Source organism: Streptomyces sp. ATCC 21386 (assembly GCF_018728545.1).
Lineage (GTDB): Bacteria > Actinomycetota > Actinomycetes > Streptomycetales > Streptomycetaceae > Streptomyces.
Genome location: NZ_JAAVVL010000001.1, coordinates 340714 through 455759 on the forward strand (window position 1 = coordinate 340714; position 115046 = coordinate 455759).

At 70.8% G+C, this 115046-nt stretch carries 102 protein-coding genes, 1 tRNA gene and 3 pseudogenes (1 of these 106 running past the window's edge); 61 read left to right on the forward strand and 45 right to left on the reverse strand.

Translation table 11 applies throughout. The annotated features are described in order from the left end of the window. Window positions 1-18: 18 nt before the first annotated feature. From GWK25_RS01590 to GWK25_RS01625, 8 genes are all read left to right on the forward strand, one after another. Window positions 19-1497: an MFS transporter gene (locus GWK25_RS01590; protein WP_215448134.1), complete on the forward strand. Its 1479-nt coding sequence runs from the start codon at window positions 19-21 to the stop codon at window positions 1495-1497. Beyond that, complete coding sequence (locus GWK25_RS01595) at window positions 1494-1907, forward strand: DUF3151 domain-containing protein (RefSeq protein WP_215448136.1); 414 nt, start codon at window positions 1494-1496, stop codon at window positions 1905-1907. Before GWK25_RS01590 ends, GWK25_RS01595 begins: the two co-directional genes overlap by 4 nt. Window positions 1908-2092: 185 nt before the next feature. Continuing rightward, window positions 2093-2938, forward strand: coding sequence for a tryptophan 2,3-dioxygenase family protein (locus GWK25_RS01600; protein WP_215448138.1), 846 nt, complete (start codon window positions 2093-2095; stop codon window positions 2936-2938). Beyond that, window positions 2931-4259 (forward strand): kynureninase, encoded by a 1329-nt coding sequence (locus GWK25_RS01605; RefSeq protein WP_215448139.1) that lies wholly within the window; start codon window positions 2931-2933, stop codon window positions 4257-4259. The genes GWK25_RS01600 and GWK25_RS01605 overlap by 8 nt, the downstream gene beginning before the upstream one ends. A 189-nt stretch (window positions 4260-4448) precedes the next feature. Further along, window positions 4449-5345 (forward strand): alpha/beta hydrolase, encoded by an 897-nt coding sequence (locus tag GWK25_RS01610; RefSeq protein WP_215448140.1) that lies wholly within the window; start codon window positions 4449-4451, stop codon window positions 5343-5345. A gap of 128 nt (window positions 5346-5473) precedes the next feature. Beyond that, entirely contained in the window at window positions 5474-6820 is a 1347-nt protein-coding gene (locus GWK25_RS01615; RefSeq protein ID WP_215448142.1) for a histidine kinase, read from the forward strand. Next, window positions 6817-7482, forward strand: coding sequence for a response regulator transcription factor (locus GWK25_RS01620; RefSeq protein WP_215448144.1), 666 nt, complete (start codon window positions 6817-6819; stop codon window positions 7480-7482). The genes GWK25_RS01615 and GWK25_RS01620 overlap by 4 nt, the downstream gene beginning before the upstream one ends. A gap of 127 nt (window positions 7483-7609) precedes the next feature. After that, entirely contained in the window at window positions 7610-8851 is a 1242-nt protein-coding gene (locus GWK25_RS01625) for a cytochrome P450 (RefSeq protein ID WP_215448147.1), read from the forward strand. A 47-nt stretch (window positions 8852-8898) separates the two neighbouring features. Here GWK25_RS01625 and GWK25_RS01630 read toward each other — a convergent pair whose 3' ends face one another. Continuing rightward, window positions 8899-10542 carry an ABC transporter permease gene (locus tag GWK25_RS01630; RefSeq protein WP_215448150.1) on the reverse strand — a complete coding sequence of 548 codons (1644 nt, stop codon included), beginning with the start codon at window positions 10540-10542 and terminating at the stop codon, window positions 8899-8901. Beyond that, window positions 10539-11465, reverse strand: a complete 927-nt coding sequence (locus GWK25_RS01635; protein WP_215448152.1) for an ABC transporter ATP-binding protein — start codon at window positions 11463-11465, stop codon at window positions 10539-10541. The genes GWK25_RS01630 and GWK25_RS01635 overlap by 4 nt, the downstream gene beginning before the upstream one ends. 135 nt (window positions 11466-11600) lie before the next feature. On the opposite strand from GWK25_RS01635, the gene GWK25_RS01640 reads away from it, so the two are divergent. After that, complete coding sequence (locus GWK25_RS01640) at window positions 11601-12110, forward strand: GbsR/MarR family transcriptional regulator (RefSeq protein ID WP_215448156.1); 510 nt, start codon at window positions 11601-11603, stop codon at window positions 12108-12110. A gap of 59 nt (window positions 12111-12169) precedes the next feature. Here GWK25_RS01640 and GWK25_RS01645 read toward each other — a convergent pair whose 3' ends face one another. Next, a complete protein-coding gene (locus GWK25_RS01645) occupies window positions 12170-12568 on the reverse strand; it encodes a helix-turn-helix domain-containing protein (RefSeq protein WP_215448159.1) in 399 nt (132 codons plus the stop codon). A 75-nt stretch (window positions 12569-12643) separates the two neighbouring features. On the opposite strand from GWK25_RS01645, the gene GWK25_RS01650 reads away from it, so the two are divergent. Next, a complete protein-coding gene (locus tag GWK25_RS01650; RefSeq protein ID WP_215448160.1) occupies window positions 12644-13579 on the forward strand; it encodes a zinc-binding dehydrogenase in 936 nt (311 codons plus the stop codon). Window positions 13580-13621: 42 nt separating this feature from the next. Here GWK25_RS01650 and GWK25_RS01655 read toward each other — a convergent pair whose 3' ends face one another. Beyond that, window positions 13622-14074: a DNA-binding protein gene (locus GWK25_RS01655; RefSeq protein ID WP_215448161.1), complete on the reverse strand. Its 453-nt coding sequence runs from the start codon at window positions 14072-14074 to the stop codon at window positions 13622-13624. Window positions 14075-14235: 161 nt separating this feature from the next. On the opposite strand from GWK25_RS01655, the gene GWK25_RS01660 reads away from it, so the two are divergent. From GWK25_RS01660 to GWK25_RS01670, 3 genes are all read left to right on the forward strand, one after another. Continuing rightward, the gene (locus tag GWK25_RS01660) at window positions 14236-14739 is read left to right on the forward strand and encodes a hypothetical protein (protein WP_215448162.1); all 504 of its coding nucleotides are present in this window, start codon (window positions 14236-14238) and stop codon (window positions 14737-14739) included. A gap of 67 nt (window positions 14740-14806) precedes the next feature. Beyond that, entirely contained in the window at window positions 14807-15682 is an 876-nt protein-coding gene (locus tag GWK25_RS01665) for a hypothetical protein (protein ID WP_215448163.1), read from the forward strand. A gap of 355 nt (window positions 15683-16037) precedes the next feature. Next, window positions 16038-16544, forward strand: a complete 507-nt coding sequence (locus GWK25_RS01670; RefSeq protein WP_215448164.1) for a GNAT family N-acetyltransferase — start codon at window positions 16038-16040, stop codon at window positions 16542-16544. An 11-nt stretch (window positions 16545-16555) separates the two neighbouring features. On the opposite strand, the gene GWK25_RS01675 is transcribed toward GWK25_RS01670, so the two are convergent. Continuing rightward, a complete protein-coding gene (locus GWK25_RS01675) occupies window positions 16556-16762 on the reverse strand; it encodes a hypothetical protein (RefSeq protein ID WP_215448165.1) in 207 nt (68 codons plus the stop codon). A gap of 244 nt (window positions 16763-17006) precedes the next feature. Beyond that, window positions 17007-17423, reverse strand: a complete 417-nt coding sequence (locus GWK25_RS01680; RefSeq protein WP_215448166.1) for an ATP-binding protein — start codon at window positions 17421-17423, stop codon at window positions 17007-17009. A gap of 182 nt (window positions 17424-17605) precedes the next feature. Here GWK25_RS01680 and GWK25_RS01685 point away from each other — a divergent pair, with 182 nt between their 5' ends. Continuing rightward, a complete protein-coding gene (locus GWK25_RS01685) occupies window positions 17606-18460 on the forward strand; it encodes a helix-turn-helix transcriptional regulator (RefSeq protein ID WP_215448167.1) in 855 nt (284 codons plus the stop codon). Next, window positions 18450-18650, forward strand: a complete 201-nt coding sequence (locus tag GWK25_RS01690; RefSeq protein WP_215448168.1) for a DUF397 domain-containing protein — start codon at window positions 18450-18452, stop codon at window positions 18648-18650. The genes GWK25_RS01685 and GWK25_RS01690 overlap by 11 nt, the downstream gene beginning before the upstream one ends. Window positions 18651-18765: 115 nt before the next feature. Here the strand turns inward: GWK25_RS01690 and GWK25_RS01695 are convergent, their stop codons facing one another. Beyond that, a complete protein-coding gene (locus tag GWK25_RS01695; RefSeq protein ID WP_251828654.1) occupies window positions 18766-19368 on the reverse strand; it encodes a hypothetical protein in 603 nt (200 codons plus the stop codon). Window positions 19369-19971: 603 nt separating this feature from the next. Here GWK25_RS01695 and GWK25_RS01700 point away from each other — a divergent pair. Both GWK25_RS01700 and GWK25_RS01705 read left to right on the forward strand, forming a co-directional pair. Then, entirely contained in the window at window positions 19972-20580 is a 609-nt protein-coding gene (locus tag GWK25_RS01700) for a hypothetical protein (RefSeq protein WP_215448170.1), read from the forward strand. After that, on the forward strand, window positions 20577-20948 hold the full coding sequence (locus GWK25_RS01705) for a peptidase inhibitor family I36 protein (protein ID WP_215448171.1): 372 nt from the start codon (window positions 20577-20579) through the stop codon (window positions 20946-20948). The genes GWK25_RS01700 and GWK25_RS01705 overlap by 4 nt, the downstream gene beginning before the upstream one ends. A gap of 63 nt (window positions 20949-21011) precedes the next feature. On the opposite strand, the gene GWK25_RS01710 is transcribed toward GWK25_RS01705, so the two are convergent. Then, a complete protein-coding gene (locus tag GWK25_RS01710) occupies window positions 21012-22154 on the reverse strand; it encodes a diacylglycerol kinase family protein (RefSeq protein ID WP_215448173.1) in 1143 nt (380 codons plus the stop codon). Window positions 22155-22351: 197 nt separating this feature from the next. Here GWK25_RS01710 and GWK25_RS01715 point away from each other — a divergent pair, with 197 nt between their 5' ends. The 4 genes from GWK25_RS01715 (at window position 22352) to GWK25_RS01730 (ending at window position 29160) form a co-directional block, all read left to right on the forward strand. Further along, the gene (locus tag GWK25_RS01715) at window positions 22352-23635 is read left to right on the forward strand and encodes an adenylosuccinate synthase (protein ID WP_215448175.1); all 1284 of its coding nucleotides are present in this window, start codon (window positions 22352-22354) and stop codon (window positions 23633-23635) included. Window positions 23636-23747: 112 nt separating this feature from the next. Then, window positions 23748-25025 (forward strand): ATP/GTP-binding protein, encoded by a 1278-nt coding sequence (locus GWK25_RS01720; RefSeq protein WP_215448176.1) that lies wholly within the window; start codon window positions 23748-23750, stop codon window positions 25023-25025. After that, window positions 25025-25789: an RloB family protein gene (locus tag GWK25_RS01725; RefSeq protein ID WP_215448179.1), complete on the forward strand. Its 765-nt coding sequence runs from the start codon at window positions 25025-25027 to the stop codon at window positions 25787-25789. The genes GWK25_RS01720 and GWK25_RS01725 overlap by 1 nt, the downstream gene beginning before the upstream one ends. A gap of 59 nt (window positions 25790-25848) precedes the next feature. After that, window positions 25849-29160: an N-6 DNA methylase gene (locus GWK25_RS01730; RefSeq protein ID WP_215448180.1), complete on the forward strand. Its 3312-nt coding sequence runs from the start codon at window positions 25849-25851 to the stop codon at window positions 29158-29160. A 31-nt stretch (window positions 29161-29191) separates the two neighbouring features. Here the strand turns inward: GWK25_RS01730 and GWK25_RS01735 are convergent, their stop codons facing one another. Beyond that, on the reverse strand, window positions 29192-31078 hold the full coding sequence (locus GWK25_RS01735) for a serine/threonine-protein kinase (protein WP_215448182.1): 1887 nt from the start codon (window positions 31076-31078) through the stop codon (window positions 29192-29194). Window positions 31079-31261: 183 nt separating this feature from the next. On the opposite strand from GWK25_RS01735, the gene GWK25_RS01740 reads away from it, so the two are divergent. Then, a complete protein-coding gene (locus GWK25_RS01740; RefSeq protein WP_215448185.1) occupies window positions 31262-31555 on the forward strand; it encodes a DUF3303 family protein in 294 nt (97 codons plus the stop codon). A 23-nt stretch (window positions 31556-31578) separates the two neighbouring features. Here GWK25_RS01740 and GWK25_RS01745 read toward each other — a convergent pair whose 3' ends face one another. The 4 genes from GWK25_RS01745 to GWK25_RS01760 form a co-directional block, all read right to left on the reverse strand. Continuing rightward, window positions 31579-32229 carry a hypothetical protein gene (locus tag GWK25_RS01745; protein ID WP_215448187.1) on the reverse strand — a complete coding sequence of 217 codons (651 nt, stop codon included), beginning with the start codon at window positions 32227-32229 and terminating at the stop codon, window positions 31579-31581. Between the two features lie 98 nt (window positions 32230-32327). Then, window positions 32328-34784 (reverse strand): dolichyl-phosphate beta-glucosyltransferase, encoded by a 2457-nt coding sequence (locus GWK25_RS01750; protein WP_215457135.1) that lies wholly within the window; start codon window positions 34782-34784, stop codon window positions 32328-32330. 62 nt (window positions 34785-34846) lie between these two features. Further along, window positions 34847-35545, reverse strand: a complete 699-nt coding sequence (locus GWK25_RS01755; RefSeq protein ID WP_215448188.1) for a GntR family transcriptional regulator — start codon at window positions 35543-35545, stop codon at window positions 34847-34849. Between the two features lie 165 nt (window positions 35546-35710). Then, window positions 35711-37066, reverse strand: a complete 1356-nt coding sequence (locus GWK25_RS01760; RefSeq protein ID WP_215448189.1) for an aspartate aminotransferase family protein — start codon at window positions 37064-37066, stop codon at window positions 35711-35713. 354 nt (window positions 37067-37420) lie between these two features. Here GWK25_RS01760 and GWK25_RS01765 point away from each other — a divergent pair, with 354 nt between their 5' ends. The 3 genes from GWK25_RS01765 (at window position 37421) to GWK25_RS01775 (ending at window position 41059) form a co-directional block, all read left to right on the forward strand. Beyond that, window positions 37421-38032 carry a DJ-1/PfpI family protein gene (locus GWK25_RS01765; protein ID WP_215448190.1) on the forward strand — a complete coding sequence of 204 codons (612 nt, stop codon included), beginning with the start codon at window positions 37421-37423 and terminating at the stop codon, window positions 38030-38032. Beyond that, on the forward strand, window positions 38029-38496 hold the full coding sequence (locus tag GWK25_RS01770) for a MarR family winged helix-turn-helix transcriptional regulator (protein WP_215448191.1): 468 nt from the start codon (window positions 38029-38031) through the stop codon (window positions 38494-38496). The genes GWK25_RS01765 and GWK25_RS01770 overlap by 4 nt, the downstream gene beginning before the upstream one ends. Before the next feature lie 193 nt (window positions 38497-38689). After that, on the forward strand, window positions 38690-41059 hold the full coding sequence (locus GWK25_RS01775) for a serine/threonine-protein kinase (protein WP_215448192.1): 2370 nt from the start codon (window positions 38690-38692) through the stop codon (window positions 41057-41059). Between the two features lie 189 nt (window positions 41060-41248). Here GWK25_RS01775 and GWK25_RS01780 read toward each other — a convergent pair whose 3' ends face one another. After that, a complete protein-coding gene (locus GWK25_RS01780; RefSeq protein ID WP_215448193.1) occupies window positions 41249-42016 on the reverse strand; it encodes an SLATT domain-containing protein in 768 nt (255 codons plus the stop codon). A gap of 279 nt (window positions 42017-42295) precedes the next feature. Between GWK25_RS01780 and GWK25_RS01785 the strand changes: the two genes are divergently transcribed. From GWK25_RS01785 to GWK25_RS01805, 5 genes are all read left to right on the forward strand, one after another. After that, complete coding sequence (locus tag GWK25_RS01785; RefSeq protein WP_215448194.1) at window positions 42296-42640, forward strand: YbaB/EbfC family nucleoid-associated protein; 345 nt, start codon at window positions 42296-42298, stop codon at window positions 42638-42640. Between the two features lie 205 nt (window positions 42641-42845). Further along, window positions 42846-43445 carry a recombination mediator RecR gene (gene recR, locus GWK25_RS01790; RefSeq protein WP_215448195.1) on the forward strand — a complete coding sequence of 200 codons (600 nt, stop codon included), beginning with the start codon at window positions 42846-42848 and terminating at the stop codon, window positions 43443-43445. Beyond that, window positions 43438-44103: a DUF5063 domain-containing protein gene (locus GWK25_RS01795; protein WP_184905494.1), complete on the forward strand. Its 666-nt coding sequence runs from the start codon at window positions 43438-43440 to the stop codon at window positions 44101-44103. The genes recR and GWK25_RS01795 overlap by 8 nt, the downstream gene beginning before the upstream one ends. A gap of 96 nt (window positions 44104-44199) precedes the next feature. After that, on the forward strand, window positions 44200-44628 hold the full coding sequence (locus GWK25_RS01800; protein ID WP_251828655.1) for a hypothetical protein: 429 nt from the start codon (window positions 44200-44202) through the stop codon (window positions 44626-44628). A 137-nt stretch (window positions 44629-44765) separates the two neighbouring features. After that, complete coding sequence (locus GWK25_RS01805) at window positions 44766-45701, forward strand: M56 family metallopeptidase (protein WP_215448196.1); 936 nt, start codon at window positions 44766-44768, stop codon at window positions 45699-45701. Here GWK25_RS01805 and GWK25_RS01810 read toward each other — a convergent pair. Next, entirely contained in the window at window positions 45698-46555 is an 858-nt protein-coding gene (locus GWK25_RS01810) for an alpha/beta fold hydrolase (protein WP_215448197.1), read from the reverse strand. The genes GWK25_RS01805 and GWK25_RS01810 overlap by 4 nt on opposite strands. A 225-nt stretch (window positions 46556-46780) precedes the next feature. On the opposite strand from GWK25_RS01810, the gene GWK25_RS01815 reads away from it, so the two are divergent. The 5 genes from GWK25_RS01815 (at window position 46781) to GWK25_RS01835 (ending at window position 51869) form a co-directional block, all read left to right on the forward strand. Continuing rightward, entirely contained in the window at window positions 46781-46972 is a 192-nt protein-coding gene (locus GWK25_RS01815; protein ID WP_192362527.1) for a DUF397 domain-containing protein, read from the forward strand. Between the two features lie 325 nt (window positions 46973-47297). Further along, window positions 47298-48287: a hypothetical protein gene (locus tag GWK25_RS01820; RefSeq protein ID WP_308404154.1), complete on the forward strand. Its 990-nt coding sequence runs from the start codon at window positions 47298-47300 to the stop codon at window positions 48285-48287. Between the two features lie 100 nt (window positions 48288-48387). Then, the gene (locus GWK25_RS01825; RefSeq protein ID WP_215448199.1) at window positions 48388-48966 is read left to right on the forward strand and encodes a Uma2 family endonuclease; all 579 of its coding nucleotides are present in this window, start codon (window positions 48388-48390) and stop codon (window positions 48964-48966) included. A gap of 52 nt (window positions 48967-49018) precedes the next feature. Then, a complete protein-coding gene (locus GWK25_RS44440; protein WP_215448200.1) occupies window positions 49019-51148 on the forward strand; it encodes a tetratricopeptide repeat protein in 2130 nt (709 codons plus the stop codon). Window positions 51149-51368: 220 nt separating this feature from the next. After that, complete coding sequence (locus tag GWK25_RS01835; RefSeq protein ID WP_215448201.1) at window positions 51369-51869, forward strand: SgcJ/EcaC family oxidoreductase; 501 nt, start codon at window positions 51369-51371, stop codon at window positions 51867-51869. Between the two features lie 79 nt (window positions 51870-51948). Here the strand turns inward: GWK25_RS01835 and GWK25_RS01840 are convergent, their stop codons facing one another. Continuing rightward, complete coding sequence (locus GWK25_RS01840) at window positions 51949-53337, reverse strand: HAMP domain-containing sensor histidine kinase (protein ID WP_215448202.1); 1389 nt, start codon at window positions 53335-53337, stop codon at window positions 51949-51951. After that, entirely contained in the window at window positions 53334-54101 is a 768-nt protein-coding gene (locus GWK25_RS01845) for a response regulator transcription factor (protein ID WP_308404155.1), read from the reverse strand. The genes GWK25_RS01840 and GWK25_RS01845 overlap by 4 nt, the downstream gene beginning before the upstream one ends. Before the next feature lie 340 nt (window positions 54102-54441). On the opposite strand from GWK25_RS01845, the gene GWK25_RS01850 reads away from it, so the two are divergent. From GWK25_RS01850 to GWK25_RS01865, 5 genes are all read left to right on the forward strand, one after another. Further along, window positions 54442-55722: an aspartate kinase gene (locus tag GWK25_RS01850; protein WP_215448203.1), complete on the forward strand. Its 1281-nt coding sequence runs from the start codon at window positions 54442-54444 to the stop codon at window positions 55720-55722. Then, window positions 55719-55850: a hypothetical protein gene (locus tag GWK25_RS44180; protein WP_286014509.1), complete on the forward strand. Its 132-nt coding sequence runs from the start codon at window positions 55719-55721 to the stop codon at window positions 55848-55850. The genes GWK25_RS01850 and GWK25_RS44180 overlap by 4 nt, the downstream gene beginning before the upstream one ends. Further along, window positions 55850-56917, forward strand: a complete 1068-nt coding sequence (locus GWK25_RS01855) for an aspartate-semialdehyde dehydrogenase (RefSeq protein ID WP_215448204.1) — start codon at window positions 55850-55852, stop codon at window positions 56915-56917. The genes GWK25_RS44180 and GWK25_RS01855 overlap by 1 nt, the downstream gene beginning before the upstream one ends. Before the next feature lie 768 nt (window positions 56918-57685). Beyond that, complete coding sequence (locus GWK25_RS01860) at window positions 57686-58363, forward strand: SigE family RNA polymerase sigma factor (RefSeq protein ID WP_215448205.1); 678 nt, start codon at window positions 57686-57688, stop codon at window positions 58361-58363. Next, the gene (locus GWK25_RS01865) at window positions 58360-59859 is read left to right on the forward strand and encodes a hypothetical protein (RefSeq protein WP_251828658.1); all 1500 of its coding nucleotides are present in this window, start codon (window positions 58360-58362) and stop codon (window positions 59857-59859) included. Before GWK25_RS01860 ends, GWK25_RS01865 begins: the two co-directional genes overlap by 4 nt. Window positions 59860-60080: 221 nt before the next feature. On the opposite strand, the gene GWK25_RS01870 is transcribed toward GWK25_RS01865, so the two are convergent. Together GWK25_RS01870 and GWK25_RS01875 are read right to left on the reverse strand one after the other, a co-directional pair. Continuing rightward, window positions 60081-60947: an SURF1 family protein gene (locus GWK25_RS01870; protein WP_215448206.1), complete on the reverse strand. Its 867-nt coding sequence runs from the start codon at window positions 60945-60947 to the stop codon at window positions 60081-60083. 74 nt (window positions 60948-61021) lie between these two features. After that, window positions 61022-61477, reverse strand: coding sequence for a nuclear transport factor 2 family protein (locus GWK25_RS01875; protein ID WP_215457138.1), 456 nt, complete (start codon window positions 61475-61477; stop codon window positions 61022-61024). A 186-nt stretch (window positions 61478-61663) separates the two neighbouring features. Here GWK25_RS01875 and GWK25_RS01880 point away from each other — a divergent pair, with 186 nt between their 5' ends. Next, window positions 61664-63493: a prolyl oligopeptidase family serine peptidase gene (locus GWK25_RS01880; protein ID WP_215448207.1), complete on the forward strand. Its 1830-nt coding sequence runs from the start codon at window positions 61664-61666 to the stop codon at window positions 63491-63493. Window positions 63494-63573: 80 nt separating this feature from the next. On the opposite strand, the gene GWK25_RS01885 is transcribed toward GWK25_RS01880, so the two are convergent. Next, complete coding sequence (locus tag GWK25_RS01885) at window positions 63574-64161, reverse strand: sigma-70 family RNA polymerase sigma factor (protein WP_215448208.1); 588 nt, start codon at window positions 64159-64161, stop codon at window positions 63574-63576. 272 nt (window positions 64162-64433) lie between these two features. Then, a complete protein-coding gene (locus tag GWK25_RS01890; RefSeq protein ID WP_215448209.1) occupies window positions 64434-65099 on the reverse strand; it encodes a hypothetical protein in 666 nt (221 codons plus the stop codon). A 217-nt stretch (window positions 65100-65316) separates the two neighbouring features. On the opposite strand from GWK25_RS01890, the gene GWK25_RS01895 reads away from it, so the two are divergent. Further along, on the forward strand, window positions 65317-67356 hold the full coding sequence (locus GWK25_RS01895; RefSeq protein WP_215457139.1) for an NAD(P)-binding protein: 2040 nt from the start codon (window positions 65317-65319) through the stop codon (window positions 67354-67356). Window positions 67357-67597: 241 nt separating this feature from the next. On the opposite strand, the gene GWK25_RS01900 is transcribed toward GWK25_RS01895, so the two are convergent. Then, window positions 67598-68749, reverse strand: a complete 1152-nt coding sequence (locus GWK25_RS01900; RefSeq protein WP_215448210.1) for a GTP-binding protein — start codon at window positions 68747-68749, stop codon at window positions 67598-67600. A gap of 4 nt (window positions 68750-68753) precedes the next feature. Continuing rightward, window positions 68754-68924: a 50S ribosomal protein L32 gene (rpmF, locus tag GWK25_RS01905; protein ID WP_215448211.1), complete on the reverse strand. Its 171-nt coding sequence runs from the start codon at window positions 68922-68924 to the stop codon at window positions 68754-68756. Between the two features lie 168 nt (window positions 68925-69092). Here rpmF and GWK25_RS01910 point away from each other — a divergent pair, with 168 nt between their 5' ends. Next, on the forward strand, window positions 69093-70076 hold the full coding sequence (locus GWK25_RS01910; protein WP_215448212.1) for a permease: 984 nt from the start codon (window positions 69093-69095) through the stop codon (window positions 70074-70076). Then, window positions 70073-70876, forward strand: coding sequence for a TIGR03943 family protein (locus GWK25_RS01915; protein ID WP_215448213.1), 804 nt, complete (start codon window positions 70073-70075; stop codon window positions 70874-70876). The genes GWK25_RS01910 and GWK25_RS01915 overlap by 4 nt, the downstream gene beginning before the upstream one ends. Before the next feature lie 284 nt (window positions 70877-71160). Here the strand turns inward: GWK25_RS01915 and GWK25_RS01920 are convergent, their stop codons facing one another. After that, on the reverse strand, window positions 71161-75543 hold the full coding sequence (locus GWK25_RS01920; RefSeq protein WP_251828659.1) for a WD40 repeat domain-containing protein: 4383 nt from the start codon (window positions 75541-75543) through the stop codon (window positions 71161-71163). 659 nt (window positions 75544-76202) lie between these two features. Between GWK25_RS01920 and GWK25_RS01925 the strand changes: the two genes are divergently transcribed. The 6 genes and pseudogenes from GWK25_RS01925 (at window position 76203) to GWK25_RS44450 (ending at window position 81891) form a co-directional block, all read left to right on the forward strand. Continuing rightward, window positions 76203-76658, forward strand: a complete 456-nt coding sequence (locus tag GWK25_RS01925) for a helix-turn-helix domain-containing protein (protein ID WP_215448214.1) — start codon at window positions 76203-76205, stop codon at window positions 76656-76658. A 636-nt stretch (window positions 76659-77294) separates the two neighbouring features. Next, entirely contained in the window at window positions 77295-77783 is a 489-nt protein-coding gene (locus GWK25_RS01930; RefSeq protein ID WP_308404156.1) for a regulator component, read from the forward strand. Further along, window positions 77780-79060, forward strand: coding sequence for an MAB_1171c family putative transporter (locus tag GWK25_RS01935; protein ID WP_215448216.1), 1281 nt, complete (start codon window positions 77780-77782; stop codon window positions 79058-79060). The genes GWK25_RS01930 and GWK25_RS01935 overlap by 4 nt, the downstream gene beginning before the upstream one ends. A gap of 101 nt (window positions 79061-79161) precedes the next feature. Further along, on the forward strand, window positions 79162-80358 hold the full coding sequence (locus GWK25_RS01940) for a cytochrome P450 (RefSeq protein WP_215457141.1): 1197 nt from the start codon (window positions 79162-79164) through the stop codon (window positions 80356-80358). Window positions 80359-80418: 60 nt separating this feature from the next. Further along, window positions 80419-80625 (forward strand): annotated as a pseudogene (locus GWK25_RS44445) (helix-turn-helix domain-containing protein); the annotation flags it as partial. 552 nt (window positions 80626-81177) lie between these two features. Continuing rightward, window positions 81178-81891, forward strand: a complete 714-nt coding sequence (locus GWK25_RS44450) for a hypothetical protein (RefSeq protein ID WP_308404508.1) — start codon at window positions 81178-81180, stop codon at window positions 81889-81891. Window positions 81892-81916: 25 nt separating this feature from the next. On the opposite strand, the gene GWK25_RS01950 is transcribed toward GWK25_RS44450, so the two are convergent. From GWK25_RS01950 to GWK25_RS01975, 6 genes and pseudogenes are all read right to left on the reverse strand, one after another. Then, window positions 81917-82294 (reverse strand): hypothetical protein, encoded by a 378-nt coding sequence (locus GWK25_RS01950; RefSeq protein ID WP_215448218.1) that lies wholly within the window; start codon window positions 82292-82294, stop codon window positions 81917-81919. Between the two features lie 54 nt (window positions 82295-82348). Further along, entirely contained in the window at window positions 82349-82915 is a 567-nt protein-coding gene (locus GWK25_RS01955) for a DUF4232 domain-containing protein (RefSeq protein WP_215448219.1), read from the reverse strand. A 503-nt stretch (window positions 82916-83418) separates the two neighbouring features. Beyond that, a complete protein-coding gene (locus tag GWK25_RS01960) occupies window positions 83419-84762 on the reverse strand; it encodes a glycoside hydrolase family 43 protein (protein WP_251828660.1) in 1344 nt (447 codons plus the stop codon). A gap of 53 nt (window positions 84763-84815) precedes the next feature. Beyond that, window positions 84816-85196, reverse strand: a pseudogene (locus tag GWK25_RS43155) (hypothetical protein); the annotation flags it as partial. A 71-nt stretch (window positions 85197-85267) separates the two neighbouring features. Beyond that, window positions 85268-86686 carry a non-reducing end alpha-L-arabinofuranosidase family hydrolase gene (locus GWK25_RS01965; RefSeq protein ID WP_215448220.1) on the reverse strand — a complete coding sequence of 473 codons (1419 nt, stop codon included), beginning with the start codon at window positions 86684-86686 and terminating at the stop codon, window positions 85268-85270. A gap of 590 nt (window positions 86687-87276) precedes the next feature. Then, window positions 87277-88044 (reverse strand): hypothetical protein, encoded by a 768-nt coding sequence (locus tag GWK25_RS01975; RefSeq protein ID WP_215448221.1) that lies wholly within the window; start codon window positions 88042-88044, stop codon window positions 87277-87279. A 577-nt stretch (window positions 88045-88621) separates the two neighbouring features. On the opposite strand from GWK25_RS01975, the gene GWK25_RS01980 reads away from it, so the two are divergent. Next, complete coding sequence (locus GWK25_RS01980; RefSeq protein ID WP_251828661.1) at window positions 88622-89338, forward strand: RICIN domain-containing protein; 717 nt, start codon at window positions 88622-88624, stop codon at window positions 89336-89338. A gap of 84 nt (window positions 89339-89422) precedes the next feature. Here GWK25_RS01980 and GWK25_RS01985 read toward each other — a convergent pair whose 3' ends face one another. Continuing rightward, window positions 89423-90964, reverse strand: coding sequence for an alpha-N-arabinofuranosidase (locus tag GWK25_RS01985; protein ID WP_215448222.1), 1542 nt, complete (start codon window positions 90962-90964; stop codon window positions 89423-89425). Window positions 90965-91467: 503 nt separating this feature from the next. After that, on the reverse strand, window positions 91468-91740 hold the full coding sequence (locus GWK25_RS43160) for a hypothetical protein (protein ID WP_251830808.1): 273 nt from the start codon (window positions 91738-91740) through the stop codon (window positions 91468-91470). Here GWK25_RS43160 and GWK25_RS43165 point away from each other — a divergent pair. Continuing rightward, window positions 91703-91855: pseudogene (locus tag GWK25_RS43165) on the forward strand (LacI family transcriptional regulator); the annotation flags it as partial. The gene GWK25_RS43160 and the pseudogene GWK25_RS43165 sit on opposite strands and share 38 nt — an antisense overlap. A gap of 140 nt (window positions 91856-91995) precedes the next feature. Here GWK25_RS43165 and GWK25_RS02000 read toward each other — a convergent pair. From GWK25_RS02000 to GWK25_RS02010, 3 genes are all read right to left on the reverse strand, one after another. After that, window positions 91996-92069 (reverse strand) — tRNA-Pro (locus tag GWK25_RS02000). 34 nt (window positions 92070-92103) lie between these two features. After that, window positions 92104-92931, reverse strand: coding sequence for a Pr6Pr family membrane protein (locus GWK25_RS02005; protein ID WP_215448223.1), 828 nt, complete (start codon window positions 92929-92931; stop codon window positions 92104-92106). Between the two features lie 276 nt (window positions 92932-93207). After that, window positions 93208-94140, reverse strand: coding sequence for a metallophosphoesterase (locus GWK25_RS02010; RefSeq protein ID WP_184905360.1), 933 nt, complete (start codon window positions 94138-94140; stop codon window positions 93208-93210). Between the two features lie 187 nt (window positions 94141-94327). Between GWK25_RS02010 and GWK25_RS02015 the strand changes: the two genes are divergently transcribed. Then, complete coding sequence (locus GWK25_RS02015) at window positions 94328-94795, forward strand: GatB/YqeY domain-containing protein (RefSeq protein WP_215448224.1); 468 nt, start codon at window positions 94328-94330, stop codon at window positions 94793-94795. 354 nt (window positions 94796-95149) lie between these two features. Here the strand turns inward: GWK25_RS02015 and GWK25_RS02020 are convergent, their stop codons facing one another. Then, a complete protein-coding gene (locus tag GWK25_RS02020; RefSeq protein ID WP_215448225.1) occupies window positions 95150-97462 on the reverse strand; it encodes a transglycosylase domain-containing protein in 2313 nt (770 codons plus the stop codon). 554 nt (window positions 97463-98016) lie between these two features. Here GWK25_RS02020 and wblA point away from each other — a divergent pair. Then, window positions 98017-98355 carry a transcriptional regulator WblA gene (gene wblA / locus GWK25_RS02025; protein ID WP_033524587.1) on the forward strand — a complete coding sequence of 113 codons (339 nt, stop codon included), beginning with the start codon at window positions 98017-98019 and terminating at the stop codon, window positions 98353-98355. A gap of 222 nt (window positions 98356-98577) precedes the next feature. On the opposite strand, the gene GWK25_RS02030 is transcribed toward wblA, so the two are convergent. Together GWK25_RS02030 and GWK25_RS02035 are read right to left on the reverse strand one after the other, a co-directional pair. Further along, a complete protein-coding gene (locus GWK25_RS02030; protein ID WP_215448226.1) occupies window positions 98578-99969 on the reverse strand; it encodes an ArsA family ATPase in 1392 nt (463 codons plus the stop codon). Beyond that, window positions 99966-100943 carry an ArsA-related P-loop ATPase gene (locus GWK25_RS02035; RefSeq protein ID WP_215448227.1) on the reverse strand — a complete coding sequence of 326 codons (978 nt, stop codon included), beginning with the start codon at window positions 100941-100943 and terminating at the stop codon, window positions 99966-99968. Before GWK25_RS02035 ends, GWK25_RS02030 begins: the two co-directional genes overlap by 4 nt. Window positions 100944-101094: 151 nt before the next feature. Between GWK25_RS02035 and GWK25_RS02040 the strand changes: the two genes are divergently transcribed. From GWK25_RS02040 to GWK25_RS02055, 4 genes are all read left to right on the forward strand, one after another. Then, window positions 101095-101253, forward strand: coding sequence for a DUF4177 domain-containing protein (locus tag GWK25_RS02040; RefSeq protein ID WP_086785308.1), 159 nt, complete (start codon window positions 101095-101097; stop codon window positions 101251-101253). After that, window positions 101250-101717: a RidA family protein gene (locus GWK25_RS02045; RefSeq protein ID WP_184905352.1), complete on the forward strand. Its 468-nt coding sequence runs from the start codon at window positions 101250-101252 to the stop codon at window positions 101715-101717. The genes GWK25_RS02040 and GWK25_RS02045 overlap by 4 nt, the downstream gene beginning before the upstream one ends. 61 nt (window positions 101718-101778) lie before the next feature. After that, window positions 101779-102648, forward strand: coding sequence for an NUDIX hydrolase (locus GWK25_RS02050; RefSeq protein ID WP_215448228.1), 870 nt, complete (start codon window positions 101779-101781; stop codon window positions 102646-102648). Between the two features lie 358 nt (window positions 102649-103006). After that, entirely contained in the window at window positions 103007-103837 is an 831-nt protein-coding gene (locus GWK25_RS02055; protein ID WP_215448229.1) for an MBL fold metallo-hydrolase, read from the forward strand. A 206-nt stretch (window positions 103838-104043) separates the two neighbouring features. Here the strand turns inward: GWK25_RS02055 and GWK25_RS02060 are convergent, their stop codons facing one another. Next, window positions 104044-104718 carry a Crp/Fnr family transcriptional regulator gene (locus tag GWK25_RS02060; protein WP_005476003.1) on the reverse strand — a complete coding sequence of 225 codons (675 nt, stop codon included), beginning with the start codon at window positions 104716-104718 and terminating at the stop codon, window positions 104044-104046. Window positions 104719-105044: 326 nt separating this feature from the next. On the opposite strand from GWK25_RS02060, the gene nth reads away from it, so the two are divergent. From nth to GWK25_RS02075, 3 genes are all read left to right on the forward strand, one after another. Next, window positions 105045-106106 (forward strand): endonuclease III, encoded by a 1062-nt coding sequence (gene nth, locus GWK25_RS02065; protein WP_215448230.1) that lies wholly within the window; start codon window positions 105045-105047, stop codon window positions 106104-106106. Window positions 106107-106257: 151 nt separating this feature from the next. Then, window positions 106258-107004, forward strand: coding sequence for a CoA pyrophosphatase (locus GWK25_RS02070; protein WP_251828662.1), 747 nt, complete (start codon window positions 106258-106260; stop codon window positions 107002-107004). Between the two features lie 119 nt (window positions 107005-107123). Further along, complete coding sequence (locus GWK25_RS02075) at window positions 107124-108323, forward strand: MarP family serine protease (RefSeq protein WP_184905343.1); 1200 nt, start codon at window positions 107124-107126, stop codon at window positions 108321-108323. Between the two features lie 76 nt (window positions 108324-108399). Here GWK25_RS02075 and GWK25_RS43170 read toward each other — a convergent pair whose 3' ends face one another. The 6 genes from GWK25_RS43170 to GWK25_RS02100 form a co-directional block, all read right to left on the reverse strand. Next, window positions 108400-108579 carry a hypothetical protein gene (locus tag GWK25_RS43170; RefSeq protein ID WP_078853953.1) on the reverse strand — a complete coding sequence of 60 codons (180 nt, stop codon included), beginning with the start codon at window positions 108577-108579 and terminating at the stop codon, window positions 108400-108402. 127 nt (window positions 108580-108706) lie between these two features. After that, window positions 108707-109669, reverse strand: a complete 963-nt coding sequence (locus GWK25_RS02080; protein WP_215448231.1) for an alpha/beta fold hydrolase — start codon at window positions 109667-109669, stop codon at window positions 108707-108709. Next, window positions 109666-110145, reverse strand: coding sequence for a phage holin family protein (locus GWK25_RS02085; RefSeq protein ID WP_215448232.1), 480 nt, complete (start codon window positions 110143-110145; stop codon window positions 109666-109668). Before GWK25_RS02085 ends, GWK25_RS02080 begins: the two co-directional genes overlap by 4 nt. Before the next feature lie 51 nt (window positions 110146-110196). Then, window positions 110197-111600, reverse strand: a complete 1404-nt coding sequence (gene nhaA, locus GWK25_RS02090; protein ID WP_215448233.1) for a Na+/H+ antiporter NhaA — start codon at window positions 111598-111600, stop codon at window positions 110197-110199. Between the two features lie 134 nt (window positions 111601-111734). Further along, window positions 111735-113693 (reverse strand): acetate--CoA ligase, encoded by a 1959-nt coding sequence (gene acs, locus GWK25_RS02095; RefSeq protein ID WP_215448234.1) that lies wholly within the window; start codon window positions 113691-113693, stop codon window positions 111735-111737. A gap of 172 nt (window positions 113694-113865) precedes the next feature. Continuing rightward, window positions 113866-115046, reverse strand: partial view of a SulP family inorganic anion transporter gene (locus tag GWK25_RS02100; RefSeq protein WP_215448235.1) — the final stretch only. Its footprint extends 1192 nt past the window's final position; the window shows 1181 of its 2373 coding nt (coding positions 1193-2373); its start codon lies beyond the right edge, outside the window; it ends in the stop codon at window positions 113866-113868.

Below are 115046 nucleotides of genomic sequence, written 5' to 3' on the forward strand. Positions count from 1 at the left end.
CGCTGTATACCTGGACCCATGCCCGACATCCGGCTCTCCTCGCCCCAGGGCAAGTGGGTCCTGTTCACCACGATCCTCGGCTCCAGCATGGCGCTGCTGGACTCCACCGTCGTCAATGTCGCCCTTCCCCGGATGGGCGAGGACCTGGACGCGGATCTCGCGGCCCTCCAGTGGACCGTCAACGCCTACATGCTGACCCTCGCCGGTCTGATCCTGCTGGGCGGCGCTCTCGGCGACCGCTTCGGGCGGCGCAAGGTGTTCGTGATCGGCGTGGTGTGGTTCGCGGCGGCGTCCCTGCTGTGCGGTCTCGCGCCGAACGTCGGCGTCCTGATCGCGGCCCGCGCGCTGCAGGGCGTGGGCGGGGCTCTGCTCACCCCGGGCTCGCTGGCGCTCATCCAGGCCTCGTTCCACCCCGACGACCGCGCGCGGGCCGTCGGCCTGTGGTCCGGCTTCGGCGGCATCGGCGCGGCCGTCGGCCCGTTCCTGGGCGGCTGGCTGGTGGACGGCCCCGGCTGGCGCTGGGTCTTCCTGCTGAACGTCCCCCTGGCGCTCGTCTGCGTGCCCGTGGCCACCCGGCACGTCCCCGAGTCCGGCGACGGCCGGGCCCACGAGAACCGCTTCGACGTGCTGGGCGCCTGCCTCGGCGCGGCCTCGCTGGCGCTGGTGACCTACGCCCTGATCGAGGCGGGGGAGGGCTCCCTGGTGGTGACCGTCTCGGCCGTCGCCGGGGTCGCGGCGGGCGTGGCGTTCGTGTACGTCGAACGCGGCCGGCCCGACCCGATGATGCCGCCGGAGATCTTCGCCTCCCGCCAGTTCACGACGGTCAACCTGGTCACCCTGTGCGTGTACGCGGCCTTCGGCGGCTTCTTCTTCCTCGCCGCGCTCCAGCTCCAGGTGGTGTCGGGGTACTCGGCGCTGGGCGCGGGCACGGCCCTGCTCCCCATCACGGTGCTGATGCTCCTGCTCTCCTCCCGCGCGGGCGCCCTCGGCGAACGGATCGGCCCCCGGATCCCCCTCACCGTCGGCCCGCTGCTGTGCGCGGCGGGCATGCTGCTGGCGCTGCGGGTCGGGCCGGACGCGTCGTACGTCCTCGACGTCCTGCCCGCGCTGCTCGTGCTCGGCCTGGGCATGGTCACCCTGGTCGCGCCCCTGACCGCGACCGTCCTGGCCTCGGTGGACACCGAGCACGCGGGCCTGGCGAGCGGCATCAACAACGCGGCGGCCCGTGCGGCCGGCCTGGTCGCCGTGGCCGCGTTGCCGCTGATCGCGGGGATGGGGCCGGAGGCGTACCGGTCGGCGACCCAGTTCGACGAGGCGTTCGGCACGGCGATGATCGTCTGCGCCGCGACGCTGGTGGTGGGCGCGGTGCTGTCCTTCACCACGATCCGCCGCCCGGAGCCGGACTGCCGCCACCCCGAGTGCCGGACGCACTGCGGGGTGGTGTCACCGCCGTTGGAGGCGGGCCGGGCGGGGGATGAGCCAGACTGGAACCCATGACGATTCACCAGAACCTCCTCGGGGGCCCGCCCCCGACGCACCTCCCCGACGACCCGGAGCCCCGCGAACTCCTCGCGAACGGCACGCCCCCGGCCGACGTCGCGGCCAAGCACCCCACCTCGTCCCTCGCCTGGGCCCAGCTCGCCGACGACGCCTACGAGCGGGGCAGTGTCGTGGAGTCGTACGCCTACGCCCGTACGGGCTACCACCGCGGCCTGGACGCCCTGCGCCGCAACGGCTGGAAGGGGCACGGGCCCGTGCCCTGGGAGCACGAGCCGAATCGCGGCTTCCTGCGCGCCCTGCACGCCCTCGCCCGTGCCGCGGGGGACATCGGCGAGCAGGAGGAGTACGAGCGCTGCTCCCAGTTCCTGAAGGACTCCTCCCCGACGGCGGCGCAGACGCTGGGCTGAGGGGACACCCTGATCCGGTCGCTGAGCCGGCCGGAGGGTCGTTCGCGACAGGTCCGCCTGGTGTGACCAGGCGGACCTTGCGGTGCGGGGGTGGTATCGCCGACCATGCCGGTGGGGACCGGGGCCCCCGTGTCGGAATTCGGCAGGGGCGGACCGCTACCCGGAGTGCACAACAGGAGACAGCGATGTCCCAGCAGGCTCAGCCCCACGAGGCTTCGGAGCCCGAGACCCCGCATCTCGACTTCCAGGGCACGACCCCGTACGAGGACTACGTCCAGGCGGATGTCCTCACCCACCTCCAGCACCCCCTCTCCGACGACCCCGGCGAGATGGTCTTCCTGGTGACGACCCAGGTGATGGAGCTGTGGTTCACGGTCATCGTCCACGAGTGGGAGACCGCGACCACCGCGATCCGGAACGACGACGTGGCGAGGGCCAGGGACGCGCTGAAGCGTTCCGTGCGCGAGCTGGAGGCCCTGAACGCCTCCTGGCGCCCGCTCGCCCAGCTCACCCCCGCCCAGTTCAACTCCTACCGCGCCGCCCTCGGCGAGGGCTCCGGTTTCCAGTCGGCGATGTACCGCCGGATGGAGTTCCTGCTCGGCGAGAAGTCCGCCTCCATGCTCGTCCCGCACCGCGGCGCGCCCCGTGTCCACGCCGAACTGGAGAAGGCGCTGCACGAGCCGAGCCTCTACGACGAGGTCCTGCGGCTCCTGGCCCGGCGCGGCCACGCGATCCCCGAGTCCGTCCTGCGCCGTGACGTCTCCCAGCGCTACGAGCCGTCCCCCGAGGTCGAGGAGGCGTGGACCGCGCTGTACTCCGGCGATCCGGACCATGAACTCGCCCGCCTCGGCGAGGCGTTGACCGATGTCGCCGAGCTGGTGTGGCGCTGGCGCAACGACCACCTCGTCGCCACGCGCCGCGCGATGGGTGCCAAGGCCGGCACGGGTGGCTCCGCCGGTGTGGCCTGGCTGGAGAAGCGCGCCCGCAAGAACGTTTTCCCCGAGCTGTGGACGGCGCGCTCCCATGTCTGAACCGACCGCGCTCAGCGCTGAACTGATCTCCCTGGCAAGGGAGTTGGACAAGGCCGACGAACTGGCCTGCCTGCGCACCCGCTTCGTCCTCGACGACGCGGTGTACCTCGACGGCAACTCGCTCGGCGCGCTGCCGGTCGCGGTCCCCGGCCGGCTCGCGGACGTCCTGTACCGCGAGTGGGGCGAGCTGCGCATCCGTTCCTGGGACGAGAGCGGCTGGTGGACCGCGCCCGAACGCATAGGCGACCGTATCGCTCCGCTGGTGGGCGCGGCCCCCGGGCAGATCGTGGTGGGCGACTCCACGAGCGTGAACGTCTTCAAGGCGGTCGTGGCGGCGGTCCGGATGGCCGATGAGGACGAGGCCGCGCGGGAGGGCGCGACCGGTGGGACTGGTGGGACTGGTGGGGGAGGTGTCGGGCGTCGGGACGAGATCCTCGTCGACGCGACGACGTTCCCCACGGACGGCTACCTGGCCGAGTCCGCGGCCCGGATGACCGGCCGCACGCTCCGCCCGGTGACCCCGGCGGAGGTCCCGGCCGCCCTGAGCGACCGTACGGCCGCCGTCCTCCTCAACCACGTCGACTACCGCACGGGCCGCCTCCACGACCTCCCCGGCCTGACGGCGGCGGTCCACGAGGCCGGGGCGTACGCGGTCTGGGACCTCTGCCACAGCGCGGGCGCCCTCCCGGTCGGCCTCGACGAACACGGGGTCGACCTGGCGGTCGGCTGCACCTACAAGTACCTCAACGGCGGCCCCGGCTCACCGGCCTACCTCTACGTCCGCCGCGACCTCCAGCCCCGCTTCGACTCGCCCCTGCCCGGCTGGACCTCCCACACCGACCCCTTCGCCATGCGCCCGGCCTACGAGCCCGCGCCGGGTGCGGTACGGGGCCGGGTCGGCACGCCGGACATCCTGTCCATGCTGGCCCTGGAGGCGGCACTGGACGTCTGGTACGGCTGGGGCGGAGAGGGTGACGGGAAGGACCTGGGCCCGGCCCGGGAGGCCGAGGCGATGATCGAGTCGGTCCGCGCCAAGTCCCTCGCCCTGACGGACTTCTTCCTGCGCTGCGTGTCGGCGTATGTCCCGGAGGGCCGCGTGGAGTGCCTCACGCCGACGGCTCACGCGGAACGCGGCAGCCAGGTCGCCCTGCGCTGCGACGACGCCGGCGACATCATGAAGCGCCTCATCGCCCAGGGAGTCATAGGCGACTTCCGCCATCCCGACGTCCTCCGCTTCGGCTTCACCCCGCTGTACGTCAGCTTCACGGACGTGGAACGAGCGGCACGGGTGCTGGCGGAGACGCTGGAGGGGGCGGCGTAGCGAGCGAGCGGGGCGGGGGTGGGGTGAGGGGCCGGTCTCCGGCCCCTCACCCCACCCCCTGACCCCCCGTCACATCCCCGTGTCCGCGCACGTCACCCGCCTGATACCGTCCCCGCCAACGGCAGGCGCCCTTTCCCCGGTACCCGCCCACCCAAACCCTTCCAAATCCGTTCCCCCGAGAGGTGCCGCATGCCGGACGACGACGCCGCAGCCCGCGATGCCGCCGAAGAGGCATCCGCCTTCTCGCACCCCCCGGTCACCCCCGACGCGACCGCCCCCTACGGCGACCACCCCGACCAGGTGATCGACTTCTACGCCCCCCGGGGCGCGGTCACGGCCTCGGCCACCGCCCCCCTCGTCGTAGTCCTGCACGGCGGCGCCTGGCGAGCCCCGTACGACCGCCACCACATCACCCCGTTCGCGGACTTCCTCGCCCGCCACGGCTTCGCGGTGGCCAACGTCGAGTACAGAAGGGGCAGTTCACTCCCGGCCCAGACCGGCACCGACGGCACCCCCGCGCCGGTCGCGGGCCGCTGGCCGGAGACGTTCGACGACGTCGCCGCCGCCCTCGACGCCCTTCCGGACCTCGCGCGCGCGGCCCTGCCCCAGGCCGACCCCCGCCGCACGGTCCTCACCGGCCACTCCGCGGGCGGCCACCTCGCCCTGTGGGCCGCCGCCCGCCACGTACTGCCGCCCGACACCCCGTGGCGCAGCCCCCGCCCCGCCCCCCTGCGCGGCGTGGTGGCCCTCGCCCCGATCGCCGACTTCGCCGTGGCCGAGAAACTCGACGTCTGCGGCGGCGCGACCACCCAACTCCTCGGTGGCCAGGACAAGTTCGCGGACCGTCGCCCCTACGCCGACCCGGCCCTTCTGCTCCCGACCGGCATCGCCACCACCCTCGTGCAGGGCCGCTCGGACATCGTCGTGCCCCAGGCCGTCGCCGAGGCGTACGCCGACGCCGCGGCCAAGTCGGGGGAGGTCGTGGGCCTGACCCTGCTGGAGGAGGTGGGCCACTTCCCGCTCATCGACCCGGCGGCGGACGCCTGCGCGGTGGTGGTGGAGGAGATCGCCCAGCTGGCCTGGTGAACGACGGAGCCGAGCCCCCTCCCGGGCCCCCGCCCCCGCATTCGTACCCGTAGTACCTGAGACGGACCCGGACAGACCCTCCTCACTGGTGACGACGGCGCACCCGCCCTCCGCCTACCGTTTTCCACGTGACCGAGACGACCCAGACGCAGACGATGCCCTCACGCGGCGGGGGCAAGCTCAGCAGCCCGGAGTTCCGGGTGGCGATGGACGCGTGGCGCAGGCTGCGCCAGGACCTGATCCATGACGCGTTCGCCTACCGGCCGATGCCGCCCATGAAGATGGACGGCCTGTTCACCAGCAGGCTCTCCGGCCGCCTTCGCGAGTATGTGGCCTGGGCCCCGCACGCGGCGGTGGTGACGGCGGGCCTGCTCTCGATGACCATCGCCGCTTCCGCCACCGACGGCGACGGCATCGCGGCCCTGATCGCGGCCGCCTTCGCCCTGATCCCGATCCTGCTGACCATGGTCCGGCCCGTGGCCGCCTTCTGGGCATCCATGATCACCATCCCGCTGACCTCGGTCTCCAGCGACATGTGGGACGACTGGCCGTGGACGGCCGGCAGCTTCGCCACCCACCTCGTGGTGATGACGGTGGTGGCCCTGCGCAGCCGGCCGCGCATAGCCGCCTGGATGTGGGGGCTGACCGCGGCGTACGGGATGATCGTGGAAAGCACCCTCAGCGCCGGCCACTACGCGTCGAACACGGGCCCCCTGCTCGTCGTCTCCGCCATGTCCCTGCTGGCCGCCTCCGCGCTGACCATCCGACGCACGGCCCAGCGGGAGGTCACCGCCCAGCAGACGGTGACCGAGCACGAGCGCTCCCGGCGCACCCTCCTGGAGGAGCGCACCACGATCGCCCGCGAGCTGCACGACGTGGTCGCCCACCACATGTCGGTCGTCGCCATCCAGGCCGAGGCCGCGCCCTACCGCGTGGAGAACCCGCCGCCGGAGCTGGAGCAGGCCTTCGCCACGATCCGGGAGAACGCGGTGGCCGCGCTCACCGAACTGCGCCGCGTCCTCGGGGTGGTCCGCGCCGAGGACTACGAGGCCCCGGACGCCCCGCAGCCCACCCTGGCCGACCTCGACGGCCTGCTCGCCAATGTGCGCGAGGCCGGCCTCACGGTCGACAAGGTGGTCACCGGAGCGGTCCGCGAGCTTCCGCAGGGCGTGGAGCTGTCGGCGTACCGGATCGTGCAGGAGGCCCTCAGCAACACCCTGCGGCACGCACCCGGGGCGACGGCCCGCGTGGAGATCGGCTACGTCCTGGGCGGCCTCGGGCTGCGCGTGGTCAACGGCCCGCCCCCGGAGGTGAACCTGGTGAAGTCCACCCACGGCGCGGGCCACGGCCTCACCGGTATGCGGGAGCGCGTCACCATGCTGAACGGCGAGATGACGACGGGCGAGACGGCGGACGGAGGCTACGAGGTGACGGTGTTCCTTCCGGTGGCCGGCGCGAGCGAGGCCGACGCATGACCATCCGCGTGCTGATCGCCGACGACCAGATGATGGTCCGCGAGGGCTTCTCCGTGCTGCTCGGCGCGATGCCGGACATCGAGGTGGTCGGCGAGGCGGTGAACGGCCGGGACGCCGTCGACCGGGTCCGGGAGCTGTCGCCGGACGTCGTCCTGATGGACATCCGGATGCCCGAGCTGAACGGCATCGAGGCCACCCGGGAGATCGTCGCGTCGGACATCGGGGCGAAGGTGCTGGTGCTGACCACGTTCGACCTGGACGAGTACGTGTACCAGGCGCTGCGCGCGGGGGCCTCCGGTTTCCTCCTCAAGGACGCCTCGGCCCGCCAACTGGCCGACGGGGTAAGGGTGGTGGCCTCCGGTGAGGCACTCCTCGCGCCGTCCGTCACCAAGCGGCTGATCACGGAGTTCTCCAAGCTGGCCCAGGCCCCCCGCCCCTCGGCGGCCGCCCAGCTGGCGTACGGCGAGCTCACCGACCGGGAGACCGAGGTCCTGGTCCTGATCGCCCACGGCCTGTCGAACTCGGAGATCGCGGAGCGCCTGGTGGTCGCCGAGTCCACGATCAAGACCCATGTGAGCCGGATCCTGGTCAAGCTGGGGCTGCGCGACCGGACACAGGCGGCGGTGTTCGCCTACGAGGCCCGGCTGGTCACCCCCGGCTGACGGGACTCCGGCTGACGGGACTCCGGCTGACCGGACTCCGGCCGGTAGGGCTCCGAAGGCGGCTTTGGCGAGGTCACGCGCCGGTTCCCCCTGTTCATCCGCACCGATCACGGGTTAGCGTCCGGTCATGGCACGTGCTTCCGACCCCGCTTCCGGTCCCGCTTCCGACCTCGCCTTCGACCCGTGGGACCCCGACTTCGTGGCCGACCCCTACCCGGCCTACGCGGAACTGCGGGCCCTGGGCCGGGTGCGGTACTTCGAGCCCACGAACCAGTGGCTCGTCCCGCACCACGCGGACGTCTCCGCGCTGCTGCGGGACCGGCGGCTCGGGCGGACGTACCAGCACAGGTTCACGCACGAGGACTTCGGCCGCACCGCCCCGCCCGCGGAGCACGAGCCGTTCCACACCCTGAACGACCACGGGATGCTCGACCTGGAGCCCCCGGACCACACCCGGATCCGGCGGCTGGTCTCGAAGGCGTTCACCCCGCGCACGGTGGAGCAGCTGAAGCCGTACGTGCGGGAGCTGGCCGGTGAGCTGGTGGCCGCGCTGGTGGAGGACGGCGGCGGCGACCTGCTGGCGGACGTCGCGGAGCCGCTGCCGGTGGCGGTGATCGCCGAGATGCTGGGCATCCCCGAGTCGGACCGGGCGCAGCTGCGGCCCTGGTCGGCGGACATCTGCGGGATGTACGAGCTGAGCCCGTCGGAGGAGACGGCGAAGCGGGCGGTGCGCGCGTCCGTGGAGTTCTCGGAGTATCTGCGGGACCTGATCGCGCACCGCAGGGCGGAGCCGGGCGAGGACCTGATCTCGGGCCTGATCGCCGCGTACGACGAGGGCGACCGGCTCACCGAGCAGGAGATGATCTCGACCTGCGTGCTCCTGCTGAACGCGGGCCACGAGGCCACGGTGAACGCCACGGTCAACGGCTGGTGGGCACTGTTCCGCAACCCCGACCAGCTGGCGGCCCTGCGCGCGGACCACTCGCTGGTGCCGACGGCGGTGGAGGAGCTGATGCGGTACGACACCCCGCTGCAGCTGTTCGAGCGCTGGGTGCTGGACGACATCGAGATCGACGGGACGACGGTCCCCCGGGGCGCGGAGATCGCGATGCTGTTCGGCTCGGCGAACCACGACCCGGCCGTGTTCGCCGACCCGGAGAAGCTGGACCTCACCCGCCGGGAGAACCCGCACATCTCCTTCAGCGCGGGCATCCACTACTGCATCGGCGCGCCCCTCGCCCGTATCGAACTCGCGGCCTCGATGACGGCGCTCCTGGAGCAGGCCCCCACCCTCGCCCTCGCCACCGAGCCGACCCGCAAGCCGAACTTCGTGATCCGGGGCCTGGACGGCCTGGCGGTCGAGATCTGAGGGCCCTCCGGGCGCGCCCCGCCTCAGCGGCACCTCCCGGCGTCCCCTCAGCCGCCCACGTCCCGTCGCCGCAGCCCCGCCAGGCCCCCGGCCACCAGCACCACCGTGATCCCGGTCAGGGTCAGTACCGGCGTCCAGTCCATCGTGCCGCCCGGCAGCTTCGGGAGGTGACCGAAGGGGGAGAGGTCGAGGACCGCGCCGGGGGCGTCGAGCGCGGGGCCGATCCAGCCGATGAGGAGGACGGCACCGGCGAGGCCCCAGGCCACGGTCGCCGCCCGGGGGCTGAGCCCGTGGAGCAGTACGGCGGCACCGCCGATCACCCAGACCCCGGCGACCTGGACGAGACACGCGCCCAGGATCGGGCCGGCCTCCTTGCCGTAGCCGAGGATGAAGCCGAGACCGGCCAGGAGCATGATCCAGACGGTTCCGCCGAAGGCGATCACCAGGTGCCCGGCGGCCCAGCGCAGCCGGCTCAGCCGGTTCGCGAGGAGCGGCTCGGCGCGCCCGGAGGTCTCCTCGCCATGCAGCCGGAGCACCGCGCCGACGATGTACAGCGCAGCGATCAGCCCGAGCATGCCGATCATCGACGCCAGGAAGGCGTTGGTCAGTCCGGACTGTCCGCCCATGCGTTCGAAGATCTCGCGGGCGCGCTCGTTGTCGCCGACGAAGTCGGCCGTGCCTTCGGTCAGCCCGCCGTAGACGAGCCCGGCGAGGAAGAAGCCGATGCTCCAGCCGAGGACGCTGCCACGCTGGAGCCGCCAGGCCAGCGCGCCCGCCGTGCCGAGCCGGCCGACCGCCGGTCCCGGCCGGGTCGGCAGGAAGCTCATGCCGACGTCGCGGCGCCCGGCGAGCCCGTACGCCACCACGCCCTGGATCGCCGCCGCCGCGACGAACAACAGCAGCACCCACCACCGCTCGTCCGCGAACGAACGCTCGTTTTCGAGCCATCCCAGCGGCGACACCCACGTCAAGAAAGACGAACCTTCGTTCTCGGAAGCGTCGCCCGCCGCTCGCAGCACGAACGCCGCGCCCAGCACACCGGCCGTCAGCCCCCGCGCCAGCCGCGCGCTCTCCGTCAGCTGCGCCACGACCGCCGCCATCGTCGCGAACACCATCCCGACGCCCGCGATCCCCAGCCCGAAGGCCAGCGCTCCCGCCGCGCCGTGCCCCGCCAGCCCCAGCGTGACGAGCAGCGCGAGCCCGCCGTTGGCGACGGCCGCCGTGAGCAGCGCGGCGGTCAGCGAGGCCTGGCGGCCGACCGTGCCCGAGGCGATCATCTCCTGGCGGCCGCTCTCCTCCTCGTCGCGCGTGTGGCGGATGACGACGAGGAGGCTCATGACGGCGGCGAGGAGACCGGCGTAGACGCCGACGCGCCAGGCGGTCAGGGCGCCGAGGGAGTCGTCGAAGACCGGGCCGACCAGGGCGCGCAGCGAGGAGTTGGTGGCCAACTGGCGCATCAGGTCGGCGCGTTCGTCGGCGGTGCCGTACAGGGCGTCGAGGCTGTTCGGCATGGAGATGACCATCAGCCCCGTCACCGCGACCCAGACGGGCACCATCACGCGGTCGCGGCGCAGGGCGAACCGCAACAGGGTTCCCGTACCGGCCAGTTGACGGCTGCCTCTGGGCCCTACGGCGGGCGGGTCGGCGAGGGTGGTGCCGGCGCTGTCCGCGCTCTCGGGGGCCGCGGTCATCGCGCGGTCACCTCTTCCGCCTGCTCCGCCTCTTCCGCCTGGTAGTGCCGCAGGAACAGCTCCTCCAGCGTCGGCGGAGTCGAGGTGAGGGACCGTACGCCGGACTCGGTCAGAGAGCGCAGGACGGCGTTGAGTTCGGCGGTCTCGACCTGGAGGCGGACGCGATTGCCCTGGACGTCGAGGTCGTGGACGCCGGGGAGGTGGGCCAAGCCGTTCGGAGGCGCCGCCAGTTCGGCGGTGACGGTGGTCCGGGTCAGATGGCGCAGGTCGGCGAGGGAACCGCTCTCGACGGTGACGCCCTTGCGGATGATGCTCACCCGGTCGCACAACTCCTCGACCTCGCTGAGGATGTGGGACGAAAGCAGCACCGTCCTGCCCCGGTCGCGCTCCTCGCGCACACAGCGCTGGAAGACCTCCTCCATCAGCGGGTCCAGGCCCGAGGTCGGCTCGTCCAGGATGAGGAGGTCGACGTCGGAGGCGAAGGCGGCGACGAGGGCGACCTTCTGGCGGTTGCCCTTGGAGTACGTACGGCCCTTCTTCGTGGGGTCGAGTTCGAACCGTTCGACGAGCTCGGCCCGGCGCCGGGCGTCCAGACCGCCCCGGAGCCGTCCGTAGAGGTCGATGACCTCGCCGCCGGACAGGTTGCGCCAGAGGGTCACGTCACCCGGCACGTACGCGATCCGGCGGTGCACCTCCACCGCGTCCGACCACGGGTCGCGGCCCAGCACCCGCGCGGCGCCCGAGTCGGCGCGCAGCAGGCCGAGCAGGACGCGGATGGTGGTGGACTTTCCGGAGCCGTTGGGGCCGAGGAAGCCGTGGACCTCGCCGGTCCCGACGGTCAGGTCGAGGCCGGCCAGGGCGTGGGTGCGTCCGAAGGACTTGTGGAGTCCGGACACCTCTAGGGCGGGGTTGGCCATCGTCATGCTTCAGAACGTACGCTTGCTTCAGAAATTTGTGAAGTTAAGGAAACGTATAAACCGCCGGTAGGCTGGCTGGGCGTGTCGCGAGAGCGCGCCTGAGTACGGAGTGCGGTGTCTGACCAGGGGAGATGGCGAGGGATGGTGAAGCCGGAGGGCGAGGCGGATGTTCCGGAGCGGGACCCGGAGGCGGTCTCCCGTTTCGTCGAACACTTCGCGGCGCAGCTCGTCGAGGCCGGGATGGCGCGTATGCCGGCCCGCGTCTTCGCCGCGCTCCTGGCCTCCGACACCGGTGCGCTGACCTCGGTCGAGCTGGGTGAGCAGTTGCGGATCAGCCCCGCCGCCGTCTCGGGCGCGGTGCGCTATCTCGCCCAGGTGCACCTGGTCTCCCGCGAACGCGAGCCCGGTTCGCGCCGTGAGCGCTACCGCGTCCACAGCGAACAGTGGTACGAGGCCCTCACCAACCGCGAGGCCACCATCAAGCGGTGGGAGGAGGCGCTGCGCGAGGGCGTCGCCAGCCTGGGCGCCGACAGCCCGGCGGGCCGCCGGCTCTCGGAGACCCTCGCCTTCTTCGAGTTCATCGAGGTCGAGGTGGAGGCGATGATGGCCCGTTGGCGCACCCGCCGCGTCGAACTGTTCGGCCGGGACTGACGGACGGGACCGACGACCGATCACGATCACCGACCGCCAGCGAGTCGTCGCGGGCCCGGTCAGTCGGCGTCGAGCCTCTTCTCTGCCGCGGTGTCGTAGGCGGCGCGGGCTTCGGTGATGGCGGATCGATGCCGCTCGGCCCAGCCGACAAGACCGGTCAGCGAGGTGTGAAGTTCGCGGGCCATGGGTGTGAGGCTGTACTCGACTTTGGGCGGCACGGTCGGATGGACGGTGCGAACGAGCAGTCCGTCCCGCTCCAGCCTGCGCAGGTTGAGGGTGAGCATCCGTCGGCTGATGCCGTTGATGGCGCGTTCCAGTTCGGTGAAACGGACGGGGCCGTGGGCAGCGGCGATCAGGATCCCGATACTCCACTTGCCCGCGACGCGGTCGAGCACCTCGGTAACCGGACAGGCTTCTTCCCTGAGCGCTTCGGTAACACGGATGTGACTGCGTGACATGAAAGTGCCTTCTTCCGACGAGCAGCGACGTTGTCGATGATTACTGCTGTGACAAGTCGTCACCAAGGGGGGAACATGTCTGTTCGCGCGCTCGTCGTCGATCCGGCCGCAGCGGCTGCCGTCCGTCTCGCCGAGGTGCCCGACCCCGCGCCGGAACCGGGGCAGGTCCTGGTTGAGGTCTCCCACGCCTCGTTGAACTACGGCGATCTCAACGATGCCCGCTCCGGGAGGGTCCCCGAGGGTGCGGTGCTCGGTTCGGACGCCGCGGGAGTCGTCGTGCAGGCCGCAGGCGACGGAACCGGCCCGGCCGTGGGTACCCGGGTGGTGGCCCTCACTGCGGGGGCATTCGCCGAGTGCGTAGCGGTCGATGTGGGTGCGCTCGCCAAGGTGCCCAAGGGCTTGCGTCTGGCGCAGGCGGTGGCTCTGCCGGTCGCCGGGCTGGCGGCTCTGCGATCGCTACGGGCCGCCGGACTCGGGCCGGACAAGCGGGTGTTGGTCACCGGCGCTTCCGGCGGGGTCGGCCGGTTCGCCGTTCAGTTGGCGGCGCGGGCCGGTGCCCATGTGATCGCGTCCGTAGGCTCGACCGCCCGTGGGGAGGGGCTGGCCGAGGCCGGCGCCGACGAGGTGCTGATCGGACTGAAGGGACTTGAGCGACCGGTCGACGTGGTGATCGACAACGTCGGCGGCCCTCAACTGGTCCTGGCGTGGGGCCTGCTCGCTCCGGGAGGCAGCGTGCAGAGCGTGGGGTGGACATCCGGGCAACCGGCGGTCTTCCCGCCGTACGCGACCGTCGGCCCGGCCAAGTCGCTGACCTCCTTCGTCATCGAAGGAGATGTCAGCGCGGACCTGGCCGTTCTCACCGAACTGGCCGCAGAGGGGGCCCTCGGCGTCGAGATCGGCTGGAAGGGATCCTGGGACCGCTTCGAGGAAGCGGCCGAGGCGCTTCGCGGGCGTCGGATCTACGGAAAAGCGGTCCTGGAGGTGGCGTCCGGTCAGACGCGGCCCCGGTGACTTCCCTGCCCGACAGCAGGGCGGACGTTGCTTGATTCGGCGCTAGGTGTCCGCTCTCTCCGTACGGCTCGCCAGGCGTTCGTAGCGCTGTCTTGCCGCCTGGGGGGTCTGGAGCCCCAGGCCGAAGGCGATTTCGGGCCAGGTCATGCCCCTGCCTCGGGCCATCTCCAGCAGGCCGACTTCCAGTTCGTCCATCTCGCCACGGGCGAGGGGGATGAGGGTGAGGGCGGCGGTGATGTCCGCGCGGTCGACCTCGTCCTCCCCGTCGTCGACGAGCGCGGCGCCGCTCAGCAGGAACGACACCAGCCGGATCGCCTCGTGGGGCCCGAGCACATGCGGATGGGCCTGGCGGCGACGCTGCTCGTCCGTGGCCGCGTGGCGCTCCGCGATCCGGAACAGGGACGCGGGGACGCGCTGAGCCCGTGCTTCGTCAGCGCTCGGCGGGGTGAACGGATCTGTGGGGTCTGCGAGTTGTGGAGTGTTCGGCGGTGTCATGGGGTCAGCGTCGATGGCAAACAATCTGTTGTCAACGTCTTATTGTCTCGGGCTTGGGCTTCTGACTGCGAGTGGGTTTTTGAAAATAAAACATGTGCGCGAATGCCTGTCGGCTGATCTGATGGCTGTCGACCAACAACGCTCAACCAACGGGGAATTACATGCGCATACGTACGACTGCGGCCTCCGCCGCCCTGGCCGGCCTGCTCGCTCTCGGTGCGGCTGTCCCGGCTCACTCCGACGACAGCGACAGCACGCCGGAGACTGCCAACACCTACAGCCTCCAGACCGAGGCCGCCGGCGCGGCCGCCGCGGGCGTGGGCGCGTTCGTGACGGGCGGCGACAACGTCCACTTCTCACACACGGTGGCCGGAGCGGTCAACGCGCACGGCTGGTGGAAGCGCATCAGCGGTCCGGCGACCAAGGCCAAGGTCACGGTGGACATCCAGGTGAAGTCGGGGGCCGGCTGGCGCACGCTGAACACGGGCACCAAGACGGTGTACTCCGGCGGCGGCAGCGCCAAGCGGGCGTCGGCCGCCTGGAAGTGCACGAACCTGATCCAGCGGAACTCCTTCCGCAGCATCGTCGACGTCGACCTGGTCGGCTATCCGGACGACGCCAACAAGAAGATCACCGCCACACAGACGCTGTACTGTGGCACGTGATGAAGAGCTGACAGCGGCGCCGGAGGAGGAATCCCCCGGCGCCGCGTGTTTTCCGGGAGCGCTCGCGATGTCCCCGATGGAGATCCCCCCGTCCGAGGTGTTGCCGACGGAGATCCCCCCGACCCTGATCGTGGGTCTGCACGGCCTCCTCCAGCGCCACCCCTGGCTGGACCGCGTGGTGGAGCGGGACCCCGAGAGTTCCGTGGAGGAGGACGTCCTCGGTCTCGCGATCGAGCGGGCGGGTGCCTACGGCTGGCAGACCGTCAGCCGGTGGCTGAGCGAGGGGGGCCAGGTCACGGCCCACCACGAGCCCACCGCGTGGGCCCACGAGGAGGTCGGCGGCGACTGGACCGACGACGGCCGGGTGCACCAACTGGGCTGGCTCCAGGCAGGAGTTCTCCCCGACCCCGTACGCCGGAGGCTCCCCGTACGGCCGATCGCCCTGCTGCTGTCCGAGACGCTGGCCCGGGCGGGGGAGGTGGCGTTCACCGGTCTGCACGCGCTGTTGCCGCTACGCCCCGGCGAGCGTGACACCAACTTCCACCAGACCGAGTTGGCACCGTGGTTCGGCCTCGCCGATCCGGACGCCCGGCACGAGGTGGTGCTGACCGTCTCCGGCCGCCCCTCCGAGTGCGCGATGAGCGAGGACGACGTCGTGGCCGTGCGCGACGTGGTGCGGGACATGGCAGAGGACTCCGTGACGGACGTCTCCGTGGCGGATACATCCGCGACGGCAGGCCGCTTGCCGGGACTGGACCTCGACCTCGACCGTGTCCTGCACACTCGGGGGATGCGTGAGGTGGCGCGATTCGGCTGCCGCACTCGTGAGTGGTCGCCGGACATCGCCGTGTGGCTGGTGGAGATGGTCGCCGACGGGCTGCGCGCGGCCGGGCTGTCGGCCCAGCTGGTGATCACGGTGTCCCTGGCATCACCGACGGTGTAGCTCCGGACTTCGGCGTACCGGAGCCACCTCGTCATCGGCCTCAGTCCTGGCTGTTCCGCCGGGCCGCCCCCGCCGCCTTCCTGGCCGCGCGCCAGCGGCCTGGCCTGCGCGCTGGCCGGGGCCGCGTTCACGACCCGGACAATGCCCCCGCCGGCACCTGGCGGGTGTTCCTCCACGTCGACGCATGGGAGGGCACCCCTAACAAGAGCAACGACGTATACCGCGTCAAGGTGCTACGCGCCGCCAGACTCACCGCCTACGCCCCGCCCGAGCCGGTGCGGAAGGGCAATGATGGAGCCGGTCGGAGGCCTCGGTGGGATGGACACGGCTCGACGTGGTGGTCGATGATCCCCGCATGATCCGTACCGCCACCGTGCACGACGTCGCGGAGATCATCGTGATGATCCGCGAACTGGCCGCCTACGAAAAGGCCCTCGACCAGGCCCGGGCCACCGAGGGGCAGCTCCGCGAGGCGTTGTTCGGTGAACACCCGGCGGCGTACGCGCTGATCGCACAGGACGACGACACGGGCGAAACCGTCGGCTACGCCCTGTGGTTCCCGCTCTTCTCGACCTGGACCGGCACGCGCGGGATGCATCTGGAGGACCTCTACGTACGTCCGGGTGCCCGGGGTGCGGGCCACGGCAAGGCCCTGCTCGCGGCCCTCGCCGCGATCTGTGAGCGCAGTGGGTACGAGCGCTTCGAATGGTGGGTCCTGGCCTGGAACAAGCCGACGATCGACTTCTACCGATCCCTGGACGTCGAGTTCCTGGACGAGTGGAAGGTGTGCCGCCTCAGCGGCGAGCCCCTCAAGGCACTCGCCGCCCAGGGCTCACCCGTCGTGGACGCCCCCGCCGGGTAGCGGGCGGCACCTCACGTGTTCAGCCGCGCCGCACTCGCCGCCTTCCGCGCCGCGCGGTGTCGCTTGGCGAGCCGCATCGAGTGCAGGCACGAGACCCCGTCCCTCCGGCACGCGTCCACGCAGGCCACGGCATGGTCCAACCACTCGCCGAACGTGGCCAGGACGGGGTCGGAGGGCGGGGCGGACCCCTCTGCTCGTTCTGTCGTTCCGTCGGTCATGCCGTACGTCCCTCCCCGAGGTACGCCGTGACATACGCCCGCACGAGGCATCCCTCGTCGGCTTCATCCGCGTGCGGTCCATCCATGAGTACGGCCCGCACGGGCGCCGCTCTCATCGGCCGCCTCTCCCAACAGGGTTCGCGCGCCGGGAACGGCAACCACCGGCCATAGGTGGCCCGATACCGTCCCGCCCGAGCCGCCCAACGCCGCCACCGCGCGCGGTACGGGCTCAGCACCGCCGCGCTCACCGTTCCACCTGCCCCGGGATCGCGAAGTACGCCCACACGCACTTGGTGAACGGCCGCGTCTCGTGTCCCCACCGCTCGGAGAGCGCGTCGACCAGGACGAGACCTCGGCCGCCGTCCCGTTCGGCGTCCCCGCTGCGCGGTGTCGGAATCTTCTTCTTGTCCGGGTCCGACACCTCGACCAGTACGCCGTACCCCCGGACCGACACGACCACCTCGACCTCCGCGAGGGTCACCCGACAGTGCCGGACGGCATTGGTGACCAGTTCCGTCGCCACGGTGGCGATGCCGTGGGTGAGTTCGGCGTCAAGGGCCCAGTCCTTCAGGATCCGCCGCACGTGAGCACGGGCTTCGGGGACGTGTCTTTGACGCTTGGGGATACGGAAGGAGTCGCGACGTGGGGTGAGAGCGGGCATGGCGAATAGACCCCCTGACGTGCAGGCAAGTTCACGCCCTGTAGCGGCGCGTGTGCAATGAGGCTATGGCAAATATCGAGCCTGCATCAACTGGCTCTCGCAACATTTATGTAGATCGCTGGGGTGTGTGGGATGGCTCTAGAGTGGTGCTCGCCAGGACGGGGAGGAGAGGTGAGCGCCTGATGGCCGGACGGCCGACCGTGCGCAGCAGGCGACTTGGGGCAGCGCTGAAGAAGTACCGGCTGGTTGCCAAGTTCGATCAGCCGCAAGCCGCAGAGGTGATCGCGAACCATCAGGCCAGGGTCAGTCGCATCGAGAGCGGACACGTTGTCGCTCGCCCGATCGAGATCCGTGTGCTGTTGGCTGCGTACGGGATGGACGACCCGGAAGTGTGCGGCAGGCTGGAGAAGTTGGCCAAGGACGCCAACCGGCGCGGCTGGTGGCACGAATACGCAGAGCGGCTGCGACCGGACTACGTGGACCACATCACGCTGGAGAGCGACGCGACCCACGTCCGGGACTGGCACCCCGCCATCGTGCCCGGACTGCTGCAAACCCCTGCCTACGCGGAAGCGGTGATGCGGTCGGGCCCCATGAGCCTTACTCCCGAGCGGCGCGAGTTCCTGGTCCAGGTGCGTATGAGGCGACAGGTCAAGGTCGCCGAGAGTGGCACGGTGCGCGAGTTCATCATCTGGGAGCCTGTCGTCGTGCACCCCATGTCGAGCGCCGAGGTCCACCGGGAACAGCTGGCCGCGCTTCTCGAAGCGGGAGAGACGGAGAACGTGACCATCCGCGTTCTTCCGTTCAGTGCCGCCGTGCTGGCGGGAACCACAGGTTTCGCCGCCTTCAGCTTCGGAGCCGAACCGACGGCGGAAGCGGTGACCGTGGAGCACCTGGGAGGTACGTTGGTTCTGGAGGAGCCGGAGGACGTCGCTCCTTACGAGCACACCTTTGACCTGCTGAGATCGGCGGCGATGACGCCGGAAGAGTCAGCCCTGAATATTCGGAACGCCCTGCGGAGTGTTGATGGCCACTGAAATCGCCAGCGCCTTTCAGAAGTCGTCCTACTCTCACCAGTCGGGTGACTGCGTCGAGGTCGCGTTCACGTCCGGCGGCGATCGAGTAATCCGCGACAGCAAGAACCCCCACGGCCCTCTCGTACACATCTCGCGTACCGGCTGGCACGCCTTTCTCGGCGGCGTCGCCGGAACGGCCGTGCCGCGCTGACTACCATGGACAAGGTCATCCCGCAGGGATACCCCCGTGCCGGAACCCCGGCTCGATTACGGCGAGCCGGGGTTTCCGATACAGGGAGGAGACCTTCGGGTCTCCATCGTCGGACTCAGTGGTGTCCGTATCCGTTTCCGTTGATCACGCGGAAGCTACCCACGACAGCCACAATCTCCGTCGTCTGCTGCCCGGCGACCGCGTGGCTGGAGCTGCGAGGGCCCACTGTGGCGACGGGAGCGCCTTGGTCGCAGGTGACGCCGCGGTAGAACTCTACGGTCCGGTCGCTTTCATTCCGGATGTTGAAGCTGGTGGTGTTGACCGCAGGGGCCAACAGGCTGTTCACGTTGATCACGGCGATGCAGGAACCCGGGTCAGATGAGTATGACCGCTCGTTGATGTAGATCCGGCCCTCGTCGTGGTTTCCGCGATGCTCGCCCCGGTTCTCACCCCCGTTGCCCCCCCGACCCTCGCTGCCCTTCCTGGAACCGCTCCAGCCTTCCTTCCCCCCGGCGTCCGCCGGAGCGCTGGCCGCGTTCGAGCCGGCCTCCGTGCCCGTTCCGTTGCCGCCACGCGGGGCGACGGGCGCGGCGTCCTGGACGATCGAGGCGGACTTGGGGGCCGACTCCAGGGCGGAGCTGGCGTAGGTGACACCGGTGGCGGCCGCGACTGCCACGCCGACGGAGGCGGCGATCACTGTGATCTTACGAGTGCGCAATGCACTTCCCCTTCTCTTCGTTCTCGTCGACAGGACCTGCCGACGAGAACGAACGTAATGACGGGCATTTCCGCTGTCATTTCGAAGAGGGCTGGAGTGGGGCCGGAAAAGAGGCTGAACGGCCGCATAAATGGTCGCTCTGACGGGTGACGATCGGCGTGCCTGACGCGCCATCAAAATATGGCAGTGAGCTGGTATTTCGAATTCGGGTGCGATCTACACCCACGCGCGCTGACGCGTCGTCACCCTCTTGGAGCCGCCGGTACGTACCTCGCTCACTGATTCCACGTCAGGTCGCAGCTCCGAGGCGTATCTGACGGTTCCTCAATGGCTTTTAGGTGCCTGCCGGAAGGCTATGCGTCCTGCCGCGTGAATTCCGTCGCCGAGAAGTGATCGCCACGGCGTGTCGCACCCTCGTGCGGGCCTCACGGCGCATATTGTCGTCGGCCCGCCGGGGAGGATCGCGGCGTCGACAACACGCGCCCCCCACGCGCTCGCCGGTACGGGTGGAAACGGGCATATCGGCGTGCGCGGTGGGCAGGTCGCCGTGTCAGCTGTGGCTGGCCCCTGTCGACCGACGACCGTCCCCGGGAACCCCCTCCCATGCGCCGACCAGCCATCTCCACCCCCACCTCCACCCTCATCCCCGCCACGCCCTTCGCCGTCCTCCTCCTCTGCGGGCTGCTCCTCGGCGCCGGCACCGCCTGCTCGACCGCACCGTCGCCCGCTCCGGCGCCCGCCTCGCCCCGGTACTCCCCGGACGACGTCATCAGGGCCGCGACCCAGCGGCTGACCGACGACTGCCTCACCCGGCAGGGGCTCACCCCGCCGCGCCCGGGGCAGAGCGGCCCGCCGGGCGTCGGGCGGACGCGCGTCGCGGAGGCCGTGTTCGGCGCGGGGCGTACGGAGCTGGCGTTGCGGCTGCCCACCGGGCACCTCGTCCGCGCCCACACCGACGGCTGCCTGGCCGAGGCCCAGCGGCGGCTCTACGGCGACCAGCGCCTCTGGTTCCGTACGTCGACGATCGTCAACAACCTCGCTCCCGAGGCCGCCCACACCGACCGCACCCTCACCGAGGTCCGCGCGGACCGGCGTACGGAACTCGCCGAATGGCGGCGGCTGCGGTCCCGGGCCCTCACCGAAGCCACCTCTCTCATCGGTAGTACCAGCAACACCAACCCCCCACCCTCGAAGGGAAACACACCACAGTGAAGCGCTTCACCGCCCTGTTCTCCGCCCTGCTCTTCTCCGCCGGACTGGTTCTCGCGTCGTCCGTGCCGGCTCAGGCCGCCGCCTGCGGCACCGGCAACTTCTGTGTCTGGACCGACGCCAATTTCGGCGGCATGAAGGTCGAGTGGCCCGGCGACGACCGCTGGTGGGAGAGCAACATCGCCGACCAGGACTCCTCCTGGGCCAACCACGGCGTCTCCGGACCCGGTGTCAAGGACCACGTCAAGGTCTACTCCCGCGCCCACCTGGGCGGACACATGACCATCTGCCTCACCCCCGGCCAGGAGGTCGGCTACAACGGCGCGGCCAACGACAACGGCGACTCCCACACCTGGGCCATGAGCTGCTGACCCGGTGAGTCGCTGATCCAGGGCGCCCGGCACCCGCCGGGCGCCCTTGCCGACAGCTGACGCTCACCCCGGCAGCGTCAGCCCCCACGCCGACTCCCGTACCGTCCACGTCCGCGTCCGCACCGGACCCGCCACCAGGGAGTCCGCCCGGTAGCGGAAGTCCGCGCCGGAGACGGTCACCCGGTGGCCGGTCGCCAGCAGCGGGGCCGCCTCGGCGCCCACCGACACCGGCCGGATCTCGACGTCGGCGCCGCCGTCCACGCCGGGCATGACGGACACGGCCTCCACGGGCTGGTCCAGGTCGACGAGGATCACCCCGTCCACCTCGACCCGCAGCCGCGAGGGCCCGGGCCCGCCCCCGGCGGCGACCCGTATGCGCGAGGGCCGCAGCGGACGGGACATCCGGGCGGGTATCGCCGGACGCGTCGACAACGTACGGGCGAGGGACTGCGGCCAGGCGCGCAGCCAGAAGTGGGAACCGGAGCCCGACGGCGGTGACGCACAGCCGTCGGCCGCCCCTTCCCCGGACCGGGTCGCCCCGTCCGGCCCCACGCCACCGCCCGCCTCCCGGCCCGCCCCGGAACCCGCTCCCGAGAAGCCGGTTCCGGAGGGGTCCGTTCCGGAGGAGCCCGTCCCCGTCCCGGAGGCCGTCCCGGGCCGCCCCGGAGCCGCGCCCCTGTCGGACCCCGGGGCCTTGCCCCTGCCAGGGCCCGTTGGGGCCGTGCCTGCCGTCGGCCCGCCCGCCTCCGGTGTGTCCCGCGGCGGCGCGGCGCCCGGCAGGGCCGGGATGCGCAGGGCGCCCAGGACCACGCCGTCGCTGTCGTCGACGAGCAGATCCAGCCGCCGCTCGACGCCGTCGAGGGCGGCGCGGGCCGCCGCGACCGCGCCGGTGGGCACGCCCAGGGAGTGGGCGAGACCCAGGGCGGAACCCACGGGAACCAGGGAGAGCGCGCACCCCGCCAGCTCCCGCCGCCGGTGCAGATGAGTCACCGCCCGCAGCAGCGCGCGGTCGTCGCCGACCACCACCGGGCGCCGGGAACCGCGCCGCGAGAGCGCCCGCGCGAATTCCTCGGGCCCTTCCGGAAGGCACACCTTCGTACTCGCCGCACCCGCGCTGAGCACGTCTTTCGCGATCCGTACGGCCTCGCCGTCCGTGCGACGGGCGAGGGGGTCGATGACCACGAGGAGCTGGTCGTCAGTCGCCACCTCGGTCCTGCCTCGCTTCCTCGGGTAGCATCTTTGTGCAAGAGCCCCTTGCGCTATTGCGCCAGGGGCTTCGTCTATTCCGGGGCATCCGGGTCCACAGTGTGCGGCCAACGACGGTCGCGGCGCACGCGACGGTAACAAGCCATCGCGTACGCCCCCGACCTTGGACATGCCCCGCCCGGAAGGGGTGTACGCGCGTGCCCGCACTTGTGCTGCTCGGTGCTCAGTGGGGTGACGAAGGCAAGGGAAAGGCGACGGACCTGCTAGGCGGATCCGTCGACTACGTGGTGCGCTACCAGGGCGGCAACAACGCCGGCCACACGGTAGTCGTGGGTGACCAGAAGTACGCCCTCCACCTTCTCCCTTCCGGGATTCTCTCCCCCGGCTGCACGCCGGTCATCGGCAACGGAGTCGTCGTCGACCCGTCGGTCCTGCTCTCCGAGCTGAGCGGTCTGAACGAGCGCGGCGTCGACACGTCCAAGCTCCTGATCAGCGGCAACGCTCACATCATCACGCCGTACAACGTCACCGTGGACAAGGTCACGGAACGTTTCCTCGGTAAGCGCAAGATCGGTACGACGGGGCGGGGCATCGGCCCGACCTACGCCGACAAGATCAACCGCGTGGGCATCCGGGTCCAGGACCTGTACGACGAGTCGATCCTGACGCAGAAGGTCGAGGCGGCCCTCGACGTCAAGAACCAGCTCCTCACCAAGCTCTACAACCGCCGCGCGATCGCCGTGGACCAGGTCGTCGAGGAGCTGCTGGGCTACGCCGAGAAGCTGGCGCCGTTCGTCGCCGACACCGTCCTGGTGCTGAACCAGGCGCTGGAGGAGGACAAGGTCGTCCTGTTCGAGGGCGGCCAGGGCACGCTCCTGGACATCGACCACGGCACGTACCCCTTCGTGACCTCGTCGAACCCGACGGCCGGCGGCGCCTGCACGGGCGCGGGCGTCGGTCCGACGAAGATCAGCCGGGTCATCGGCATCCTCAAGGCGTACACCACCCGCGTCGGCGCCGGTCCGTTCCCGACCGAGCTGTTCGACGAGGACGGCGAGGCGCTGCGCCGCATCGGCCACGAGCGGGGTGTGACCACGGGCCGCGACCGCCGCTGCGGCTGGTTCGACGCGGTCATCGCCCGCTACGCGACCCGCGTGAACGGCCTGACGGACTTCTTCCTCACCAAGCTCGACGTCCTCACGGGCTGGGAGCAGATCCCCGTCTGCGTCGCGTACGAGATCGACGGCAAGCGCGTCGAGGAACTGCCGTACTCGCAGTCCGACTTCCACCACGCGAAGCCGATCTACGAGACCCTGCCGGGCTGGTCCGAGGACATCACCTCGGCCAAGTCCTTCTCCGACCTGCCCAAGAACGCCCAGGCGTACGTCAAGGCACTGGAGGAGATGTCCGGCGCCCCGATCTCCGCGATCGGCGTGGGCCCCGGCCGCGACGAGACGATCGAGATCAACTCGTTCCTCTAGTCTGCGCCCCCGCACGCGAGGCGGCCGACCCGGTGACGGTGTCGGCCGCCGCCGCGTCCTCGGGACGGCGGCCGGATGGTCTGACTAGTCTGTCGGCCATGAAGGAGACCGGATGCTGCTGAGATTCAGGGTGGCGAATGTCAGGTCCCTGCGCGACGAGCAGGAGCTGTCGTTCGTCGCACCGGAGGGATCCGACGGAGATCGAGCGGCGGCGCGCGAGGTGACGCTCTCCGACGGCCGGCACTTGTCCGTCCACACCGTTCTCGGTGTTTTCGGTGCCAACGCGTCCGGCAAGTCCAATGTCATCACCGCGTTGAAGAACATGCGCCACGCTGTACTGCGCTCCTACGCCGAGTGGACCTCCTACGACGGCATCCCTCGCGACGAGTTCGCCCTGGATCCGAAGGCGGCGGCCGAGACCACGCTGTACGAGGCTGACTTCCTGCTCGACCGCAACGTCCGCTGGACCTACGGTTTCGAGCTCGGGCCTCGGCAGGTGGAGGCCGAATGGCTCTACGCGTACCCCAAGGGCCGACGCCAGGTGTGGTTCGAGCGGGACGCCACACGGGAGAAGGAATTCGAATTCCCGGCGGACCGGTTGCAGGATCGTGCGCTGCTGGCCCGCACCACCCGGCGGGACGCCCTTCTGCTCACTCGTGCCGCCAATGACGGGCATGAACAGCTCACCCCTGTCTTCGACTGGTTCAGAAGCAATCTCTGGGATGTGACCCCCGAGACCGAACGCGCCCAGCGCGAGGACTACACGGCGACGCGACTGCTGGAGAGCGAGGACTTCCGGCGGCGGACCGAGGAGCTGTTGCGTGTCGCGGATCTCGGTATCTCCGGTGTGGAGGTCGAGCAGTCGTCGTCCGGGCGGCCGACGGTACGTCTCCTGCACACGGGCAGCAGTGAGCGGTTGACCTTGGACTGGGCTTCGGAGTCGTGGGGGACCCGCTCGTGGTTCGCGCTGATCGGCCCGCTCCTGCTGGCTCTGGACACCGGGGCGATCCTGCTGATCGACGAACTCGACGCCAGCCTGCACTCCCGCTTCGCGGCGGAGGTCGTCCGCCTCTTCCAGGCCTCCTGGGTAAACCCGAAGGGTGCGCAACTGGTGTTCACCGGGCATGATCCCTCCCTGTTGCAGACACCGAGTGGCGGCAGGCTGCTGCAGCCGGGGCAGATCTGGCTCACCGAGAAGGACGAGCGGGGCGCCACCGAACTGTCGTCGGTCGCCGAATGGGAACCGACGGAGGAAGAGGACCTCATGGCCGCCTATCTGGCGGGGTCCTTCGGCGCGGTGCCCAAGGTGTCGGAGGGGCAGGTCGGACGCCGGCTGCTGCGCACGGACGAATGGGCTCGGGTGGAGCGGACGGGGGCGGAGGGGGCCTGATGGCCAGGTCGAGGGGCGGGGACAGGATCACCCCCAAGAAGGGCGGTGCGAGGGGCAGAGCCACCCGGGACCGTCAGGTGTACATCTACACCGAGGGCGAAGTCACCGAGCCCGAGTACATCGACATCATCGTCAGGAAAGGCCTCTGGGAGAGGCCCGACCGCAAGGTCCAGCACCACATCTCAAACGAGAACGCGGAAAGCAAGTACCGCAAGCCGTACCGGATGGTGCAGGAAGCGGTCCGTACGCGGCTCAAGGCCGAAAGAGAGGCCAGGAGCGCGGGCCTCAGGCCGTACGAGGTCCTCCCGAACGGGACCGAGGAGGGGGACTGGAACTGGCCGCAGGTATGGGTGGTCTTCGACCGGGACGATCACCAGGGCATCGCCGAGGCGATGAGCCTTGCCAAGGACGAACGGATCCACGTCGCCTACTCCCACCCCTGCTTCGAACTGTGGCGGCTCCTGCACTACACCAACTACACCAGTACGTTCGGAGGGGTCTGCGGCGACGCCAACAGCCGACTGCGATCGCGTCCTGGCTTCGCGGCGACGTACGGGCCGGGTGTCCAGCGCGTCTCCGAGCAGGAGTCCAAACACCTGCGTGAGAACCAGGTGCTGAGCGAGGATGGTCACCGTTACGAGGCGGCCAGGAAGTACGCGAAGAAGATCAACGAATATCACTCCTCGCTCAATCCCAACGCCTGGGACCCCTACACGAACGTCTGGTGTCTCGTTGAGCAGGGACTGCTGCTCGGCGGTTACTAGTCAGCGAGGACCCTCGTGCCCAGTTGTCAGCATTGGATCATTCGTCGAGGAGCTCGTCCGTGGCCAGACTCACGCTCGCCCAACTGGAGCGCCATCTTTTCGCCGCGGCGGACATACTGCGCGGCACCATGGACGCCGCCGAGTACCGCGAGTTCCTGCTGGTGCTGCTTTTCCTGAAGCGGGCCAACGACGAGTTCGAGGCGACGCGTGAGCAGATCATCCACGAGGAACTGATGTCGGGTGCCACGCGTGAGAACGCCGAAAAGGCAGCCGACGAGCCTGCCCGGTACCTCGCCCGTGGAGTCGTGTACGTTCCCGGCGAAGCCCGCTGGGAACGGCTGGCCGACCCCGTCGACGACGTGGCGCCGAACAGGCTGCGGCGCGCGCTGGACGCGCTGGAGAACCAGAAGGGCAATGAGCGGCTGCGCGGCCTGTTCGAGCACATCGACTTTCGCCGGGTCGGCGGTCATGGCCTCTCGGCGGGTGGGGCGTCGGACAAGCGACTCACCGCGCTCATCGGCCACTTCGGCAACGTGCGGTTGAGGGCTGAGGATCTTGAGTTCCCCGACGTTCTCGGTGTGGCGTACGAGTACCTCTCGAAGGCGTTCGCCGACTCGTCGGGCCCCCGGGGCGGTGAGTTCTACACACCGCGAACCGTGGTTCGCATGATGGTCGAACTGGCTCGTCCCCAGGAGGGGCAGAGCGTGTACGACCCGTGTGTGGGCACCGGCGGAATGCTCCTGCACGCCAAGGAGTACGTCGAGGAGCGCGGCGGCAACGGCGAGAGCCTCGTCCTCGCCGGTCAGGACGCCAACCACGGCTCGTGGGTCATGGCGACGATGAACATGCTGTTCCACGGCGTCGACACGTTCGACCTGAAGACCGGTGACACACTCGCGGCTCCGCGCCACCTGGACCAGTCGTACGACCTCGTCCTGAGCAACCCACCGTTCTCCATGGACTACGAGGCCGAGGGCATCAGGGACCTCGAAACACGTATGCCGTACGGCCGGACACCGGAGCGGGGCAAGGCCGACCTGATGTTCCTCCAGCACATGCTGTACATGGTGGAACAGCGTGGCGGCTCTGTCTTCACGGTCATGCCGCATGGCGTGCTGTTCCGGGGAGGCGAGGAGGGCAGGATCAGGGCCCGGCTGATCGAGGCCGATCTGCTGGAAGCAGTGATCGGCCTGCCGCCGAACCTCTTCTACGGGACCGGAATACCGGCGTGTGTGCTGGTGCTTCGCGCATCCGGCGCGAAAGACGTGGCACGGCGTGACAAGGTCCTCTTCATCAACGCGGACCGCGAGTTCCACCCCGAGCGCGCTCAGAACGTGCTGTTGCCGGAACACATCGAGAAGATCGTCTCCACCTTCCACGAATTCGCCGAGACCGCGTGCTTCTCACGCGTGGTGAGCCGTGCGGAGCTGGACGCCAACGGCCACGACCTCAACGTCCGGCGGTATGTGGACAACACGCCCGCGCCCGAGAGGCAGGACATCAAGGCCTACCTGCAGGGTGGCGTGCCCGTCGCTGAGATCGAGGCGGCTGGGTCCCTGCTGGGCGCATACGCCCTCCGGGCGAGCGACCTCTTCACCGTACGAACCCATGATCCTGCCTATGTCGACTTCCCGCCGATGAATGAACGGCCGGGCGGGCTGACCGAGCTGACGAGCGGACAGGAGAACAGGCTGTGGGATGTCTTCGACGAGTGGTGGGCATCGCAGGCGGGCCGGATCGAGGCCCTGGAACCGAGCGAGAGCGGCGGGACTGCGGAGGGCGAGCGCAGGGCTCGGCTCGCCCGCTGCCGGGCTGACCTGACCGAGTCCTTCCTGGCCGAGTTGCCCGCCGTGGGGTTGTTGTCGCGGTACGCGCTCGCCGGTGCGGTGGCCGGCTGGTGGCGCGAGACGAAGAACGAACTCCAGGTCCTGTCGGGTTTCGGGTTCGGTGGCGTCGTGGACGGCTGGGTGGCGGACGTCGAGACAGCGCTCGCACCGGAACCTGATCCGCTCGTGAGCGGAAGGAGTGGGGCTACGGCGGCGCAGCGAGCGTCGGCGTACGACCACAGGGTCGTGGCGGCACTCGTTCCGGACTTCCTGGACGAGCTCAGGTCCGCGAAGGATTCGGCCGCCGAAGTGGAGGTGGAGTGGAGGCAGGCGCGCGCGGCGTTGGCGCAGGCTCAGGCGGATGCCGACGCTGATGGCGATCCAGACCCGGAAGCCGTTGAGCGGGGAGTCAAGTCCGACCAGGCCCAGTACGGGCAGACCGCGGTGGATGCCTGCGAAGCCGCACTCCGTTCACTCAAGCGGCAACGGACCATGCTCCGGCGGACGATCAAGGAACTGGAGCAGGACTTTCGGCCACGACTGGAACGGGCGCGTGTCGCGCTGGTCGGGGTGGAGGGCGAGCGGGCTGTCGTTCTCGCTGTGCTGAGGAAGGAACTGGCCGCCGGGCTGGAGCGGTTGGTTGCCGAAAAGCGCCGCGAACTGTTCCAGGTGTACGAGCGGTGGGAGGAGAAGTACCGGCTCTCCTTCCGTGAGGTCGAGCAGCAGTTGTACGGCACCTCGGCGGGCATGGCGCAGAACAACCCCTGGTCCCAGGGCCGTGCTTGGGACTTCACGGCGGACAGCCTGCGGACCGCCTCCGGCCGCCGAAAGATCGTGACCGCCGTCCGCGAGCTGATCGACGCCGAGAAGACAGCGGAAGCGGAACTCGCCAAGCTGGAGTTCGACCAGTTGGCCGCACCGCTCGTACTGCTGGAGCCCGGAGCGGTGGAGCAGGGCCGGGCGAAGCGGCTGCCGTTGCGCGACGTCCTCTTGTCGGCGCACACCGGGGTCTCCGCGCGTGCCCGCGCGAGCGCCGACGCAATTCCGGTGATCCGGCTCAGCAATCTGACGGAGCAGGGACTCGACCTCACTCCGTCCCACCTCCACCATCTCGACACCGCCAACGCCGGCGCCCTGCTGGAGGACGGAGACGTCCTGCTCTCCGCGGCAGCCGTGAACAACGTCTTTCGGACAGCGGTGTGGCAGGTGCAACTTCCCTACGCCGTGTTCGGGCATCTGCTCATCTGTCTCAGGCCCCGAGCGACACTCTTGACCCCTCACTACCTGTCGGCCTGGTTGGGTCTGCCGCACGCCCAGGAGCGAATCTTCGAGGTGGGTCGGACGAGGACGCAGCATGACCTCACGCTCCTCAGCGCCGGACGTGTGCTCGACGTGGAGATGGAGTTGCCCGGCCTCAGGCAACAGGAGGAGCTCGGCCGCCAACTGTCGGACCTGCACGAGAAGATGGCCGTACGGCACCGCCAGCTCGCCAAGCTACGACTGATCAGGAAGGCGCTGACAGACGCCCTGACGACTGACCGCTGAGGTGAGCGCCTGCTGCGTGCTGCGTGGTCCTTCAGGAGATGTACTCGAACCCGGCGCTGCGAGGGACCTCGCAGCCGGCGTCCGAGCGCTTGGGGTCGAGCTGGGCGGGGGAAGCCCTCAAGAACTCTGCAGTTGTGTTCATGACCACGGCGGACATGACGCAGTGACGCCCCTCCGCGTCGCGGATGCCGGATACGGCAATTGAGCCGACCGTGCCATGATGCACGGTCACCGTCCAGCCCTCCGATTTCTTGCGGGTTCCGAGGAAACGGGCCGGAATGGGGGTTCCCGGTGAGGAAACTCTCCCCAGTGAGAACGGGGTGATGCCCCACCGTTTCCAGGTCAGTGTGTCCTGGTTCTTGGCCTCGGCACTCAGATGCAGGTCCAGCACTCTCGGGCACCGGTCTGCCGACAGGTCTTTCGGCAGGATTGGCTGCTGGGTGGGACGGGACAGAAGCAGGGCCGTCTTGGTGACGTCGATCCCTCCGAACCTGCCTGAGCAAACGGCGTGGGAGGTCGCGGCGATATAGCGGGGGCGGCGGGCGTCTGCCAAGTCGATGCTCAGCACGTAGGGTTTCTGACCGCCGAGTTCATACACACCCATGCTCCACGCTCCCCCACGGTCGAGGATCTCCGCCCCGCTCAGAGAGACGCCCTCCGGTGGGTCCTCCGACACCTGGTCCGCACCGTCCGCGTCGCCGCCTTCCATGAACATCCCCACAGCGGGCGTTGCCACCCACACCCCCAATGCTGTCGACAGCGCTCCGGCCACAGCCACTGCCACGGCGACGAGGCGTCGTCCGACCACCGTCCGACGCGGGAGCGGCTGATGACGAACCGCGGGTGGCTTGATTCCCGACTCGGGCGCGTTCAGCGGATCGTGGCGGGCCGCAGGATCAAGGGCTTCAGAGGGCTCTGGGAACGGGTCGGGGAAATCGAGAAATTCTGGCTCGTCGCAGGTGTCGGCCGGCTCGGACGTTTCGGGCGGTGACGCCAAGGACATCGGAGGCCTGAGCAGGGGGCGTGCGGCCACCCGGTCGAGGCGGGTCAGCAGAACATCGGGGAGCCAGGCACCGGCCGGGGCATGGCGGGTGTGCGCCAGGATCTCGGGGACCGTCGGGCGGTCGGTGGGGTCCTTGGCCAGGCACGCCCGTACGAGTTCCTCGATGGACTCGGGTAGCTCGGTGAGGTCCGGGTCCTCGTAGGCGATGCGGAACATCAGCGCGTGGACCTGGCTCTCCTCACCCCGGAACGGGGAATGGCCGGTGGCGGCGTAGGCGATCACGCTGCCCAGCGAGAAGATGTCGGACGCCGGGGTGACGCGTTCACCGCGGACCTGCTCGGGCGACATGAACTCGGGTGTTCCGATGAGGGAACCGGTGCGGGTCAGGGTGCTTTCGAGGGATGCGTCCATAGAGTGCGCGATGCCGAAGTCGATGACGCGCGGGCCGTCGACGGTGAGCAGGATGTTGGACGGTTTGAGGTCCCGGTGGATCAGTCCGGCTTGGTGGATGGCGCGCAGTGCGAGTGCCAGCCGGTCGGCGAGGACGAGTACGGAGGCGGAGGGGAGCGCGCCGAAGTCGCCCGCTACGACCGCCCGCAAGGATGGGCCGCGTACGTACTCGGTGGCCACCCACGGCACGTCCGCAGAGGTGTCGGCGTCAAGGACGCGGGCGGTCCACTCACCGTTCACCTTGCGGGCGGCGGCGACCTCACGGCTGAATCTGCGGCGGAAGGACTGCTTGTCGGCAGGGTCCGTGAGATCGGCTCGGATGAGCTTGACCGCTACGGGCGCGGTGTCGGGGCCGCAATTGTCCGGCCGCGCCAGATATACACGTCCCATACCGCCCTTTCCGAGCAGAGACAGCAGACGGTAGGACCCTAAGATCACGGGGGCATCGGGACTCAGCCGATCCATGGTCAGGCGCTTCCTTCCGCCAATCCCGAATCCGCCGGGTTCGCTGTCGGCGGCCGTGCGCGGATCTTCGCACAGGGGCAGGGGTCAGTCACAGTCGGCGAGTGAACACGTTGGGCGTGGCGGGCCTATCCTGAAAAAGTGCGCGAATGTGTGCATATCGGGCGGACTGAGGAAGTGACTGCGATGCGCATGATGCTCAAGGCTCGGCTCGACACCGAGAAGTCCAACGAGGCCATCCGGAACGGGACTCTGGGGAAGCTGATGCAGGCCTCCATGGAGCAGGTGAAGCCGGAGGCCGCGTACTTCACCGCCGACGGTGGGCAGCGGACCTGTTACCTGGTCTTCGACATGCAGGACAGCTCGCAGATGCCCGCCATCGCCGAGCCGTTCTTCCTCGAAATGGGTGCCGAGGTCACGTACACCCCGGTCATGAACGCGGAGGACATGCAGAAAGGCCTCGCGGCCCTGGGGCGCTGAGCGCCGGTCGTCGAGAACCGGGCTCAGCTGAAGACGATCATCGAGCCCTGTGCCAGGCTGCGGGTCGTCGCCGCGTGCAGGCCCAGCCAGACGTGCCGTTCACGGGCGAACGGGCTGGGGTCGTAGGGCGCCGGGACGGCCGGTTCCTCCAACTCCGTGGGCGCGAGCGGCGCCTCGGGCGGGGCCGGCGGGTTCGCCGGGTCGATGCCGATGGCCGGAGCCACGAACTCCAGTTCCCTCAGCAGGCCCTGGGAGGAGCCCAGGGGGCCGCCGCCGGCGAGGAGTTCGTCGCTGGCGAGGGGCTGCGGGAAGTCGACGGGGACGTAGGCGCCCGCGTGGTCGTAGTGCCACACCAGGTGCGACTGCTGGGCCGTGCCCTCGAACATCTCCAGGAGCTGCTCGTAGTCCCCGCCCAGCGCGTCCACCGGGGTCACCGCGAGCCCGCACGCCTGCAACAGATAGGCGCGGCGCAGGAAATGCAGCGCGTCGTAGTCGAAACCCGCGACGGGGGCGACCTCCCCGGTCAGCCCCGGCATGTACTGGTACACGGGGACCGGTGGCAGCCCGGCCTCGCCCAGCAGCTTGTTGTAGAGCGCGAGTTCCTCGGCGAAGGGGTTGTCGGGCGTGTGGCACAGCACGTCGACGAGCGGGACCAACCAGAGGTCACAGGCCAAAAGAGAACTCCTCGGTCATCCGGCACGCACACGCACGGTAGGCATACGTTCGCGTACGGCACACAGTGGTCAGGGAAGCGTAGTCGCTCAACGCGTCTTCAGTCCCCTTCGTGCAGGTCCCATACCCACACTCCGGCCACCCACCTCCCGGGCCGGCCGACCAGCTTGTCCACGGCCTCCCGCAGCTGCTCGTCGTACGGCTGCGGGCGCAGGACCAGCGCGCCCGCGTGCCAGTACGCGAAGTCCCTGCGCGCCTGCGCCTGCCAGTTCTCCCCGATCACCGGGAGCTTGCCGGTGTAGCGGACGTCACGCAGCAGGTTGGAGGTGTGGCGGGGGACGGCACCGTAGATGCCGACGCGGTCCTCGCCGAACGGGCCGTTGAAGTAGCCGCCGGGCATCCGGAACCCGAAGTCCGCCGTGGTCTGCCAGTGCAGCGCCTCCGCGTTGCCCGGGTCCGGCAGGGGTACCGGCACCAGGGTCTCGCCGGCCGAGGCGTCGACGTACGACCGCCACGTGCCGTCCGCGAAGAACGCCGGGACCTCGGCGCGGTCCACGGACTTCAGCGGGGCCGGGAGGATCGGCAGCAGGGCGAGGGTCACCGCAAGGAATCCGACGTAGCGCGTGCCGAGGGCGGGGGTCGCCGCCAGGCGTTCGCAGGCGATCGCCAGCAGCATGCCCAGCACCGGGGCGCAGATCATCGCCACCCGGCCCTCGATGACCGACTCGAAGAGCGGCTTCTCGGCCAGCAGCGCCCATGGGCCGGGCAGGACGAGGTCCGTCTGCGGGAGGCGGATCTCGGGGCCGAGGGAGAGCACGGCGGCGGCGAAGGCGGTGGCGGCGAGCGCCTTCACCAGGGGGCGCTCCCACAGCCGTACGACGATGCCGAGGGCCAGCAGGACCAGGGGCCAGCCGTAGAAGGCGTTCTGCTCGGTGATGTTGAGGGAGAGCGCGTCCGCGCGGTCGCGGTCGCCCGCGAGGAGGGAGCGCTCGGCGAAGGAGAGGAGCGCGAGCGGGCTGTTGCCGGAGTTCGCGCCGTGCGCGATGTTGCCGTAGCTCTGCGGGCCGAAGAACTGCCAGGAGAGCGGGAAGGTGACCAGGGGGAGGGCCACGACGACCGCGATGCCGAGGCCCTTGAGCAGCGGGCGCCAGGAGTCGCGGGCCACGTCCCGGCGGACCAGGCCGTACGCGACGGCGAACAGCAGCATGCCCATGGCGGCGAGGAGGAGCGGCTCCTCGCCGAGGAATACCTGGTAGGCCGCCATCAGGCCGAGCACGATCCCGTCCCGGCGGGTCCGGGCGCCCGTGCACAGGCGCAGCGCCCGGTCGACGATCAGCGGGAGCATGAACAGGACGACGAAGTTCGGGTGCGCGTTGGCGTGGCTGACCATAGGCGGCGCGAACGCGGCGAGGGCCGCTCCGGCGAAGGCCGCGCCCCGGTGCCGTACGACCCGTTTGACGATCAGCCAGTACCAGGCGGCTGCCGTGGCGGCCAGGCCCAGGGTCATGACCAGGGCGAGCGAGACCGCCGGGCCGAGGAGGAGCGTGACGGGAGCGAAGGGCACCGACAGGCCGAGCATGACCGTGTTGGCCATCAGGTTCACGCCGTCGGGGAAGCCCTGGAAGGTGGTGAAGAGCGGGTTGCGGAAGTGCACGAGGTTGTCGGCCGTCACCGCGAAGAACCACTCCCACTGGTTCTGGTCCTGGAGGGAGTCGGGGAGGTAGCGGCCGTTCGGGTCGATCCACCGGCCGATGTAGAGCGTCACCGCCATCAGGAGGAAGCCGAGCACCGCGAGGATGTCGGCCCGGCGGACGGAACGGGCCCGCAGGGCGGCGAGTTCGCCCAGGACCCGGGCGTAGTCACTGGGGCGGATCTTCGAACCGGGCTGGTGGGACCAGCGGACGGGGACCTCGGCGACGGGCCAGCCGCTGCGGTGGAAGTACCGCAGGATCTCCACGTCGATCCCGAACCCGTCGAGTCGGGAGGCGGCGAACGCCTCGCGGGCACGGTCGCCGTCGAACAGCTTGAAGCCGCACTGGGTGTCGCGGATGCCGGGCACCGCGACGCCGCGTATCAGGAAGTTGCCGGCCCGGCCGAGCGTCTCGCGCAGCCGGTGCTGGTGGCGCTCGATGCTGGCGCCGGGCGCCTCGCGCGAGCCTATCGCCGCCGTGTGGCCGTCGGAGAGCGCCTTGTCGAGCCGCTCCAACTCGTCGATGGGCGCGGAGAGATCGGCGTCCGTGAGCAGCACCCGGCGGCCGTGCGAGGCGAGGACACCGAGCCGCAGGGCGTGCCCCTTGCCCCGGTTGCGGGGCCCGCCGGAGACCAGCTGCACCCGGGCGTCGCGGGCGGTGACGGCGGCCACGACCTCGGCCGTCGCGTCGGACGACCCGTCGTCGACGACGATGATCTCCCAGCGGGCGGCGGCCTCGGTCGCCGAGAGATGACCGATGATCGCGTCGAGCGTGGGGGCGAGGCGGTCCTGCTCGTTGTAGGCGGGGACGACCACGGAGAGGTCGACGCTCAGCTGCCCGCCGCCCGTCTTCGGGGCCGTGCCCATCCGTCCGCCGCCCGTTTTCGGGGTCGTGCCCATCCGTCCGCCGCCCGTTTTCGGGGTCGTGCTCATCCGTCCGCCAGTCGTTCCACAAGCATCAGGGACTGCTCGTCGTAACCGGCGATGATCTCCTGCGCGCTCTGCGCGTCCCGGCGGCTGAGGGCGTCGACGAGATCGGTGTGGTCGGCCCACAGCCGGCCCTTGAGGTCGTCCGTCCCGTCGCTGCCCTGCCGCAGGTACTGCACCGCGCACACCCAGGACTGCACGCGCAGCCGGTGCAGGAAGTCGGTGAGGTACGGGTTGCCGAACAGGGCGCTCAACTCGCGCCAGAACCGCAGGTCGTAGCCGATGAGGATGTCCAGGTCCCCGGCGGTCGCGGCCCGCCGCGCCTCCTCGCCGCGCCGCCGGACCCCGGCGAGCGCGGCCGCCGTACGCGGGTCGACCTTGCGGTCGCCGAGCCGCCGGAACATGCCGTCGGCGACCAGGATGCGGGCCTCGACCATGTTCCGGTAGTCGGCCACCGAGTACGCGCGGACCTCGAAACCCCGGTGCTGCACGGCGTCCAGCAGCCCCTGCGCGGACAGGTCCACCAGCGCCTCGCGCACGGGCGTCGCCGAGACGCCGTACTGCTCGGCGATCTCCTTGACGGTGAACTCCTGCCCGGGCTTGAGTCTGCCGGCCAGCACCTCGTCACGGAGCGCGTCCGCGAGCTGCTGCCGCAGTGTGCTGCGGGTCACGGCGCCATTGCCGCCGCCGGTGCCGGGCATCGTGGTCTGGGCCCCCCATCCGCGTACGCGTACGCGTCCTGTGCGTGCTCTGAGTTCTCTTCCGAGTTCTCTTCTCGTGTTCTCTTACGAGCACGTCACCTTACGCGTTCGGGTTCGGGGGGTGGGTTTTCGCCCTTCCGCCCGGCACCGCCGCCCGTCACGGCGTCACACGGTGTACTCGTCCGCCACGGACAGGGCCGCGTCCAGGGCGGCGAGACCCTCCTTGGCCTCGGCCTCGGTGATGTTGCACGGGGGCACGACGTGGGTGCGGTTCATGTTGATGAAGGGCCACAGGCCGCCCGCCTTGGCGGCCGCGCCGAAGGCGAGCATGGGGGCGTTCGCCTCACCGGTGGCGTTGTAGGGGACGAGGGGTTCGCGGGTCTCCTTGTTCCGCACCAGCTCCAGCGCCCAGAACATGCCGGTGCCGCGCACCTCGCCCACGGAGGGGTGCCGGTCGGCCAGGTCGCGGAGGGCGGGCCCGACGAGGGTGGCACCGAGGGAGGCAGCGTGGGTGACGACGCCCTCCTCCTCCATGACGCCGATCGTCGCGACGGCGGCGGCGCAGGCCAGCGGGTGGCCGGAGTACGTGAGACCGCCGGGGTAGGGGCGGCGGGCGAAGGTCTCGGCGATCGCGGGGGAGATGGCGACCCCGCCGAGGGGGACGTAGCCGGAGTTCACGCCCTTGGCGAAGGTCATCAGGTCGGGCACGACGTCGAAGAGGTCCGCCGCGAACCAGGTGCCGGTCCGCCCGAAGCCCGCCATGACCTCGTCGAGGACGAACACGATCCCGTACTTGTCGCACAGTTCCCTGACCCCGGCCAGATAGTCCGGCGGCGGGACCATGATCCCGGCCGTGCCCGGGACGGTCTCCAGGATGATCGCGGCGATCGTCGACGGCCCCTCGAAGGTGATCGTCGTCTCCAGGTGCTCCAGCGCGCGGGCGCACTCCTGCTCCTCCGTCTCCGCGTGGAAACGGGTGCGGTAGAGGAACGGCGCCCAGAAGTGCACGACGCCCGCCGTGCCGGTGTCGGAGGCCCAGCGGCGGGGGTCGCCCGTGAGGTTCACGGCCTGTTGGGTGCCGCCGTGGTACGAGCGGTACGCGGCGAGGACCTTGGGGCGGCCGGTGTGCAGACGGGCCATGCGGGTGGCGTGCTCGACCGCGTCGGCGCCGCCATTGGTGAAGAAGATCTTGTCCAGGTCGCCGGGGGTGCGTTCCGCGATGAGCCGGGCGGCCTCGGAGCGGGCCTCGATCGCGAACGCCGGGGCGAAGGTCGTCATCGTGGCGGCCTGCTGCTGGATGGCCGCGACGACCTTGGGGTGCTGATAGCCGATGTTCGTGTAGACGAGGCCGCTGGTGAAGTCGAGGTAGCGGTTGCCGTCGTAGTCCCAGAAGTAGGAGCCCTCCGCGCCGGCGACGGGGAGGGGGTCGATGAGTTCCTGCGCGGACCAGGAGTGGAAGACGTGCGCGCGGTCCGTGGCCTTCACCTGGGCGCCGGTCCGGGGGTTGGGGCGAGGGGTCATGGGGGCGAGGGTAGGGGTGGGGGGTGGCTGGGGGACATTGGCTTTGTGTCTGTGTGGGGTCGGTCGGGCACGACAGTCTGTCGCCCCCTCCGCCCCTACCCGTCCCGTCCTCAAGGGGCTGCGCCCCTTCGACCCCCATGCGTCCGTCCGGTGGGGGCTGGTCGCGCGGTTCCCCGCGCCCCTGAAAAGCAGGGGCTGCGCCCCGTGCTTTTCAGGCCCCGTCGCCGGTCGCCTTTCAGGGCGCCGGGGGCCTGGTCTGTCAGGGGCGCGGGGAACTGCGCGAGAAGCCCCACTCACCTGCAGTCGGCACTCAACCTTATTGACAGCATGCTGTCGCAATGTCAGGATGCTGTCATGAGTAATCGGAAGCCTGTTCATCTCGCCGTGTACGACACCTACGCCGACTGGGAGACGGGGCACGCCACCGCGTGGCTCGCTCGGGGTGGGTACGAGGTCCGGACGGTCGGCGAGGGGACCGACGCCGTACGGACGATCGCGGGGGTGCGGATCCAGCCGGACTCCGCGCTGGAAGGGCTGCGGCCCGAGGACAGCTCGCTGCTCGTGCTCACCGGTGCCGACCTGTGGGACACCGGAGACACGCTCGCGCCGTTCGCCCGGAAGGCGCGGGAGTTCCTCGCGGCCGGCGTGCCCGTCGCCGCGATCTGCGGCGCGACCGCCGGTCTCGCCCGCGAAGGGCTGCTGGACGACCGGGACCACACCAGCGCGGCCCCCTTCTACCTCGCGGCCACCGGATACGGCGGCGCCGAGCGGTACGTCGACGCGGACGCCGTCACCGACGGCTCCGGGCTGCTCGTCACCGCCGGCCCCACCGAACCCGTCGCCTTCGCCCGCGAGGTCCTCCGCCTCCTCGGCGTCTACGAGGGCGAGGTCCTCGACGCCTGGTACCGCCTCTTCCACGACTCCGACGCGCAGGCCTACGCCGTGCTGGAGGCGGCGGCCCGGTGAGCCGCGAGCAGCAGGACCTCCTCAGCCGCGCCGCCCTCGGCGTCTTCCGCCTCAACGGCCAGTTCCTCTCCGTGGCCGACGAGTTGGCGGGCCCGGCCGGGCTCACGGCCGCCTGGTGGCAGGTGCTCGGCGCGGTGCTGCCCGAACCGCTGCCGGTCGCCGGGGTCGCCCGCGCCATGGGCATCACCCGGCAGAGCGTCCAGCGGGTCGCCGATCTCCTCGTCGGCCGAGGGCTCGCCGCGTACCTGCCGAACCCGGCCCACCGTCGCGCCAAACTCCTCACGCCGACCCCCGCCGGCCGCGCCGCGATCGAGCGGATCGACCCGGGCCACGCGGCCCTGGCCGCCCGGCTCGCCCAGGCGCTGGGGGAGGAGGAGTTCGCGGCGACCGTGCGGGCGCTGGAAAGGCTGTCGGCGGTCCTGGACGACCTCGCGGCGGACCCGGACGCTGTTACGGAACCGTAGACACCGCCCCATCCGCCTCCCCGCACTGCCGCACTACGATCGGTCCGTTGCGCACGTACGCGACGTAGACGACGTTGATGAGGTTGCCGACGTAGCCGACGTACCCGTACGTACACGCACACGGAGACACGGATACGTGCACGCGTCCACGGGCGCGGCGGGGGCGGCACGGGGAATCGGGGGGACGGTGGCCATGGAGAAGCTCGGGCCCGGGGATCCGCAACGGATCGGGGCGTACCGGCTGCTCGCTCGGCTGGGTGCCGGCGGCATGGGGAACGTGTACCTGGCCCGGTCCGAGCGGGGCCGTACCGTCGCCGTCAAGCTGGTCCGGAAGGAGCTGGCGGAGCAGGAGGAGTTCCGGGCCCGGTTCCGGCAGGAGGTGCGGGCCGCGCGGCAGGTCGGCGGGTACTGGACCGCGCCGGTACTGGACGCGGACACCGAGGCGGGGATCCCGTGGGTCGCCACCGGGTATGTCGCCGGGCCCTCCCTCCAGGCCGTGGTGGGGCGTGACCACGGGGCGCTGCCCGAGCGATCCGTACGCATCCTCGCGGCCGGGCTCGCGCACGCGCTGGAGGACATCCACGCGGCCGGGCTCATCCACCGGGACCTCAAGCCGTCCAACGTGCTGGTGACCATCGACGGGCCGCGCGTCATCGACTTCGGGATCGCGCGGGCGCTGGAGACCGTCACGGACGGCGGGCTGACGCGCACCGGCGCGCTCGTCGGGTCGCCGGGTTTCATGGCGCCCGAACAGGTGCGCGGCGACCGCGTCACCCCCGCCTGCGACATCTTCTGCCTCGGCTCCGTCCTCGCCTACGCCGCCACGGGCAACCTGCCGTTCGGCGCCGCCAACTCCGGTGTCCACGCGCTGATGTACCGCATCGCCCAGGAGGAACCGGACCTGGACGGGCTGCCGGAGGGGCTCTACGACATCGTCCGCGACTGCCTGCGCAAGGACCCCGCCGCGCGTCCCACCCTGGCCCAGATCCTCCAGCGCACCGGCGCCGAGGACACGGTCTTCGCCGGCCGCTCCCGCGACCCGTGGCTGCCGAGCGCGCTGGTCGCCCAACTGGGGCGGCACGCGGTGCGGTTGCTGGAGGCCGAGGATCCGGAGGAGAACGGGGAGCCGGGGCAGCCGGGGGGACCCGGGGAATCTGGTCGATCGGGGCAGCCTGCCGCAGAGGCTTCCGCCGGCTCGGCGTCCGCGCTCGCCGAGGGCCCGCGCCCGGGGGCGCCGGGCCGCCAGTCCCCGAGCTTCCCCACTCCGCCGTCGACCCCGCCCGCGGCCGCACCGTCCGCTCCGCCCTCGGGTCCGTCGGCGAGCCCGTCGGAGGCCGCCGCGAACCTGGCGGGCGGTGCCGCTGCGCAGCAGTCGCCGTCGGCCGGTACGCCGTCGGCCGGTCACGCGTCCGTGACCCCGGCCGGGGCCGCCGGGCCGCCGTCGACTCCGCCCGTGTACCCGCTGGGTGATCCGCATTCTCCGTACGGTGGTTCGGGAGCCGCGTCGGGTGCTTCCGCGTCCCCGCACGCGGGCGGGCCGGCTGGGGCGGCGGCAGCTCCCGGGGCCCCCGGTTCTCCGGCCGACCACCCCGCCGCCCCGCCCGAGGGCGCCGTGCCGCCTCCGCAGGGGGCGCCGGGCGGGGAGCCGTTGGACCGGATGCCGACACGGATCGCGGGAGCCCCCGCCGTACAGCCCCCTCTGCCGACCACGCCGCCGGCCGCCCCACCCGGGCCCGCCACGGCACCCGGTGGCTACAACCCGGGGCCCGCGCCCGCCGGCTACGGCTTCCCGCAGCCGTACACCCAGCAGCCCGCCGGTGGCTACGGCCAGCGCCCCGCCCCACACGGACCCGCCTACGGCTACCCGCAGCCCGCATACGGGTACCCGCAGAGCGGGCCGCAGGCCCCGTACGGGGCGGGGCTGGGCGCGACTCCGCCGTACGGGCCGGAGCCCCTCCACGGATCGGTGCCCGAACCGGAGCGTGGGAGCAGACGCGGCTCCGTGCTGCTCGTCGCCGTCGCGCTGGTGGTCGCCCTCGGGGCGGGCGGCTCGGTGTACACGCTGATGAAGAAGGGCGGCGACGGCGAGGAGGACGACGCCAAGGGTGGTACGAAGACGAGCGGGCCCGAGACGCCGGGGCCGACGGCCGACGAGCCCACGGACCCCGTGACCTCGCCGGACCCGACCACCGAGTCGCCGGACGCCGGCACGATCCCGGCGGACTTCCTCGGCACCTGGAACGCCACCCTCGACGGCTCCGACGGCGCGGACACCCGCCAACTCGTCATCCAGCAGGGCGAGGTGGGCGACACGGTGCTCTCGCTCACGGCGGACGGCCCGCTCGAAGGCGGCGGAACGTACCACTGCGTGTTCGAGGCGGCGCTGACGGACGAACCGGACGACGACGGTCCGCTGCAGATCGGCCCCTCCACCGTCACCACCGGTGAACCGGCCGAGTCCTGTTCCCCCGGCGCCGCCACGACCGTCACCCTCCTGCCCGACGGACAGTTGCGGCGCGTCGACACGGCGGGCAAGTCGGTGACGTACTCCAAGGCCGGCTGAGAGGTTCGGGGTGCGTCGGCGGGTGCGGGCTCGGTGGGGTTTCAGGGCCGTGCGGGCCTGAAACCCCGGGGCGCAGCCCCGCTCTTTTCAGGGGCGCGGGGAACTGCGCGACCAGCCCCCACGGACCCGCGGACGGGGGCCGAAGGGGTTCAGCCCAGGCGGGTAGGGGTTTGCTCACCCCCGCCGCCCCTACCGAGCCTCCGGCGGCCGCTGTCGTGGCATGTTCGGCCGAGCACCCGGAGGCAACGGCACCCGCCCGTTCGCCACCCCCTCCGGCCGCCCCACGGATCCCTCCACCCGCAACCCCGACGGCGCCGCCCCCGCCCGGAACTCCACCATCCAGTCCACCGTCTCGGCCCGCACCAGCTCCGTGATGTCCTCGGAGAACCGCCGCAGCACCCCGAGACACCGCTCGGCGGCCTCCCCGGCCGTCCCCTCCGCCGGCCCCAGCACCTCCCGCGCGCTCTCCGACGCCCAGTCGAACCGCAGCATCTGCAACCGCCGCTGCACCGCCTGGGCCGTGGCGACGTCCCGCATCCACCCGGAGGTGACCCCGAAGAACCGATCCACCGCCACGCACGCCACACAGGACAGCAGCGCGAGATACCCCCAGGGGGCCGCTCCGCCCACCGCCCCGGTGAGGTCGAGCAACGGCAGCGCGGCCCCGACGAGCGCGCCCGTCGCCGCCCCGACCCGCAGCACCCGTGCCGCGAGGCGTTTCCACACCCGGTCCGCGAGATACCACGACGCGGTCTCCAGCGCCGCCCGCTCGACCCACTGGTACAGCTCCTCCAGCCGCTCCGCCGGCGCCCCCCAGTCCCCCTGCGGGAACGGCCGTCCGGCCAGTTCCCCCACCCACGGTCCGGTCGCGGCCGTCCACGGCTCCGCCCACAGCCCGGACCCCTCACCCCGCCCGTCCTGGGGTCCCCCCTCGGGCTGCATCTCCGGCTGGCTCACCCGGCACTCCCTACGTACGTACGGCGCTCACGCACCACCCTGACGCGGCCGGACCCCTTCCTACCGCCCAATGGGTGGCGAAGATGGTGTTTTCGCCGCTTATCCCCTGGAAGATGCCCTTGATCGGATATACGAATCCCCGCCGACTCACTCGAAAGAGTGGCGCGGCAGAGGCCGTGCCGACCACGTAGGCTCGTTGCGACCGCAAGAAGGTCCCCGGGGGCGTCCGTAGAACCGTCCCCGCGGGCCTCCGCAAGTACTCGTGCGAGGGAGCTGAACGTGATCCCCGGTGGTGGCCAGCCCAACATGCAGCAGCTGCTCCAGCAGGCCCAGAAGATGCAGCAGGACCTGGCGAGGGCACAGGAGGAGCTCGCGCGCACGGAGGTCGACGGTCAGGCGGGCGGCGGCCTGGTGCGGGCCACCGTCAACGGCTCCGGCGAACTGCGCGCCCTGAAGATCGACCCCAAGGCGGTGGACCCGGAGGACACCGAGACCCTCGCCGACCTGATCGTCGCGGCCGTCCAGGCGGCCAACGAGAACGCCCAGACCCTCCAGCAGCAGAAACTGGGCCCCCTCGCCCAGGGCCTCGGCGGCGGTTCGGGCATCCCCGGCCTGCCCTTCTGAGCCGGGCTCCTCGGCCGCCCCCCCGCCCACCCCTCTCCGCGCCCCCGGCGCGACCTTTCCGCCGAACTCCTCCCGACACCTCCGAACTCCGCAGAACTCGCCCGCAACCCCCCGGCGAGCCCATCCGTGTCCGGTACCGCCTTCCTCGGAGCGGCGGCGGCCGACTACGGTACGTACTGAAAGACACCAGGAAGGACGGCAGTCCGTGTACGAAGGCGTGGTCCAGGACCTCATCGACGAGCTGGGGCGGCTGCCCGGCGTCGGTCCCAAGAGCGCGCAGCGGATCGCCTTCCACATCCTGCAGGCGGAGCCCACGGACGTACGACGGCTCGCGCAGGCCCTCCTCGAAGTGAAGGCGAAGGTCCGTTTCTGCGCGACCTGCGGCAACGTGGCGCAGGAGGAGCTGTGCCACATCTGCCGCGACCCGCGCCGCGACCTGGCCGTCATCTGTGTCGTGGAGGAACCGAAGGACGTCGTCGCGATCGAGCGCACCCGCGAGTTCCGGGGCAAGTACCACGTCCTCGGCGGCGCGATCAGCCCGATCGAGGGCGTCGGCCCGGACGACCTGCGCATACGGGAGCTGCTGGCCCGCCTGGCCGACGGCACGGTCACCGAGCTGATCCTGGCCACGGACCCGAACCTGGAAGGCGAGGCCACGGCCACGTACCTCGCCCGCATGATCAAACCCATGGGCCTCAAGGTCACCCGCCTGGCCAGCGGCCTCCCGGTGGGCGGCGACCTGGAATACGCGGACGAGGTGACCCTCGGCCGCGCCTTCGAGGGGAGACGATTGCTGGATGTCTGACGCCACGCTGCACGCGACGGACCTGAACCCGGACGACTTCGCGGTTCAGATCGCGGACCAGATCGAGAGTTTCCTCGTCGCGGTCACCGAGGTGGCCAAGGGCGACGAGCCGGACTCCGCCGTCCCGTTCCTGCTGCTGGAGGTCTCCCAGCTGCTGCTGGCCGGCGGTCGCCTCGGCGCGCACGAGGACATCGTGCCCGACGAGCGCTACGAGCCCGACCCCGGTTTCGAGCCGGACGTGGACGAGCTGCGCGAACGCCTCGCCCTGATGCTCGACCCGGTCGACGTCTACTCCGAGGTCTTCGACCCCTACGAGCCCCGCAAGGCGCCGGTCCCGGCCCGGATCTCCGACGACCTCGCCGACGTCATCGCCGACCTGCGTCACGGCATGGTCCACTACCGCGCGGGCCGCACCACCGAGGCGCTGTGGTGGTGGCAGTTCTCCTACTTCTCCAACTGGGGCTCCACGGCGTCGGCGACCCTGCGGGCCCTGCAGTCCCTCGTGGCGCACGTCCGCCTGAACCAGCCCCTCGCCGAGCTGGACGGTCTCGACACCGACCAGGAACTGATGGGCGACGAGACCCTGGAGTTCGAGGCGGGCAAGGTCATGGCGGAGGAGATCGCGGGGCCGCTGGGGTTGGGCCGCAAGGTCAAGTAGCCCCACCGCCCCCGCCCGCTGCAAGGCTCGCCCGCCTCAGGGGCCGGGGGAGCCAGGTGGTTCCCCCTTCGACCCGCCGTTCGCCACAATGCCCCCATGACATTGAAGCCGTGGGCTTGGGCCGGGCTGGGGATCGCGGGGGCGGGCGTGGTCACGCTGGCCGGGTTCGCCTTCGTCGATCTGGGATCGGCCGATCAGATCGCGAGCGTGGCCGGTGGGTCCGCGGGCGTGGTCGGCCTCGTCCTCGCCGCCATCGCCCAGTTCGGCGGCTCGTCCGCGCCGCCGCCGGCCCCGCCCACCCCCGCGCCCCCGCCGCGGAAGGTCGAGGCGTCCGGTACCGGTGCGATCGCCGCCGGAGGCGGCATCGGCTCGGCCTCCACCGGCGGTACCGCCCCGCAGCAACCCTCGCCCGCCCCCGCCCCGCCCTCCTCCGGCACCCCTGGGCCGGGCGCGGACGTGACCGCTTCCGGCCGTGGTTCCATCGCGGCGGGCGGCGACATCGGATCGGCGTCGACAGGCACTTGACCGTCGGCGGACCGGCAACGCTTGGGGGCTGGCATCCGCCCCGCGCACCGGTAGCGTGTCCCCCGGCCGTGGAAGCCGCGCACCACCCAGCTCGTGTACGGCCCGCCCGTCCCCGACCAGGAACCGGACCCAGTGACGTGACCGCTCTCCTGCTCCTTCTCACCGCCGTGGCCCTGACCGCCGCCGTGCTGGGCCCCCGTGCCCTGGGGAAGGCGAGGTGGCCCGAGCGGGAACCCGTGGTCGCGCTGTGGACGTGGCAGTGCCTGGTGGCGGCGGCGCTGCTGAGCTGTCTCGCGGCGCTCGTGCTGGGCGCGGCGGCGGTGTTCGAGACGGTTCGGACGCATGCCTTCGCCCCCGCGCCTCCGGCCGTGACCGCCGCGTACGACCTCACGGCGGCGCCGCCCTGGACGGCCGTACTGACGCTGGTGCTGGCCCTGGGGGCGGCCTGGAGCGGTGCGATGCTGGCCCGGGAGCTGGTCGAGGCCCGGCGCCGGCGGCGGCTGCGCCGTGCGCACCTGCGGGAGCGGGCCCCCGATCTCCCGGCCGGCCTGCCGCAGGCGAAGGGGCCGCTGCTGGTGCTGGAGGACGAGTACCCCGACGCGTGGCTCATGCCGGGTGCCCCGCCCCAACTGGTCGTCACCACGGGTGCGTTGAGCAAGCTGAGCGACCGTCAGCTCGACGCCGTGCTCGCCCATGAACTGGGTCACGCCCGTGCCCGTCACGACTGGCTGCTCCACCTCTCCACCGCCCTCGCCACGGGCTTCCCGCGCATCCCCCTCTTCGCCCACTTCGCCGACCAGACCCACCGGCTCGTCGAACTCGCCGCCGACGACACGGCATCGCGCCGCTGCGGTCACCTCACCACGGCCCTCGCCCTCATCGAACTCAACCAGCACCGGGGCGTGTTGAGCTGCTCCAGCACCCGCCGTCTGCTGGGCGACCGGGTGGAGCGGCTGCTGGAGCCGCCGCCCCGCCTCGACCGCGTCCGCCGCGCGGCCACCACCACGGCCGCCGGGCTCCTGGCCCTGCTCCCCCTCCTCATCGCGTTCGCTCCGGCGCTGGGGACGCTCTAGCCGTCCGCCTGGTCGGCCGACTGCTCCTGCAGGAAATCCATCAATACGGCGGTGAGTTCGGCGGGGGTGTCCTCCTGGACGAGGTGCCCGGCGCCCGAGATCGGCTCGAACCGTGCCCCCGGGATACGGTCGGCCAGTTCGCGTCCCTTCGCCAGCGGGATCCAGGCGTCTTCCTCGCCCCAGCACACCAGCGCCGGGATGCCGATGTGCCCGTACCGGTCCTGGATCTCGTCGGTGTGGGCTTGGTCCGCCTGGGCGATCTGCCGGTAGAAGGCGGGCTGCCCGTGTTCGCCGAGCCACGGCTCGACGAGCCGGTCGAGGACGGTGGGGTGCAGCCCCGGCCCGCTGGCGGAGCTGACGTACTCCCGTACGAGGGCCCGGTGCAGCGCGGGCGGCAGCTGCTCGAACACCTCCGCGTGCCGGCCGAGCAGCCGGAAGGAGGGGGAACCCCACGGGGCGAGCGCCACGGGGTCCACGAGGGCGAGCGCGCGGTAGCGGGCCCCGTGCAGCAGATGGGCCCGCAGGGACACCGCCCCGCCGAAGTCGTGCGCGACCACGAAGGGCTCGTCCGGCCCCCAGTGCGCCAGCAGCTCGGCGAAGACCCGTCCCTGCGCGGCCAGGGACACGTCCTGACCGGCGTGCATGTCCGACTCGCCGTACCCGGGCATGTCCCACACGAACACCTGGTACCGGTCGGTGTCGGCCAGCGCCTGGGCGATGCCGCGCCAGACGTAGGAGGAGAAGGGGGTGCCGTGGCAGAGCACGACCGGTTCCTGCCCGGCCTCCCCGATCGTGCCCCACCGCACGGCCCCCGACGCACTACGGAAAGTCTCAGTCAGCAGCACTTCGCTCATGGCTGTCGGTTACCCCACGGAACGTCGCCGTCACAGCGGTCAGCAACGACTCCGGTTCCACGTACGGAACTTGGGCTCGGAGTACCAGCGCAGCGGATACGTGTTGCCGTCGAGGGCGGGGATGCCGACGTACGTGATCCGGCGCATGTGGCTTAGCGTGATCCGCGCGCAGGCCCTCAGCCTCGCTGAATCGGCCCGTTTCATCGAGCGGATGGTGGACGAGTGATGAGTGATCAGCTGGCGTGGTTCAAGTCGAGCCACAGCGACAACGAGGGCGGCGACTGCGTCGAAGTCGCTCTGTCCCACGCGCGCCTGACGGTCCACGTTCGCGACTCGAAGAACCCCACCGGTCCCACCCTCACCCTCCCCGCCCCCGCCTGGGCCGCCTTCATCGCTGCAGGTCAGCCCGGAGCTTGAGCCCCGGGACCCGAGCTCTTCCCATGGGTTTCCAAGACTCTGGGAAAGACTTGAAAACCAACCCAACCAACCAAGCTCGTACGTGAGTTGAAGGGGCGTAACTCGAAAGGGTGACGTTCCGTGATCGACTTGCTTCGGAACGTGAAGCCGCTCTAGGTTCGCGGCATCTGACCACATAGATCGGCCCCGGCCGGTGCGCCAACACCAGTGCCAGGGCCTAGACCTACGGATCGAAAGCGACTCGATCGTGGCTTACGCCCAGCCTAGTGCTGCCCTGCCTTCCCCGTCCCACCCGATGGCCAAGACGGGTTACGGAAAACGCTCCGTGGGTGACGAAGACCCGCACGCGGATCCGAACTTCGCACACCTGAGCCCCCGCGACGCCGAGATCGCCATCTTCATCGACCACCTTGAGGACGGCCACGCGATGGGCCACAAGGTGATCGCGGCAGAACACCCTCACTACGGCCAGCAAGCCGTGCGTACGTCGGCGGGCCGCCTCGTGCGCGCCGGGCATCTGCGCTGGATCAGGGAGCACATCACCGTCGAGGAAGGCTCCATGCGGTGGGTGACGCGGACGTACTGGTCGCGCACGCCCAGGTCCGTGGAGTGGTGGGCGGAGTTCGCGCGGAAGCGCCACGGCAGGGACGTCACGGAGCACTACCGGTCCGGGCTGGCCCGGGTCGAGGAGGGCGAGCCCGCCGACGAGACCCCCGAAGAGCTGGCTCCGACCCCGGCCCCGACTCCAAGCATCGCCCCGAGCCCGGCTCCGGGGGACGCGCCCAGCACCGCGTACCAGACCCTCGCCGACATCCGTTCCGTCGATCCCCGTATGCCGCTGTCCGAAGCCGACTGCCTCTCCCTCGAATCCCTGGTCACGCAGTGGCTGTCGCGAGGGGCGACGCCGCAGGACGTCACCACGGCGCTGACCGACGGGTTGCCGTCGGAAGTCACCAACCCGGGCGGATTCGCCCGCAAACGATTGGAGCAGAAGATGCCCCCTACCCCGTCGCCGCGTCCCAAGAAGGCCAAGCTGCGACAGAAGGCGGCCCGGCGCGCTCGTGTGACCCGCGTGATCATGGCCTGTGGTCTCTGCGACGCGGACGAGCGGACCGTCGAGATCGTGCACGGGCTGTGCCCCGAGTGTCTTGCCGAGATCGAGGCGGACGGGCCGATGTCGGTGGACACGCCGGTCCCGGACACCTTCCTCCCCGCCCCGCGTGCCGGTGGTCTGCCCGGCGCCGACGAGGTCGTGGACGTCACGGCCCGGGTGGACGAGCTGCGCCGGGCGGGCCGTCTGGGGCGCTGGAAGTGATGACCCGGAGGGATCTCGCCGGCGACCCGGCGGACGGGAGGGGCGTATGAGCGTCCAGGACGTGCCGGTCAGGGCACCATGGAGTCGAGGAGGCGACGCCATGACCCCCAGGACCGAGCACCGGCCGCAGATGTCCGTCGAGGAGTTCGAGGAGCTGGAACGCCATGCCCCGGAGACCGTGTGGCTGGAGTTCATCAACGGAAAGGTCGTGGTCAAGCCCATGGCGGACGGCAACCATCGCGAGATGATCGCGTGGCTGCAACGGGTGTGCATGCAGCATCGCCCTGACCTGTGGCTCCACGCGGAGAGCGGTCTGAAGACGGAGCGTTACCGCAAGGGGCGTGCTCGCGCGGACGGCGTTCTCGTGCCGGTGGGGGGTCTCAAAGGGCATGGGGAGTGGTCGGAGAGCGGCGGTGCCCTGATGGCGGTGGAGGTCACGTCGTACGACTCCGACACGAACCAGCGAGACAGGATCGAGAAGCCCGACGGCTACGCCGCCGCGGGCATCCCCGTCTACCTCCTCATCGACCGCGACGACGGCTCGGTCGTCGTGTTCAACCAGCCGGAGGGCGGGCGTTACCGGCACGAGGAGAAGTTCGCCTTCGGGGCCATGGTCAAGCTGCCCGACCCGGTGAACATCAGCCTCGACACCGAGCACCTCAAGGAGTACGTGGATTGACCGTCTCCCCGCCATGATGGGTCTCACGGGTCGTGTGGGAGGGGGACGAACGGTGAGAGACGCGTCGGCGGGGGACGAGGCGTCCGGCGGGCGTTCGGTGGAGGCGTCCGGGGAGCGGGCCGTCGCGGCCGGACGGGATATCCGGCAGGTGGCCACCGGTGATTTCGCCACCCAGGTCCAGGTCGAACAGGGCACCGTCCTGCCCGCCGAGGCGCTCACGGTCGGGGATGTGATGTGGCCCGTGAGATATCTGCCCGGGCGGACCGGGCATTTCGTGGGGCGGGAGCGTGAACTCGCGCTCCTGGACGAGGCGTTCGAGGCGCCCGGTGGGGTCGTGGTGCACACCGTGCACGGGCTCGGCGGGGTCGGCAAGTCGACGCTGGCGGCGCGGTGGGCCGCCGGGCGGGGCGCCGACGTCAACCCCGTCTGGTGGATCGCCGCCGAGTCCCGGGCCCAACTGGACGCGGGGCTCGCCGATCTCGGCCGGGCCCTGACACCCGCGCTGGCCGGCACCCTCCCCGACGTGGCCCTCCGGGAACGCACGCTCCAGTGGCTCTCCGCCCACGACGGCTGGCTCCTCGTCCTGGACAACGTCGACGACCCTGCCGATGTGAGGACTCTGCTGGATCGGGCTCCGAGAGGCCGCTTCCTGATCACCACACGGAGGGGGCCGACGAGTTGGCGAGGGATCGCGCGCACGCTGGACCTGGATGTGCTCGCACCCGACGAAGCCGTGGAACTGTTCACGACCATCTACGAAGGCTCGACGGACGGCGTCGAGGAACTCTGTGCCGAGCTGGGGTGTCTGCCCCTGGCCATCGACCAGGCCGCCGCGTACTGCCGCGAGGCCGGGATCACGCCCAGGGCGTACCGGGACCTCCTCGCGCGGCGCCCCGCGAGCCTGTACGCCTCGGGCCCCGAGGGCGGTGACGCGGAGCGGACTGTCGCCCGGGTCTGGCGCGTGACCCTGGACCGGCTCGCGGACACGCCGAAGGCGCTGATGCTGCTGCACATCCTCGCGTGGCTGGGCTCGGAGGGCGTTCCGCGCGGGTACGTCGAACTCCCGGGTGACCCGCTGGAGGCGACCGAGGCGATCAGACGGCTGGCCGCGCACAGCATGATCACCCTGGGGGACGGGACGATCTCGGTGCACCGGTTGGTGCAGGCCGTGACCCGGACGACCGACCCCGGCGACCCTCATCGGATCGAGGCCCACACCGCCGGCGGTCGTCGAGTCGCCGTCCAGGTGCTGGTCCTGGCCGAACCGAGGTGGCAGGACGGGGACGACACCGGCATGAGGTCCGTGCTCCGGCCCGAGGGACGGGTGTGGGCGACGCACGTGGAGGCCTTCGCGGCACGGTATCCGCAGGAGGAGGACACGCCGGACACCGCGACCCTGTTCACCAGCGCCGGTCTGCTGCTCGTCGTCAACGAACCCGGTCCGCGTGCCGTGGCGTTGTGCGAGCGAGGGCTCGCGGCCGCGCTGCGCGCCCTCGACCCCGACGACGAGGGCGTCAAGTTCGCTCGGGAGGCCCTGGCCGAGAGCTGTCTGATGACCGGGGACGTCGACCGGGCCCTGGACCTGAGGCTCCGTATCCTGGCCGACTGCGAGCGTCTGTTCGGCCCGGACCACCCGGACACGGTCCGGGCGCGGAGCGAGTTGTCCGACGCGTTGGAGGAGGCGGAGGACCGGGCGCACGCGCTCGGGGCGACCTTCGCGCACGCCCCGCAGGCGCGGTGGGCCCTGGGCGCGGACCGTCGGCCCGACGAGAACACGCCGGGCGCGCCGAACGGGACGCCGTCGGCGCAGTCCCCCGCCGAGCCGGAGCGGCGCCAGGCGTGGTCCCTCAGCGGATCCACGGACGACGACCCGGAGGACCCCCTGTGGCTGCTGGACCGGGCGCGGACAGCCTCCGAGAGCGGTGACCGGCAACGGGCCGTCGACCTGTCGGCACGGGCCGTCGATCTGGCCCGCCGGGATCTGGGGGACGTCTCACCCGTTACCCTCCTCGTCCGCGCCTACCACGTCGTCCTGCTGCGCCGGGCAGGGCGGCACGCACACGCCGAGGAGTTGGCGGCCGGGGTGAACGAGGATTCCCTGCGGTCGCTGGGCGACTCGAAGATCGGCAGGAACGTGCGCCGCCTCGCTGCCGCCGCCCCCGCGCCGGACGACGCCGACTGACGTCGGTCCGGCCCTCACGCCGCTCCACCTGCGGCCGACCCCTGCGCCGATCGCCCGGCGCCGACCGCTGTTCCGTTCCTCCCGGACATGCTGTACGAACCTTGCCCGCGGCCTGTACGTCCACTGCACGGCCCCTAACCGGCGTCACGCGAATCTGGAGTCACTTCCACCGCACACGAGGCGGAGGCAGTAACACCCCACACCCGCACAGGAGATCGCGATGACCCGCAAGAACCGGATACGCGCCGCCATCGTCACCGCCACCGCTCTGGTCACCGCCGGCACGGTCACCGCCGGTGTCGGCATGGCCGGGGCCGAGGCCGCGCCGAAGAAACCCTCCAAGAAGGAGATCGCGGCGCTCTTCGACGGCTGGAACAAGGCGCTGCAGACCGGTGACTCCAAGAAGGTCGCGGACCGCTACGCGAAGGACGCGGTCCTCCTGCCGACCGTCTCCAACAAGATCCGCACGAACCGCGCCGGCATCGTCGACTACTTCGACCACTTCCTGGAGAACAAGCCGGTCGGCAAGAAGACCAAGACGATCATCAACGTCCTGGACGGCAACTCCGCGATCGACACCGGCTCCTACGCCTTCACGCTCACCGACCCGAAGACCGGCAAGAAGCGGGTGGTCGAGGCTCGTTACACCTACGAGTACGAGAAGCGGAACGGTGTGTGGAAGATCGTGAACCACCACTCGTCGGCGATGCCCGAGGGCTGAGCACCCGTCCTCGCGAGCGTGACTGAGCACCCACCCCCCGGCTCAGCCACCCGAGGCCGGCTGAGCCACCTCTCCCGGCTCAGCCACCCCCGTGCCGCGCCGCGCGCAGCGTGAGCGCGACGCACAACCCGCCCCCGGGCGCGTCCTTGAGGGCCACGGTCCCGTTGTCGTCGGTGACGAGTTGCTTGACGACGGCGAGACCGAGGCCCGAACCGGACTTCCCGGTGAGGCCCTGACCGCGCCAGAAGCGGTCGAAGGCGCGGGACTTCTCGGCGTCCGACATACCGGGCCCTTCGTCCAGCACCGACAGCACCACCTCGTCGCCCCGGGTCTCCACCGAGACCGTGATCGTCGCACCGTCCGGCGAGACCTCCAGGGCGTTGGAGAGCACGTTGTCCAGGACCTGGTCCAGATGGCCGGGACTGGCCAGCACAAGCGGCCGGCCGTCGGCACTCCCCCTGAGCGTGATGGTGACTCCGCGCTCGTCGGCGGCCGGTCTCCACACGTCGAGCCGTTCCTGGATGATCTCCCGGAGGGACAGCGGTTCCGCCACCGTCACCTTGGACTCCGCCCGCGCCAGTACCAGCAGGCCGTTGACCAGGCGACTCATCCGGACCACCTCGGCGGTGGCCTGCTCCACGTCCTCCCGGACGAACTCGTCGTCCACCCCGTCCGCGATGTTGTCCAGGGACAGCCGCAACGCCGTGAGGGGGGTGCGGAGTTGGTGGGAGGCGTCGGCGACGAAGATCCGCTGCGAGGCGATCAGTGTGTCCAGGCGTTCGCCCGCCTGGTTCAGTGTCCGCGCCAGGGTCTGTGTCTCCTGGGGGCCCGTCACGGGGGAGCGGGCCGTGAGATCACCGTCGCTCATCTTGCTGGCCATCTCGTTCAGCTGGCGCAGCGGGGCGGTCAGGCGCCGGGCGGCGAACACGCCGATGATCGCCGCCGCCAGGAGTACCAGGACGGCCAGCGCCGCCCGGAAACCCCAGATCTGCCAGAGCCGGGCCGTGAGGTCATCGGTGGCGAACTTGATACGGACGGCGCCGACGACGCCGTCCGTCTCGGTCCTCCCGTCCGGTGAGCGCTCGAAGGCGGGGACGGTGACCACGAGGTTGTCGCCCCAGATGAAGTCGGAGCCCCAGTCGACGGTGCTCCTGCCGTGCTCCAGGGCCTCGGTCAGCGCCGCGTCCTCCGTGGGTTCCTCCAGCCCCTCCCGCGCACACCGGTTGGTCGCGGTGACCTCGACCTCCTCCTCGTCGGGCGGATAGGCGCCCGCCATCTTCGCCAGGGCCGCGCAGGACGCGGAGTCACCGGACCCCAGCAGCTGGGCCATGGTCTCGGCGTCGCGCTTGAGCGCCTGGCCGGTGTCCCCCCGCAGCTGATCCGTGAGCGTGAACGCCACCGGCACGGTGAACAGGGCGATCGCCACAGCCACGAGGAGCACGTAGCTGCGGATGAGCTGACGGATCATGACGCGCCCGAGCCCTCACCGCCGGTGCCGTCACCGCTGGTGCCGTCACCGCTGGTGCCGCCCGAGCCGTCACCGCCGACGGCCGTCGCGCCCTCGCTCACGATGAGCCGGAACCCCACGCCCCGCACGGCCTCGATGGTGATCGCCCCGGCGAGCTTGCGCCGCAGCGCGGCCACATGGACGTCGAGCGTCTTCGTCGGGCCGAACCAGTTCGCGTCCCAGACCGCTTCCATGATCTGCTCGCGCGACATCAGGGCACCCGGCTCCTCGGTGAGGAAGGCGAGGAGGTCGTACTCCTTGGGGGCCAGCGCCACCTCCGTGCCGTCCAGGTGGACGCGCGCGGCCTTGCGGTCGACGGTGAGTCGGGGGCCGTAGCGGTCGGGGCCGGCGGCGGGCGTGTCGGCGGCGCGCGGCTGCACCCGGCGCATCACCGCCCTTATCCGGGCGATCACCTCGCGCACGCCGAACGGCTTGGAGACGTAGTCGTCGGCGCCCAGCTCCAGCCCGACCACCCGGTCCGTCTCGTCGCTGCGGGCGCTGATCACGATGATCGGCACCTGGCTGCGGTCCCGCAGCGCCTTGCAGACGTCGAGGCCGTCGGTGTCGGGCAGTCCGAGGTCCAGGAGGACGACGTCGTACGGGCCGTCGTACGACAGCGCGGCCCCGCCCGTGCTGACCCACCGCACCTCGAAGCCGTACCGCAGGAGCCCTCGTCGCAGGGACTCGGCGACCGGCTCGTCGTCTTCCACCAGAAGTACGCGCACGGCCATGACCTTAGTGCTTGAAAGTTGCGGTTCCGTCGGCGGAAGGGCCCTCGGCGGCCAGGGGTGTGACTCCAGGCACTTTTCGCCGTCCGCGCCGACTGTTCGGCGACGACCTGGGCAGGGACGTTCCCGGAGCGGTCGAGGCTCCGGGCGAGAAGCCGGGTGAAACCGGTGGACGGCCCGGAGAAAACCCAGGTGATCAAAGGGTGAGCGGGACATCTCACCATGCGGTACCAGGGAAGGGATATTCGACCGCTCGATAGACTGAGCCGACCGCCGCAGCACGTGTGAGTGCGTGTGTATGTGCGGATAAGGGACTGAAACGGAGCGAGGAGCGCACGTGGGCCTTGTCGTGCAGAAGTACGGAGGCTCCTCCGTAGCCGATGCCGAGGGCATCAAGCGCGTCGCCAAGCGGATCGTGGAAGCGAAGAAGAACGGCCACCAGGTGGTCGTCGTCGTTTCCGCGATGGGCGACACGACGGACGAGCTGATCGATCTCGCCGAGCAGGTGTCACCGATGCCTGCCGGGCGTGAGTTCGACATGCTGCTGACCGCCGGAGAGCGTATCTCCATGGCGCTGCTGGCCATGGCGATCAAAAACCTGGGTCACGAGGCCCAGTCGTTCACCGGCAGCCAGGCAGGCGTCATCACCGACTCGGTCCACAACAAAGCCCGGATCATCGACGTCACGCCCGGCCGCATCCGGACCGCGCTGGACGAGGGCAACATCGCCATCGTCGCCGGCTTCCAGGGTGTCAGCGCGGACAAGAAGGACATCACCACCCTCGGCCGCGGCGGGTCGGACACGACCGCCGTCGCGCTGGCCGCCGCGCTGGACGCCGAGGTCTGTGAGATCTACACCGACGTCGACGGCGTCTTCACCGCCGACCCGCGGGTCGTGAAGAAGGCCCGGAAGATCGACTGGATCTCCTCCGAGGACATGCTCGAACTGGCCTCGTCCGGTTCGAAGGTGCTGCTCCACCGCTGTGTCGAGTACGCCCGCCGCTACAACATCCCGATCCACGTCCGCTCGTCCTTCTCCGGACTGCCGGGCACCTGGGTCAGCAACGAGAAGCCAGAGTCGCAAGGGGACCACAAGGTGGAGCACGCCATCATCTCCGGAGTCGCCCACGACGTCTCCGAGGCCAAGGTCACGGTCGTCGGCGTCCCGGACAAGCCGGGCGAGGCCGCCGCGATCTTCCGCGCCATCGCGGACGCCGAGGTCAACATCGACATGGTGGTGCAGAACGTCTCCGCCGTGACGACCGGGCTGACGGACATCTCCTTCACCCTCCCCAAGACCGAGGGCCGCAAGGCCATCGACGCGCTGGAGAAGAACAAGGCCGGCATCGGCTTCGACTCGCTGCGCTACGACGACCAGATCGGCAAGATCTCCCTGGTCGGCGCGGGGATGAAGACCAACCCGGGCGTCACCGCCTCCTTCTTCGAGGCGCTGTCGAACGCGGGCGTGAACATCGAGCTGATCTCGACCTCCGAGATCCGCATCTCGGTCGTCACCCGCGCCGACGACGTGCCGGAGGCCGTGCGCGCCGTGCACACCGCCTTCGGGCTCGACTCCGACAGCGACGAGGCGGTCGTCTACGGGGGCACCGGACGATGACGGTCCGTTCGTACCGGGCGTACGACGGCTCGTACCGCTCGTACGACGGCTCGTGCCAGGCGTACGGCGGCGGTGTCGGCGTAGGCATCGGTGGCGGTGTCCGCAGCGGTCACGGCATCGGTCGCTGATGGCGGTCGATGCCGGGCGCGCCGGCAGGCCGACGCTCGCGGTCGTGGGCGCGACCGGGGCCGTCGGCACCGTCATGCTCCAGATCCTGTCCCACCGCGCGGACATCTGGGGCGAGATCCGTCTGTTCGCCTCCCCGCGCTCGGTCGGCCGCAAGCTGACCGTGCGCGGGGAGCAGGTCGAGGTGTCGGCCTTGTCGGAGGATTCCTTCGACGGGGTCGACATCGCCCTGTTCGACGTTCCGGACGAGGTCGCCGAAGAGTGGGCGCCGGTCGCGGCGGCCCGGGGCGCGGTCGTCGTCGACAACTCGGGCGCCTTCCGGATGGACCCGGAGGTGCCCCTCGTCGTCCCCGAGGTCAACGCGCACGCCGCCCGGAACCGGCCGCGCGGGATCATCGCCAACCCCAACTGCACGACCCTCTCCATGATCGTGGCGCTCGGCGCGCTGCACGCCGAGTTCGGGCTGCGCGCGCTGGTGGCGTCCTCGTACCAGGCGGTCAGCGGCGCGGGCCGGGCCGGCGTGGACACCCTGCGCCGGCAGATCGCCCTGGTCGCCGGTACGGAGCTGGGGACCACCCCCGGTGACGTACGGCGGGCCGTGGGTGACAACACGGGGCCGTTCCCGGAGCCGGTGGCGCTCAACGTGGTGCCGTGGGCCGGGGACCTGCGCGCGGACGGCTGGTCCTCGGAGGAGATGAAGGTGCGGGACGAGTCCCGCAAGATCCTCGGCATGCCGAAGCTGCCGGTCGCCGTGACCTGCGTACGGGTGCCGGTGGTCACCGCGCACTCCCTCACCCTGCACGCCCGCTTCGAGGGCGAGGTCACGGTCGCCAAGGCGCGGGAGATCCTCGCCACGGCCCCCGGGGTGGTCCTCTACGACGATCCGGGGTCGGGGGAGTTCCCCACGCCGGCCGACGTGGTGGGCACGGACCCCACCTGGGTCGGGCGCGTACGCCGGGCCCTCGACGACCCGACGGCCCTGGAACTCTTCGTCTGCGGCGACAACCTGCGCAAGGGCTCCGCCTTGAACGCGGTTCAGGTGGCTGAGCTGGTGGTGAAGGGCGCGTAGTCGCTCGGGGCGCGGGTCGTGTGGGCGGGTGCGGGTCCGGCGGGGCCTCTCGCGCAGTTCCCCGCGCCCCTGGAAGATCAGGCTCCGAGGGCCTGAAAGACCGGCCCTGGGGCTGGAAGGCCGCGGTGCTGCGGGCCTGAAAGACCGGTCCCGGGTCTGGAAGACCGCCGTGTGGGTCTGGAAGATCGCGGTCCTGTGGGTCTGGAAGACCACGGATCCGCGGGTCTGGAAGGCGCGGGGCCGTTGGATGAAAAGCGTGGGGCGTAGCCCCGGCTTTTCAGGGGCGCGGGGAACTGCGCGAGACGCCCCACCGGGCCCGCGGTCGCCGGCGAACCCGCACCCCCCGCTCCTGCGGCGTCGGCCCTTGTCAGCCGTGGCGTGTAAGTTCTTCGAGTCGACGGTTCCACGGACGGACGATTTCCGCCGTACCGTCGCCGGATTTCCGGGTTGATTCAGGCCTCCCGGTGATCGAGGATTTTTCTCCCCGTCCGCCGCAACCGCGCGGCGCACGGGGAGCGTCTTTACCGGGCGCCCTTCGGCGGGGCTGGGCGCCACCACTTGGGGCATAGGGGAAGAGCTGGTACGCATGAGGGCGTTCGACGCGCTGTCCGGTGTTCGGTGGGCCGTACCGATGGCTGCGCGCTGCGTGCCGACGGACGTGGCCGCCATACCGACCGGCGCACATGTCATACGGACACGTGTGCGGTCTGACGCAAAAGTGATGCCTGTCTCGTACAACCCCGACGGGGGGATGCGGGTCCAACTGGCGTGGCAGAGGTACTCGATTTCACCGCGGTACAGACGAGGGGCACCGCCCTGCGTCCACCCCGCCGTCCCCGCATGCCCGGTTCGGCCGGCGGCATGCCGGTGATCGCGCCGATGCCCGCGGCGCGGCCGACCCGCATACCCGACCAGCGCGACGGCGCGGACGACACGTCGACGGTGCCGGCCTCCGGTACGACGGTCGACCACCTCACCGAGACCTACCGCGCCCACTACCGTTCGCTCCTCGGCCTCGCGGCGCTGCTCCTCGACGACACCGCCTCCTGCGAGGACGTCGTCCAGGAGGCGTTCATCCGGGTGCACTCGGCGCGCAAGCGCGTCCGGGACCCGGAGAAGACGCTCGCCTATCTGCGCCAGACGGTCGTGAACCTCTCGCGCTCCGCCCTGCGCCGCCGCATCCTCGGCCTGAAGCTGCTGTCGAAGCCGATGCCCGACATGGCGAGCGCGGAGGAGGGCGCGTACGACCAACTGGAGCGCGACTCCCTCATCAAGGCGATGAAGGGGCTCCAGCGGCGGCAGCGCGAGGTTCTCGTGCTGCGCTACTTCGCCGACATGACCGAGGCCCAGGTCGCCGAGACGCTCGGCATATCGCTGGGCTCGGTGAAGGCGTACGGCTCCCGGGGCATCGCGGCACTGCGCGTCGCCATGGAGGCGCCCGCATGAGCACGCACGGCAAGGACGACGGACCCGACAAGCACGGCGGAGCCGACAGGCGCGGCGGGCCGGGCGGTCGGGACGAGCTCGGTGCCAGGAGGCGTGCCTCCTGGGGGCGCCGGGACGAGGACGAACGCGCCGAGGAGCGCGGGGACGAACGCGCGGAGCGGCGCGGGCGGGACGGGCGCGTCGGGGGGCGCGGGCTCGAAGAGCACGAAGACACGCAATCGCACGCTGGGAACGGAACTGTGAATCACGGCCCCGAAGAACAAGGCCCCCACCCCGAGGGCCAGGATCTCGAAGGCCACGCTCCGGACGACTCGCGTGGGGACGACCCGCGTTCGGCCGACCTGAATTCGGCTGACCAGGGTACGGACGACGCGACCCCGGACGCCTTCGCGCCGGACGGCCCCCCGCCGGACGGCTCCACGCCGGACGGCTCCACGCCGGGCGGTCCCACGCTCAACGGCTCGGTGCTGAACGGCTCCGGGGCGAAGGGCCTCGGCACGTTCGACTCCGACGAACTGGTGCTGCGCAATCTGCTGCACCAGGCGGTGGCGGAGATCGAGCCCAGGGACGGCACCCTGGAGCATCTGCGACGGGCGGTGCCGGCGCGACGGACCCGCAAGCGTCAGGCCGTCGTCGGCATGGCCGCCGCCGCGCTCCTCATCGGCACGGCGATCCCGGCCCTGGTGCACGTCTCCAACTCCAACGGCTCCGACGTCAACACCTCCATCATGGGCAACGGCTCGCACAAGCAGGAGACCGAGGGCCAGTCCAAGGGCCAGACCGGCGGGAACGGTTCCTCGGGAGGCTCCTCCGGCGGGTCGAAGGAGTCCGGCAAGAGCAAGGACAAGGGCAAGGGCGACAAGGGCAAGGGCCAGAGCAGCGGCTCCACGAGCGGCACGCAGGCGACGCCGACGGCCGCCGCCTCCGCGCTGTGCACGGCGGCCCAGCTCGGCGGGGGCGGGAGCGTGGGCGCACCGGACTCCGGCGGAGCCGTCTACGGCTCGTTCCGCGTCTCCAACATCTCCGGCACGAGCTGTACGGTCACCGGCGGAGGCTCGGTGAGCGCCGTCCCGCAGGGTGCCGCGGACGGGTCGAAGATCACCGTGGCGACCCATGTCGCCGGTGACGCGGCGGCCGGACTGCCCGACCCGTCGCTGTCCCTCGCCCAGCTGGTGCTGGAGCCGGGAGCGGCGTACGAGGTGCGGTTCGCCTGGGTGCCGTCCGAGCCCTGCCCGACCACCGGCGGGACGACCGGCGGCGGCACCGGCGGTACGGATCCGTCACCGGACCCGACGCCCACGGGAGAGGCGACCCCCGGCACCACCACCGACGGCACCAACTCCGTCTCCACCCAGCTCTTCACCGAGGACGGCGTCGTCGACGGCAGCGTCCTCGTCTCCCACACCATCGAGGGCGGCATCGCCACCTTCTCGGCGAACGTCGGCAACGCCTGTGCGGGCGTGGTCTACCGAACGGGTTTGATGGCAGCGACCTGACGGGCCCACCGGTGGGTGCCTTACTGGCCTTCCGGGGGTGCCTGACGGGGCGGCAGGGCCGCGGGGCCCCGGCGTGGCCGTGAGGTGCCGTCGGGTTCCCGGGCGGAACGGCCGGGATTCCCGGCAGCCCGGTGGGGTTGGCGGATTCCTCGGTGGGACCCGGGAGGCCGGAACTGTGGGGCACCCGCGTTCGGTGAGCCGATGCGGTGACCCCGCCGGTCCTACGGGGCCGGCTCGGCCTCGCGGGAGCGGTTCTCGTCGGCTCGGTCGCCGTGCGGCTCGTCCCGGTTCGTCTCGCCGCCGACATGCTCGTCGCTGTCGCTGTCGCTGTCGGGCAGTATCCCCAGTTCCGCGTCGCGGATGAACTCGACCTCGCGGCGGATCAGGCGGAACCACATGAAGACGACGAAGCCGGCGAAGACGAACCACTCGCCGGTGTAACCGAGGTTCTGGAAGGCCTTGAGGTCGAGCCCGGTGTCCTGCGGCGCCGTCGCCGGGACGGCCTTCATGCCCGAGTCGCCCTTCTCGAGGGTGATCCAGGCGTCGTACAGGTCGTCCGGCACGAGGTTCACCAGCGCCGCCGCGCTGATCGCCGAGGTCTGCCCGGCCGGCAGCCCGCCCTGGACGGGCACGCCGTTCGACCCCGGGGTCTCGGAGGCCTGAAGCGAGCCGGTGACGGTGACCTTGCCGGAGGGGGCCGCCGGGGCCCGGTCGGCGTCCGCCGCGCCGGGCAGCCAGCCCCGTACCACCGGGAGGGCCTTGCCCTCGTCGGTGCGCAGCAGTGTCAGCACGTAGAACCCGGTCCGGCCGTCCAGCTCACGGTTGGGCACGAGGAGCTGCTCGCCGTACCGCCCGCTCACGGTGGCCAGTTCGCCCGAGGTCTCCTTGTCCACCGGCAGCAACGCGTCCAGCGGGCGTGCCGGGGCCCGGTCCGCCGGGTCGACCCGCTCGGTCGCCGCGCGATGGTCCTGCATCCGGTCCTCGAACCGGCTCAGCTGCCACGACCCCATGAACACGCAGAACGGGATGGCGAGCAGCACGAAGACGTTGATCCCCCACCATCGGGGCGTCAGCAGGAACCGGTACACGCCTTCCACCGTACGGTGCCCGCTCGGGGCCCCCGGCCCCGGGGTCGCCCCGCCGAGACCGCCGCGACGCCCCCTCAGTACCGTTCGACGAGGTGCTCACGCCCGGCCGGAGGCTCGTACGGCTCGGGCCAGAAGTCGGTGATCGCGGCTATCCGGCCGTCCTCGTCCACCGTGAAGAAGGAGATCGCGTGCATCTCCTCCAGCCCCACGGTGACGTGCGTCCAGCTGACGACCTGCCCCGGCTGCCCCGGCTGCCCCGGCTGTCCGGGGCGACGCGGCTCCGTGACGATCCGTTCGATCCGGGCGTGCCAGTCACCGGGATACTCCCGGTTGAACTCCACGTACCGCTCGCGGCCGCGAATGCGCTCCCGCGTCTGCGGCAGCTCGTACATGACGTCCTCGGCCAGCGTCTCGGCGAACGCGGCCCAGTCCCGGGCCTCGGCGGTGGCCCAGAACCGCTCGACCGTCCCGCGCAGATCGGCACGCGCAGACGTCCCCTCGGACGGCCCCTCCGGGGTCCCCGCAGTCATCCCCGTGCCCGTCCGTCGTGTTGTTGAGGTCATGCGGCGAGTCTGCACCCGGGCACTGACAATCGGGTCGGCCGACCCCGACCCGGGCGCGGGTGATCAGCCCGGCGGGCCCCGCGGCGGCCGGAGTTATCCACAGGCTGGGGACCTCGTCGGCGCGATGCCGTGCGGTCGGGGCAATATGGGGCCATGACTGAGAGCAACGGGGCCACCCCGCAGCAGCAGCACGGGTCCATGCCCGACTGGGAGAAGAGGTTCCGGGCACCGAGGGTGTCCCTGCCGGACTGGGCGGAGGACGCGCCGCACCGCTCGCTGTTCGTCTCCAACGCCACGGGCACGTACGAGCTGTACGCGTGGGACCGCGCCACCGGCGAGCAGCGCCAGGTCACCGACCGCGCCAACGGTACGACCGACGGTGTGCTCTCACCGGACGGCGAGTGGATCTGGTGGTTCGACGACAAGGACGGGGACGAGTTCGGTGTCTGGCGGCGCCAGCCGTTCCAGGGCGGCCCGGACGAGAAGGGCGCCCCGGGCCTGGAGCCGTCGTACCCGGCGGGCCTGGCCCTCGGCCGGGACGGCCGGACGGCGGTCGTCGGCCGCTCCACCGACGAGGACGGCTCCACGATCCACCTGTCCCGGCAGGGCGAGGTCCCCGTCGAGATCTACCGCCACCGTGAGTCGGCCGGCGTGGGCGACCTCTCCCACGACGGCTCGCTGATCGCCATCGAGCACACCGAGCACGGCGACGCGATGCACTCGGCGCTGCGCGTGGTCCGGCCGGACGGCACGACGGTCGCCGAGCTCGACGACACCAAGGGCGGCACCATCGAGCTGGGCCTGGAGGTGCTGGGCTTCGCCCCCGTCGTCGGGGACACCCGGCTGCTCATCGGCCACCAGCGGGGCGGCCGTTGGGAGCCGCTCGTCTGGGACGTGGTCTCCGGCGAGGAGACCGACCTCGGTCTCGCCGACCGGCTGGAGGGAGACCTGAGCGCCGAGTGGTATCCGGACGGCTCGGCGCTGCTGGTCGCCCACAGCTTCGAGGCCCGCAGCGAGCTGTTCCGCTACGACCTGGCGACCCGCGCCCTGGAACGGGTGGACACCCCGCGAGGGACCGTGTCGGGGGCCACGGCCCGCCCCGACGGCAGCATCGAGTACCTGTGGTCCTCGGCCGCCGAACCGCCGGTCGTCCGCTCCACGACCGGCGAGGTGGTCCTCGACCCGCCGGGCCTGAAGTCGCCCGGCTCGGTGCCGGTGGAGGACGTCTGGGTGGACACACCCGGGGGCCGCGTCCACGCCCTCGTCCAGCGCCCGGAGGGCGTGTCCGGGCCGTACCCGACGGTCTTCGACATCCACGGCGGCCCGACCTGGCACGACAGCGACGCCTTCGCGGCGGGCCCGGCCGCCTGGCTCGACCACGGGTACGCGGTGATCCGCATCAACTACCGCGGTTCCACCGGGTACGGCCGCGCCTGGACCGACGCCCTCAAGCACCGGGTCGGCCTGATCGAGCTGGAGGACATCGCGGCCGTGCGGGAGTGGGCGGTGGGCTCCGGCTTCGCCGACCCCGACCGGCTCGTCCTCACCGGCGGTTCCTGGGGCGGGTACCTCACCCTCCTGGGCCTCGGCACCGAGCCGGACGCCTGGACGCTCGGCATCGCCGCGGTCCCCGTCGCGGACTACGTGACCGCCTACCACGACGAGATGGAGGCGCTCAAGGCGATGGACCGCACGCTCCTCGGCGGCACGCCCGAGGAGGTCCCCGAGCGTTTCGAGGCCTCGTCCCCGCTGACCTACGTCGACGCGGTGAAGGCCCCGGTCTACATCTCCGCCGGTGTCAACGACCCCCGCTGCCCCATCCGCCAGATCGACAACTACGTCGACCGCCTCGCCGCCCGCTCCGCCGTCCACGAGGTCTACCGCTACGACGCCGGCCACGGCTCCCTGGTCGTCGACGAACGCATCAAGCAACTCCGCCTGGAACTCGACTTCGCGGCACGCCACCTGGGAGGACGCCCCTGAGAGAGTCCCGCACCCCGCGCCCTGAAAGGGGCGCGGGGAACTGCGCGAGAACCCCACCGGACCCGCGGACGAACGACTCCTCAGGCCGCCAGCAGCCGCACGAGCGTGCTCCGCGCCCGTGACACACGTGACCGCACCGTCCCGACGGGGCATCCGGTCAGCTCCGCCGCGTCCTCGTACGACAGCCCCAGCATCTGCGTGAGCACGAACGCCTCACGCCGTTCGTCGGGCAGCGCGCCCAGCAGATCGGCGAGAGCGATCCCGTCGTCGAAGCCGGGCAGCCCGCGCGGCTGGGCGTGCTCGACGGCCAGCCGCCAGTCCGGTACGTCGGACAGCCGGGGCCGGGCCGCCGCGTACCGGAAGCTGTCGGTCACCGCCCGGCGGGCGATGGACAGCAGCCACGTACGGGCGGAGCAGCGGCCCTCGAACCGGTGCAGGCTGCCGAGCGCGCGCAGGAACGTGTCCTGCGCGAGGTCGTCCACCGCCTGCGGGTCCGCGCAGAGGTGGGCGACGAACCGCCGGACGTCACGGTGGAGCGCGCCGACGAACCGTTCGACGGCCTCCGGGTCCCCGCCGCGCGCGGCGAGCGCCCAGGCGGTTATGGACTCGTCGGTCGTGGACCGGGAGGCACGCGGGATCGACGCGGGCGGGGGAGTAAGGGTGATCACCTGATGTCCTTCTCGGGTCGTCCGGGACCCGGACCATCCGTCGCCGCGGGCACGCGGGCACGCGGGCACGCGGGCACGCGAGTGCACGAGCGCCACTCGGCCGCACAGCGGGCGGGCAGGCAGGCGTGCGGATGCGTGCGGACGTGTGCGACACGTGGGAACGCGTTCGGTGGTCCGGTGGGGAGGAGGCCGGCCGTACGGCACGCGTGTGGGCGGCGTACGGCCGTAGCCCGGGGCGAGCCGTGGAGGCCGGCCCGGGGCACCGGCTGTCGTCAGCTGACAGCGGTCCCGGCGGGCGGACCCCGAGAGGTGATCGCGTGGACGAGGAGGAGTTGACGCGGCGAGCGGTCCGTACGGCCGCGCCGCACCCGCGGACGCGGCCGCTCCACCGCGACGGGCACGGCGAGCGCCAGCCGCAGCGGTGCGGCCAGCCGGCCGGCCACCGCTCGCAGCAGCGCGAACGCGGCGCGCTCGCCGTGGGCCAGCCACAGACCGCACAGCAGCGCGGCCAGCAGGTGCGCGGCGAGCATGCCGGAGGAGGACGCGTACGTGCCGTCCAGGAGGGAATGGGTGGGGTCCCCGTGGGCCATGTGAGCGGTCGGGCCCATGTGGACGGTGTGCTCCATGGGGGCGGAGCCCATGTCCATGACGCCGACGGACACCGCGCTCGTCCCGGCCGAACCCGACGGCCCCGCCAGCTCGAAGCCCCAGTGGAGGGCCGTCTGCGCGGCGACCACCACGGACGTGATCAGCGGGAGGCCCCGCTCACGTCCGGCCAGGCACCAGCCGGCCGCACCGGTCGCGGCGGCCCCGACGGCCAGAGCCCACCAGGGGACGTGAGCCCCCGACATCAACACGTGGCCCAGGGCGGCGAGCAGCACACAGACGGCCGCGAACATCGCGGCGCGTGTCGTGCGCGCAGCCCACCCTGCGGTCATGGCGCCCCATCCTCGCATCCGGACACCGCCGTCATCCCGTCCCCCTTGAGTACGTTTTTCCACCCGCCGTGGCACTCACACCGCCAACTGTGATCCAGATCACTGCGGAACCAGCGGGGCCGATGAGGCAGTCTTCTGCCTCGTGGGGAGCCCTTCGCAGTACAACAGCCGTACCGGCCCAGGCCGGCAGCCGGGTCCCGCCGACCCGGGCGCGCACATGGTCGTCTGCGGGGACGACGGGCTGGCGCACCGGCTCGCCGCCGAACTGCGCACCGTGTACCGGGAGCAGGTGACCCTCGTCGTGCCGCCCACCGCGCGGATCGCCCAGCGGCCGGTCGTCGGGCGCACCCGCACCGCCGCCGCGCTCTTCGACCGGGTGACGGCGGCCGTCAACAGGGCGGCGGGCAACGGTGATCCGCCCACCGGCGACCGGACCGGCGACCGTGCCGGGGACCGTACCGGTGATCGGGCCGGCGTGGCCGGAGACCGCCTCGGCGGCGGCAGGAACGGCCCGCGGGACGGCGGCGAGCGGGTCCTGGAGGCCGCCGAGGCCACCGAGGCGGTGCTCGCCGAGGCCGGGGTGGACCGGGCCGCCGCGCTGGCCCTGGTCTACGACGACGACGAGACCAACATCCGCGCGGCCCTCACCGCGCGCCGCCTCAACCCGCGCCTGCGGCTCGTCCTCAGGCTCTACAACCGCCGGTTGGGCCAGCACATCGAGGAACTCCTCGACCAGGCCTCGGCGTTGGCGACGGGAGGCACCGCCGACGACGGGGTCGACGGTCTCGGCGCCTCGACGACCGTCCTGTCCGACGCCGACACGGCCGCACCCGCGCTGGCCGCGACCGCCGTGGCCGGGACCAGCAAGGTCGTCGAGACGGACGGACTGATGCTGAGGGCCGTGGAACGCCCACCGGGTCACGCGGGCCAGGGCGCGGGAGGCCAGGGTCCGGGCCCGCAGGGTTCGGGAGGGCAGGGTTCGGGAGGGCAGGGTTCGGGTGGACTCTGCACCCTCGCGCTGCTGTCGGCCACCACCAACGACCCCGCCGGAACCGAGGGTTCCGAGGGCAGCGGGGAACGCGGCCCCCAACTCCTGCCCGACGAGAGGGCGGTGGCCGCGGCCACCGGGCGCGGCACCGTCGTCCTCGACACCGTGCGCTACACGGGGCCCGCGCTGCCGCCCGGCCGGTCCGGCGGCGGCCCGCTCGGTGCCGTCGGCTCGCTGCTCTCACGGCGGCTGCGGTGGTCCCTCGCGGGGATGATCGGGTGCGTGTTCGCCCTTGCGGTCGCCCAGATGGTGATCACCGGGGAGCATCCGCTCCAGGCGACGTACGCGACCCTGCTCGACCTCTTCGGGATCGCCGACCCCGCGACCGACCAGAGCGACTCCCGCCAGATCCTCCAACTCCTGTCCGGCCTCATGGGCTTGCTCCTCCTGCCCGTGCTCCTGGCCGCCGTGCTGGAGGCGCTCGGCACGTTCCGCAGCGGCACCGCCCTGCGCAAGCCGCCGCGCGGCCTGTCCGGACACGTCGTCCTCCTCGGCCTCGGCAAGATCGGCACCCGCGTGCTCGCCCGCCTGCGTGAACTCCACATCCCGGTGGTCTGCGTCGAGGAGGACCCCGAGGCGCGCGGTCTCGCCGAGGCCCGCCGGTTACGGGTGCCCGTCGTCCTGGGCGACGTGACCCAGGAGGGGGTCCTGGAGGCCGCCAAGATCCACCGCGCCCACGCCCTCCTCGCCGTCACCAGCTCCGACACGACGAACCTCGAAGCCGGCCTGTACGCCCGTTCCGTACGCCCCGACCTGCGTGTCGTCCTCCGCCTCTACGACGACGACTTCGCCACCGCCGTCTACCGCACCCTGCGCGCCGCGCACCCCGGCGCCCTCACCCGAAGCCGTAGCGTCACGCACCTGGCCGCGCCCGCGTTCGCCGGCGCGATGATGGGGCGCCAGATCCTGGGTGCGATCCCCGTCGAGCGACGCGTGCTCCTCTTCGCCGCCGTGGAGGTCCGAGGGCACCGGCGCCTGGAGGGCCGGACGGTCGCGGAGGCGTTCCGGGCGGGGGCGTGGCGGGTGCTGGCCCTCGACACGGCGGCGTCGGGGGAGGCGGGCGCGGAGCGGGGGCCGGGGCCGCCGCCGGGTTCGGGGCTGATCTGGGACCTGCCGCCGACGTACGTCCTGCGGGCCGAGGACCGTGTGGTGCTGGCGGCGACGCGACGGGGGTTGGCGGAGTTGTTGGGGAGGCGGGCGGGGGAGTAGGGCTTGACCGAGTGTTGTCTGCGGGTGGGTGGGGCGTCTCGCGCAGTTCCCCGCGCCCCTAAGAGATCAGGCCCTGCGGGCTTGACAGCCCCCGGCCCTGCGGGCCTGAAAGGACGGCGGTGCTGCGGTCCGAAAAGCAAGGGGCGCAGCCCCTGCTTTTCAGGGGCGCGGGTAATTGCGCGACCAGCCCCCACTCACCCGCAGCCGTCCCACACCGCCGACCGCACCCCCGTAGCCGCCCTCACCCGCAAGCCACCCCATGTGTCTCCCACGCCGGAAACGGATCGTCGAAGGCCACCCCGGACCGAACGTCGGCCTCCGTCACCAGGCACCCGGCGAGAGCCGCCCGCAGGGCATCCCCCCGCAACCCCGTCCCGATGAACACCAACTCCTGTGCGAACGGGGCCTCTTCATCCTGCGCGGCCGTCGGTTCGAAGCGCGCCACCGACCCGGCCTGGGACCACAGCCCGACGACCCCCGCCCGCCCGGCGAGCGTGAAGAACCCCTTGGACCGCAACACCTGCCCGAACGCGCCGCTGTCCAGCCCCTCGGTCACGAAGTCCCACAACCGCCCGGGGTGAAAAGGCCGTTCGGCGCGGAAGACGGTCGACGAGATGCCGTACTCCTCGGTCTCCGGCACATGCTCCCCGTTCAGCTCCCGCACCCACCCCGGCGCCTGCTGAGCCCGCTCGAGATCGAACGCCCGCGTGCCGAGCACCTCCCCGAGCCGGACCCGCCCATGGCTGACCGGCACGATCCGCGCCGCCGGATTGAGCCGCGCCAGGGTCGCCGCGAGCCGCTCCGCGGTCGCCGCGTCCACCAGGTCGGTCTTGTTGAGCACGATCACGTCGGCGAACTCCACCTGGTCCATGAGCAGATCACTCACGGTGCGTTCGTCGTCCTCGTACTGGTCGAGCCCCCGCGCCACCAGTTCGTCGCCGCCCGCGAGCTCCGGCAGGAAGTTCACCGCGTCGACGACCGTGACCATGGTGTCGAGCCGGGCGAGATCCCCGAGCGTGGCCCCGTCGTCGCGCGCGAAGGCGAACGTCGCCGCTACGGGCATGGGTTCGCTGATCCCGGAGCTCTCGATCAGCAGGTAGTCGAAACGACCCTCCCGCGCCAGCCGGTCCACCTCCTCCAGCAGATCGTCGCGCAGGGTGCAGCAGATGCACCCGTTGGTCATCTCGACGAGCCGCTCCTCGGTGCGGGACAGCGCCGCCTCGCCCCCGCGCACGAGCGCGGCGTCGATGTTGACCTCGCTCATGTCGTTGACGATGACCGCGACGCGGAGTCCCTCACGGTTGCCGAGGACATGGTTGAGCAGGGTGGTCTTGCCGGCGCCGAGGAACCCGGACAGGACGGTGACGGGCAGGCGTTCCCGGAGCGTGGTCACGGCCTCAGCCCTCGGGGTGGAGCAGCCCGCGCTCGTACGCCTTCAGCAGCCGCTGCGGTACGAGGTGGGTGGTGCCGTCGACCGTGAACGGCACCAGCTGGGGCGTGCTCGCCTTCCACTGGGCGCGCCGGTGGCGGGTGTTGCTGCGGGACATCTTCCGCTTGGGTACGGCCATGGGTCCTCCTCCACAGGGTGATGGACCGGAACGCTACATGAAAATGGATCCCATTACTAAAAATGGGATTCGGGGGCCGTGAGCAACCGAGGGCCGGGCGCCGTATGGGAGGAAAGGGTCGAACAGGCCCGCTCAGCGCAGCCGTTCCCTACGGAGGTACCGTCCCCCGTGGCCACAACCAAGGAAGAAGCCCCCCGCCGCGGCCGGCATCTCGACCCACCCCTGCTGCTCACCATGCTGCTGGTCCTCGCGGTGGTGGCGCAGGCCCCCCTGCGGGGTCTGCTGTCCGCGCCCGTGGCCCAGAGCTGGATGACCGTCTTCGTCGCGGTGGTCGTGCAGGCCCTGCCGTTCCTGGTCATCGGGGTGCTGCTGTCGGCGGCCATCGCGGTGTTCGTGCCCGCGTCGTTCTTCGTCCGCGCGCTGCCGAAGCGGCCCGCCCTGGCGGTCCCGGCGGCGGGCGTGGCCGGGGTGGTGCTGCCGGGCTGCGAGTGCGCCTCGGTGCCGGTCGCGGGCGCCCTCGTACGCCGGGGCGTGACGCCCGCGGCGGCGCTCGCCTTCCTCCTCTCCGCCCCCGCGATCAACCCGATCGTGCTGACCGCGACCGCCGTGGCCTTCCCGGGGAACCCCGAGATGGTGCCGGCCAGGCTGGTGGCGAGCCTGCTGGTGGCGTGCGCGATGGGCTGGCTGTGGCAGCGGGTGGGCCGCGGTGAATGGATGCGCCCGCCGGAGCGGCCGTCCTACGAGGGGCAGAGCAAGGGCGCGGCCTTCTGGGGCTCGGTACGGCACGACGTGATGCACGCGGGCGGCTTCCTGGTCGTCGGCGCGATGGCGGCGGCCACGCTCAAGGCCGTCGTCCCGGCGAGCTGGCTGAACGCCGCCGCCGACAACCCGGCGATCGCCATCCTCGCCCTCGCCGTCCTGGCCGTACTGCTGTCGATCTGCTCGGAGGCGGACGCGTTCGTCGCGGCTTCCCTGACCCAGTTCTCCCTGACCTCCCGGCTGGCCTTCCTGGTCGTCGGCCCGATGATCGACCTGAAACTCTTCGCCATGCAGACCGCCACCTTCGGCCGCGCGTTCGCGCTCCGCTTCGCCCCCGCCACCTTCGCCCTCGCGATCCTGGTGTCGGCCCTGGTCGGGGCGGTGCTGCTGTGAACCGCCAGGCCCAGACCGTCGTCCTGTTCCTCACCGGCGGAGCCCTGCTGCACGCCGGCTTCACCGACCTCTACCTCCGCTACGTCAAGGCCGGCCTGCGCCCTCTCCTCATCGGCGCGGGCCTCGTCCTGATCACCGCCGCCGTCGCCACGCTCTGGTACGAACGCCGGGCGCGACGCCAGAGCGACGGCCGGCCCGAACCGGACCACCCGGACACCCCCGACGAGCCGCACGCCCACGCCGACGAGCCGCACGCCGGCCGGTCGCCCGCAGGTGAGCCGCACGCCCACCGCGAACCCCGGGTCTCCTGGCTCCTCGTCCTCCCCCTCCTCGCCCTCGTCCTGGTCGCCCCGCCCGCCGCCGGTTCCTACACCGCGATGCGCACCGGCACGGCACTCCAGGAGCAGCCCTGGGGCTATCCGACGCTCCCGGCCGACGGCACCCTGCGCCTGAGCGTCGCCGACTACGCGGGCCGCGCGGTCTACGACAAGGGCCGGGCCCTCGCGGGCCGCACGCTCAAGGTCACCGGCTTCCTCGCCTTCGACGACTCCGGCCGGCCGTATCTGGTCCGGATGGCCCTCAACTGCTGCGCCGCGGACGCCCAGCCCGTCAAGGTCGCCCTCACCGGCGAGCTCCCCGCCGTCCTCCAGCCCGACACCTGGATCGAGGTCACCGGCACCTACACACCGAAGCGGACCGAGGACCCCCTCAACGGCACCGCCGTCCCCTACCTCCAGGTCACGACGACCAAGCCGGTCAAGGCACCGCAGGACCCGTACGACGAGGCCTGGAACGGCTGAGACGGGCGGAGGGGGAGGGGAGAGCGGAGAAGAGCGCGCGGAGGGGGCGAAGGCCCCGGCGGGCATGAAAGGGCCCGGTCGCTGGCGACGGGGGATGCACCAGCGACCGGGCTATGGCCAAGGCTAACAAGGCTGTTCGCGGGACGGGACCCGACTGGTCGATAGCGTTGACAAGTTGTGATCGGGATCACGCTGCCGCCCAGGCCCCTCCACCCGCCCCCGGCCCCGCCCATCAGGCCGGACGGGACCGGCGGCAACCGGGAAAAGAGCTGCTCAGAGGCGGTTCAGGAACCCTCACACGGCGGCTCGTACGACAGCCGGGGCAGGTACTCGTCCCACTTCTCCCGCGTGAGCACCCCGCGTGTCGACGAGCAGATGTGCCGTACGGCGTCGTCGACGTCCAGATTCCACAGCCGTACGGTGTCGGCGCCGCTGGAGACCCCGAGCATGTCGCTCTTCGGGCTGAAGGACAGGAACTGGCCCGTCCTGGCGTTGGGGCTCATCGCCCGGCCGATGGGGGAGGCGTCGGCGGGGCGGGAGACGTCCCAGAGGTGGACGGTGCTGTCGTTGCCACCGCTGGCCAGAGTCCGGCCGTCCGGGCTGAAGGTCAGCGAGACGATCGCCTCGGTGTGACCGACGAGCGGGGCGCCCAGGCGTGTCGCCTCCCGGGGGTCGGAGACATCCCAGAGCCGGACCGTGTCGTCGCCACCGCCACTGGCCAGCGTCCTGCCGTCCGGGCTGTAGACGAGGTCGCTGACCGCGCCGCGGTGGGCGGTCAGGGGCCCGTCGAGCCGTGTGGAGCGGGCCGGGTCCGCCACGTCCCACAGCCGGATGGTGCCGTCCGCGCTGCCGCTGGCGAGGGTCCGGCCGTCCGGGCTGAAGACCAGGGCGAGGATGTAACCCTTGTGCCCGGTGAGGGGCTTGCCGAGCCGGACCACGTGCGACGGGTCGCGGACGTCCCACAACTGCACGTCGTGGTCGCCGTAGGAGGTGGCCAGGACCCGCCCGTCCGGGCTGTGGGCCTGTGCGTCCGTGTACCGGATCCGCAGCGGGAGCGGTGACCCCCGCAACACCGGGCGGGCCGGGTCGCTGACGTCCCACTGATACAGCGCCCTGTTCCCGGCCACGATCGACAGCGTGCGGCCGTCCGGGGAGAACGACAGGGAACGGTTGCCGCCGTCCTTCAGCGTGAACGCCTTCCCCAGCAGGACGGGCCGCCCCGGCTCCGCCACGTTCCACAGCCGGATCCGGCCGTCGCGCCCGGCGGTGGCCAGCACCCGCCCGTCCGGCCGGAACGCCCCGTTGCGGCCGACCATGTCGGAGGTCGGCAGCGCCCACAGCCGGACCTTGCTGTCGCCGCTCCCGGTGGCGAGGGTCCGGCCGTCCGGGCTGAACCCCAGGGCGAACATCTCCCCGCTCGCCCCGGCCAGCGGCTCGCCGACCTGCGACGGGTACGCGGGATCCTCCACGTTCCACAGACTCGCCGTACTGTCCGCGCTGGCGGCGGCGAGCGTCCTGCCGTCCGGGCTGAAGGCCACGGACCAGATGGGGCCGGTGTGCCCGGTGAGCGGCGCCCCGAGCGCACCGGCCCGCCGGGGCTCGGCCACGTCCCAGAGCCGGACGGTGTTGTCCGAACTGCCGCTGGCCAGCGTCCGCCCGTCGGGACTGAAGGCCAGCGAGTGCACCAGACTCGTATGACCCTTGAGCACGGTTCTCAGCGCGCGTGGCGCACGCGGATCGGCCACGTCCCACAGCCGGATCGTGTTGTCGTCGCCCCCGGTCGCCAGGGTCTTCCCGTCCGGGCCGAACGCGACGGCGCGCACGGGAGCGCTGTGCCCGGTGAGGGGCGCGCCTATCTCCTTCGCGTGCGCCGGATCGCTCACGTCCCACAGCCGTACGGTGTGGTCCTCGCCCACGGACGCCAGGGTCTTCCCGTCGGGGCCGAAGGCGATCAGGAAGATCGTGCCGTCGTGGCCGGTCAGCGGTGCGCCCAGCGCGCGCGGCGCACGCGGGTCCCGTACGTCCCACATTCGGATGGTGCCGTCGTCGCCGGCGCTGGCGAGGGTACGGCCGTCCGGCGCGAAGACCGCGCTGCTCACCCAGCTGGTGTGCCCGGTGAGGGGCTTGGCCAGGGCCTTGGGCCGGGACGGGTCCGCCACGTCCCACAGCCGTACGGAACGGTCGTAGCTGGCGGTGGCCAGGTACCTCCCGTCGGGGCTGAAGGAGGTGAGGTAGACGGCACCGCCGTGGCCGAGGAGAGGAGTGGCGAGGGGCGCGTTGACGATCGAGACGAGCCGGTTGCCGGTGCCCTCGTCGTCGGGCCGCAGCTCGTGCGCCACCAGGTCGAGCTGGGCGGACAGCGACGGATCGGAGAACTGCACCCGATCGGCCTGGGCGACCACCTGTTCGAACACCGCGTCGTTGCGCTGCTGCCAGGCGACCACCGCCGAGCCGACGGCGACCAGGGCGAACGCCACCAGCGCCGCCACGGCACTCCGCCGGATCCGGATGGTACGCCGACGCAGACGGACCGAGGCGGCCAGGAACTCCACGGCGCTCCGGGTCAGGAAGGCGCCCCCGATGTCGCCGGTGTCACCGGGGTTGCCGGGGCCCGCGGCGCGCCCGTCCCCGCCGCTCGGCTCCTTGCCGCCGCTCCGCTCCTTGCCGCCGGCCCGGCCGGCACCGCCGGTGCTCCCTGCGTTCCCTGTGCCTCCGGCGCCGCTGGTGGACCGCGCCCAGGTGTGCGCCTGTTCGAGGCGCGAGCCCCGGTAGAGCAGCGAGGAATCGCGCCCGGAGTCTTCCCAGGCGCGGCCGTCCTCCTCCAGCCGCTGCCGCAGCAGATGGTCGTTGCGGCCCTCGTCGATCCACCCCCGCAGGCGCGGCCAGGCGTGCAGCAGCGCCTCATGGGTGATCTCCACGGTCTCCGCGTCCAGCGTCAGCAGCCGGGCGCGGACCATCGCCTCCAGCGACTCCTCGGTCTTCGCCGGGTCCGCCGAGCCGTCCGCGAGCTGCCGCCGGGTGCCCCGGCGCCGGGTGGCCTGGGTGTCCTCGCCCAGCCGGACCAGCCGCAGCAACAGCAGCCGCGCCGCCGCGCGGGCCGCCGGGTCCAGCCCCGCCCAGGCCCGCTCGGCGGTGGCCGCCACCGCGCCCTGGATACCGCCGGCCGCCCGGTAACCGGCCAGCGTCAACCGGCCCGCCTTCCGCCGCTGCCACGTCACGAGCAGGGCGTGCGACAGCAAGGGCAGCACGCCGGCGTCGTGCGCCCCGCGCGGCCCGTCCGCGCTCACCTCGCGCACGATCAGCTCGGCCAGCCCCGGTTCCAGCTCCAGCCCCACGGCCTTGGCGGGGCCGGTCACCGCCTCCCGCAGTTCCGCCGTGGTCAGCGGCCCCAGCACCATGTGCCGGTGCTGAAGGGCGTCGGCCAGCTCCGGATGGCCGAGGCACTGCTCGTAGAAGTCGGCCCGTACGCCCAGCACCACGACCATGGGTGCCGCCCCGCCCTCCTTCCCGGGCGAGCAGGCCGCAGTGAGCACCTGCACGAACGTCCGACGGTCCGCTTCGTCGGAGGAGAGCGTGAAGGTTTCCTCGAACTGGTCGACGATGAGGACGGGGCGGAGGGGGGTGGGGGAGGGGGCACTCCCGGTCTCGCTGGTGCTGGTGCTGGTGCTGTGGCCATGGCTGCCGGTGCCGGTGTTGTCGGCGGTGGTGTTAGTGCTGCCGTGGCTGGTGATGTCCTTGCTGTCCCTGGTCTCGCCGTCGCGGATCTCGGTCCCGCGTCGCCGTGCCCACGCCGCGACCGCCTCCCGTACCGCCTCGGCGAACATCGGCGTACCGGGCTCGTAGGCGGCGGACACGACCTGCGCCAGCTCCGGTATGTGACGGGTCAACTCCCCGACCGGATCGGCCCCCGGTACGACTTGAAGCACATCACCGGTCCTCCGCCCACCGGCGGGGCCCGTGCTCCCGAGGCCCGTGCCGCCGACGCCCGCGCTCCCCCGGCTGTTGCCGCTGCCACCCTCCGACTCCAGGGCGCCGCCGCGCACGGCGGGCACGAGTCCGGCGTTGAGCAGGGAGGACTTCCCGGCGCCCGAGGCCCCCACGAGCATGACCAGCCCGCCGGTGCGCCCCGCCGCGCGCAACTGCTCCACGAGCGCGTCGGTGCTCCGCTCCCGCCCGAAGAACCAACGGGCGTCCTGCTGCCGGTACGAGGCCAGCCCGCGATAGGGGCAGACCCCACCGGGGAGGGAGGCGCCGTCGCCGGGAGGCTGCTCGTCCGTGACGGCACCCGACGCGGCGGTGGCGGCGCCGGACGCGGAGTCCGCGGGGCGCTCCCCGGCGGGATCGGCCAGGGCACGCTCCCAGAGCCGCTGCCACTGGGCCATGTCGTACAGCCCCTTGGAGACCGGAACGGGCCGCGCCCGTCGTGCCTCCGGGATCAGTACGTGCAGGACGGCGGCGAGGGCGGCGAACTGCGCGGGCACGTTCCGGGCCCGCCGCCAGTCACTGATGCGCTGGGCCGAGACCCGCACGGGACGCCCGCGCTCGTCGACCCGCTGCAGCCGGACGACCGACTCGGAGACGCTCTTGAGGGGAGGGTTGCCCGCTTCCTTGTAAAGCAGCGCGAGTCGTTCCGCGAAGGCCGTGCGTGCCTCTGAGCCGTGACTCAAGGCCTCTACCCCTTACTTTCCCCCGCTACGTGGACATCCGGACCGGAAAACTCAGATTGCTGGTCTGATCTGCGAAAATGCCGTCACCGGACACCAGGGCCCTCCTCTTTCGCCAGCCCCGACTGGCAGGATCTGGCCCAAGCCGCCCACGCCGGTGCACGCCCCGCAGGGCCACCGGCGTAGCGCCCGCAAATCCGATCCATCATGCCGCACGCTTCCGGCCACCCTGGGCGATGCCCCCTGGCCACCTCCCCCTCGGTCCACGTCCCCAAGCGTGGATCGACATCCCGCTCCGTTCGGCACCGGTCCCCACGTGGGGAGGGACCGGTGCCGAACGAGGCGCCCCGGGCGCCGACGCGCGTCACGGGTAACGGGGAACGGGGAAGTGACTCAGGATGAGGATGGGGATGAGGAAGCGGAACGGCTCCAAGGTGGCCGGGCCCACCCCCGCGGAACCCGGCCACCGGCTGGGAGCTCTCATGGCCCGCGCCGAAGGCAGCCGATCGGAGCCATGGAACACTCTGGTGTGAGTGACCCCCGTAGAACGTACACCGTAGTTGTGGGCGATCGTCAACTAAAGTTGATGAGAAGCCACCAGGGTCCGCACTCGCACACACCAGAGTGGACGCAGCGGCGATCAGGACAAGGACGAACCGGACGTGACAGACGACGAGCCGCGCACCTTCGCGCAGTTGCTGGACCACCTCTTCCAGGAGGTCCACCCTGCGGGTCGCGGGCCCTACACGTACGCCGAGGTCGCGGAAGGGATCAGAGAGGCTTCGGGGGACGAGGGCAAGGGGCTCACCGCGAGCGCCATCCAGCAACTGCGTACCGGCACGAAGAAGAACCCCACGAGGCACACGATCAAGGCTCTGGCCGACTTCTTCGGCGTGCCCGCGGGGTACTTCGTCGACGAGAAGGCCGCCGAACGCACGCGCGCGGAGATCGCCGTCCTCGCCGCCATGCGGGACCAGAACGTCCGCACGGTCGCCCTCCGGGCCAACGGCCTGAGCGCGGAGACCCTTCAGATGGTCACAGCGGTGATCGAACAGGCCCGGATCCTGGAGGGCCTCCCGGGCGACACACCGCCGCCCGACCTCGACCTGGACAATTAAGGGCTGCAGGGCTGCAGGGCTGCAGGGCTGGGGATTACGGGACTGCGGTGCCTGGGATCGCGGGCCTGCGGTGCTGCGCGGCCGACGAGCGGCGCTCGGCTACGGGGGTCGGCGTTCAGTGACTGATAGTCGGTGCCCTGGCGACCGGGTACCGGCGACCGGAGGATGGCCGGCTCACCCAGGATCCGGTGACCAGGCCCAGCCCCGGATTCTGGCCCCGGCCCGGCCCGGCCCGGCCCGCCCAGCCCACCCCGGCTCCTGCCCCAACTCTGGTGCCCCCCAGCAGTCGACCGACGCCGACGCCGACGCCGACGCCGCTGCCGGCACCGGGCGCTGGCACCGGCACCAGCACCGGGTCCGGGTGCCGGCACCCGCACCCGCACGCATCCATCGCGGCACCACCCGCTGATCCCCGACCCCGACCCCGACCCGGACCCCGAGATCCGGCCATTCGGCCGCAGCCCGGAGATGCCCTTGGACCGGCCTACGCGTTCGCCTAAGATTTCGAGCGATTCGGTGCCGGGGATCCCGGATCGCACTCCGGCCTTACGGGGGCACGCCGTCAGCGGCCAGACCCGAGCGACGTCAGGACCGGACATGGACCTTGAGCGGTTACGCCGCGCGTGCGAGGAACGCGTGGACGCGCTTCACCTCCCCCACCGCTTCAACACCCGGGACCTCTGTGACGCCGTGGCGGAGAAGCGCGGCCGCCCGATCATCCTCAGACCGCTGAGCACCCTCGGCGCGATCGACGCACCCTGCGGGATCCGCCTGGAGACACCCGACGCGGACCTCCTCTTCTACGAGGAGGGAACGTCCGCCCTGCACCAGAACCACATCCTCGCCCACGAGGTCAGCCACATCATCTGCGACCACCCGGGCACGCTGGAACTGGACCCCGAAGCCTTCCGGGCCCTCGGTCTCCACCCCACCCTTGTCCAGCGGATGAACGGACGCACGAGCTACTCCACGGATGACGAACGCGAGGCCGAGACGATGGCCACCGTCATCCGACAGCACATCTACCGCGGACGTGAGTTACCTCCCCGTGAGCCCGAGAAGGGCGCCGAACGCTGGGAAGCCCTGTTCGCCAAACCCACCAGGAAGGGCCGTCGGCGCCGATGATCGACCTCTTGTTCGCAGGCGTGGCCCTCGTGCTGCTGCTCGCCGCCGGTTACTGGGTCCGAGGCCGCGGCGGCCACCGGCCGACCGGTACCTGGGCCATGGCCGCACTGCTCGTCTCCTTCGCCTGCGCCTTCGGCTCGTACGTGTCCGTCGTCGAGAACGCCGTCGAAAACGTCGTCCCCGACGGCGGGCGGCTGCTCAGCAACTCCTTCACACTGGCCGCCGCGACCGCCGTCCTCGCGTTCATGCTCCAACTCGATCTGGAGCCCGACGAGGCCCGGCGCAGCATCCGACGGCGCGTGCTCTTCCTCGGCATCTCCGTCACCGGCATGACGGTGCTGTTCACCGCCAGCCGGCTGAACGACGACTCGCCCCAGCTGTACGCGCTCTACGTCCTGATCTACATCACCTACCTCGGCGTCACCGCGAAGGACTTCGGCAGGCAGACCTGGAAGCAGGCCGGTCACTCCCGCCGCAGGAGCCAGCGCGTCGGACTGCGTGTCACCGCCGTCGGCTGCGTCTTCGCGCTGCTGTACGCGGCCTACAAGGTGTTCGGCCTGGTCTCCATCGGTCTCGAACTGAACCTCCTGCCGCACGGCGTCCGGTGCTCGACGCCCATCAGCCCCGTCCGCTGCGTGTTCAGCGTGACGGCCCCGGCGCTGGCCGTACTCCTCATCACTCTGGGGCTCACGCTCCCGGCGGTCGTCTGGCCGTTCAGCCAGTTCCTGCGCCGTCGTTGGGAAACGAGGTCGTTCGCCGCGCTGGCCCTTCTCTGGAAGGACATCACCGACACGATCCCCGAAGTCGTCCTGGCCTCGGAAGGCTCGCAGCAGGCGGACGACTCCGACTTCCTCCTCCACCGCCGGGTGATCGAGATCAACGACGGCGTATTCGCCCTCCGGCCCCACCGCTCGGCGCGCGTCCAGGAGAGCGCCGAACGAACCGTCGCCGCGCGCGGCCTGACAGGCACCCCGGAAGGCGACGCGATCGTGGAGGCCGCGATCCTCCGCGCGGCCGTCCACACGAAGCGAACCGGACCCGAACCGATGACCGGTGCCCCATCGATGACCGGGCTCCCATCGACACACGGAACTCGACCGGGAACCGAAACCGTCCCACCGCCCCCCAGAACCCCCTCCCGACCGGGCGACCTCCGCGCCGAGACCGAATGGCTGCTCCTGGTAGCCCGCGCCTACACCCAGAACGAAACCCCAACCCGGGCCCCCACCCCCACCCCCGAACCCCTGACACCGTCCGGAACGGACCCCCGAACGTGACCAACCCGCCCAACTCGCCTCACCGGCCCAGCTCGCCCCACCCGACCCAGCCCCACCCGACGCCCCACCCGACCCCGTCGCGACCCTCGGCCACCGACCCCCTGCAGGACCCCACCTTCTTCGCCGACCCCTACCCGACCTACGCCCGCCTCCGAGACGCGGCACCGGTACACAAGGTCCCCACCGGTTCAGGGGGAGGAGGCCGCCACAGCTACGTGGTCACGGGCTACGCCGAGGCGCGCGAGGCCTTCACCGACCCCCGCCTCTCGAAGGACACCGCGAGGTTCTTCGCAGGCCGGCCGTCGCAGCGCGATCTCCATCCGGCCGTCTCCCGGAACATGCTCGCCACCGACCCTCCGGAACACGCCCGGCTACGGGCGCTGGTGACGAAGGCGTTCACCACGGGGGCCGTGTCGCGGCTGCGCCCCTACATCTCCTCCCTGGTCGACGAGTTGCTCGACACCTGGCCGGACCACGGAACGGTGGACCTGATCGCCGACCTCGCGGTGCCGCTCCCCGTAACGGTCATCTGCGAGCTGCTCGGGGTGCCCGAGTCCGACCGCGCGTCCGTACGCACCTGGTCGAGCGACCTGTTCGCCGCCGGAGACCCGCAGCGGATCGACGCCGCCTCCCACGCCGTCGGCGACTACATGACCGCCCTGGTCGCCGCCAAGCGCACCGCACCCGGCGACAGCCTGCTCGACGACCTCATCGCCGTACGCGACGGCCAGGACCGCCTGTCCGAGGACGAACTCGTATCGCTCGCCGTACTCCTGCTGGTGGCCGGCCACGAGACCACGACCAACTTCATCGGCAACGCCGCCCTGGCCCTCCTACGGCACCCGGAGTCGCTCGCGCGACTGAGGGCCGAGCCGCAGCTCCTCGGGGGCGCGCTGGACGAGCTGCTGCGCTACGACTCGCCCGTCGGGATCGCGACGTTCCGCTTCAGCACCGAGTCGCTCACGCTCGGCGGCACCGAGATCCCCGAGGGCGTGCCGGTCCTCATCGCACCCGGCGCCGCCAACCGCGACCCCGACCGCTTCCCTGAGCCCGACCGCCTGGATCTCACCCGCAGCGCCACCGGTCACCTGGCCTTCGGCCACGGCATCCACCGCTGCCTGGGAGCCCCGTTGGCCCGAGCCGAAGCCGAACTCGCCCTCCACGCCGTCATCACCCGCTACCCCCACGCCGCCTTGGCGACGCCCACCGAAACCCTCCCTTGGCGTCACACCCGCCTGACCCGAGGCCTGGCCTCCCTGCCCATCACCCTCCGGGATCACTCCACTCAGTCCACGTGAGCGTGGTCTCAGGCAGCGGTTCGCCGCAACGCCGAAGCCCCTCCCGTCGTACTGACACACATGGATGCAATCCACGAAGACATCGAGGAGTTGGCGCTCCTGCTGACACGCCTCAAGGAGCGCTCGCACCGCAGTTACGCGGCCCTGGCCGGCCGTCTGGACATGAACGCCTCCACGCTGCACCGCTACTGCGCCGGCGAGGCGGTCCCCCTGGACTTCAACACGGTCAAGCGGTTCGCCGCACTCTGCGGTGCCTCTCCCGAGGAACTCGTGGAACTGCACCGCCGCTGGATCCTGGCAGTCGCCGCACGACAGCGCCCACGCCGAACCGCAGCCCGTCAAGCACGCGCGGAGGCGAGGAAGCAGACCCCTCACGCCACCAGGAGCACCGCCGCCGCACCGGCAGCATCGGCAAGCCACAGCGCCCCGCCGAACGAGGCACCGGCCCCGACCCCCTCGCCCGAGGGGCGCCACGAAGCCGCACCCACCCCACGACGCTCCACCCCACAACGAACCACCCCACAACGAACCACCACACAACGAACCACCCCGCCACCCTCTCCCCGCCCCCACCCCCTCCGATCCATCGCACTCGCGGCCACGCTCGTAGTCGCCTGCGCCGGCCTCACCGCATCCGCCGCCGGACCGACCGCCGGTGGCGGCGAACCGACGGCCTCGGCTCGCGTCGCACCGAAACCCTCGGCGTCGACCACCCCCAGCGGCAGCGGCCGCCCACGACCCGCTGCCACACCGTCCCGCGGTGCAGGTGAGCCATCGCCCTCGGCCGCCCCCACAACGAAAACGTCGGATCCGGCCACGATGCCCACCGACAGCAGCAGCCCTCCTGACAACCGGACGAGCGCAGACACGACCGCGCGTCCACCAACGGTCCCCCTGACCTGGACGGCCGACTCCCACGTCTGGAGACCCGAATGCGACCATGACTACGTCATCGCCAAGCCCCCACGGCAGGTCCCGCCGCCGCCCGCCCCGCAGGACGCCGCCGTGTGGGCCACGTCCATGGGGGCGGCCCACGGGCGTACCACCCATCTGCAGATCACGGTCCAGGGAAGCGGCTCCGCCCCGGTCACCCTCGAAGGAGTACGGGTGCGGGTGCTCAACCGCGCCGCACCCACCGCCCCCAAGGGCATCGCCTACTCCATGTACGAAGGCTGCGGCGCCATCCTGATCCCCCGCCACTTCTCGGTGGACCTCGACGCGCACCGCCCCCTGGCCCGTTCGCTCCCCGGCAACCAGACGGACGACCCGGACCCGGCCCTCGACTTCCCCTACCGGGTGTCCCTGCGGGAGCCGGAGGTCCTGCTGCTCTCCGCACGCACCGACTCCTGCACCTGCGACTGGTACGTGGACCTCGACTGGTCCTCACAGGACCGCACGGGAACGGTGCGCATCGACGACCACGGCCGCCCCTTCCGCACCACCACCATCAAGGGCCTGCCGCGCTACTGGTACCAAGACGCCGGCTGGGTCCCCATGACCTCGGCCGAGGCCGCGTCGGAGACCGGCGACTGACACCCGACGAAGGCACGAGCCGCGATCAACACCTGGAACTGCTGCTGATCCGAATCCCGTTGACGCTGTAGGCGTTGGTGAACACGGTGTGGGAGTTCGGCCTCAGACAGACCGAGCCCCCACTCTGCAGCCGCAGATGCACCACGTCGTCGTTGCGGGTGTTCAGGACCCCGTAGTGCGGCCGAGGCGTGACCGGCTGGAAGCCGCTGGTGACGACCTGGTATTTCGCCATCGGCCGGCCGGCCAGCAGGGCGTCGTTGTCCACGTAGAGGCAGACATAGGGGTACGGGCAGCCCTGCGTCGGGGCCTCCGCGTGTGCGGCGGTCGCGCCGGTCACGGACATGGTCGCCACGGCCGCGCCCACCCCCACGAAGCCGGTGACCTTCCGGATGACGGATCTCATCAAATCTCCACTGAATGCGGTTCGTTGGGCCTGAAGCGGATACGGACCGAGACCTCACCGCGACATGATGAAATCCAGGGCGAAACCGGGAGCGGTCGTCCAGTAGGTGACCCGCTGAAAGTCGTTGGCGTACAACGTCTCGACGGGCATCGGCACGTCGATCGGCTTGCCCGCGCCGCTGCCGGGCTTACGACCCTGGAGGCTGAGGGTGATGCTCTTTGCCTCGTACTCGTCCATGGGACCGTTGACGAGCAGACCGGCATACGCCTCGTCACCCGGAGCGAGGGTGACGGGAACCCCCGGGTTCGGGTCGCTCTCCTCGATCACGGGGGCCGTGCGCTTGCCGTCGCCGAGCCGCACGAGCGGGTAGCGGTGGAGGTCGCACTTCACGGTGCCGGTGTTCTGGACGGTCAGCAGCAGATGCCTGGCGTCCTTGCTGTCCGCGGGCTCCTTGGTGGCGGACACCCCGAGAACCTTCTGGGTGCAGGCGGGCACGGCGGCCTTGCCGCTCTTCACCACCGGCCCCGTGGCGGAGGCCTGGGCCGACACACCCCACCCGAGAGCCAGGACGAGACCCGCGGCAACGGCCGCCCGGCGGCCCGTAAGGGACTTCACGTTCATTTGCGTGCTCCTTCGCTGATCTGCATGAGGTCGCACACGCTCACGGCCCGCGTCCCGGGTACTCGAAGAACCGAACGCTCCCGCGGACGGGCAAGGCGGAAGCACCGAGACACCGCAGGGCGCCCGGCCGCTCCAGCCGGTGCGACATCCGTAGCCTCGGCCGCCCCACGAACCGAGGACAACACCCGCCCCCCAACCCGCAACGATGGAACGATCCCACCCCCACCACCTGCGAAAACAACCACACCTGGGATACCGACCCGGGACGCCGTCGCCCGGAAAACGGCCTGACCCCGAACCACTCACCACCCACACCAACGCCAGAGGGCCCTCACCAACGAGGTGAGGGCCCTCTGGCCTGCGACTGGAGCCGGCTCGGACGACGGCCGTCACTCCCGCCTGATCAGCCCGGAGACCCGCGAGTCAGAGACCTCGCCGCTGACGACGCAGTCTTCCGCAACGTCCCCTCAGCCGAGCCCGAGCCGCAAGTCAACGCGGTGCGGTTACGCGGCGCGGGTGAACTGCCACCAGTTGACATTGAACAAGTAGCCGCTGCCGCCGCTGAACGTCAGGTAGAGGTCACGGGTTCCCGTCACGCCGCTCACCGGGCAGGTCACCGTTCTCCAGGACTGCCAGCCACCGGTGTTCGGCACACCGCACCGGCCCACGATCGGCCCGCTCGGACTGTCCAGGCGCACTTCGAGGGTGCCGCCGCTGGTGGCCGAGGCGACGCGTGCGGCGAAGGAGGAGGCGCCGGCCCCGAAGGCCACTCCCTTGACCTTGATGTAGTCGCCGTTCTCGATCCAGCCGACGTTCATTCCGCCGTCACTGGTCCATTCGGTCTCGATCCCGGAACCCCAGGCGATCGTCTCGGCCTCCTGGCGGACGTACGGATCGAGTGGGCCGACCTGCGGGGCACCCGTGCTCGTCATGTTGATCGTCGGAATGGTGCCGTCGGCGTTGTAGGAGAACTTCTCCACGGCTACCGAGCGGGTGAAGCCGCCTCCGCCTGGGAGGGCGCCGTTGTGGTAGAAGAAGTACGAACCGCCCTTGAAGTCCACGATGCCCGCGTGGTTGGTGAAGCTGTTGCCCTGGGCGGGCATGACCGTCCCACGGTAGGTCCACGGCCCGGTCGGGCTGGGTGCCGTGGAGTAGGCGATGAACTCCTGGCAGCACCTGGCCGCGTACACCAGGTAGTACAGACCGTTCCGCTTGTAGACCCACGGCCCTTCTTCGTACAGCGTGGGACGGTCGGGGTTGTCGGTGCGGGTGCCGAATCCCGCGGTGGTGAGCGGGATCCTGGTGGGGCTGCCCGAGTAGGAGATCATGTCGGCGTTCAGCTTGACGTACCACAGGTTGGGGTTGCCCCAGTAGAGGTAGGCCTGACCGTCGTCGTCGATGAAGACGGTCGGGTCGAACTCGGTGTTCTCCAGCAGCGGGCGGCCGAGGGCGTCCCGGAACGGTCCGGTGGGGCTGTCCGCCACCGCCACGCCGATGGCGAATGCGCCGGTCGCCCGGACCGTCACCGGTACGTACCAGTAGAACTTGCCGTTCCGTTCGATGGCCTGGCCGGCCCACGCGTTGGCGCTCGCCCAGCTGAAGGTGCCCAGGCTGAGCGGTGAGCCGTGGTCGGTCCAGTTGACCATGTCGGCGGAGGAATACACCCGCCAGTCCTTCATCACGAAGGAGGAGGTGGAGCCGTCCTCGTCATGCCCGGTGTAGAGGTAGACCCGGCCGTTGTGCACCAGCGGGGCCGGGTCGGCGGTGTAGACGTTCTGCACGATCGGGTTGTCGGCCCTGGCCGCCGTGGGATGCACCGCGGCAGGAAGGACGGCGAACGCCAGCATGAGGATCAGCACCCAGGTTGCCCGGGCGAGTCTCGTAACGGTAGCGGGTGGTCTCACTGCGGTCGGGGGAGCCATTGGCCTGTGGACGTCGGCCCTGGACATGGTGTGGTCCTTCCTGATGCTGCGGCTCGGGGACTGAGCAGCCGGTCAGATCGGGGAGAGGGACGTTGCTGCGCTCGCGGTGCGGTCAGCGCCAACCGTGCGACGCGGATGGAGCCGCCGAGTGTCTGCGTGGCGTAGTTGGTAAGGGCGAAGCGGCAGCCCATGACGAACTGTCAGGTGGGGCCCATGGTGGACGCGGGCCCCAGGCGGGTGAAGTCGGTGCCGTCGATTTCGATGCCGATCCACGCGGAGAGGTCGCGCAGCAGGGCGAGTCCGGCCCGGTCGCCGTCGCGCATCGTCGCGTGGTCCAGCTGGATGGTCGCGGTGGAGGTGGTGAAGGGAGGAACCCCGGCCGCCGCGCGGCTGGGGTTCCTCAGGGTGGTGGGTCGGTCAGCGGGTGGGGTCAGCGCTGCAGGGTGAGCAGGGCCGGCCGGTACGGCAACGACAGGTAGCCGGTGCCATCCGATGAGGGAGACCTGCCCTGGTAGAGGAACTGCAGGTTGCAGGGGTCGATGGTCATGGTCTGGTCGGAGTTGACGCGGATCATGTCACCGTGGCTGATGTCGTTGGTCCAGGTCTGGTTGGTGTTGACCTTGCCCGCGAAGGGGTTGCTCTCGGTGCCGGCCTGCTCGGTCCACCTGTTGTCGTTCAGGCTGGAGGCGGTGAAGGAGCGGAAGTAGCGCCCGTTGGCACCCCGCGCCTCGACGATCATGAGGTACTGGTTCTGGCCCTGGACCTTGTAGACCTCCGGGGCCTCGAACAGGCGCTCCTCGGTGTCGCTCATGACCGTCTCGTACGACGAGCCGAAGCTGCTGGGGAAGTTCGCGAGCGGCATGGTCGACTTGAAGATGCCGCCCTTGTCGTTGGCGAAGAACAGGTACATGTTCTGGTCGTCGGCGATCAGGGTCGGGTCGATCGGGCCGCCGACGGGGAGGCTGCCGGTGAACAGCGGCTGCGGCGCGGACCAGCTGTTGGGGTTGGTGGGGTCGGTGGACGTGCGGTAGGTGAAGGGCCAGGCGGTGTCCCACCCGTTCGAGGCCATCACCCAGATGTTCTTGGTCGAGAGGTAGAACAGTTCGGGCGCGATCACCGACCCGCTCACCTCGGACTGGGTGGCTGTCCCCATGTCCGACCAGTTCGTGAAGGGACGGAACATCGCCGCGTTCCACCCGTTTCCGTCGGAGGTGGTCGCGTAGACCAGGTGCTGGCCGTTGATCTTCGCGGTGGTGAAGTCCTTCAACGCGAGCTCGCCGTTCTGCGGCTGCGCCAGCGGGCCGGTCGAGGACCACCGGTACGTCGACGGAAGTGCGCACGTGGTGCTCGGCGCCAGGCCGCTCCACTTCTGGTTGTTGCCACCGTTGCAGTCCCACAGCTGCACCGCCGTGCTGTTGGCCGAGGCGCCGCCGCTGACGTCCAGGCACAGCCCGGACTCCACGGCGACGATCGTGCCGTCGGCGTTCGCCCGCCACTGCTGGTTGGCACCGCCGTTGCAGGACCAGATCACCGGCCGGGTACCGGCCGTGGTGGCGTGGTTCGGAACGTCCAGGCACTTGTTGCCGTAGACGGTCAACTGGTTGTTGTCCGTCAGCGTCCACCGCTGGTTGGTACCGCCGTTGCAGTCCCAGATCTGCACGTTGGTGCCGTCGGTCTGGCTGGCGCCCGGCACATCGAGGCACCGGTTGGAAGCGACGCCGCGCACGGCGCTGGTGGTGGCCGCCTCAGCGGGGCTGGCCAGGAGCGTCGCCGCCAGGGCGGCCAGGGCGGCGACGGTAGCCGCGAGCACCGCAGACGGGTGTTTGCGGCTGAAGCGACGTCTGTGCATGCGAACCTCGTCATCGTTGGAGCTGGCGGTACCGGTTCGCCCGTCAGAGGCTGTCCGGAACCCGGCGGGGCGCGGCCTTATGCGTTCGAGATAACGAACGACGGTCGAAGTATCGATCGACTGGATCTTAAGGTTCCGGTGAAATGCGTCAATACTTTTCGCGCGATTCGTGAGCCGAAATCGCAGATTGAACCAAGCGGCTTCGGCTTCCGTGGTTATGCGGGTCTCTTGTCGTGAGGGGGGATAGCAGCGCGTGCGGGCGCGGGCTTGGCGATCATTACCGGCCACGACGGCGGGGCCCCGACCGATCAGGCGCGCGTGTGCCTCGCTGCCCTGCTCTGGTTCGGGACGCTCGAAGGCACCGGCACTGAGGGAACCGTGGCCGAGCCGCTCCGGTCGCTCTAGCTGGAAACGATTCCCTGGTACGCGAGACCTACAAGCACCGCGACACCGTCGAGCGGTGCGTCGACCGCCTCAAGCAGTGGCGCGGCATCGCCACCCGCTACGAGAAGACAGCCACGATCTACCTGGCCGGACTCCACATCGCAGGCATCTTTCTGTGGTCCGCACGGTGGTCCGAGCGAAAGCCCCTAGATGCTTGATCCGCCGCCGGAGGTGTTGCTCCACCAGGCGCTGTACGAGTTCAGCGAGTACCGCTTCTGTACGCCGTTGGTCGAGCTGATCTCGAGGCCGAACTGCATCGTGTCGAAGGTGGTGTTGCGCAGGAGGTTCTGCGACGCGGCCCATCGCCAGACCGCCGCGGCGTCGATGGTTCCGGTGTTGCTCTGCTGGGCGGGGATGAACTGCAGGACGTTCCAGCCGGGATCGGCCTGCCAGACCGACGCGTACCGGACGCCGCCGAGGGTCACGTCGGACGCGACCTGCCTTCCCCAGCCGCCCAGCGGTCCCGGGGTCCAGCTGGTGAAGACCATGATCTCGTCCTGGTTGTTGGTGGACCAGAGGTCGGCCGTCCAGCCCCAGTTGTCACCGCCGGTGGCGGGAGCCGACGACGTGTTGTACCAGAAGCCCGCCGAGTTCAACTGAGACAGCGGCGTCTGGGGCCGGACCGAGGTGTTCGAGTAGGACTTGATCCCGCCGCCGGAGTGGTTCGCGTCGATGTACCAGGATTTGATGCTGTCGACGGTCAGGCACTGCCTGCCGTGGTTGTCGCCCCATAGGTTGTTGTGGATCGTCCAGGTGCCCTGGGTGTACTGACCGTACCGCTCGCAGGTGGAGTACACCGCTGCCTGCGCCGGAGACGCGAAGCTCAGGAACCCGGCGATCACGGCGACGATCAGGGCCAGCCGGCCGAACCCGGCCGACTTGCCGCATATGGATTTACGGGCTTGCCATCTCATGTGTCCCTCCAAGGACGGCGATGGTGGTTCTCCGGCTCCCCGGTCCGGTGGCGGACTCGCGCCGCGAGGGTGTCGCTCGCAGGCGAGTCCGGGCTCGGGACGGCGCGACTCGGCTCATGCGGTGCTGCTCGCGATGGTGGGTGGCTCGTGTCGTCGAGGTGGCGCGCTCAAGAACTGCGGGAACGGTGCTCGGTCCCCTTACCTCAAGCACCAGGCTGGCCAGACATAGGTGCGAAGTGTCGAAGCGCTTGCGTCTCCGGGGACAGTAATGATGGGACCTCTGAACAGCAATACTCTGCGCAGGCAAACACATTTCTTTCACCTGACGACTTCATTGTCGAAGCGCATCGAATGGCATCGAATGGCATCGGCCGCGCCAGCCACCTGGCTTTCGCCGAACCGCTGCTGGTCCTGGTGGATGTGGCGGAAGGCGCCGGGGCAGGTTGCCGATGAGACGGGTGAAGGACTTCGCGAAGTTGGTGGGGTCGGGTACCAACACCGCGACGGGACACGGCGACGGCATGACCCTGAGTCGTGTCCCGGCCTCGCCCACCTACAACGCCCGTCCTCAGGTCGCTTGCTGGGCAGCAACGGCAACACCGGCAACGTCACCGTCGCCCTCAACCGCCTCGACACCACCTCCCTGGTGGAGAACGGCCGGGTCCGCGCGATCGTCCAGCGCGTACCGAACAACAACGGCGGCGCGGTGACAGGTCCGGTCACCGTCTCCGACCAGACCCTGACCGTGAGCGGTGACTCGGCTTCGGTGAACGTGCCGTGGACGAACGCCGTCGACGGCTACACGGTCACCCTGCTCCCGCCGTCCAACACCACCGTCTCCACGGTCGCGGTGGCTCAGCACAGCGGTCAGTGTCTGGACGACACCAACCTGTCCACGGCCAACGGTACGCAGTACCAGCAGTACTACTGCGAGGGCGGCTACCAGCAGACGCTGGACTTCAAGCCGGTCGCCGGACGGGCGAACACCTACACCATCGTGAATGAGCACAGCGGCAAGTGCCTGGACGTCGCCAGCGGTTCCACGACCGACGGTGCCGCCGTCATCCAGTACACCTGCAACGGCTCCACGAACCAGATGTTCACCCTGAAGCCGGTCACCGCGCTCGGCAACAGCAAGGACTACCAGCTGGCCGCCGTCCACAGCGGCAAGTGCGTCGACGTCAGCCAGATCTCGACCGCCGCCGGAGCCAAGCTCCACCAGTGGCCCTGCGACCCGGAGAGCGCATTGACCAACAAGAGGAACCAGATCTGGCGCCTCCAGGGCATGGGCTGAGCCACGCCCCCGTTCTCCATGGGGCTCCCGGCCGGCCACAGCCGGGAGCCCCCACCTCCTCCTCGCCCGACTCCGGCAGGAGTACTAGGCGAGCCGGATCACGTTCCATGACAGCGGTTCGAGGACGGAGCTGAGGGTGCCGTCGCTCAGGGTGGTCCCGGAGACCTGGTGCGGGGTCACGCGTTCCGGACCGGTGAGGGTGTTGCGTGCGTCGGGGTCGGCGTCCGCGAGGGCGCTGTGCTCGACGACCGACGTCAACGCGAGTCCGTTCAGGGTGACTTGCAGTGGCAGGGATATCGTGCGGCTGCGGTTGACGGCGAAGACGGTGACCGAGCCGTCCTCGGCGCGCACGGCGGTGGCGTGCAGCAGGTCGGCCTCGCCGTACTTCTCCGTCTCGTACGTCGGCGAGTCCACCCGCACGTCGAGGACCTGCCCGCGGCCGTACTGCGATGCCTGCGCGAAGGGGAAGAACGTCGTCTGCCGCCAGGCCGGGCCGCCCGGCTCGGTCATGATCGGGGCGATCACGTTGACGAGCTGGGCGAGGCAGGCGACGGTCACCCGGTCCGCGTGGCGCAGCAGCGCGATCAGCAGCGAACCGACGACGACGGCGTCCAGGACGCTGTAGCTGTTCTCCAGCAGACGGGGTGCCTGCGCCCAGTCCCGCGAGTCGGGGTTCTCTGTCCCGTTCAACTCCAAGCCGTAGCAGACGTTCCACTCGTCGAAGGACAGGTTGATCTTCTTCTTGGACTTCAGCCTCGCACCCACGTGGTCGCAGGTGGCGACGACGTTCTCGATGAAGGACTCCATGTCGACGGCGGAGGCGAGGAAGGAGTCGATGTCGCCGTCCCGGGGTTCGTAGTAGGCGTGCAGGGAGATGGAGTCCACGAGGTCGTACGTCTCCTGCAGCACCGTCGCCTCCCACTCGGCGAAGGTGGGCAACCACTGGGCGGAGGAGCCGCAGGCGACCAGTTCCACGGACGGGTCGATCTGGCGCATGGCGCGCGCGGTCTCTGCGGCGATGCGACCGTATTCCGCGGCGGTTTTGTGGCCGGTCTGCCAGTGGCCGTCCATCTCGTTGCCGAGGCACCACAGCCGGATACCGAAGGGATCCTTGTCGCCGTGCGCTCTGCGCAGGTCCGACAGGGCCGTGCCCTGCGGATGGTTGGCGTACTCCTGGAGTTCCAGGGCCTCGGCGACGCCGCGCGTGCCGAGGTTGATCGCCATCATGGGCTCGGCCTGAGGGCCGATCTTCTTCAGGAAGGCGATGTACTCGGACAGGCCGAAGCGGTTGGTCTCGGTCGACCGCCAGGCGAGGTCGAGGCGGCGCGGGCGGTCCTCGACCGGGCCGACCGAGTCCTCCCACTTGTAGCCGGAGACGAAGTTGCCCCCGGGGTAGCGGATCGTGGTGACGCCGAGCTCGCGGATCAGCTCCAATACGTCCGTGCGGATGCCCGCCTCATCGGCCGAGGGATGGTCCGGCTCGAAGATCCCGGTGTAGACGCAGCGGCCGAGGTGTTCGACGAAGGAACCGAAGAGGCGGGGGTCGACCTCGCCGACGGCGAAGGAGGGGTCGAGGGTGAACCGGGCCGGGCGGGTGGGAACAGCATGGGCGGTGCGGGGGCTCATGGGGGTCCTTTCCACAGAGGTGCTCGAGCGTGGCCAGCCGTTGCGCATCGGTGTGCCCGTGCTGTCAGCGTATGGACCCGTCACGGACGTGGACCTGCCGACTCTGAATTCTGCAGGTCGAGTTCACGCGGCGCAGCGATGTCGTAGGAGGCGAAACCCCTCGCTGTCAGCCTTGGGTGAGACGTCCCGCTGGGCGGTTCAATACTCCTGCCGGAGTTGTGATCGTGCTGGTCGGGGCGGCGGGGAGACGGCTGCGGCCACGGGCGATCATCGTCAGGTGTGTGGACTGAGGACGAGGCGGTGGCCGCGGGTCACAACGTGGTGCCTGACCGCTGGCAGCCGATGTCCTGCAGTTGGCGCCAGCGGACGCCGATCTCTTCCAGTGCCTGGGCCAGGGCCGTGACTGATCGCTGTTCGACGGGGCATTTCGAGTGGTAGAGCCTGTCCTCGGCGGACACGGGCCCGTGGACGAGGGCGACGCCGAGGCCCTGGCGGCTCTGCCCTCAACCGCGAAGCTCCTCGGCGGACTTCTGGACCGCGCGGTCCGAGCTGGGGTTGAGGAAGAGAGTCATGCGAGTACCTCTTCGAAGGTGTGGGTGACCGGGCACGGCCCCGCTGCCGGACGACAGGGTCTCCGCCTCGACCCCGCGCTCGTAGGTGCGGATCGTCAGGGCCTGGCGGCCGGCGGGCTGAACGAAGTTGACGTTCGTCCCCAGTGGAGCGAGGTCGGCGTGCACATTCGGAACCGTCGTCGACCCGACGGGCACGGTGGTCAAATTTGCCACCAAGCGTGAGGCGAAACAGGCTGCGGACGAGGAAGAGGCCAAGGCCCGGTACGGCACGTGGCGCGATCCGGCGGCCGGGCTGGAGACGTTCGGCGAGTACGCCAGCCACGATTGCGAAAGACGCCGGGCCCGTCTGGGAGATGTCGGCCAAGAGCTTCTCCCATATGTCGTTCCAAACGATCTGCAGAAACCCGTCAGGGGCCTGATCCACTTGATGGATCAGGCCCCTGACCTGGTATTTCTCTGTCGGGGTGGCGGGATTTGAACCCACGACCTCTTCGTCCCGAACGAAGCGCGCTGCCAAGCTGCGCTACACCCCGATTGTCGCTGCTTGTCGCGGCGACGTCGTTTACTTTAGCCCACCGGTGGCCGGAGACGAAATCCGGTTTTCGGGGTGGCGGTCCGGGCGGTCCGGGCGCCCTCGGCGGGGTGCACCGGGTCGGGGCGGAGGTGGTCGACGACGACGATCAGGAGGGCGGCGGCGCAGAAGGCGAGGCCCAGGAGGAGGGCATTGCCGAGGACGTCCCTGTAGCCGTGGCGGTCGACGTCCAGGAACGGGTAGAGGTACGGGGCCGGCCAGTCCGTGGTCACCAGAGCCGCACGGCCGAGCGTGGACGCCAGGTAAGCCAGCGGGTAGAGCAGCCAGGCCGCCGCGTGGATCAGCCGGGGTGGGGACGGGCGCGTCAGCAGTAGCCAGTCCGCCACCACCGCGAGGGGGATCACCGTGTGGAAGGCGACGTCGGTCACGGCGAGCCAGCCGGCGGGCGTGACCAGGGCGCCCGTCGGCGACGTGGTCATCGAGAAGGTCACCGGGCCGTTCGTCAGGAGCAGGTGATACACCGACGCCGTGATCACGGCGTAGAGAACCGTGCCGCCCGTCACTGCGGACGGCAGGGGGCGGCGGGCCGACCAGGCGCGGCGGGCCGAGACAGCGAAGACCAACGCCACCAGGACCGTGCTCTGGACCGCGAAATGGCTGAACGCGCGCAGCGGGCTGCCCAGCACCATCTCGGTCACCACGGCCGCTGCCGCCGTCAGTGCGACCAGCGCGCGGTAGGTCCCCGCCAGTGGGCGTCGCGCAGGTGCCACCACCGCCGCCGCGGGCACGACGGACGTCACCGGGGCGGGGATGCCCGAGATCGCGGGCAGATCGGGGATGTCCCTGGGTATCGGTGCGGTCATGCGCTCACGCTAAGCCGACCGGATAAAAGAGGCTATTTGGGGTGATCTGTATGGGTGGGGGTGTCAGGGCGGGGCCTGTTCATGTCGGGCGTGACCGACGGCCCCGCCTCGGCCCAGCTTGAGCCCCGCCAGGCACAAGCCTGCCGGGGAGCGCCGAGGCCCCTCGAACCCGATCCCAGCCCAGCCAGGCTCCGCCGAGTGCGCACGACCTCGCCCAGGCCCAGGCCAAGGCCCAGGCCCAGGCCCAGGCCCAGGCCCAGATCCGAACCCGCAGCCCTATGCCTCCTCCCGTCCCACCAACGTCAGCAGCGAAGCCTCCGGCGGGCACGCGAACCGCACCGGGGTGTAGCGGTTCGTGCCGCAGCCGGCGGAGACGTGCATGTAGGCGGTGCGGCCGTCGGCCGTGTGGGTGGAGAGGCCCTTGACGCGGTCGGTGTCGAGATCGCAGTTGGTGACGAGGGCGCCGTAGAAGGGGACGCAGAGCTGTCCGCCATGGGTGTGGCCGGCGAGGATGAGGGGGTATCCGTCTGCGGTGAAGGCGTCGAGGCTGCGGAGGTAGGGGGCGTGGACGACGCCCAGGGAGAGGTCGGCGAAGTCCGACGGACCGCCGGCCACCCGCGCGTACCGGTCCCGCTTGATGTGCGGGTCGTCCAGGCCGGTCAGCTCGACCGCCATGCCCTCGATCTTCAGCGTGCCGCGGGTGTTGGTGAGGTTGAGCCAGCCGGCTCCGTCGAAGCCGTCCCGCAGGTCCTCCCACGGGTTGTGGATGGCGCCCACCACCGGCTTGTTCCCGTTCAGACCGTGTCGGCCCTGGACCTTCTCCAGGAGGTAGCGCGCGGGGTTGCGCAGCTTGGGGCCGTAGTAGTCGTTGGAGCCGAAGACGTACGCGCCGGGGAACTCCATCAGCGGGCCCAGCGCGTCCAGCACCTCGGGGACGCCCTCGGGGTCGGAGAGGTTGTCCCCGGTGTTGATCACGAAGTCGGGGCGCAGGCCGGCCAGGGACCGCAGCCAGCGCTGCTTCTTGCGCTGCCCGCTCACCATGTGGATGTCGGACACCTGGAGTATGCGCAGCGGCCGCATGCCCGGTGGCAGCACCGGGACCGTCACCCGCCGCAGCCGGAAGGAGCGGGCCTCGAAACCCGCCGCGTACACCACACCGGCGGCACCGACCGCCGCGATCCCCAGAGGTACTCCGTATCGCGCTCGCATGTGTCCATCGTGTCAGACCCCGCCGAGCCCGAGCGCCCGCCTGTGGACAACCTCCGCTCACCACCGCCGATCGTCACCAGTCGTCAACTCACCCTGTGGACAACCGACTCCGGCTCCCGCAACCGAGCCGCACACACCAGCGAAATCAAGGCGCGCTCCACACGCCACACCTGCGACAATCGACGCCATGACCACGCTCAAGTCGAAGCTGCAGGAAGACCTCAACGCCGCCATCAAGGAGCGCGACGAGCTCCGCTCCTCGACGCTCCGGCTGACGCTCACCGCGATCACCAAGGAAGAGGTCGCGGGAAAGGAGAAGCGTGAGCTCTCCGACGACGAGGTGCTCAAGGTGATCACCAAAGAGGCGAAGAAGCGCCGCGAAGCCGCGGAAGCCTTCGCCCAGGGCGGTCGTACCGAGTCGGCCGAGCGCGAGAAGGCGGAGGGCGAGCTTCTCGCCGAGTACCTGCCCAAGCAGCTTTCCGACGAGGAGCTGCTGCAGATCGTCGTGCAGGCCGTCGAGGAGGTGCGGGCCGCCGGTGCCGAGGGGCCGCGCGCGATGGGTCAGGTCATGAAGATCGTGAATCCGAAGGTGGCCGGGCTCGCCGAGGGCGGCCGAGTCGCTGCTCTCGTCAAGCAGCAGCTCACGGGCGGCTGACGCCCCCGGCTCCGGCAGGTCCCTGGCTCCCGGTCGGCCTCCAGCCCCGGTCAGCCAAGCCTCCCGGCTCCCCGGCACCAGGCCGACTTCCGGCTCCGGCCAGCCAGGCTCCCCGGCGCCAGGCAGGCTCTCGGGCGCCCACCCGGCGCCCCGGTGCCCACCCGACCCCCCGGGCTCCCGCAGCCCCTCCCACTCAACGGCGGTGGGGGCGCCCCTTCTCCAGGGGCGCCCCCACCGCCGTACCTATATCTCCCGGCCCGGCTCCACGGCCGTCACCGGTCCATGGGGGTCAGCGAACCGCCTCCCGGGCCCCGGCCGTGCTCCCGTCCGTCGGTCCGTCGGTCCGTCGGTCCGTCACCCGAACCCGCCGCCGTTGCCGTTCCCGTTGTTCCCGCCGTTCGTCTGGCCCTCGAACCAGTTCTCCGGGATGGTGAAGTCCGGGGTCGGGAAGGTGGTGCCGCCGTTGTTGCCGCCGATGAAGCCGCCGTCGTCACCGTTTCCGTTGTCGTCGCCGTTCCCGTTCCCGTTCCCGTTTCCGTTCCCATTGCCGTTGTCGCCGTCCCCACGGTCGCGGTCCGGCCGCTCGTCGGGGATGTAGACGCGGTTGAAGTCGGGGCTCGGCTTGCCCGCCAGCGCGCCGGACATCATGTCGCGCCAGATCGGGCCGGGAACCCGGCCACCGAAGACCTTGTCGTGCCATTTGCCGCCGATGGTGATGTTCACCATGCGGCGCTTGTGCGCGGGGTCACCGACCCAGACCGCACCAGCCATGTTCGGGGTGTAGCCCACGAACCAGGCCGCGTAACGGAAGTCCGTCGTACCGGTCTTACCGGCGCTGGGGCGGCTGGGGCCGAGGCCCGCCTCCCGGCCCGTACCGTCCTCGACCACGCCCTCCAGCAGGGTGCTGATCGTGTCGGCGGTCTTCTCGGACATGGCGCGCGAGCACGTCGACTTCGGGACCTCCAGCGACTTCGACTTGTCGCCGACCCGCTGGGTGATGGACTCGATGGCGACCGGGGTGCAGTACATGCCGCGGGCGGCGAAGGTGGCGTACCCGTTCGCCATGGTCAGCGGGGACATCTCCTGTGTGCCGAGCGCGATCGACGGAGCCTGGTCCATCTTGCGGCCGTCGGCCCGCCCGACACCCATCTTCTTGGCCATCTTCGTCACCGGGCAGATGCCGATGTCCGCGATCATCTGCACGAAGTAGGTGTTGACCGACAGCGCGGTCGCCTTCTCCATCGAGTACGGGCCGACCTCGCTCGCGCTCTCGTTCTCGAGCTTCGCGGCGCCGCTGCCGGTGCCGTTGCGCCAGGTGCCGCCGCCACAGGTGGAGATCGGACTCGGGTAGGCCATCTTGTACGGCGCGGAGTAGATCTTCCCCGGGGACATGCCGTCCTCTATGGCCGCCGCGGCGACGATCGGCTTGAACGTCGAACCCGGCTGGTAGCCCGCTCCGCCACCCATCGACTCGTCGACCGAGAGGTTGATCGACGTCTCGTTCTTCTTGGTGTCCAGGCCGTAGGGCCTGGACTGGCCCATGGCGAGGATCTTGCCCGTGCCCGGCTCCACGATGGTGGCGGCGGTGGCCACGTCGTCCTTCTGCCGGACGTGCGCCTTGACGGAGGCCTGGACCGACTTCTGGGCCTGCGGGTTCATCGTCGTCCGGATCGTCAGGCCGCCCTGGTTCCAGATCTTGACCCGCTCTTCCTTCGTCTTGCCGAAGATCGGGTCGTTCAGGAAGATCTTGCGGACGTAGTCGCAGAAGAAGCCCGCGCCCTTGACGGCGGTGATGCAGCCGTTCTTCGGCTTGCTGATGTCGAGGCCGAGGGGCTTCGCCTTGGCCTTGTCCGCCTCCGCCTGGGAGATGTCGCCGACATCGGCCATCCGCTGCAGCACCGTGTTGCGCCGCTTGGTGGCCTCCTGCGGGTCGTTCACCGGGTCGTACCGGCTGGGCGACTGCACGATGCCCGCGAGGAGTGCGGCCTCCTCGACGTCCAGGTCCTTGGCGGACTTGGAGAAGTACCGCTGGGAGGCGGCCTCGACGCCGTAGGCCTGCTGGCCGAAGAACGTGATGTTCAGGTAGTTCTCGAGGATCTTCTTCTTGCTCAGTTCCTCCTCGAGCTGGATCGCCTTCTTCAGCTCGTTGATCTTCCGGCCGAGGGTCTGCTGGGTGGCCTGGGCGACCAGCGTCGGGTCGTCACCGGCCTCCTCCACCGCCACGTTCTTCACCAGCTGCTGCGTCAGCGTGGACGCGCCCTGGGTGACACCGCCGTCCTGCGCGTTCCGGTTGAGCGCGCGCAGGACGCCCTTGAGGTCGATCGCGCCGTGCTGGTAGAACCGGGCGTCCTCGATCGCGATGATCGCCTGCTGCATGTACGGCGAGATCTCCTTGAGATCGACCACCGTGCGGTCGCGGCTGTACACCGTGGCGATCGAGTCGCCCTTGCTGTCGAGGATCGTGGTGCGCTGGCTCAGCGGTGGCTGCTTGAGGTTGGCGGGGAGTTCGTCGAACCCCTCGACGGAACCCTTGGCCGCGAGCCCCAGGGCGCCGACGGCGGGCAGGGCGATGCCCGCCATGACGGCGCCGGCGAGCACGCTGACACCTAGGAACTTGGCGGCCTGCTGTGTGGCGGACAGACCACCACCCGAGCGCTTGTTTGGCATGAGGGCAGCCTAATCCGTACCGATGACCGTTCCGAAGGAGCAGGTCGGTCCAGAGGGTTACGGGTGCCGGATCGTGACATCCGAGATGCGGGGCCCGGAGGCCGGTGCGCGAGGCGCGGCCGACGTCGGGGCGTGAAGGAAACATGAACGGCTGTCTAGGTTCTCATTCGCCGGACACGCGCGCAGGCCTTGGCCTAAGCTGCTCTCAACTGTCACAGCCGTAGGCCCTTGTATCAAGTACGTCCAACGAGCCCGAATCGTTCTGACGTTCTTCCGATTTTTTTCCGGTGCCGTGTCCGAATCCACCTCGTGTGTCATTCGGTGTCCGTTGTGACGCATGTCAACTGTCCCGTTCTGACGGGATAGTCACGTATGTCCTCAGGTCACTCCCGCGGGTGATCTGCCGCTTACGCATAGTCCGTTCGGGCCATTCAAGATTGGGCCCGAAGGGGGTGTTGCGCTGTGCCCACCTTCCGTAACGTCCTCAACTGGCGGCGGTGAATATGCCGCTGCCGCCGTGGGGGAGCCTCGATTCGGGAGAGGACGGCGCCGGTATGGGCTGGGTAACCGACTGGAGTGCGCAGGCTGCCTGCCGCACTACCGATCCGGATGAACTGTTCGTTCAAGGAGCAGCGCAGAACAGGGCCAAGGCGGTGTGCACCGGATGCCCGGTGCGGACGGAGTGCCTGGCGGACGCGTTGGACAACCGCGTCGAGTTCGGCGTGTGGGGAGGAATGACGGAGCGAGAGCGCCGCGCACTGCTGCGCAGGCGACCGACCGTCACGTCGTGGCGCAGGCTGCTGGAGACCGCGCGCACGGAGTACGAGCGTGGCGCGGGCATTCTGCCGCTCGACGATGACGAGATGTACGAGAACTACGCGGCGGTGAGCTGAGGACGAGGCCCTTCCGGGCCACGTCGGTCGAGGGCGCCCTTGAGGTGTCGGCGCGTCGGGCAGGTGTGCCGGCTCTCGGGTGCCCCGAGACGTGGATCGGCCTTGGGGCCGCGGACGACTCCTCGGCCTTCCGTCAGTTCACCAGGCCGGCCGGTCAGTCGTCGGTAGGCAGCCGGTCAGTTGTCGGTAGGCCAGCCAGTGAGTTGTCGGCAGGTCGGCCGGTCAGTTGTCGGTGGTGGGCAGCTCCGGCCTTATGGCCGCGAGCCGGTCCCCGATGTCCCGCAGCCCCGCCAGGTCGTGGACATCACCGGGCAGCGCGGCCACCTCGGCCACGGCCACCTCGGGATGCAGCGCGGTGAAGCGGTCACGCGTGCGCTGCTCGCGCGTGAGCAGACGCATCCGCTCGGCGTGCAACCTGAGCAGGCCCGCCGTGAGTTGTTCCACCGTCAGGTCCGGGGCGGGGGAGCCGTCCTGCGGACCGGTCGTTGCGGGAGATTCTGAACTGGCTGAACTGGCTGGACTGGCTGGACTGTCGTACGTGTCGGGAGAGTTACGAACTGCTTTCCCGTCCATCTGATCGACAATGCGGGGCTCGTCAAGATTTTCCGCGGCGGCGAGCGCGCGCTCGGCGGACAGCTGAGCCGCGCCGCTGCCATGGACGCGGTTGAGCACCAGGCCGGCCAACGGCATGTCCTCGGCTGCCAGCCGTTCCACGAAGTACGCCGCCTCACGCAGCGCGTCCCGCTCCGGTGCCGCCACCACCAGGAAGGCCGTGCCCGGTGCCTGGAGCAGCTTGTACGTGGCGTCCGCCCGGGTACGGAAGCCGCCGAACATGGAGTCCATCGCGGCAACGAACGTCTGGACGTCCTTGAGCAGTTGACCGCCGAGCAGCTTGCCCAGGACGCCCGTCATCATCGACATGCCGACGTTCAGGAACTTCATCCCCGCCCGCCCGCCGACCTTCGCGGGCGCCAGCAGCACCCGGATCAGCTTGCCGTCGAGGAACGAACCCAGCCGCTTCGGCGCGTCCAGGAAATCCAGCGCCGAGCGGGACGGCGGGGTGTCGACGATGATCAGGTCCCACTCGTCCCGGGCCCGCAACTGGCCCAGCTTCTCCATCGCCATGTACTCCTGCGTGCCCGCGAAGCCCGCCGAGAGCGACTGGTAGAAGGGGTTGTTCAGGATCGCGGAGGCCCGCTCGGGGTCCGCGTGCGCCTCGACGATCTCGTCGAACGTGCGCTTCATGTCGAGCATCATGGCGTGCAGTTCACCGTCACCGTCGATGCCCTTCACCCGGCGCGGGGTGTTGTCCAGCGAGTCGATGCCCATGGACTGGGCGAGCCGCCGGGCGGGGTCGATGGTGAGCACGACCACCTTGCGGCCGCGCTCGGCTGCCCGCAGCCCGAGGGCCGCCGACGTGGTCGTCTTGCCCACACCGCCCGCGCCGCAGCAGACCACGATGCGGGTCCCCGGGTCGTCCAGCAGGGGATCCACGGCCAGGGGCCGGGCCGAGCCGATCACGCGATGCCCGTCCGCCGCCTGGGCGGGGGAGTGGGCGGGGTCCAGGTCGTGGTCGTGCGCCGCGACGCGCTCGGCGGCCGGGTCCGGAGTCATGAGATCCCTTGCTGACGCAGTTCCGTGGCGAGTTCGTACAGGCCCGCGAGGTCCATTCCCTCGGCGAGCAGCGGCAGTTCGTGCAGCGGCAGGCCCAGCTCCCCGAGGACACCCCGCTGCTCGTGCTCCAGGGTGTACCGCTCGGCGTACTCCTCGGCCTGCGCGAGCAGCGGCTCCACCAGCCGCTCGGCGTTGCCGCCGCGCCGTGCGCCGCCCAGGCCCGCCGCGGACAGGGACTTGGCGACGGCCGTACGCGGCACCGCGCGCGCGAACTCCAGCTCGCCCGCGTCCAGCACCTCGGGCCGCACCATGTTGACGATGATCCGCCCCACCGGCAGCCTCGCGGCCCGCAGCTCGGCGATGCCGTCCGTCGTCTCCTGGACAGGCATCTCCTCCAGCAGCGTCACCAGGTGCACGGCCGTCTCGGGAGATTTCAGGACCCGCATGACGGCCTGGGCCTGATTGTGTATCGGGCCGATCTTCGCGAGGCCCGCCACCTCGTCGTTGACGTTCAGGAAGCGCGTGATGCGGCCGGTGGGCGGCGCGTCCATCACCACGTAGTCGTACGTGAATCGCCCGCTCTTCTCCTTGCGCCGCACCGCCTCGCATGCCTTGCCCGTCAGGAGGACGTCCCTGAGGCCGGGCGCGATCGTGGTCGCGAAGTCGATGGCGCCGAGCTTCTTCAGGGCCCGGCCCGCCCCGCCGAGCTTGTAGAACATCTGGAGGTAGTCCAACAGGGCCAGTTCGGGGTCGATGGCCAGCGCGTACACCTCCCCGCCCCCGGGAGCCACCGCGATCTTCCGCTCCTCGTACGGCAGTGCCTCTGCCTCGAAGAGTTGTGCGATGCCCTGCCTGCCCTCGACCTCGACCAGGAGGGTGCGCTTCCCCTCGGTCGCGAGGGCGAGCGCGAGTGCGGCGGCGACCGTGGTCTTTCCGGTCCCGCCCTTGCCGCTGACGACCTGGAGCCTGCTCACGTATTCGAGCCTAACCAGTCCGCGCGCGGCATACGCGGGAGGCTGTGGACAACTTGTGCCACTCCCGTCCGTCGGCCCCCGCGCGCCCCGTGCCTGGACGGCGACGGAACCCGTGCCGGGCGGCGGCCGGGCAGCGGATAAAGTCGGCCACATGACCAAGTGGGAATACGCAACCGTGCCGCTGCTCGTCCATGCCACGAAGCAGATTCTGGACACCTGGGGCGAGGACGGCTGGGAGCTCGTCCAGGTCGTGCCCGGGCCGAACAACCCTGAGCAGCTGGTGGCCTACCTGAAGCGGCCCAAGCCGTGAGCGCCGTCGAAGCGAAGCTCGCGGAACTCGGGCTGAGGCTGCCCGAGGTCGTCCCGCCGCTCGCCGCGTACCAGCCGGCCGTGCGCAGCGGCGTGTACGTCTACACCGCCGGGCAGCTGCCCATGGTGGAGGGCAAGCTGCCCGTCACCGGCAAGGTCGGCGCCGAGGTCACCCCCGAGGAGGCCAAGGAACTCGCCCGTACCTGCGCGCTGAACGCCCTGGCCGCCGTGAAGTCCGTGGCGGGCGACCTGGACCGGGTCGCGCGTGTGGTGAAGGTCGTCGGCTTCGTGGCCTCGGCCTCCGACTTCACGGGCCAGCCCGCCGTACTGAACGGCGCGAGTGAACTCCTGGGCGCCGTCTTCGGCGACAAGGGCGTCCACGCGCGCAGTGCGGTCGGTGTGGCGGTCCTGCCGCTGGACGCGCCGGTCGAGGTGGAGCTCCAGGTGGAGCTGGCCGAGGCCTAGAGCCCGCCGGGATCACGGAGGCTCACTCGAACATCAGCCCGTGACGAGTTAGCCTCCGCCCATGGCAAACGGGCAGTGGTATCCCGCCGAATGGCCGGACCGCATCCGCGCACTCGCGGCCGGCACGCTGACACCGGTGACCCCCAGGCGGGCCGCCACCGTCATGCTGCTCAAGGACACGGCCGACACCCCGGTCGTGCACATGCTGCGCCGACGCGCCTCCATGGCCTTCGCCGGAGGCGCGTACGCGTATCCGGGCGGCGGGGTGGACCCGCGCGACGACGATCACCAGATCCGCTGGGCGGGCCCCACGCGCACGTGGTGGGCGTCCCGCCTGGGCGTCGACGAGACCGACGCCCAGGCGATCGTCTGCGCGGCCGTCCGGGAGACGTACGAGGAGGCGGGCGTCCTGCTCGCCGGGCCGAGCGCCGACACCGTGATCGACGACACCACGGGCGACGACTGGGAGGCGGACCGCGCCGCGGTGGCCGCCCGGGAGCTGTCCTTCGCCGAGTTCCTGGAGCGCCGGGGACTGGTCCTGCGCTCCGATCTCCTCGGCGCCTGGGCGCGCTGGATCACCCCGGAGTTCGAGGCCCGGCGCTACGACACCTGGTTCTTCGTGGCCGCCCTTCCGCAGGGCCAGCGCACCCGCAACGCCTCCACGGAGGCCGACCGCACGGTGTGGATCCGCCCCCGGGACGCGGCGGACGGCTACGACAAGGGCGAGCTGATGATGATGCCGCCGACCATCGCGACCCTGCGCCGGCTCGCGGAGTACGACTCGGCCGCCGCCGCGCTCGCCGCCGCCCCCGCCCGCGACCTGACACCCGTCCTCGCCCGGGCCCGCCTGGAGAACGACGACGTGATCCTCTCCTGGCCGGGCCACGACGAGTTCACCAAACGAGTTCCGGCCGCCGGAGACCCGACATGACGGCGACGACAGCCTTTCGGGACGGGGCGACTGCGTCGCCGGGAAGGGTGACTGCGCCGGTGGGGCGGGCGGCGGTCCTTTCGGGCCGAGCGATGGCGCTCCCGGGCCGAACGAAAGCCCTTCCGTGCCGAACGAAAGCCCTTCTGGGCCGGACGACGGCTTTGCCGGGACAGGCGGCAGCCTCTCCGTGTCGGGCGGCCGTGCTTGCCGGGGGAGTCGCAGCCCGCCCGGGTCCGTCGAGCGGTCGGTCCGAGCCCGTGCCCGCGTGCCTTGTGCCGCCGTGTGCGGGCCGGGGCGCCGCCCACGCCCGCTCCCGGCAACGTCGCACTTCTCCCCTCCCGCTGGAAGGCACCTCCGCATGACCGACGCAGCAGCCCTTCCCGGCCGGCCCAGGGGCGGTGTCCTGTCCGGCCCTGCCACCGCCCGCGCCGTCAACGTGCTCGCGCCGAACGCCTCCGTGATGACGCTGGACGGCACCAACACCTGGATCGTCTCCGAACCGGACTCCGACCTCGCCGTCGTGATCGACCCCGGTCCCCTGGACGACGCTCATCTGCGCAACGTCGTCGCCACGGCGGAGAAGGCCGGCCGTCGCGTCGCGCTGACCCTGCTCACCCACGGGCACCCCGACCACGCGGAGGGCGCTGCCCGCTTCGCCGAGCTGACCGGCACGAACGTACGAGCCCTGGACCCGGCGCTGCGGCTCGGCGACGAAGGACTGGGCGCGGGCGACGTCGTCTCGGTCGGCGGCCTGGAGCTCCGGGTCGTCCCCACCCCCGGCCACACCGCCGACTCGCTCTGCTTCCACATCCCGGCGGACCGGGCCGTCCTGACCGGTGACACCGTCCTGGGCCGCGGCACGACGGTCGTGGCGCACCCCGACGGCCGCCTCGGCGACTATCTCGACTCGCTGCGCCGCCTCAGGTCCCTCACGGTCGACGACGGCGTCCACACCGTCCTCCCCGGTCACGGCCCCGTCCTGGAGGACGCCCAGGGTGCCGTCGAGTTCTATCTGGCCCACCGCGCCCACCGGCTGGCCCAGGTGGAGACGGCCGTCGAGAACGGTCACCGCAGCCCCGGCGACGTCGTCGCCCACGTCTACGCGGACGTCGACCGCTCCCTGTGGCCCGCCGCGGAACTCTCCGTACGGGCACAGCTGGAGTACCTGACCGAACACGGTCTGATCTGACCGCTTCGAGGCGGGTCCGACGGCGAGCCCTGACCGACTTTGGGCTTGAGTGTCCGTCTCCGGGCTTTTCGGACGCTCGGGGTGGCCACCCGACCTCAGGCCCCTCTCGTGCCCCAGAAGCCCCTTCCAGGCGCGTCCAGGGCGGCACAGAGCGATGGGGCCCGCCTCGAGAACGAGACGAACCCCATCGAAAGACGAGCCCTGCGTCAGCGAGAGCGCTTGGCCAGCCGCTCCACGTCCAGCAGGATCACCGCGCGAGCCTCCAGGCGCAGCCATCCGCGCTGCGCGAAGTCCGCCAGAGCCTTGTTCACGGTCTCGCGGGACGCGCCCACGAGCTGCGCCAGCTCCTCCTGCGTGAGGTCGTGCACCACATGGATGCCTTCCTCCGACTGCACGCCGAACCGGCGGGAGAGGTCAAGCAGCGCGCGAGCGACCCGCCCGGGCACGTCCGAGAACACAAGGTCGGACATCTGGTCGTTGGTCTTGCGCAGTCGCCGGGCGACCGCGCGCAGCAGCGCCGCCGCCACCTCGGGCCGCGCGTTCAGCCAGGGCTGGAGGTCGCCGTGGCCGAGGCCCAGCAGCTTGACCTCGGTCAGCGCGGTGGCCGTCGCCGTCCGCGGACCCGGGTCGAACAGCGACAGCTCGCCGATCAGTTCGCCGGGGCCGAGCACGGCCAGCATGTTCTCGCGGCCGTCGGGCGAGGCGCGGTGCAGCTTCACCTTGCCCTCGGTGACCACGTAGAGGCGGTCTCCCGGGTCACCCTCGTGGAAGAGAGCGTCACCGCGCGCGAGGGTCACCTCACTCATGGAGGCGCGGAGCTCCGCGGCCTGCTCGTCATCGAGCGCCGCGAAGAGCGGGGCGCGCCGCAGAACGTCGTCCACGAGTTCTCTCCTTGTCGACCTGCTCAGGGGATCTTGCTCCCCGTACTACCAGGGGACCGTGTTCCCCATCTTGCCGGACGGTCCAAACAGTGTGATCTGTCACAAGGATGCCGCACACATGTCCCGGGGTAAGCGTCAGGGGTCCAATTGGGGGCCGATCTTCTGGGCCCGGGGCGGATGTCGGTGCCGGGCTTTAGGCTGGCCGGGTGTCCAAATCGCCGGTGAGAGCACAGGCCGAGGGGGCTGGGCGCGTGGTTGTACGGCGCGATTCCGCTGTGGGCGAACAGAGCCCCACGGGAGCGAACAAAACGGCAAAGGCGACGAAGGTGTCCGATCCATCAGCGGCGGAGAACTCCGCCCGAGAGACCACGGCCCCGGCGGAAGCAGCCTCGGCGAGCAAGCCGGCCCCGGCTGGCCGACCGGCCCCGGTGAGCGAGTCGGCCCCGGTGAGCGAGTCGGCCCCGGCGAAGAAGGCCACCGCCCGGAAGACGGCGTCGGTGAAGAAGGCGGCGGTGAAGAAGACAGCCGCGGCGCAGGGGACCGCCGGAGCACAGGGAACCGTCGCGGCGCAGGGAGCGGCCCCGGCTCGGAGAAAGGCCTCGGCGGCCAAGCCCGAGTCCCGGACCGCCCTCGTCCGCCGTGCCCGCCGCATCAACCGCGAGCTCGCCGAGGTGTACCCGTACGCGCACCCGGAGCTGGACTTCGAGAACCCCTTTCAGCTGATCGTGGCGACGGTCCTGTCCGCCCAGACGACCGACCTGCGGGTCAACCAGACGACACCGGCGCTGTTCGCGAAGTACCCCACCCCCGAGGACCTGGCCGCGGCCGACCCGCAGGAGGTCGAGGAGATCCTGCGGCCCTGCGGGTTCTTCCGCGCCAAGACGAAGTCGGTGATGGGGCTTTCCAAGGCCCTGGTGGAGAACCACGGCGGTGAGGTCCCCGGCCGTCTCGAAGACCTGGTCAAGCTGCCGGGCGTCGGCCGCAAGACCGCCTTCGTCGTGCTGGGCAACGCGTTCGGCCGCCCCGGCATCACCGTCGACACCCACTTCCAACGGCTCGTGCGGCGCTGGCGCTGGACCGAGGCGACCGACCCGGACAAGATCGAGGCGGCCATCGGCGCGCTCTTCCCGAAGAGCGACTGGACGATGCTGTCGCACCACGTGATCTTCCACGGCCGCCGCATCTGCCACGCCCGCAAACCGGCCTGCGGCGCCTGCCCCATCGCGCCGCTCTGCCCGGCGTTCGGTGAGGGGGAGACCGATCCGGAGAAGGCCAGGAAGCTCCTGAAGTACGAGAAGGGCGGCTTCCCCGGTCAGCGCCTGAAGCCGCCGCAGTCCTACCTGGACGCGGGCGGCATTCCGGCGCCGCCGCTCGGAGCCGCCGGATGACGGCCCACACCGAGCGCCCGGACATGGCCACCGACAGCTCCTCCGGCGCACGTCGCCCTGCCTTCCGCCACCCACAAGAGGGACGTGGGGCCCAAGTGGAACGATCAGCGGCCCTCCGGGCGTTGGGACCGGAACAACGACGGGGGTGGCTATGACACGCGCGAGCCGGACGGACGGCGGCACGGACACCGACAACGGGCACCAGACGGGGCGGCACCCCGCGTGGGCCGGACACGTCGCCTTGGACAAGGCGGGCCTGCCCCCCTGGCTGGACCCGGTGGTGCGTGCCGCCGAGACGGTCGAGCCGCTGCAGCTCAGCCGCTTCCTGCCGCCGGAGAACGGCTCGGGCCGCCAGTCGGCGGTCCTGATCCTGTTCGGCGACGGCCCGGACGGACCCGAGCTGCTGCTCATGGAGCGCGCCGGTTCGCTCAGATCGCACGCGGGCCAGCCGTCCTTCCCGGGCGGCGCCCTCGACCCCGAGGACGGCGACCCGGGGACCGACGGCCCGCTGCGGGCCGCCCTGCGCGAGGCCGAGGAGGAGACCGGTCTCGACCCCGCCGGCGTCCAGCTCTTCGGTGTGCTGCCCAAGCTCTACATCCCGGTCAGCGGCTTCGTGGTGACCCCCGTCCTGGGCTGGTGGCGCCGCCCCACCCCGGTCCGGGTCGTCGATCCGAACGAGACGGCCCGCGTCTTCACCGTTCCCGTGGCGGATCTCACGGATCCCGCCAACAGAGCCACCGCCGTGCACCCCCGCGGCTACGCAGGTCCGGCATTTCTGGTCGAATCGGCCTTGGTGTGGGGTTTCACGGCCGGAGTGATCGACCGTCTGCTGCACTACTCGGGCTGGGAGCGCCCCTGGGACCGCGAGAAGCAGGTCCCGCTCGACTGGCGCGCATGACAGGGTGTCTGCCGTGCTGCGTCTTTTGGGACCTGTCGCGTCCCCCTGTCGCCGCGCGGCGGACCGGTCCCCCGGTCGGCCTGTAGGGATCGCGTAGTGACGAGGCGAGGCTTGAAGCGGTGAACGTGCTGGACATCCTGTTGCTGGTCGCCGCCGTCTGGTTCGCGATCGTGGGCTATCGACAGGGCTTCGTCGTCGGCATCCTCTCGGTGATCGGCTTCCTCGGCGGCGGTCTCGTCGCGGTGTACGCCCTGCCCTTCATCTGGGACTGGATGACCGACAACTCCGAGGTCAGCACGGCCGCCGCGGTCGTCGCGGTGGTCATCGTGATCGTCTGCGCCTCCGTGGGCCAGGCCCTGACCACCCACCTCGGCAACAAACTGCGCCGCTACATCACCTGGTCCCCGGCCCGCGCCCTGGACGCCACCGGCGGCGCCCTCGTCAACGTCGTCGCGATGCTCCTGGTCGCCTGGCTGATCGGTTCCGCACTCGCCGGGACCACCCTGCCCACGCTCGGCAAGGAGGTCCGCAACTCCAAGGTGCTCCAGGGCGTGGCCGGTGCCCTGCCCACCCAGGCCGACACCTGGTTCGCGGACTTCTCCTCCGTCCTCACGCAGAACGGCTTCCCACAGGTCTTCAGCCCGTTCTCGAACGAGCCGATCACCGAGGTGCAGCCCCCCGACCCCGCGCTCGCGAGCAGTCCGGCCGCCCAGCGCGCCAAGCGATCCATCGTCAAGGTCATGGGCACGGCCCAGAGTTGCGGCAAGGTCCTGGAAGGCACCGGTTTCGTCTTCGGCGAGCGCCGGGTGATGACCAACGCGCACGTGGTCGGCGGAGTCGACGAACCCACCGTCCAGATCGGCGGCGAGGGCCGCAAGTACGACGCCAAGGTCGTCCTCTACGACTGGGAGCGCGACATCGCCGTCCTGGACGTGCCCGGCCTCAAGGCGCCCGCGCTGAAGTTCACCACCAAGGACGCTGTCAGCAGCGACGACGCGATCGTCGCTGGCTTCCCGGAGAACGGCGCGTACGACATCCGCCCCGCGCGCGTGCGCGGTCGCATCACGGCCAACGGCGCCGACATCTACAAGCGCGGCACCGTCCACCGTGACGTCTACTCGCTCTACGCGACCGTCCGCCAGGGCAACTCCGGCGGTCCGCTGCTCACGACCGACGGCAAGGTCTACGGCGTGGTCTTCGCTAAGTCCCTCGACGACTCGGAGACGGGCTACGCCCTCACCGCGGACGAGGTGGAGGAGGACATCGCCAAGGGCCGTACGGCCAACCAGCAGGTGGACAGCGACAGCTGCGCGCTCTGAGGCCGGGCGGGGCCGGTGGTGGTGTGAGGTGTGAGGTCCTGTGCGGGTCGCCCCGGTCGGGGATCGCCCGTACAGGTCAGGGACGGGGATGGCGCAGGCGGGCCGAGACCCAGCGGGCCCGGCGGCGCAGGATGCGCGGAATGCCCAGTCGGGGATCGGTGCCCTGCAGTTGCGGGCCGCCCCTCTGGTGCGAGCTCAGGCCCGAGGCCGAGCGGCGGTTGCGTGCGGCGTCACTGTAGTCGTGCGTCCAGCCCATACCCCGACGTGTGCCCCCGCCCCAAGGTCGATAACCGCCCCCACGCCCCCCAATTGGCCTATGCGCCGGGCAAGTGGCTGTTCGTGGAACAGGTGTTCACGTTCGGATAGCGGGCGACCTGGCCGACTCACCGGTCGGGCTCGGGGTCCTTCAGCCAGTTGATGAGCTCCGTGGAGAACGCCACCGGGTCCTCCTCGTGCGGGAAGTGTCCCAGACCGTCGAACAGCCGCCAACGGTACGGCGCTTCGACGTACTCCCCGGAGCCGGCCGCACTGCGCGTGCGCATCACCGGGTCGAGCGAACCGTGCAGATGGAGCGTGGGCACCCGGACCGGCCGCTTCATCCGGCGGTTGAACTGGATGCCGTCCGGACGAGCCATGGACCGCACCATCCACCGGTACGGCTCGATCGAGCAGTGCGCGGTCGACGGGATGCACATCGCCCGCTGGTACGCCTCCACGGCCTCGTCGTCGGGCAGCCGTGGCCCGGACCAGTCCCGGATCAGCCTGCCGACCAGGGCACCGTCGTCGGCGGTGAGCTGTCGCTCGGGGATCCAGGGCCGTTGGAAGCCCCAGATGTAGGAGCCCGCGGAGGTCTGCTTGACGTCGGAGAGCATGGCCGAGCGCCAGCGCCGCGGGTGCGGCATCGAGGAGACCGCGAGCCGTCGTACGAGCTTGGGGCGCATCACGGCCGCCGTCCACGCCAGATAGCCGCCCAGGTCGTGGCCGACCAGCGCGGCATCGGGCTCGCCGAGGGACCGGACGACACCGGTGATGTCGAGGGCGAGGTTCGCCGGGTCGTAACCCCGGGGGGTGCGGTCGCTGCCGCCGACTCCGCGCAGGTCCATGGCCACGGCCCGGAACCCGGCCTCGGCGAGCGAGACCATCTGGTGCCGCCAGGTCCACCAGAACTGCGGGAAGCCGTGCAGCAGCAGCACCAGCGGCCCGTCGCCCACCTCGGCGATGTGGAAGCGCGCGCCGTTGGCGGCCACGTCCCGGTGGATCAGCTCCTTGGCGCCGGGCACGTCGAGCCGTACGGGAGACGCGGGCTGATTCGAGGGGGCGGCCGGGGTGGTCGCGGGGTCGGTCATGACGACGAGCGTGCCACAGCCTCGACGGCGCCGTCGGCCGGGGCGGTCCGACGGGGGTGCGGCTTGGCGTTCTGCAGCACGCCCGCCGTCTCCTTCATGGACGCGGCGACCTTCTGCGGGCCCTGGCCCTTCTTGGCCTTCTTGGAGAAGACGACGCCGACGAGCGTCAGCACGAGGGCGACCACGACGTTCGCCGCGAACGAGAGCAGGAAGCAGATCGCCAGGTTCCACTCGCTCCAGGTGCGGATGCCGTACGCCAGGGCGAAACTCAGCATCGGCAGGGAGAAGATCAGTACCGCGCCGGCCGCGGTGAACGCCCCGCCGCCGATGACTCCTCGCTTGACGTCCTGCCTGAGCTGGGCCTTGGCCAGCGCGATCTCGTCGTGCACCAGCGCGGACATCTCGGCCGTCGCCGAGGCGACCAGCTGGCCGACGCTGCGTTCGGCTCCGACCGGGCTGCCGTCGGGTGCGCTCATCGGGGTCTCCCTCATATGCGTTTGTACGGTCCTGTCTTCGGTCCTGTCAGATCATGCCGGACCGTCGTCGCCGACGCCTGCCCCGCCCGCCACTTCGGCAAGCCTGCGATGTTCGGCGGCCTTGCGTTCGTAGATCTCCGCCATGCGCAGGTGGTACGCCGGGTCGTCCTGTTCGTAGATGTCGGGGATGCCGTCGAGGTCGTCGTCGCGCTCCTCGGCGGCCCACAGCGCCTGGTACTTGGCGTTCCGCAGCTTCAACAGGACGGTCGCCAGGACCGCCGCGACGAGCGAACCGCTGAGGACGGCGGCCTTGACGCCCTCGGTGAGCGCCCGATCGCCCTCGAAGGCCAGTTCACCGATGAGCAGCGACACGGTGAAGCCGATCCCGGCGAGGGAGGCCACCGCGAAGACGTCCGGCCAGGACAGGTCGTCGGAGAGCGAGGCCCGGGTGAAGCGGGCGGTCAGCCAGGTCCCGCCGAAGATCCCGACCGCCTTGCCGACCACCAGCCCGAGCACCACCCCGAGCGTCTCCGGCTGCGTGAACACCTTCGCCAGCGCATCGCCCGACACCGCGACACCCGCGCTGAACAGGGCGAACAGCGGCACCGCCAGACCCGCCGACAGGGGGCGCACCAGATGCTCGATGTGCTCGCCGGGGGAGCGGTCCTCCCCTTCGCGCCGGCTGCAGCGCAGCATCAGCCCCATCGCGACCCCGGCGATCGTGGCGTGCACGCCGCTGTTGTACATCAGCGCCCAGACGACGAGCGCGAGCGGGACGTACACGTACCACCCGCGTACGCCCTTCCTCAGCAGCAGCCAGAAGACGGCGAGCGCGGCGACGGCGCCGCCGAGCGCGGCGAAGTTCAGGTCGTCGGTGAAGAACACCGCGATGATCAGGATGGCGCACAGGTCGTCGACGACGGCGAGGGTGAGCAGGAAGGCCCGCAGCGCGTTCGGCAGGGAGGTGCCGATGACGGCGAGCACGGCCAGCGCGAAGGCGATGTCGGTGGCCGTGGGCACGGCCCAGCCGGCCAGCGAGCCGCCGCCGGAGAGGTTGGTGAGCGTGTAGACGAGCGCCGGTACGGCCATGCCGCACAGCGCGGCGACCACGGGCAGCGCGGCCGTCCTGGGGTCCTTGAGGTCACCCGCGACCAGTTCCCGCTTGAGTTCGATGCCGGCGACGAAGAAGAAGATCGCGAGGAGCCCGTCGGCCGCCCAGTGCGCCACGGACAGGTCGAGGCCGAGGGTTTCGGGGCCGAAGTGGAACTGGCTGACGCTCTCGTAGCTGTCGCGCAGCGCGGGGACGTTGACCCAGACCAGCGCGGTGATGGAGGCCAGGAGCAGCAGGACACCGCCGACGGTCTCCGTGCGCAGCGCGTCCGCCAAGAAGGTCCGTTCCGGCAGGGAGAGCCGGCCGAAGACCTTGCGGGTGGGGGTGGTGCGGGACGCGGCCACGGTCGGGACCTCCGGTCGGTGGACAGCACGGAACACTCGCCGACCAGACTTCCCGGCACACCTGTTCTTGAGCTTAGCCAAGGGGCACCCGGCGCGCTTGTGGCCGGGTGCCCCTCGAGGCCTTACGTGACGCGTCAGTCCTCGCTGGGCGCCGCCGGCAGCTTGGCCTGGATGAGGTCCATGACCGTGGAGTCGGTCAGCGTCGTGACGTCGCCGAGCTGGCGGTTCTCCGCCACATCGCGCAGCAGTCGCCGCATGATCTTCCCGGAGCGGGTCTTCGGCAGCTCCTGCACCGGCAGGATCCGCTTCGGCTTGGCGATCGGGCCGAGGGTGGCGCCGACGTGGTTGCGCAGGTCGGCGACGAGGCTCTCGTCCTCGGCGTTCGCCGTGCCGCGCAGGATCACGAACGCCACGATCGCCTGACCTGTGGTCTCGTCGGCCGCGCCGACCACGGCGGCCTCGGCCACGGACGGGTGCGAGACGAGCGCGGACTCCACCTCGGTCGTCGAGATGTTGTGGCCGGACACGAGCATCACGTCGTCGACGCGGCCGAGGAGCCAGATGTCCCCGTCGTCGTCCTTCTTCGCCCCGTCACCGGCGAAGTACTTGCCCTCGAAGCGCGACCAGTACGTGTCGAGGAACCGCTGGTCGTCGCCCCAGATGGTGCGCAGCATGGACGGCCACGGCTCGGTGAGGACGAGATAGCCACCGCCGCCGTCGGGCACCTCGTTCGCCTCGTCGTCGACGACCGTCGCGCAGATGCCCGGCAGCGGCGTCTGCGCGGATCCCGGCTTGGTCGACGTCACTCCCGGCAGTGGCGAGATCATCATCGCGCCGGTCTCGGTCTGCCACCAGGTGTCCACGATCGGCGTCGCGTCGGCCCCGATGTGCTTGCGGTACCAGATCCACGCCTCGGGGTTGATGGGCTCACCGACGGAGCCGAGCACGCGCAGCGAGGACAGGTCGAACTTCGCGGGGATGTCGTCGCCCCACTTCATGAACGTACGGATGGCCGTGGGCGCCGTGTAGAGGATCGTCACCCCGTATTTCTGCACGATCTCCCAGAACCGCCCCTGGTGCGGGGTGTCCGGCGTGCCCTCGTACATGACCTGCGTCGCTCCGTTCGCCAGCGGTCCGTAGACGATGTACGAGTGGCCGGTGACCCAGCCGACGTCGGCCGTGCACCAGTACACGTCCGTCTCCGGCTTGAGGTCGAAGACGGCGTGGTGGGTGTACGACGTCTGCGTGAGGTAGCCGCCGGAGGTGTGCAGGATGCCCTTGGGCTTACCGGTCGTGCCGGACGTGTACAGGATGAACAGCGGGTGCTCGGCGCCGAAGGGCTGCGGCGTGTGCTCGCTGCTCTGGCGGTCGACGATCTCGTGCCACCACACGTCGCGGGAGTCGTTCCACGCGACGTCCTGGCCGGTGCGGCGGACGACGAGGACGTGCTCGACATTGCCGGCCCGGTCGGCCGCGTCGTCCACGGCGGGCTTCAGCGCGGACGGCTTGCCGCGCCGGTAGCCGCCGTCGGCGGTGATGACCACCTTCGCGTCGGCGTCCTGGATACGGGTCGCGAGCGCGTCCGCCGAGAAGCCGCCGAACACGACGGAGTGCGCGGCGCCGATCCGGGCGCAGGCGAGCATCGCCACGGCCGTCTCCGGGATCATCGGCATGTAGACCGCGACCCGGTCGCCCGCCTGGACGCCCAACTCCAGCAGGGCGTTGGCCGCCTTGCTCACCTCGTCCTTGAGTTCGGCGTAGGTGAGGGCACGGCTGTCACCCGGCTCGCCCTCGAAGTGGATGGCGACCCGGTCGCCGTTGCCGGCCTCGACATGCCGGTCGACGCAGTTGTACGCGACGTTGAGCTCGCCGTCCTCGAACCACTTGGCGAACGGCGGGTTCGACCAGTTCAGCGTCTCGGTCGGCTCCTTGGCCCAGGTCAGCCGCCGGACCTGAGCCGCCCAGAAGCCGAGCCTGTCAGCCCTGGCCCGTTCGTACGCCTCGGCCGTGACGTTGGCGTTCTCGGCCAGGTCAGCGGGCGGCGCGAAGCGTCGCTCCTCCTTCAAGAGGTTGGCCAGGCTTTCGTTGCTCACGACATCTCCCTTGCGGTGCTTTGCCGGGGGGCGACCGTTGTGTCCCAGGCCACAGCTCATCAGACCCGGACCCCCGATGACAAGGGCCTTCGTCGGATTGGTTTAGACCTGTGGGCGGGTGGCCGTGCGGCCAGGACGCCACCCGTTCCCACGGACCCCGACGGACATCGGTTCACGCGCGAGTGTCGTACAGGACCGTCCCGTTGGGCTCGGCCGGGTCCACCGCGCCGGTGACCTGATCGAAGACTCCGCTCTCCGGCGCCGCTTCCGTGAGCAGGTAGGCCTGTGCCTCACCCACGTGGAAGTACATGCCGTGCAGTTCGAGCGCCCCCTCTCGCAGGGCGCGGGCGACGGATTCGTGGGCTCTCAGGTGCTCCAGCTGCTGGATGATGTTGGTCAGGCACAGCTGCTCGACGGCGTCGGCGGGCTCGCGGCCCGCGAGCCGGGCCCAGGGCCGGTTCTTGTCGGTGGCGCGCTCCAGGCTGGGCCGGCCGTGCCGCAGCCAGCGCTTGAGGGGTGTCTGGACGCCGTGCGGATCGGCCTTGAGCAGGGCCTGCATCGCGCCGCAGCCCGAGTGCCCGCAGACCGTGATGGACCGTACCTTCAGCACGTCCACCGCGTACTCGATGGCCGCCGCCACCGAGTCGTCGCCGCTCTCCTCGCCGGGCAGCGGCACGAGGTTTCCGACATTGCGGACGACGAAGAGGTCGCCGGGGCCGCTGGAGGTGATCATCGACGTGACGAGCCGGGAATCCGCGCAGGTCAGGAAGAGCTGCGAGGGCTGCTGCCCCTCGCGCGCCAGCCGGGCCAGCTCCCCGCGGACCAGGGGGGCCGTGTTGCGCTGGAACGCGCTGATGCCGCGCGCCAGTTGATGACCCCTCGGGCCTTCGGCCGCCTCCTCCTGCGGTGTGCCCGCGGTCGGGGTGTCCGGGGCCTCGCACTGGTGGTTGCGCCAGGGCGTCCAGGGCCGGCAGCGACAGCCCGCCGTGGTGCTCGCGGGCTCGGCGATCCGGGTGCCGGCGCGGCCGGTGATCTCCACGGAGCCGCCCCGCGCGTGGTGCGCGTGCTGCCAGTCCTGCAGCGACTCGTACGCCGCGTGGTCCATGAACGACCCGTCCAGCTCCACCACGGTGGCGGCGCCCGCGGGGACCTGGTGCAGGGCGCGGCTGAGGCGGGGCACCGCGAGGAACGTCAACTGGCCGCGCACATGGACGTGATGGACGCCGTCCCGCTCGTCGTGGGTGATGCGGGTGCGCGTGAGGCGGTGCAGGGCGACGCCGACGGCCACGGCGATACCGAGCGCGACGCCCTCCAGGACACCGAAGACGACGACGCCGAGGGTGGTGACGGCGT

Bases quoted from the DNA above. Each gene is read 5' to 3' on its own strand.
- GWK25_RS01955 (WP_215448219.1), bottom strand. From the start codon at position 82,915: ATGAACGTGAAGTCCCTTACGGGCCGCCGGGCGGCCGTTGCCGCGGGT.
- GWK25_RS02055 (WP_215448229.1), top strand. From the start codon at position 103,007: ATGACCGACGCAGCAGCCCTTCCCGGCCGGCCCAGGGGCGGTGTCCTG.
- GWK25_RS02050 (WP_215448228.1), top strand. From the start codon at position 101,779: ATGGCAAACGGGCAGTGGTATCCCGCCGAATGGCCGGACCGCATCCGC.
- GWK25_RS01775 (WP_215448192.1), top strand. From the start codon at position 38,690: ATGGAGAAGCTCGGGCCCGGGGATCCGCAACGGATCGGGGCGTACCGG.
- GWK25_RS02030 (WP_215448226.1), bottom strand. From the start codon at position 99,969: ATGACTCCGGACCCGGCCGCCGAGCGCGTCGCGGCGCACGACCACGAC.
- GWK25_RS01660 (WP_215448162.1), top strand. From the start codon at position 14,236: ATGCGCATACGTACGACTGCGGCCTCCGCCGCCCTGGCCGGCCTGCTC.
- GWK25_RS02080 (WP_215448231.1), bottom strand. From the start codon at position 109,669: ATGACCGACCCCGCGACCACCCCGGCCGCCCCCTCGAATCAGCCCGCG.
- GWK25_RS01690 (WP_215448168.1), top strand. From the start codon at position 18,450: ATGGCCACTGAAATCGCCAGCGCCTTTCAGAAGTCGTCCTACTCTCAC.
- GWK25_RS44180 (WP_286014509.1), top strand. From the start codon at position 55,719: ATGACGGTCCGTTCGTACCGGGCGTACGACGGCTCGTACCGCTCGTAC.
- GWK25_RS01665 (WP_215448163.1), top strand. From the start codon at position 14,807: ATGTCCCCGATGGAGATCCCCCCGTCCGAGGTGTTGCCGACGGAGATC.
- GWK25_RS02070 (WP_251828662.1), top strand. From the start codon at position 106,258: ATGACACGCGCGAGCCGGACGGACGGCGGCACGGACACCGACAACGGG.
- GWK25_RS01680 (WP_215448166.1), bottom strand. From the start codon at position 17,423: ATGCCCGCTCTCACCCCACGTCGCGACTCCTTCCGTATCCCCAAGCGT.
- GWK25_RS01645 (WP_215448159.1), bottom strand. From the start codon at position 12,568: ATGTCACGCAGTCACATCCGTGTTACCGAAGCGCTCAGGGAAGAAGCC.
- GWK25_RS01795 (WP_184905494.1), top strand. From the start codon at position 43,438: ATGTCTGACGCCACGCTGCACGCGACGGACCTGAACCCGGACGACTTC.
- GWK25_RS01890 (WP_215448209.1), bottom strand. From the start codon at position 65,099: ATGACCGCAGGGTGGGCTGCGCGCACGACACGCGCCGCGATGTTCGCG.
- GWK25_RS02085 (WP_215448232.1), bottom strand. From the start codon at position 110,145: ATGAGCGCACCCGACGGCAGCCCGGTCGGAGCCGAACGCAGCGTCGGC.
- GWK25_RS02020 (WP_215448225.1), bottom strand. From the start codon at position 97,462: ATGCCAAACAAGCGCTCGGGTGGTGGTCTGTCCGCCACACAGCAGGCC.
- GWK25_RS01630 (WP_215448150.1), bottom strand. From the start codon at position 10,542: ATGACCGCGGCCCCCGAGAGCGCGGACAGCGCCGGCACCACCCTCGCC.
- GWK25_RS01670 (WP_215448164.1), top strand. From the start codon at position 16,038: ATGATCCGTACCGCCACCGTGCACGACGTCGCGGAGATCATCGTGATG.
- wblA (WP_033524587.1), top strand. From the start codon at position 98,017: ATGGGCTGGGTAACCGACTGGAGTGCGCAGGCTGCCTGCCGCACTACC.
- GWK25_RS01800 (WP_251828655.1), top strand. From the start codon at position 44,200: ATGACATTGAAGCCGTGGGCTTGGGCCGGGCTGGGGATCGCGGGGGCG.
- GWK25_RS01650 (WP_215448160.1), top strand. From the start codon at position 12,644: ATGTCTGTTCGCGCGCTCGTCGTCGATCCGGCCGCAGCGGCTGCCGTC.
- GWK25_RS01640 (WP_215448156.1), top strand. From the start codon at position 11,601: ATGGTGAAGCCGGAGGGCGAGGCGGATGTTCCGGAGCGGGACCCGGAG.
- GWK25_RS01635 (WP_215448152.1), bottom strand. From the start codon at position 11,465: ATGACGATGGCCAACCCCGCCCTAGAGGTGTCCGGACTCCACAAGTCC.
- GWK25_RS01965 (WP_215448220.1), bottom strand. From the start codon at position 86,686: ATGCACAGACGTCGCTTCAGCCGCAAACACCCGTCTGCGGTGCTCGCG.
- GWK25_RS01625 (WP_215448147.1), top strand. From the start codon at position 7,610: ATGGCACGTGCTTCCGACCCCGCTTCCGGTCCCGCTTCCGACCTCGCC.
- GWK25_RS01725 (WP_215448179.1), top strand. From the start codon at position 25,025: ATGGCCAGGTCGAGGGGCGGGGACAGGATCACCCCCAAGAAGGGCGGT.
- GWK25_RS01960 (WP_251828660.1), bottom strand. From the start codon at position 84,762: ATGCTGGCGTTCGCCGTCCTTCCTGCCGCGGTGCATCCCACGGCGGCC.
- GWK25_RS01825 (WP_215448199.1), top strand. From the start codon at position 48,388: ATGACCCCCAGGACCGAGCACCGGCCGCAGATGTCCGTCGAGGAGTTC.
- GWK25_RS01855 (WP_215448204.1), top strand. From the start codon at position 55,850: ATGGCGGTCGATGCCGGGCGCGCCGGCAGGCCGACGCTCGCGGTCGTG.
- GWK25_RS01700 (WP_215448170.1), top strand. From the start codon at position 19,972: ATGCGCCGACCAGCCATCTCCACCCCCACCTCCACCCTCATCCCCGCC.
- GWK25_RS44450 (WP_308404508.1), top strand. From the start codon at position 81,178: ATGCCCACCGACAGCAGCAGCCCTCCTGACAACCGGACGAGCGCAGAC.
- GWK25_RS01755 (WP_215448188.1), bottom strand. From the start codon at position 35,545: ATGCCCGGCACCGGCGGCGGCAATGGCGCCGTGACCCGCAGCACACTG.
- GWK25_RS01765 (WP_215448190.1), top strand. From the start codon at position 37,421: ATGAGTAATCGGAAGCCTGTTCATCTCGCCGTGTACGACACCTACGCC.
- GWK25_RS01735 (WP_215448182.1), bottom strand. From the start codon at position 31,078: ATGGATCGGCTGAGTCCCGATGCCCCCGTGATCTTAGGGTCCTACCGT.
- GWK25_RS01935 (WP_215448216.1), top strand. From the start codon at position 77,780: ATGATCGACCTCTTGTTCGCAGGCGTGGCCCTCGTGCTGCTGCTCGCC.
- GWK25_RS01840 (WP_215448202.1), bottom strand. From the start codon at position 53,337: ATGATCCGTCAGCTCATCCGCAGCTACGTGCTCCTCGTGGCTGTGGCG.
- GWK25_RS01875 (WP_215457138.1), bottom strand. From the start codon at position 61,477: ATGACTGCGGGGACCCCGGAGGGGCCGTCCGAGGGGACGTCTGCGCGT.
- GWK25_RS01975 (WP_215448221.1), bottom strand. From the start codon at position 88,044: ATGAGATGGCAAGCCCGTAAATCCATATGCGGCAAGTCGGCCGGGTTC.
- GWK25_RS01610 (WP_215448140.1), top strand. From the start codon at position 4,449: ATGCCGGACGACGACGCCGCAGCCCGCGATGCCGCCGAAGAGGCATCC.
- GWK25_RS01600 (WP_215448138.1), top strand. From the start codon at position 2,093: ATGTCCCAGCAGGCTCAGCCCCACGAGGCTTCGGAGCCCGAGACCCCG.
- GWK25_RS01880 (WP_215448207.1), top strand. From the start codon at position 61,664: ATGACTGAGAGCAACGGGGCCACCCCGCAGCAGCAGCACGGGTCCATG.
- GWK25_RS01620 (WP_215448144.1), top strand. From the start codon at position 6,817: ATGACCATCCGCGTGCTGATCGCCGACGACCAGATGATGGTCCGCGAG.
- GWK25_RS01895 (WP_215457139.1), top strand. From the start codon at position 65,317: ATGGTCGTCTGCGGGGACGACGGGCTGGCGCACCGGCTCGCCGCCGAA.
- GWK25_RS01655 (WP_215448161.1), bottom strand. From the start codon at position 14,074: ATGACACCGCCGAACACTCCACAACTCGCAGACCCCACAGATCCGTTC.
- GWK25_RS01810 (WP_215448197.1), bottom strand. From the start codon at position 46,555: ATGAGCGAAGTGCTGCTGACTGAGACTTTCCGTAGTGCGTCGGGGGCC.
- GWK25_RS01685 (WP_215448167.1), top strand. From the start codon at position 17,606: ATGGCCGGACGGCCGACCGTGCGCAGCAGGCGACTTGGGGCAGCGCTG.
- GWK25_RS01675 (WP_215448165.1), bottom strand. From the start codon at position 16,762: ATGACCGACGGAACGACAGAACGAGCAGAGGGGTCCGCCCCGCCCTCC.
- GWK25_RS01865 (WP_251828658.1), top strand. From the start codon at position 58,360: ATGAGCACGCACGGCAAGGACGACGGACCCGACAAGCACGGCGGAGCC.
- GWK25_RS01595 (WP_215448136.1), top strand. From the start codon at position 1,494: ATGACGATTCACCAGAACCTCCTCGGGGGCCCGCCCCCGACGCACCTC.
- GWK25_RS02015 (WP_215448224.1), top strand. From the start codon at position 94,328: ATGACCACGCTCAAGTCGAAGCTGCAGGAAGACCTCAACGCCGCCATC.
- GWK25_RS02005 (WP_215448223.1), bottom strand. From the start codon at position 92,931: ATGACCGCACCGATACCCAGGGACATCCCCGATCTGCCCGCGATCTCG.
- GWK25_RS43170 (WP_078853953.1), bottom strand. From the start codon at position 108,579: ATGGGCTGGACGCACGACTACAGTGACGCCGCACGCAACCGCCGCTCG.
- GWK25_RS02010 (WP_184905360.1), bottom strand. From the start codon at position 94,140: ATGCGAGCGCGATACGGAGTACCTCTGGGGATCGCGGCGGTCGGTGCC.
- GWK25_RS01605 (WP_215448139.1), top strand. From the start codon at position 2,931: ATGTCTGAACCGACCGCGCTCAGCGCTGAACTGATCTCCCTGGCAAGG.
- GWK25_RS01750 (WP_215457135.1), bottom strand. From the start codon at position 34,784: ATGGGCACGGCCCCGAAGACGGGCGGCGGGCAGCTGAGCGTCGACCTC.
- GWK25_RS01985 (WP_215448222.1), bottom strand. From the start codon at position 90,964: ATGAGCCCCCGCACCGCCCATGCTGTTCCCACCCGCCCGGCCCGGTTC.
- GWK25_RS01950 (WP_215448218.1), bottom strand. From the start codon at position 82,294: ATGAGATCCGTCATCCGGAAGGTCACCGGCTTCGTGGGGGTGGGCGCG.
- GWK25_RS01835 (WP_215448201.1), top strand. From the start codon at position 51,369: ATGACCCGCAAGAACCGGATACGCGCCGCCATCGTCACCGCCACCGCT.
- GWK25_RS01815 (WP_192362527.1), top strand. From the start codon at position 46,781: ATGAGTGATCAGCTGGCGTGGTTCAAGTCGAGCCACAGCGACAACGAG.
- rpmF (WP_215448211.1), bottom strand. From the start codon at position 68,924: ATGGCCGTACCCAAGCGGAAGATGTCCCGCAGCAACACCCGCCACCGG.
- GWK25_RS01590 (WP_215448134.1), top strand. From the start codon at position 19: ATGCCCGACATCCGGCTCTCCTCGCCCCAGGGCAAGTGGGTCCTGTTC.
- GWK25_RS01760 (WP_215448189.1), bottom strand. From the start codon at position 37,066: ATGACCCCTCGCCCCAACCCCCGGACCGGCGCCCAGGTGAAGGCCACG.
- GWK25_RS01740 (WP_215448185.1), top strand. From the start codon at position 31,262: ATGCGCATGATGCTCAAGGCTCGGCTCGACACCGAGAAGTCCAACGAG.
- GWK25_RS01720 (WP_215448176.1), top strand. From the start codon at position 23,748: ATGCTGCTGAGATTCAGGGTGGCGAATGTCAGGTCCCTGCGCGACGAG.
- GWK25_RS02040 (WP_086785308.1), top strand. From the start codon at position 101,095: ATGACCAAGTGGGAATACGCAACCGTGCCGCTGCTCGTCCATGCCACG.